Source organism: Micromonospora sp. URMC 103 (genome assembly GCF_051386435.1).
Taxonomy (GTDB): domain Bacteria; phylum Actinomycetota; class Actinomycetes; order Mycobacteriales; family Micromonosporaceae; genus Micromonospora.
Map to the genome: position 1 here is coordinate 1871852 of NZ_JBPQTR010000004.1, position 110218 is coordinate 1982069.

General features: G+C 74.0%; 112 protein-coding genes (1 of these 112 only partly in view). 61 read left to right on the plus strand and 51 right to left on the minus strand.

Translation table 11 applies throughout. The features are described 5' to 3' along the window. Positions 1-16: 16 nt before the first annotated feature. Both ACSNOA_RS12230 and ACSNOA_RS12235 read left to right on the plus strand, forming a co-directional pair. Entirely contained in the window at positions 17-646 is a 630-nt protein-coding gene (locus tag ACSNOA_RS12230) for a hypothetical protein (protein ID WP_436658095.1), read from the plus strand. Positions 647-654: 8 nt separating this feature from the next. Further along, positions 655-1329 carry a class F sortase gene (locus tag ACSNOA_RS12235; protein WP_436658096.1) on the plus strand — a complete coding sequence of 225 codons (675 nt, stop codon included), beginning with the start codon at positions 655-657 and terminating at the stop codon, positions 1327-1329. A 170-nt stretch (positions 1330-1499) separates the two neighbouring features. Here ACSNOA_RS12235 and ACSNOA_RS12240 read toward each other — a convergent pair whose 3' ends face one another. The 3 genes from ACSNOA_RS12240 to ACSNOA_RS12250 all read right to left on the minus strand — a co-directional run bounded on the left by ACSNOA_RS12240 (position 1500) and on the right by ACSNOA_RS12250 (position 3721). Further along, complete coding sequence (locus ACSNOA_RS12240; protein WP_436658097.1) at positions 1500-1799, minus strand: antibiotic biosynthesis monooxygenase family protein; 300 nt, start codon at positions 1797-1799, stop codon at positions 1500-1502. 28 nt (positions 1800-1827) lie between these two features. Beyond that, positions 1828-2625 carry an exodeoxyribonuclease III gene (locus tag ACSNOA_RS12245; RefSeq protein ID WP_436658098.1) on the minus strand — a complete coding sequence of 266 codons (798 nt, stop codon included), beginning with the start codon at positions 2623-2625 and terminating at the stop codon, positions 1828-1830. A gap of 175 nt (positions 2626-2800) precedes the next feature. Then, positions 2801-3721, minus strand: coding sequence for a proteasome assembly chaperone family protein (locus ACSNOA_RS12250; RefSeq protein ID WP_436658099.1), 921 nt, complete (start codon positions 3719-3721; stop codon positions 2801-2803). 382 nt (positions 3722-4103) lie between these two features. On the opposite strand from ACSNOA_RS12250, the gene ACSNOA_RS12255 reads away from it, so the two are divergent. Further along, on the plus strand, positions 4104-4247 hold the full coding sequence (locus ACSNOA_RS12255; protein ID WP_436658100.1) for a hypothetical protein: 144 nt from the start codon (positions 4104-4106) through the stop codon (positions 4245-4247). A gap of 48 nt (positions 4248-4295) precedes the next feature. After that, positions 4296-5054, plus strand: a complete 759-nt coding sequence (locus ACSNOA_RS12260; protein ID WP_436658101.1) for an EcsC family protein — start codon at positions 4296-4298, stop codon at positions 5052-5054. Positions 5055-5097: 43 nt separating this feature from the next. Here ACSNOA_RS12260 and ACSNOA_RS12265 read toward each other — a convergent pair whose 3' ends face one another. Continuing rightward, positions 5098-5949, minus strand: coding sequence for a GDSL-type esterase/lipase family protein (locus tag ACSNOA_RS12265; protein WP_436658102.1), 852 nt, complete (start codon positions 5947-5949; stop codon positions 5098-5100). Positions 5950-6169: 220 nt separating this feature from the next. On the opposite strand from ACSNOA_RS12265, the gene ACSNOA_RS12270 reads away from it, so the two are divergent. The 6 genes from ACSNOA_RS12270 (at position 6170) to ACSNOA_RS12295 (ending at position 11820) form a co-directional block, all read left to right on the plus strand. Beyond that, entirely contained in the window at positions 6170-7045 is an 876-nt protein-coding gene (locus ACSNOA_RS12270) for an LLM class F420-dependent oxidoreductase (protein ID WP_436658103.1), read from the plus strand. A gap of 194 nt (positions 7046-7239) precedes the next feature. Further along, positions 7240-7503, plus strand: coding sequence for a DUF6343 family protein (locus ACSNOA_RS12275; RefSeq protein WP_436658104.1), 264 nt, complete (start codon positions 7240-7242; stop codon positions 7501-7503). A 12-nt stretch (positions 7504-7515) separates the two neighbouring features. Next, entirely contained in the window at positions 7516-8934 is a 1419-nt protein-coding gene (locus ACSNOA_RS12280; protein ID WP_436658105.1) for an NADP-dependent succinic semialdehyde dehydrogenase, read from the plus strand. Positions 8935-8987: 53 nt separating this feature from the next. After that, positions 8988-9953, plus strand: coding sequence for a TIGR03885 family FMN-dependent LLM class oxidoreductase (locus ACSNOA_RS12285; protein WP_436658106.1), 966 nt, complete (start codon positions 8988-8990; stop codon positions 9951-9953). Positions 9954-9988: 35 nt separating this feature from the next. Beyond that, positions 9989-11566, plus strand: coding sequence for a Na+/H+ antiporter (locus ACSNOA_RS12290; protein ID WP_436658107.1), 1578 nt, complete (start codon positions 9989-9991; stop codon positions 11564-11566). Beyond that, positions 11563-11820 (plus strand): UBP-type zinc finger domain-containing protein, encoded by a 258-nt coding sequence (locus tag ACSNOA_RS12295; protein WP_436658108.1) that lies wholly within the window; start codon positions 11563-11565, stop codon positions 11818-11820. The genes ACSNOA_RS12290 and ACSNOA_RS12295 overlap by 4 nt, the downstream gene beginning before the upstream one ends. On the opposite strand, the gene ACSNOA_RS12300 is transcribed toward ACSNOA_RS12295, so the two are convergent. Further along, positions 11796-13037: an MFS transporter gene (locus ACSNOA_RS12300; RefSeq protein ID WP_436658387.1), complete on the minus strand. Its 1242-nt coding sequence runs from the start codon at positions 13035-13037 to the stop codon at positions 11796-11798. The genes ACSNOA_RS12295 and ACSNOA_RS12300 overlap by 25 nt on opposite strands. A gap of 247 nt (positions 13038-13284) precedes the next feature. Between ACSNOA_RS12300 and ACSNOA_RS12305 the strand changes: the two genes are divergently transcribed. After that, positions 13285-14010 carry a PP2C family protein-serine/threonine phosphatase gene (locus ACSNOA_RS12305; protein WP_436658109.1) on the plus strand — a complete coding sequence of 242 codons (726 nt, stop codon included), beginning with the start codon at positions 13285-13287 and terminating at the stop codon, positions 14008-14010. A gap of 7 nt (positions 14011-14017) precedes the next feature. Here ACSNOA_RS12305 and hrpB read toward each other — a convergent pair whose 3' ends face one another. Both hrpB and ACSNOA_RS12315 read right to left on the minus strand, forming a co-directional pair. After that, positions 14018-16531 (minus strand): ATP-dependent helicase HrpB, encoded by a 2514-nt coding sequence (hrpB, locus tag ACSNOA_RS12310; protein ID WP_436658388.1) that lies wholly within the window; start codon positions 16529-16531, stop codon positions 14018-14020. Positions 16532-17193: 662 nt separating this feature from the next. Then, complete coding sequence (locus ACSNOA_RS12315) at positions 17194-18021, minus strand: SigB/SigF/SigG family RNA polymerase sigma factor (RefSeq protein ID WP_436658110.1); 828 nt, start codon at positions 18019-18021, stop codon at positions 17194-17196. Between the two features lie 378 nt (positions 18022-18399). On the opposite strand from ACSNOA_RS12315, the gene ACSNOA_RS12320 reads away from it, so the two are divergent. Both ACSNOA_RS12320 and ACSNOA_RS12325 read left to right on the plus strand, forming a co-directional pair. Further along, on the plus strand, positions 18400-19143 hold the full coding sequence (locus ACSNOA_RS12320; RefSeq protein ID WP_436658111.1) for a hypothetical protein: 744 nt from the start codon (positions 18400-18402) through the stop codon (positions 19141-19143). Between the two features lie 322 nt (positions 19144-19465). Beyond that, positions 19466-19594, plus strand: a complete 129-nt coding sequence (locus ACSNOA_RS12325) for a hypothetical protein (RefSeq protein WP_436658112.1) — start codon at positions 19466-19468, stop codon at positions 19592-19594. A 66-nt stretch (positions 19595-19660) separates the two neighbouring features. Here ACSNOA_RS12325 and ACSNOA_RS12330 read toward each other — a convergent pair whose 3' ends face one another. Both ACSNOA_RS12330 and ACSNOA_RS12335 read right to left on the minus strand, forming a co-directional pair. Continuing rightward, positions 19661-20647: a pirin family protein gene (locus tag ACSNOA_RS12330; RefSeq protein ID WP_436658113.1), complete on the minus strand. Its 987-nt coding sequence runs from the start codon at positions 20645-20647 to the stop codon at positions 19661-19663. 9 nt (positions 20648-20656) lie between these two features. Then, on the minus strand, positions 20657-21136 hold the full coding sequence (locus tag ACSNOA_RS12335; RefSeq protein WP_436658114.1) for a MarR family winged helix-turn-helix transcriptional regulator: 480 nt from the start codon (positions 21134-21136) through the stop codon (positions 20657-20659). A gap of 108 nt (positions 21137-21244) precedes the next feature. Between ACSNOA_RS12335 and ACSNOA_RS12340 the strand changes: the two genes are divergently transcribed. Further along, entirely contained in the window at positions 21245-21832 is a 588-nt protein-coding gene (locus ACSNOA_RS12340) for a DUF1684 domain-containing protein (RefSeq protein WP_436658115.1), read from the plus strand. A gap of 138 nt (positions 21833-21970) precedes the next feature. Here ACSNOA_RS12340 and ACSNOA_RS12345 read toward each other — a convergent pair whose 3' ends face one another. Further along, positions 21971-22552 (minus strand): general stress protein, encoded by a 582-nt coding sequence (locus ACSNOA_RS12345; RefSeq protein WP_436658116.1) that lies wholly within the window; start codon positions 22550-22552, stop codon positions 21971-21973. A gap of 100 nt (positions 22553-22652) precedes the next feature. On the opposite strand from ACSNOA_RS12345, the gene ACSNOA_RS12350 reads away from it, so the two are divergent. After that, the gene (locus tag ACSNOA_RS12350) at positions 22653-23153 is read left to right on the plus strand and encodes a metallophosphoesterase family protein (RefSeq protein ID WP_436658117.1); all 501 of its coding nucleotides are present in this window, start codon (positions 22653-22655) and stop codon (positions 23151-23153) included. Between the two features lie 60 nt (positions 23154-23213). On the opposite strand, the gene ACSNOA_RS12355 is transcribed toward ACSNOA_RS12350, so the two are convergent. Continuing rightward, a complete protein-coding gene (locus tag ACSNOA_RS12355; protein ID WP_436658118.1) occupies positions 23214-23429 on the minus strand; it encodes a DUF3072 domain-containing protein in 216 nt (71 codons plus the stop codon). Between the two features lie 114 nt (positions 23430-23543). On the opposite strand from ACSNOA_RS12355, the gene ACSNOA_RS12360 reads away from it, so the two are divergent. After that, on the plus strand, positions 23544-24479 hold the full coding sequence (locus tag ACSNOA_RS12360) for an NAD(P)/FAD-dependent oxidoreductase (RefSeq protein ID WP_436658389.1): 936 nt from the start codon (positions 23544-23546) through the stop codon (positions 24477-24479). A 16-nt stretch (positions 24480-24495) separates the two neighbouring features. Here ACSNOA_RS12360 and ACSNOA_RS12365 read toward each other — a convergent pair whose 3' ends face one another. From ACSNOA_RS12365 to ACSNOA_RS12375, 3 genes are all read right to left on the minus strand, one after another. Further along, a complete protein-coding gene (locus ACSNOA_RS12365) occupies positions 24496-25785 on the minus strand; it encodes a cation:proton antiporter (protein WP_436658119.1) in 1290 nt (429 codons plus the stop codon). 97 nt (positions 25786-25882) lie between these two features. Beyond that, positions 25883-26560 carry an HAD family hydrolase gene (locus ACSNOA_RS12370; RefSeq protein WP_436658120.1) on the minus strand — a complete coding sequence of 226 codons (678 nt, stop codon included), beginning with the start codon at positions 26558-26560 and terminating at the stop codon, positions 25883-25885. A gap of 70 nt (positions 26561-26630) precedes the next feature. Further along, complete coding sequence (locus tag ACSNOA_RS12375; RefSeq protein ID WP_436658121.1) at positions 26631-28760, minus strand: SpoIIE family protein phosphatase; 2130 nt, start codon at positions 28758-28760, stop codon at positions 26631-26633. A 245-nt stretch (positions 28761-29005) separates the two neighbouring features. Between ACSNOA_RS12375 and ACSNOA_RS12380 the strand changes: the two genes are divergently transcribed. Beyond that, positions 29006-29452, plus strand: coding sequence for a hypothetical protein (locus ACSNOA_RS12380; RefSeq protein ID WP_436658122.1), 447 nt, complete (start codon positions 29006-29008; stop codon positions 29450-29452). On the opposite strand, the gene ACSNOA_RS12385 is transcribed toward ACSNOA_RS12380, so the two are convergent. Further along, positions 29449-29655, minus strand: coding sequence for a hypothetical protein (locus tag ACSNOA_RS12385; protein WP_436658123.1), 207 nt, complete (start codon positions 29653-29655; stop codon positions 29449-29451). The two genes, ACSNOA_RS12380 and ACSNOA_RS12385, sit on opposite strands and share 4 nt — an antisense overlap. 156 nt (positions 29656-29811) lie before the next feature. Here ACSNOA_RS12385 and ACSNOA_RS12390 point away from each other — a divergent pair, with 156 nt between their 5' ends. After that, positions 29812-31095: an MFS transporter gene (locus tag ACSNOA_RS12390; RefSeq protein ID WP_436658124.1), complete on the plus strand. Its 1284-nt coding sequence runs from the start codon at positions 29812-29814 to the stop codon at positions 31093-31095. 21 nt (positions 31096-31116) lie between these two features. On the opposite strand, the gene ACSNOA_RS12395 is transcribed toward ACSNOA_RS12390, so the two are convergent. The 4 genes from ACSNOA_RS12395 to ACSNOA_RS12410 form a co-directional block, all read right to left on the minus strand. After that, positions 31117-31374 carry a hypothetical protein gene (locus ACSNOA_RS12395; RefSeq protein ID WP_436658125.1) on the minus strand — a complete coding sequence of 86 codons (258 nt, stop codon included), beginning with the start codon at positions 31372-31374 and terminating at the stop codon, positions 31117-31119. A gap of 108 nt (positions 31375-31482) precedes the next feature. Beyond that, the gene (locus tag ACSNOA_RS12400) at positions 31483-31944 is read right to left on the minus strand and encodes an SRPBCC family protein (protein ID WP_436658127.1); all 462 of its coding nucleotides are present in this window, start codon (positions 31942-31944) and stop codon (positions 31483-31485) included. 52 nt (positions 31945-31996) lie between these two features. Beyond that, positions 31997-32413, minus strand: coding sequence for a DUF2795 domain-containing protein (locus ACSNOA_RS12405; RefSeq protein WP_436658128.1), 417 nt, complete (start codon positions 32411-32413; stop codon positions 31997-31999). 45 nt (positions 32414-32458) lie between these two features. Continuing rightward, positions 32459-33439: a YihY/virulence factor BrkB family protein gene (locus tag ACSNOA_RS12410; protein ID WP_436658129.1), complete on the minus strand. Its 981-nt coding sequence runs from the start codon at positions 33437-33439 to the stop codon at positions 32459-32461. 181 nt (positions 33440-33620) lie between these two features. On the opposite strand from ACSNOA_RS12410, the gene ACSNOA_RS12415 reads away from it, so the two are divergent. Beyond that, positions 33621-34025, plus strand: a complete 405-nt coding sequence (locus ACSNOA_RS12415; RefSeq protein WP_436658130.1) for a ChaB family protein — start codon at positions 33621-33623, stop codon at positions 34023-34025. A gap of 63 nt (positions 34026-34088) precedes the next feature. Here ACSNOA_RS12415 and ACSNOA_RS12420 read toward each other — a convergent pair whose 3' ends face one another. After that, positions 34089-35522, minus strand: a complete 1434-nt coding sequence (locus ACSNOA_RS12420; RefSeq protein ID WP_436658131.1) for an aldehyde dehydrogenase family protein — start codon at positions 35520-35522, stop codon at positions 34089-34091. 72 nt (positions 35523-35594) lie between these two features. Between ACSNOA_RS12420 and ACSNOA_RS12425 the strand changes: the two genes are divergently transcribed. Then, positions 35595-37199: a phytoene desaturase family protein gene (locus tag ACSNOA_RS12425; protein WP_436658132.1), complete on the plus strand. Its 1605-nt coding sequence runs from the start codon at positions 35595-35597 to the stop codon at positions 37197-37199. Between the two features lie 755 nt (positions 37200-37954). Here the strand turns inward: ACSNOA_RS12425 and ACSNOA_RS12430 are convergent. The 3 genes from ACSNOA_RS12430 to ACSNOA_RS12440 all read right to left on the minus strand — a co-directional run bounded on the left by ACSNOA_RS12430 (position 37955) and on the right by ACSNOA_RS12440 (position 40267). Continuing rightward, entirely contained in the window at positions 37955-38722 is a 768-nt protein-coding gene (locus ACSNOA_RS12430; protein ID WP_436658133.1) for a polyprenol monophosphomannose synthase, read from the minus strand. A 118-nt stretch (positions 38723-38840) separates the two neighbouring features. Next, positions 38841-39842, minus strand: coding sequence for an SDR family oxidoreductase (locus ACSNOA_RS12435; RefSeq protein ID WP_436658134.1), 1002 nt, complete (start codon positions 39840-39842; stop codon positions 38841-38843). Next, a complete protein-coding gene (locus tag ACSNOA_RS12440; RefSeq protein WP_436658135.1) occupies positions 39842-40267 on the minus strand; it encodes an SRPBCC family protein in 426 nt (141 codons plus the stop codon). The genes ACSNOA_RS12435 and ACSNOA_RS12440 overlap by 1 nt, the downstream gene beginning before the upstream one ends. 286 nt (positions 40268-40553) lie before the next feature. Here ACSNOA_RS12440 and ACSNOA_RS12445 point away from each other — a divergent pair, with 286 nt between their 5' ends. From ACSNOA_RS12445 to ACSNOA_RS12480, 8 genes are read left to right on the plus strand one after another with little or no spacing between them, the layout of a single operon-like run. Continuing rightward, a complete protein-coding gene (locus tag ACSNOA_RS12445) occupies positions 40554-42203 on the plus strand; it encodes an HAD-IIIA family hydrolase (RefSeq protein WP_436658136.1) in 1650 nt (549 codons plus the stop codon). After that, positions 42200-43177, plus strand: a complete 978-nt coding sequence (locus ACSNOA_RS12450) for a glycosyltransferase (protein WP_436658137.1) — start codon at positions 42200-42202, stop codon at positions 43175-43177. The genes ACSNOA_RS12445 and ACSNOA_RS12450 overlap by 4 nt, the downstream gene beginning before the upstream one ends. Next, complete coding sequence (locus ACSNOA_RS12455) at positions 43162-44379, plus strand: glycosyltransferase (protein ID WP_436658138.1); 1218 nt, start codon at positions 43162-43164, stop codon at positions 44377-44379. The genes ACSNOA_RS12450 and ACSNOA_RS12455 overlap by 16 nt, the downstream gene beginning before the upstream one ends. Continuing rightward, entirely contained in the window at positions 44379-45065 is a 687-nt protein-coding gene (locus ACSNOA_RS12460) for a D-sedoheptulose-7-phosphate isomerase (protein ID WP_436658139.1), read from the plus strand. Before ACSNOA_RS12455 ends, ACSNOA_RS12460 begins: the two co-directional genes overlap by 1 nt. An 11-nt stretch (positions 45066-45076) precedes the next feature. Beyond that, positions 45077-46570 (plus strand): PfkB family carbohydrate kinase, encoded by a 1494-nt coding sequence (locus ACSNOA_RS12465; RefSeq protein ID WP_436658140.1) that lies wholly within the window; start codon positions 45077-45079, stop codon positions 46568-46570. After that, a complete protein-coding gene (locus ACSNOA_RS12470) occupies positions 46567-47268 on the plus strand; it encodes an SDR family oxidoreductase (RefSeq protein ID WP_436658141.1) in 702 nt (233 codons plus the stop codon). Before ACSNOA_RS12465 ends, ACSNOA_RS12470 begins: the two co-directional genes overlap by 4 nt. Next, complete coding sequence (locus tag ACSNOA_RS12475) at positions 47265-48215, plus strand: glycosyltransferase family 9 protein (RefSeq protein WP_436658143.1); 951 nt, start codon at positions 47265-47267, stop codon at positions 48213-48215. The genes ACSNOA_RS12470 and ACSNOA_RS12475 overlap by 4 nt, the downstream gene beginning before the upstream one ends. Continuing rightward, on the plus strand, positions 48199-49182 hold the full coding sequence (locus ACSNOA_RS12480; RefSeq protein WP_436658144.1) for a DNA topoisomerase IB: 984 nt from the start codon (positions 48199-48201) through the stop codon (positions 49180-49182). The genes ACSNOA_RS12475 and ACSNOA_RS12480 overlap by 17 nt, the downstream gene beginning before the upstream one ends. A 186-nt stretch (positions 49183-49368) precedes the next feature. Here ACSNOA_RS12480 and ACSNOA_RS12485 read toward each other — a convergent pair whose 3' ends face one another. The 5 genes from ACSNOA_RS12485 to ACSNOA_RS12505 all read right to left on the minus strand — a co-directional run bounded on the left by ACSNOA_RS12485 (position 49369) and on the right by ACSNOA_RS12505 (position 53877). Then, complete coding sequence (locus ACSNOA_RS12485; protein WP_436658145.1) at positions 49369-50367, minus strand: helix-turn-helix domain-containing protein; 999 nt, start codon at positions 50365-50367, stop codon at positions 49369-49371. Between the two features lie 46 nt (positions 50368-50413). After that, positions 50414-50917, minus strand: a complete 504-nt coding sequence (locus tag ACSNOA_RS12490; protein WP_436658146.1) for a hypothetical protein — start codon at positions 50915-50917, stop codon at positions 50414-50416. A 71-nt stretch (positions 50918-50988) separates the two neighbouring features. Continuing rightward, on the minus strand, positions 50989-52620 hold the full coding sequence (locus ACSNOA_RS12495) for a RecQ family ATP-dependent DNA helicase (RefSeq protein ID WP_436658147.1): 1632 nt from the start codon (positions 52618-52620) through the stop codon (positions 50989-50991). 74 nt (positions 52621-52694) lie between these two features. After that, on the minus strand, positions 52695-53645 hold the full coding sequence (locus ACSNOA_RS12500) for a TIGR03557 family F420-dependent LLM class oxidoreductase (protein WP_436658148.1): 951 nt from the start codon (positions 53643-53645) through the stop codon (positions 52695-52697). Positions 53646-53751: 106 nt separating this feature from the next. Next, entirely contained in the window at positions 53752-53877 is a 126-nt protein-coding gene (locus tag ACSNOA_RS12505; protein WP_358173477.1) for a hypothetical protein, read from the minus strand. 214 nt (positions 53878-54091) lie between these two features. Between ACSNOA_RS12505 and ACSNOA_RS12510 the strand changes: the two genes are divergently transcribed. Then, positions 54092-55579 (plus strand): glycoside hydrolase family 3 protein, encoded by a 1488-nt coding sequence (locus tag ACSNOA_RS12510; RefSeq protein WP_436658149.1) that lies wholly within the window; start codon positions 54092-54094, stop codon positions 55577-55579. A gap of 18 nt (positions 55580-55597) precedes the next feature. Here the strand turns inward: ACSNOA_RS12510 and ACSNOA_RS12515 are convergent, their stop codons facing one another. After that, complete coding sequence (locus ACSNOA_RS12515) at positions 55598-55888, minus strand: GNAT family N-acetyltransferase (protein ID WP_436658150.1); 291 nt, start codon at positions 55886-55888, stop codon at positions 55598-55600. A gap of 11 nt (positions 55889-55899) precedes the next feature. Next, positions 55900-57111: a cysteine desulfurase-like protein gene (locus tag ACSNOA_RS12520; RefSeq protein WP_436658151.1), complete on the minus strand. Its 1212-nt coding sequence runs from the start codon at positions 57109-57111 to the stop codon at positions 55900-55902. A gap of 62 nt (positions 57112-57173) precedes the next feature. Here ACSNOA_RS12520 and ACSNOA_RS12525 point away from each other — a divergent pair, with 62 nt between their 5' ends. From ACSNOA_RS12525 to ACSNOA_RS12555, 7 genes are all read left to right on the plus strand, one after another. Beyond that, positions 57174-57539 carry a hypothetical protein gene (locus tag ACSNOA_RS12525; RefSeq protein ID WP_436658152.1) on the plus strand — a complete coding sequence of 122 codons (366 nt, stop codon included), beginning with the start codon at positions 57174-57176 and terminating at the stop codon, positions 57537-57539. Between the two features lie 61 nt (positions 57540-57600). After that, on the plus strand, positions 57601-58422 hold the full coding sequence (locus ACSNOA_RS12530) for a DUF1206 domain-containing protein (protein WP_436658153.1): 822 nt from the start codon (positions 57601-57603) through the stop codon (positions 58420-58422). Positions 58423-58499: 77 nt separating this feature from the next. After that, positions 58500-59696, plus strand: a complete 1197-nt coding sequence (locus tag ACSNOA_RS12535; RefSeq protein WP_436658390.1) for a mechanosensitive ion channel family protein — start codon at positions 58500-58502, stop codon at positions 59694-59696. 280 nt (positions 59697-59976) lie between these two features. Beyond that, a complete protein-coding gene (locus ACSNOA_RS12540; protein WP_436658154.1) occupies positions 59977-60411 on the plus strand; it encodes a phage holin family protein in 435 nt (144 codons plus the stop codon). Beyond that, entirely contained in the window at positions 60408-60749 is a 342-nt protein-coding gene (locus ACSNOA_RS12545; RefSeq protein ID WP_436658155.1) for a DUF3618 domain-containing protein, read from the plus strand. The genes ACSNOA_RS12540 and ACSNOA_RS12545 overlap by 4 nt, the downstream gene beginning before the upstream one ends. 32 nt (positions 60750-60781) lie before the next feature. Further along, the gene (locus tag ACSNOA_RS12550; RefSeq protein WP_436658391.1) at positions 60782-61018 is read left to right on the plus strand and encodes a DUF4235 domain-containing protein; all 237 of its coding nucleotides are present in this window, start codon (positions 60782-60784) and stop codon (positions 61016-61018) included. A gap of 289 nt (positions 61019-61307) precedes the next feature. Then, positions 61308-61511, plus strand: coding sequence for a cold-shock protein (locus ACSNOA_RS12555; protein WP_011905669.1), 204 nt, complete (start codon positions 61308-61310; stop codon positions 61509-61511). Positions 61512-61621: 110 nt separating this feature from the next. Here ACSNOA_RS12555 and ACSNOA_RS12560 read toward each other — a convergent pair whose 3' ends face one another. Both ACSNOA_RS12560 and ACSNOA_RS12565 read right to left on the minus strand, forming a co-directional pair. Next, a complete protein-coding gene (locus ACSNOA_RS12560) occupies positions 61622-61819 on the minus strand; it encodes a hypothetical protein (RefSeq protein ID WP_436658156.1) in 198 nt (65 codons plus the stop codon). Positions 61820-61898: 79 nt separating this feature from the next. Continuing rightward, positions 61899-62882, minus strand: coding sequence for an aldo/keto reductase (locus tag ACSNOA_RS12565; protein ID WP_436658157.1), 984 nt, complete (start codon positions 62880-62882; stop codon positions 61899-61901). Positions 62883-62964: 82 nt separating this feature from the next. Here ACSNOA_RS12565 and ACSNOA_RS12570 point away from each other — a divergent pair, with 82 nt between their 5' ends. Together ACSNOA_RS12570 and ACSNOA_RS12575 are read left to right on the plus strand one after the other, a co-directional pair. Then, on the plus strand, positions 62965-63759 hold the full coding sequence (locus ACSNOA_RS12570; protein WP_436658158.1) for a trans-aconitate 2-methyltransferase: 795 nt from the start codon (positions 62965-62967) through the stop codon (positions 63757-63759). Further along, positions 63756-64781, plus strand: coding sequence for an adenosine deaminase (locus tag ACSNOA_RS12575; protein WP_436658159.1), 1026 nt, complete (start codon positions 63756-63758; stop codon positions 64779-64781). Before ACSNOA_RS12570 ends, ACSNOA_RS12575 begins: the two co-directional genes overlap by 4 nt. A 219-nt stretch (positions 64782-65000) precedes the next feature. Here ACSNOA_RS12575 and ACSNOA_RS12580 read toward each other — a convergent pair whose 3' ends face one another. Together ACSNOA_RS12580 and ACSNOA_RS12585 are read right to left on the minus strand one after the other, a co-directional pair. Further along, positions 65001-66425: a HAMP domain-containing sensor histidine kinase gene (locus ACSNOA_RS12580; protein ID WP_436658392.1), complete on the minus strand. Its 1425-nt coding sequence runs from the start codon at positions 66423-66425 to the stop codon at positions 65001-65003. Positions 66426-66433: 8 nt separating this feature from the next. After that, positions 66434-67123, minus strand: coding sequence for a response regulator transcription factor (locus tag ACSNOA_RS12585; protein ID WP_120777481.1), 690 nt, complete (start codon positions 67121-67123; stop codon positions 66434-66436). Positions 67124-67196: 73 nt separating this feature from the next. Between ACSNOA_RS12585 and ACSNOA_RS12590 the strand changes: the two genes are divergently transcribed. Further along, complete coding sequence (locus ACSNOA_RS12590) at positions 67197-68117, plus strand: ADP-ribosylglycohydrolase family protein (RefSeq protein WP_436658160.1); 921 nt, start codon at positions 67197-67199, stop codon at positions 68115-68117. Between the two features lie 52 nt (positions 68118-68169). Here the strand turns inward: ACSNOA_RS12590 and ACSNOA_RS12595 are convergent, their stop codons facing one another. Continuing rightward, on the minus strand, positions 68170-69009 hold the full coding sequence (locus tag ACSNOA_RS12595; RefSeq protein WP_436658161.1) for a YcnI family protein: 840 nt from the start codon (positions 69007-69009) through the stop codon (positions 68170-68172). 203 nt (positions 69010-69212) lie between these two features. On the opposite strand from ACSNOA_RS12595, the gene thrS reads away from it, so the two are divergent. Further along, positions 69213-71222 (plus strand): threonine--tRNA ligase, encoded by a 2010-nt coding sequence (thrS, locus tag ACSNOA_RS12600; RefSeq protein ID WP_436658162.1) that lies wholly within the window; start codon positions 69213-69215, stop codon positions 71220-71222. A gap of 173 nt (positions 71223-71395) precedes the next feature. On the opposite strand, the gene ACSNOA_RS12605 is transcribed toward thrS, so the two are convergent. Then, positions 71396-72133, minus strand: coding sequence for a D-Ala-D-Ala carboxypeptidase family metallohydrolase (locus ACSNOA_RS12605; RefSeq protein ID WP_436658163.1), 738 nt, complete (start codon positions 72131-72133; stop codon positions 71396-71398). 211 nt (positions 72134-72344) lie between these two features. Between ACSNOA_RS12605 and ACSNOA_RS12610 the strand changes: the two genes are divergently transcribed. Continuing rightward, complete coding sequence (locus ACSNOA_RS12610; protein WP_436658393.1) at positions 72345-72857, plus strand: HIT family protein; 513 nt, start codon at positions 72345-72347, stop codon at positions 72855-72857. 64 nt (positions 72858-72921) lie between these two features. On the opposite strand, the gene ACSNOA_RS12615 is transcribed toward ACSNOA_RS12610, so the two are convergent. Continuing rightward, entirely contained in the window at positions 72922-73404 is a 483-nt protein-coding gene (locus ACSNOA_RS12615; protein ID WP_436658165.1) for a hypothetical protein, read from the minus strand. A 247-nt stretch (positions 73405-73651) separates the two neighbouring features. On the opposite strand from ACSNOA_RS12615, the gene ACSNOA_RS12620 reads away from it, so the two are divergent. Continuing rightward, on the plus strand, positions 73652-74710 hold the full coding sequence (locus tag ACSNOA_RS12620; RefSeq protein ID WP_436658166.1) for an aldo/keto reductase: 1059 nt from the start codon (positions 73652-73654) through the stop codon (positions 74708-74710). 164 nt (positions 74711-74874) lie between these two features. On the opposite strand, the gene ACSNOA_RS12625 is transcribed toward ACSNOA_RS12620, so the two are convergent. Beyond that, positions 74875-77037: an elongation factor G-like protein EF-G2 gene (locus tag ACSNOA_RS12625; protein ID WP_436658167.1), complete on the minus strand. Its 2163-nt coding sequence runs from the start codon at positions 77035-77037 to the stop codon at positions 74875-74877. A 252-nt stretch (positions 77038-77289) separates the two neighbouring features. Here ACSNOA_RS12625 and pgsA point away from each other — a divergent pair, with 252 nt between their 5' ends. The 7 genes from pgsA to ACSNOA_RS12660 all read left to right on the plus strand — a co-directional run bounded on the left by pgsA (position 77290) and on the right by ACSNOA_RS12660 (position 83313). Next, positions 77290-77922 carry a phosphatidylinositol phosphate synthase gene (gene pgsA, locus ACSNOA_RS12630; protein WP_436658169.1) on the plus strand — a complete coding sequence of 211 codons (633 nt, stop codon included), beginning with the start codon at positions 77290-77292 and terminating at the stop codon, positions 77920-77922. Then, positions 77919-78827 carry a phosphatidylinositol mannoside acyltransferase gene (locus tag ACSNOA_RS12635; RefSeq protein ID WP_436658171.1) on the plus strand — a complete coding sequence of 303 codons (909 nt, stop codon included), beginning with the start codon at positions 77919-77921 and terminating at the stop codon, positions 78825-78827. Before pgsA ends, ACSNOA_RS12635 begins: the two co-directional genes overlap by 4 nt. A 1-nt stretch (position 78828) precedes the next feature. Next, complete coding sequence (locus tag ACSNOA_RS12640; protein ID WP_436658172.1) at positions 78829-79989, plus strand: glycosyltransferase family 4 protein; 1161 nt, start codon at positions 78829-78831, stop codon at positions 79987-79989. A 100-nt stretch (positions 79990-80089) separates the two neighbouring features. Next, positions 80090-80593, plus strand: coding sequence for a hypothetical protein (locus ACSNOA_RS12645; RefSeq protein ID WP_436658173.1), 504 nt, complete (start codon positions 80090-80092; stop codon positions 80591-80593). Between the two features lie 124 nt (positions 80594-80717). After that, the gene (gene pdxS / locus ACSNOA_RS12650; protein WP_436658174.1) at positions 80718-81635 is read left to right on the plus strand and encodes a pyridoxal 5'-phosphate synthase lyase subunit PdxS; all 918 of its coding nucleotides are present in this window, start codon (positions 80718-80720) and stop codon (positions 81633-81635) included. 40 nt (positions 81636-81675) lie between these two features. Further along, a complete protein-coding gene (gene pdxT, locus ACSNOA_RS12655) occupies positions 81676-82284 on the plus strand; it encodes a pyridoxal 5'-phosphate synthase glutaminase subunit PdxT (RefSeq protein WP_436658175.1) in 609 nt (202 codons plus the stop codon). Between the two features lie 279 nt (positions 82285-82563). Continuing rightward, positions 82564-83313: a YebC/PmpR family DNA-binding transcriptional regulator gene (locus ACSNOA_RS12660; RefSeq protein WP_189196256.1), complete on the plus strand. Its 750-nt coding sequence runs from the start codon at positions 82564-82566 to the stop codon at positions 83311-83313. Between the two features lie 82 nt (positions 83314-83395). Here ACSNOA_RS12660 and ACSNOA_RS12665 read toward each other — a convergent pair whose 3' ends face one another. The 8 genes from ACSNOA_RS12665 to ACSNOA_RS12700 form a co-directional block, all read right to left on the minus strand. Further along, positions 83396-83797 carry a hypothetical protein gene (locus tag ACSNOA_RS12665; RefSeq protein WP_436658176.1) on the minus strand — a complete coding sequence of 134 codons (402 nt, stop codon included), beginning with the start codon at positions 83795-83797 and terminating at the stop codon, positions 83396-83398. 169 nt (positions 83798-83966) lie between these two features. After that, a complete protein-coding gene (locus ACSNOA_RS12670) occupies positions 83967-85025 on the minus strand; it encodes an ABC transporter permease (protein ID WP_436658177.1) in 1059 nt (352 codons plus the stop codon). Further along, complete coding sequence (locus ACSNOA_RS12675; RefSeq protein ID WP_436658178.1) at positions 85022-85915, minus strand: ABC transporter ATP-binding protein; 894 nt, start codon at positions 85913-85915, stop codon at positions 85022-85024. Before ACSNOA_RS12675 ends, ACSNOA_RS12670 begins: the two co-directional genes overlap by 4 nt. Positions 85916-85995: 80 nt before the next feature. Continuing rightward, positions 85996-86676, minus strand: a complete 681-nt coding sequence (locus tag ACSNOA_RS12680; protein WP_436658394.1) for a response regulator — start codon at positions 86674-86676, stop codon at positions 85996-85998. Positions 86677-86699: 23 nt separating this feature from the next. Beyond that, positions 86700-87983, minus strand: coding sequence for a sensor histidine kinase (locus tag ACSNOA_RS12685; protein WP_436658179.1), 1284 nt, complete (start codon positions 87981-87983; stop codon positions 86700-86702). Between the two features lie 107 nt (positions 87984-88090). Next, positions 88091-89038, minus strand: coding sequence for a permease prefix domain 1-containing protein (locus tag ACSNOA_RS12690; protein WP_436658180.1), 948 nt, complete (start codon positions 89036-89038; stop codon positions 88091-88093). Then, positions 89035-89376, minus strand: coding sequence for a PadR family transcriptional regulator (locus ACSNOA_RS12695; RefSeq protein ID WP_436658181.1), 342 nt, complete (start codon positions 89374-89376; stop codon positions 89035-89037). Before ACSNOA_RS12695 ends, ACSNOA_RS12690 begins: the two co-directional genes overlap by 4 nt. Positions 89377-89497: 121 nt before the next feature. Continuing rightward, positions 89498-90142 (minus strand): hypothetical protein, encoded by a 645-nt coding sequence (locus ACSNOA_RS12700; protein WP_436658182.1) that lies wholly within the window; start codon positions 90140-90142, stop codon positions 89498-89500. A 143-nt stretch (positions 90143-90285) separates the two neighbouring features. Between ACSNOA_RS12700 and ACSNOA_RS12705 the strand changes: the two genes are divergently transcribed. Beyond that, a complete protein-coding gene (locus ACSNOA_RS12705) occupies positions 90286-91785 on the plus strand; it encodes a serine/threonine-protein kinase (protein ID WP_436658183.1) in 1500 nt (499 codons plus the stop codon). On the opposite strand, the gene ACSNOA_RS12710 is transcribed toward ACSNOA_RS12705, so the two are convergent. The 3 genes from ACSNOA_RS12710 to ACSNOA_RS12720 are packed head-to-tail and all read right to left on the minus strand — an operon-like array spanning position 91782 to position 93917. Then, complete coding sequence (locus tag ACSNOA_RS12710; protein ID WP_436658184.1) at positions 91782-92798, minus strand: LysR family transcriptional regulator; 1017 nt, start codon at positions 92796-92798, stop codon at positions 91782-91784. The genes ACSNOA_RS12705 and ACSNOA_RS12710 overlap by 4 nt on opposite strands. A gap of 31 nt (positions 92799-92829) precedes the next feature. After that, entirely contained in the window at positions 92830-93384 is a 555-nt protein-coding gene (locus ACSNOA_RS12715) for a hypothetical protein (protein ID WP_436658185.1), read from the minus strand. After that, a complete protein-coding gene (locus ACSNOA_RS12720) occupies positions 93381-93917 on the minus strand; it encodes an RNA polymerase sigma factor (RefSeq protein ID WP_436658186.1) in 537 nt (178 codons plus the stop codon). The genes ACSNOA_RS12715 and ACSNOA_RS12720 overlap by 4 nt, the downstream gene beginning before the upstream one ends. Before the next feature lie 224 nt (positions 93918-94141). Between ACSNOA_RS12720 and dnaE the strand changes: the two genes are divergently transcribed. Together dnaE and ACSNOA_RS12730 are read left to right on the plus strand one after the other, a co-directional pair. Further along, entirely contained in the window at positions 94142-97678 is a 3537-nt protein-coding gene (dnaE, locus tag ACSNOA_RS12725; RefSeq protein ID WP_436658187.1) for a DNA polymerase III subunit alpha, read from the plus strand. 65 nt (positions 97679-97743) lie between these two features. Then, complete coding sequence (locus ACSNOA_RS12730; RefSeq protein ID WP_436658188.1) at positions 97744-98640, plus strand: hypothetical protein; 897 nt, start codon at positions 97744-97746, stop codon at positions 98638-98640. Positions 98641-98676: 36 nt separating this feature from the next. On the opposite strand, the gene ACSNOA_RS12735 is transcribed toward ACSNOA_RS12730, so the two are convergent. Further along, positions 98677-99900: a DUF418 domain-containing protein gene (locus tag ACSNOA_RS12735; protein ID WP_436658189.1), complete on the minus strand. Its 1224-nt coding sequence runs from the start codon at positions 99898-99900 to the stop codon at positions 98677-98679. Between the two features lie 147 nt (positions 99901-100047). On the opposite strand from ACSNOA_RS12735, the gene ACSNOA_RS12740 reads away from it, so the two are divergent. The 7 genes from ACSNOA_RS12740 (at position 100048) to ACSNOA_RS12770 (ending at position 106879) form a co-directional block, all read left to right on the plus strand. Next, a complete protein-coding gene (locus ACSNOA_RS12740; protein ID WP_436658190.1) occupies positions 100048-100812 on the plus strand; it encodes a TetR/AcrR family transcriptional regulator in 765 nt (254 codons plus the stop codon). 82 nt (positions 100813-100894) lie between these two features. After that, positions 100895-101932: an aminotransferase class V-fold PLP-dependent enzyme gene (locus tag ACSNOA_RS12745; RefSeq protein WP_436658191.1), complete on the plus strand. Its 1038-nt coding sequence runs from the start codon at positions 100895-100897 to the stop codon at positions 101930-101932. A 261-nt stretch (positions 101933-102193) separates the two neighbouring features. Then, positions 102194-102955, plus strand: a complete 762-nt coding sequence (locus tag ACSNOA_RS12750; RefSeq protein ID WP_436658192.1) for an ABC transporter ATP-binding protein — start codon at positions 102194-102196, stop codon at positions 102953-102955. Continuing rightward, complete coding sequence (locus ACSNOA_RS12755) at positions 102942-103634, plus strand: ABC transporter ATP-binding protein (protein WP_436658193.1); 693 nt, start codon at positions 102942-102944, stop codon at positions 103632-103634. Before ACSNOA_RS12750 ends, ACSNOA_RS12755 begins: the two co-directional genes overlap by 14 nt. A gap of 44 nt (positions 103635-103678) precedes the next feature. Beyond that, positions 103679-104929, plus strand: a complete 1251-nt coding sequence (locus ACSNOA_RS12760) for an ABC transporter substrate-binding protein (protein ID WP_436658194.1) — start codon at positions 103679-103681, stop codon at positions 104927-104929. Positions 104930-104984: 55 nt separating this feature from the next. After that, positions 104985-105866: a branched-chain amino acid ABC transporter permease gene (locus ACSNOA_RS12765; RefSeq protein WP_436658195.1), complete on the plus strand. Its 882-nt coding sequence runs from the start codon at positions 104985-104987 to the stop codon at positions 105864-105866. Next, on the plus strand, positions 105863-106879 hold the full coding sequence (locus tag ACSNOA_RS12770) for a branched-chain amino acid ABC transporter permease (protein ID WP_436658196.1): 1017 nt from the start codon (positions 105863-105865) through the stop codon (positions 106877-106879). The genes ACSNOA_RS12765 and ACSNOA_RS12770 overlap by 4 nt, the downstream gene beginning before the upstream one ends. 53 nt (positions 106880-106932) lie before the next feature. Here the strand turns inward: ACSNOA_RS12770 and ACSNOA_RS12775 are convergent, their stop codons facing one another. Beyond that, on the minus strand, positions 106933-107526 hold the full coding sequence (locus tag ACSNOA_RS12775; protein ID WP_436658197.1) for a hypothetical protein: 594 nt from the start codon (positions 107524-107526) through the stop codon (positions 106933-106935). 627 nt (positions 107527-108153) lie between these two features. Here ACSNOA_RS12775 and ACSNOA_RS12780 point away from each other — a divergent pair. Both ACSNOA_RS12780 and ACSNOA_RS12785 read left to right on the plus strand, forming a co-directional pair. Next, the gene (locus ACSNOA_RS12780) at positions 108154-109722 is read left to right on the plus strand and encodes an MFS transporter (RefSeq protein WP_436658198.1); all 1569 of its coding nucleotides are present in this window, start codon (positions 108154-108156) and stop codon (positions 109720-109722) included. 11 nt (positions 109723-109733) lie between these two features. Next, positions 109734-110218: the 5' portion of a TetR/AcrR family transcriptional regulator gene (locus ACSNOA_RS12785; RefSeq protein ID WP_436658199.1), read on the plus strand. 124 nt of this gene lie beyond the right edge of the window; 485 of the gene's 609 nt are visible here — the first part of the coding sequence; the start codon lies at positions 109734-109736; its stop codon lies off the right edge, out of view.

Consider the following 110218-nt stretch of genomic DNA (forward strand, 5'->3'; position numbering starts at 1 on the left):
GAGGAGGCAGCGAGCGATGACCCGCGAAGGCTTCGTCCTGTCCGCCGTGGTCGCCGGCCTCCTGCTGGTGATCGCCTCCAACCACGAGGGGGCCACGCAGGATCCTCCCTCGTACGTGGCCGCCTCGCCCGCCGCCTTCGGGCAGGCCGCTCCCACGCCCGAGCCGCAGCGGGAGGCGGATTCCGACCCCTCCCAGCCCGACGTGGTGGCGGCGCCCCAGCCCACCCCGGTCGTGGACGTCTTCGTGAAGGTCAGCCCGAGCACCATCCAGCCGGGCTTCCTGGTCGGCATCGAGGCCAGTTGCCGCGACAACTCGATCCCCGCCATCGTGGTGTCGGACGCGTTCGGCCGGGTCCAGGTGCAGCCGCAGCGCGGGCTGCTCACCGCGGCGCCGATGGTGCGGGAGCGCACCCGCCCCGGCAACTACCGCGTCAAGCTGGAGTGCCGTGACGGCGAGACCGCCTCGACGATGCTCCAGGTGGTCAAGTCGGTGCAGCCCAGCCGCGGCCCGGCCACCGGGTTCGGCGGCACGGCCGGCGGCTTCCCCGGCGGCCTGCTGCTCCCCGGCGGGGTGGCGTTGACGGTCACGGGCCTGGTCCTGGCCCTGGTGGCGATGCGCCGGCCCCGCGGCGCCGCCCGACGCTGAGCCCGCCGATGGTCGACACCCGTTCCCCCCGCCCGGCCGCCACCGCGGCCCGCCGGAGCGCGTCCGGCCGGAGCCCGTGGACGGTGCCGCTCGCGGTGCTGTGCGTGCTCGGCGGCGTCTTCGTCACGGGCATGGGGCTGGGCCGGTCGGTCGGGCCGCTGGACTGGGTGACGAGCGGCACGGAGCGGTCGCCGTCCCGCGAGGACGCCAACGCGCTGCGGGCGAGCCGACCGGTACGCCTCGAGGTGCCCACGATCAAGGTGTCGGCGCCGGTCGCGCCCGTCGGGCAGGCGCGGGACGGCTCGATCGACGTACCGCCGCTGGAGCGGCACAACGAGACGGGCTGGTACGACCGCGGGCCGACTCCGGGAGAGCCCGGTCCCGCCGTGATCGTGGGGCACGTGGACACCAAGGACGGCCCGTCGGTCTTCTACGACCTCGGCAAGCTGAAGCCCGGCGACACCGTCGAGGTGACCCGGACCGACCGGACGGTGGTCGTCTTCCGGGTCGACTCGGTGGAACGCTTCCCCAAGGACCGGCTGCCGGCCGAGCGCATCTACGGCCACGAGGGCCCGCCCGGGCTGCGACTGATCACCTGCGGCGGCGAGTTCCTGGGCGGCCGGACCGGCTACGAGGACAACATCATCGCCTTCGCGTCCCTGGCAAAGGTGCGCGAGCCCTAACCCCCCGCCGGCCTCCCGCCCCGGCCTCCCGCCCGGCCTCCCGCCGGCCTCCCGCCGGCCTCCCCGCGCCCCACCCGAGTGGTGATCATGAAGTTATTGCCCTGTGGGAGCGCTCCGGGAGGCAATAACTTCATGATCGACGGGCGAGTTGGGGGAGTCGGGAGGGGCGGTCAGGGGACCTGTTGGACCACCTCGAACTCCAGGAGGGTCGCGCCGGAGGCGACGGGGCGCTGCTGCTGCCCCCCGTGCGCGGCGCGCGACGGGCCGGCGGCCCACGCCTGGTACGCCTCCTCGGACTCCCACCTGGTGTACACGAAGTAGCGGCTCTCCCCGGCGACCGGGCGGAGCAGCTCGAACCCGAGGAAGCCGGGCAAGTTCTCCACCGCGCCGGCCCGCGCCGCGAACCGCTTCTCCAGCTCCTCGCCGGCGCCGGGCGGGACGTCGATCGCGTTGATCTTCACGACTGCCATGCCCCCACCCTAACCAGGGCAGGACGGTTCAGAACGCCTCGACGGCGGGGACGAGCTCGGCGTCGACCACGATCGGCGCGTGGTCGGAGGGCCCCTTGCCCTTGCGCGCCTCCCGGTCCACGTACGCGGAGCGGACCGTGCGGGCGAACGGCGCCGACGCGTACACGAGGTCGATGCGCATGCCCTTGTTCTGGTGGAACATGCCGGCCCGGTAGTCCCAGTACGTGAACGGGTGCGGCCCCTTCATCGGCGTGGGCACCACGTCGGTGAGCCCCAGGTCGCGCAGCGCGGCGAGGGCGGCGCGCTCGGCCGGGGTGACGTGCGTGGAGTGGGTGAACACGGCCGGGTCCCACACGTCGGCGTCGGTCGGCGCCACGTTGAAGTCCCCGCAGACCGTCAGCGGCAACCCGCCGATGAGCTCCTGCTCCAGCGCGTCGCGCAGCGCGGCGAGCCAGGCCAGCTTGTACGCGTAGTGCGGGTCGTCGGGGGCGCGGCCGTTCGGCACGTACACCGACCACACCCGCAGCCCGCCGCAGGTGGCCGAGATGGCACGGGCCTCGGGCAGCGGGAAGCCCGGCTCGCCCGGAAACCCGACCGTCACGTCGGACAGGCCGACCCGGGACAGCAGCGCCACGCCGTTCCACCGGCCGTCGCTGTGACTGGCCACCGTGTAGCCCAGCTCGCCCACCTCGGCGACCGGGAAGGCGCCGTCCGGGCACTTGGTCTCCTGGAGGCACACCACGTCGGGCGCGGTGCCGTCGAGCCAGTCGAGCAGCCGCGGGAGCCGGGCCTTCACCGAGTTCACGTTCCAGGTCGCCAGGCGCATGCCCCCAGCCTGCCGCATCGGGAGCCGGCGTGCCGGACCAGCGGCCCGGGGTGTCGCGCCGGCCCGGCCCGCGCCTCCGTCCGGCCCGGGCCGCTGCGAACCCGCGGCCCGGGGTGTCGCGCCGGCCCGGCCCGCGCGTCCGGCCGGCCTGGCCCGCTGCGCGCCCGGCGGCCCGTCAGCTCCCGGGGGTGTCGTTCGGCCGGGTCTGCTCGGCGAGGAAGCGTTCCAGCTCCGCGCCGAGCTCCTCGGCGGTCGGCAGCGAACCCGCCTCCGGCGCGAGCAGGTTCTTCTCGCCCCGACCGCGGGCGAAGGCGTCGTACTGCTCCTCCAGCGCCTGGACGAGAGCGGCGGCGTCCTCGGTCTCGGCGACCTGCCGGTCGATCTCGACCCGTACCACCTCGGCGGCGGAGCGCAGCCCGTCGCGGGGCAGCAGCAGGCCGGTGCTGCGCGACACCGAGGCGAGCAGCACCTCGGCGGCGGCCGGGTACTCGGTCTGCGCCACGTAGTGCGGGACGTGGGCCGCGAAGCCGATCGCGTCGCGCCCCTGCTCGCCGAGGCGGTACTCGAGGAGGTGGCCGACGCTGCCCGGCACCTGCACCCGCTGCAACCAGGGCTCGTACCCGGAGATCAGCTCGCGCCGCGTGGCGTGGGCGGTGACCCCGGTGGGCCGGGTGTGCGGGACCGCCATGGGGATCGAGTTGAGCCCGACGGTGAGCCGGACGTCCAGCCGGGCGGCGAGCCCGGCGACCGCGGCCACGAAGCGCTCCCACTGGAGGTCCGGTTCCGGGCCGGTGAGCAGCAGGAACGGGGTCTCGTCGTCGTCGCGCAGCAGGTGCAGTTCGAGCTTCGGGGCGTCGTACGACTCCCAGTGGTCCTCGACGAAGGTCATCACGGGGCGGCGGGAGCGGTAGTCGAAGAGCTGGTCGAGGTCGAACGTCGCGACGGGGCGGGCCTCCAGCGAGCTGAACAGCTGCTCGCGGGCGAGCCGGCTGGCGCTTCCGGCGTCGACGAAGCCGGTGAGGGCCTGGATCAGGACCGGCTGACCGAGGTCGGGCAGATCGTCGGTGAGCTCGTAGAGCTCGTGTGGGTCGAGCACCGGTTCGGACCTCCCTGGGATGTGCCTACGGAGCGCCGCCGCGTTCCACGGCGCCCGGTTCCGGCAACGTACCCGCCATCCTGCTGCATTCCTTCGCCGGGCGGTCCGTTCTCAGGGAGTGATCAGGATCGGGCGAAACGCCGCGTTCCGCCACCCGGACACCGCCGTCGTGTCCGCTCGGCGGACACCACCATCGGCCGTACGGTCGAGTGTAGTGATCGTGGACGCGCCGGGCGGCGATGCCCGGTTCCCCGGATGGCAGCCCGTCCCGAAGAGGTATCCTTTCGCCCACAGTGGACGGTTGCGGTCGGTGTGATCCTGGGTACATCCGTTGTCGGTTCCAGGTACACATGAGTGAGGGCACACCCACAGGAGGACCGAGATGTCTCTGCTGCAACGGATCAACACGTTCCTGCGCTCACCCAAGGGGCAGCAACTCGTCGCGCGGGGCCGCCGCGAGCTGGCCAAGCCGGAGACCCAGCGGAAACTGCGCGGGCTGGCCTCCCGGCTGTCCCACCGCCGCTGACCACCCGCAGGACGCCGTGCCCGCCTGCGCCGACCCCCGGGAGCACCTGTGACCGATCCCGTACCCGCCGACGGCCCGCCGCCCACTCCCGCGCCGCAGCCACCCGCGCCGCCCGCGCCCGTGGCGGCCGGCGAGGACGCCCCGGAGACGCCACCGGCCACGCTCTGGGACCGGATGCGCGACGATCCGCAGTACGCCCCGGAGCACCTCGCGCTGGAGGCGGTGCGCCGGCTCGGGCCGGAGGCGGCGCAGTGGGCCCAGCGGGTCCGGGCCGAGCAGCCCGACGTCCCCGCCGACGTCCTCGCCGAGCAGGTGGTCCGCCGGTTCGTCAACCACGCGCGCCTCTCCGGCGCCGTCTCCGGCGCGGCCGGCCTGCCCGGCGCGGTGATCGACGTGGGCGTGCTGGCCTGGACCCAGGCCCGGATGGTGCTGCACATCGCCGCGGCGTACGGGGTCGACCCACTGCACACCGACCGCGCCACCGACCTGCTGGTCCTCCAGCGGGTGCACAAGGTGGCCGAGAGCGCCCGGCTGGCGCTCGGTGTGGCCGCCGGCCGCGAGCGCGCGGGCGCGCTGTTCGGTCGGGGCGGGCAGCACCAACTCGGCAAGGTGATGCTGCGCCTCGGCGTCCGGCTGGCGCAGATGGCCGGCGTGCGGGCCGCCAAGCGCGTGTTCGCGAAGGTCGTGCCGGGCGCGGCGATCATCCTGGGTACCTGGGCGAACTCCTCGGCCACGAAGGAACTCGCCGAGCGCTCCCGGGCGCTCTACCGGCAGCGCGAGGGGGTCCCCGGGCCGCGTCGGGGGTGAGCCGGGGCGTGTGCTCCGGCGCCCGACGGCGCCCATCCCGGGGTCAGTGATCGAGACCGGAGGCCCGCCACGCCACCTCGGCGAGGCGGCCCTGGCCGGTCACGTTCGGGTGGAACCAGTCCAGGCGGTTGACCAGGTCCAGGTCGAACCGCACCCGGTGCACCGCCCCGCCGTCGTAGCGGCAGCGCGACCCGTACGCCCGGCACGCCGCCGCCAGTTGCGCGTTGTAGGCGGCGATCCGGTCGCGGAAGGCGGCCCGCCGGGCCCGGTCCGCGGGCGCCGTCGAGGTCGGGTGGGCCAGCAGCGCCGGGCAGACGCCGCGCCCCCAGGCGCGGACCGCTCGGGAGTCGGTGTGCCCCACCTCCCAGAGCCGGTGCAGGTCGGGGATGCTCACGACCAGCACCCGCGCCTTCGGGCGACCTGCGCGCAGCGCCCGCAGCCCCCGGTCGACACCGGCCCGGAACTCCGCCACCGGGGTCATCGCCTCGATCCCGCCACGGCAGGCGTCGTTGGCGCCGACGAGCACCGTCACGTGGTCGACGCGGTCGCGTACGGCCGCCCGGGCCTGCTCCTCCAGTGCCGCGGCCCGGGCGCCCGGCCGCGCGTGGTTGTGCGCCCGGCCCCGGATGGCCGGATCGCGGTCGAGCAGCCGGCGGTAGAGGCTGCGGACCCGCAGGCCGTCGCCGGTGGACCAGGAGTTGCGCTCGCACGAGGTGAGCACCAGGCAGGAGCCGAAGCCGGTGCTGATCGAGTCGCCGAGCGCCGCGATGCCGCCCGAGCCGCCGGGCTGCGGCGTGGCGCGGGAGGGCCGGGGGCCCGCCTCGCCACCGCCCTCGCAGGCGAGGGCGACCAGCGCCAGGAGGCACGCGACGGCGGTGACCCAGCGTCGAGGCATGACCTTCCCCGTCCGGCGACACACGGCTACGGCCCGGTCACTCTATGCGCGCGGGTTCGGGGCGAACGGCTGCTGTCGGCTATCCGCCACACCCCTTGCGGTGGCGGGTCGCGGGGGTCGAGCCATCGGGCGACAGCAGACGGATCTTGACTTCCAGCGCGCTCGAAGTGGAACGCTGGATCGGACCCGGCGCGGACAGCCGGAGGTCGCGAGGAGGGGTGTGGTTGTGAAACTTGGCCTGCACTACTGGACCTACACCACCCCGCCCGAGCCGGAGCTGATCGCCCCCACCCTGGCGCGCACGGCGCAGCTCGCCGAGGCGGCCGGGTTCGCCTCCTTCACCGTCATGGACCACTACTTCCAGATGGAGGCCGTGGCGCCGGCCGAGGAACCGATGCTGGAGGCGTACACCACGCTCGGCTTCGTCGCCGCGCACACCGAGCGGATGACGCTCGGTGTGCTGGTCACCGGCGTGATGTACCGCTACCCGGGGCTGCTCGCCAAGATCGTCACCACCCTCGACGTGCTCTCCCGCGGTCGCGCCCGACTGGGCATCGGCGCCTCCTGGTACGAGCGGGAGCAGCGGGGCCTGGGCGTGCCGGTGGTGCCGATGGGCGAGCGGTTCGAGCGGCTCGAGGAGACCCTGCGGATCTGCCTGCAGATGTGGAGCCCGGACAACGGCCCCTTCGAGGGCCGGCACTACCAGCTCGCCGAGACGCTCTGCGTGCCGGCCCCGATCGGCCGGCCACGCCCGCCCATCATGATCGGCGGAAGCGGGGAGCGGAAGACGCTCCTGCTGGTCGCCCGCTACGCCGACTCGTGCAACCTCTTCAGCGCCCCGGTGGACGAGCTGCGGCACAAGCTCGACGTGCTCCGGTCGCACTGTGAGGCCGAGGGGCGTGACTACGACAGCGTGCAGAAGACCGTCGCCATGCGGATCTCCCCGGTCGACGAGCCGGAGGCGTTCCTCGCGGCCGCCCGGGACTACGCCGCTCTCGGCGTGACCGAGCTCCAGGTGACGCCGGACCGGCACCCCGCCGAGTTCGCCGAGCAGGTCGGCGAGCGAATCGTGCCGAGGCTCGCCGACATCGGCTGACCGCGCCGGCCGCCCGCGTGGCGGAGGCTGCCGCCCGGGGCCGGAGGCTGCCGCCCGGGGCCGGAGGCTGCCGCCCGGGGCCGGAGGCTGCCGCCCGGGGCCGGAGGCTGCCGCCCGGGGCCGGAGGCTGCCGTCCGCGGCGGAGGCTGCCGCCCGCGCGGTTAACCCCGCCCGTCCGGGGGTAGGTCGGTGGAATGACGAGATCGCAGCCTCGCCGCGCCCGCGGCACGGTCGGGCACGCGTACAGCGCGCTGAACCTCCGGCTCGCGCTCGCCGGCTTCGGCCTGGTGATCATGGCGATCTTCGCGGTGCTGGCGTTCCTGGCGGGCATCGCGTGGTTGGGCGTGGTCTGCGCGTTCTTCGCGGTGGTCGCCGTGGTCGACCTGGTCATCATCCAGCGCCGCCGCGCCGCCCGCCGTCGCGAGGAGCCGGGCGTACGGCACTCACTGTTCGAGTGACAGGAGGACGAGATGTCCATCGCCACCACCAACCCCGCCACCGGACAGGTGCTCAAGACGTACGACCCGATGTCCACCGAGCAGATCGACGCCGCCATCGAGCGGGCCGACCTCGCCTTCCGGCAGTTGCACGGCACCACGGTCGACCAGCGGGCGGGCTGGCTGAACGCGGCGGCCGACGTGCTCGACGCCGAGCGTGACGAGATCGCCCGGATCATGACCACCGAGATGGGCAAGACGTACGCGTCGGCGAAGGCCGAGGTCACCAAGTGCGCCAAGGCGGCCCGGTTCTACGCGGCCCACGCGGCCGAGTTCCTCGCCGACGAGCCCGCCGACGCGGCGGCGGTCAGCGCCACCCGCGCGTTCGTCCGCTACCAGCCGATCGGCCCGGTGCTCGCCGTCATGCCGTGGAACTTTCCCCTCTGGCAGGTGATGCGCTTCGCCGCACCGGCGCTGGTGGCCGGCAACACGGGCCTGCTCAAGCACGCCTCCAACGTGCCGCAGACCGCGCTGCTGCTGGAGGACGTGTTCCGCCGCGCCGGCTTCCCCGAGGGCGCGTTCACCACGCTGCTGGTCGGGTCGGAGGCCGTCGACCACATCCTCAGCGACCCCCGGGTGCGCGCGGCGACGCTCACCGGCAGCGAGGGCGCCGGCCGGTCCATCGCCCAGATCGCCGGGCGCGAGCTGAAGAAGACCGTGCTGGAGCTGGGCGGCAGCGACCCGTTCGTGGTGATGCCCTCCGCGGATCTGGACCGGGCCGCCGAGGTGGCCACCACGGCGCGCTGCCAGAACAACGGGCAGTCCTGCATCGCCGCGAAGCGGTTCATCGTGCACGACGACGTCTTCGACGCCTTCGCCGAGAAGTTCGCGGCGAACATGTCCGCACTGCGCGTGGGCGACCCGATGGACGACCAGACCGACGTCGGCCCCCTCGCCAGCGAACGCGGCCGCGACGAGGTGCACGCCCAGGTGCAGGACGCGATCGACAACGGGGCCACGGTGCTCGTGGGCGGGGAAGTGCCTCCCGGCGACGGCTGGTGGTATCCGCCGACCGTGGTCACCGACCTCACCCCCGAGATGCGGATGTGGCGGGAGGAGGTGTTCGGCCCGGTCGCCGGCCTGTTCCGGGTGTCGTCGTACGAGGAGGCGATCGAGGTGGCCAACGGCACGACCTTCGGGCTCGGCTCGAACGCCTGGACCCGGGACCCGGACGAGCAGGCACGGTTCACCACGGACCTGGACGCCGGGAACGTGTTCATCAACGGGATGACGACCTCCTTCCCGGAGCTGCCCTTCGGCGGGGTGAAGAACTCCGGCTACGGCCGGGAGCTGTCCGCGCTGGGCATGCGGGAGTTCTGCAACACCAAGACCGTCTGGGTGGGCGGTGAGGGCGCCGGCTCGGCCGGGCCGGCCGGCGCGCACGCCGAATAGCGCCGCCCCGCAGCAAGCTTCAACGGACACCGTCATGGGTACGGAACGCACCCATGACGGTGTTCGCCTTCCACGCCTCCCACGAGCAGATCCACCCCCGTGCCCTGCTGGACGCGGTGGTGCGCGCGGAACAGGTCGGTTTCGACGCCGCCATGTGCTCGGACCACTTCTCGCCGTGGAGCGCCCGCCAGGGGCACTCCGGGTTCGCCTGGTCCTGGCTCGGGTCGGCGTTGCAGGCGACCGGGTTGCCGTTCGGGGTGGTGAACGCGCCCGGCCAGCGGTACCACCCGGCGATCGTCGCCCAGGCGATCGGCACGCTCGCCGCCATGTACCCCGGCCGGTTCTGGGCCGCACTCGGCACCGGCGAGGCCGCCAACGAGCACATCACGGGCGATCGCTGGCCGCGTAAGGACCTGCGCGCCGCCCGCCTGCGGGAGTGCGTGGACGTCATCCGCGCGCTGCTGGCCGGCGAGGAGGTCAGCCACGACGGTCTGGTCCGGGTGGACCGGGCACGGCTGTGGAGCCGTCCCGAGCGGCCACCGGCCCTCATCGGCGCGGCGGTGAGCGTGCCCACCGCGCGCTGGTGCGCCGGGTGGGCCGACGGCCTCATCACCGTGAACGCGCCGGTCAAGCACCTGCGGCGGATGATCGCCGCCTACCGGGACGCCGGCGGCCGGGGGCCGCTTCACCTCCAGGTGCACGTCAGCTGGGCGCCCGACCAGGCCGAGGCGGAGGCGATCGCGTACGACCAGTGGCGCACCAACGTCTTCCCGCCGCCGGTCTGCTGGGACCTGGAGACCGTCGACCACTTCGACGCCGTCTCGGCGGACGTGCCGATGGAGCGGGTGAGCCAGGTGGTGAACGTCTCGTCCGACCTGGGCCGGCACGTCGGCTGGCTGGAGGAGTACGCGGCGCTCGGCTTCGACCAGATCGCCCTGCACCACGTGGGGAAGGAGCAGCGCGCCTTCCTCGACACGTTCGGCAGCGAGGTGCTGCCGAAGGTGCGTGCCGCCCGATGATCGCCCCACCTGGGCGTTGCCTAGGCTCGTGACCCATGGAGGGACTCTTCGAGGTCGTCGTCTTCCTGGCGATCGCGACGCTCGGCGCCGCGCTGGCGCGCAAGCTCGGCCTGCTGGCGCCGATCGTGCTGGTGGTGGCGGGGCTCGTGCTCTCCTACGTCCCCGGCTTCCCGCACGTCCGGCTCGACCCGGACCTGGTGCTGGTGGGGATCCTGCCGCCGCTGCTCTACGTCGCCGCGCTGGAGACGTCCGTGCCGGCGTTCCGGCACAACCTCCGCCCGATCCTGCTGCTCGCCGTCGGGCTGGTGCTGTTCACCGCGTTCGCGATCGGCATCGTCCTGCATCTGCTGTTGCCGGCCGTGCCCTTCGCCGTGTGCGTGGCGCTCGGCGCGGTGCTCGCCCCGCCGGACGCCGTGGCCGCGACCGCGGTGGCCCGGCGCATCGGGCTGCCCCGCCGGGTCGTCACGATCCTCGAGGGGGAGAGCCTGCTCAACGACGCGACGGCGCTGGTGCTGTTCCGGGTCGCCACCGTGGCCGCGGTCGGCGAGGCGGTCGGGGTCGCCGACGTGAGCCTCGAGGTGCTGCGGTCCGCGGGCGGCGGCGTGGTGGTCGGCGCGATCGGGGCGGTGCTCTTCGGCTTCGTGCACAAGCGGATCAGCGACCCGCTGCTGGACAACGCGCTCTCGCTCATCATCCCGTTCGCGGTGGTCTTCGCCGCCGAGGAGATCCACGCCTCCGGCGTCGTGGCGGTCGTGGTCACCGGGCTCGCGCTCGGCCACAAACTGCCGGTTCTCCTGTCGGCCGCGTCCCGCCTCCAGGTGGGCGCGGTCTGGCGGCTGGTCCGGTTCCTGCTCGAGGGCCTGGTCTTCCTGCTCGTCGGGCTCCAGCTCCCGGACGTGCTCCAGGATCTCGACGAGCCGGTCGACCGGGTCGTCGGGGTCACGGCGGCGGTGCTCGGCACGCTCATCCTGGCCCGCTACTTCTGGCTCTTCCCGGTCAGCTACCTCACCCGGCTGGTGCCCCGGGTCCGCCGCCGGGACGGCGAGCGGAAGCCCGCGAAGTACCCGCTCGTCATCGGCTGGGCCGGGATGCGCGGCGTGGTCACCCTGGCCGCCGCGCTCGCCCTGCCGCTCACGGTCGCCGGCGGGGCCGAGTACCCGCGGGCGCTGTTCATCTGGCTGGCCTTCGCGACGATCGTGGTGACCCTCGTCGGCCAGGGCGCCACCCTGCCGGTGGTGGCACGACGGCTCAGGCTGCCGCCCGACGACCCGGTGCAGGACGCGCTCTCCGCGGCCGGCGTGCAGCAGCAGGCCAGCCGGGCGGCGCGGGAGCGCCTCGACGCGCTGGCCGAGACCGCGCCGGCGCCCGTCGTGGACCGGCTGCGCCGCGCCGTGGAGGACCGGACCAACCTGGCCTGGGAGCAGCTGGGCGGCGCCGAGCGGGAGACGCCGTCGCAGGCGTACGGGAGGCTGCGGCAGGAGATGATCGACGCCGAGCGTGAGGTGTTCCGGGTGGCCCGGGACACCGGCCGGATCCCCGAGGAGGTGCTGGTGCGGGCATATCGTGACCTGGACCTGGAGGAATCGTTGCTGCGACGGGAGGGGGAGCGGTGAGCTGCGGCCACCTGACCGGGGCGGGCACGGCCGCACCCGACACCATCGACGAGTGCCCCGACTGCGTGGCGATCGGCAACACCGACTGGGTGCACCTGCGCTCCTGCCTCACCTGCGGGCACGTCGGCTGCTGCGACTCGTCCCCGTACCGGCACGCGAGCGTGCACTTCGAGGAGACCGGCCACCCGGTGATGCGCTCGATCCAGCCGGGGGAGACCTGGCGCTGGTGCTACGTGGACGAGGAGATCGGCTGAGCCTTGCCGGCCGGCGTCGGCCGGGTCCGTAGCGCCCGTCGCGTCAGGGCCGGGACGAGCAGGCCCATCAGGGCGAAGAGGGCGGCGAGCCCGAGCCATCCGGGGCCACCCCGGTCCAGGACCGCCCAGGTGAGCAGGGCCGGCCCGGCGGCCCGGGCGAGGCCCGCGAGCAGACCGTCGGCGCCCTGGTACGCGCCGACGGCCGCCGGGTCGGCCAGGTCGTACGCGAGCCCCGCGCCGCCCGTGCCGTGCCACAGGTCGCCGACGGTGTAGACCGCCGTGGCGACGAGCAGCAGGGGGATCGTGGACCAGGCCGGCGCGCCGGCGGTCGCCGCGTACACCAGCATGGCGGCCGCGAGCACGAGCCCGGCGCGGCGCATGGTGCCCGCGGCGCGCGGGGCGGTGCGGGCGCCCCGGCTCAACGGGACGGCGAGCAGCACGGTGAGCACCGTGTTCACCAGCAGGAGCGCCGACACCAGGACGGGCGGCGCGCCGGCCCGCCGCACCGCCCAGAGCGGCACCACGAGGGTGAGCACGACAAAGTGCAGGGAGAGCAGGGCCGACGCGGCGCTCACGGCCAGGAACGGCCCGTCCCGCAGCGCCCGGAGGTCCAGCAGTCGGCGGCGACCGGTCGGGACGCCGGTCGGGGGGAACGCCGGCAGACGCATGATCAGGGCGGCCGACACGAGGTAACTCGTCACGTTCCCGAGCACGAGCAGGTGGTACGCCACCGGGGTGTCGGCGGCGAGCGCGAGCCCGGCCAGGCCGGCCCCGAGCGCGATCCCGAGGTTGGCCACCGCCCGGAGGGTGGCGAAGGCGTGCACCCGCCCCTCGGGGCCGCCGACGGCGGCCACCAGCGCGGCCCGGACGGCGAGGTTGCCGGAGACCAGCAGCGCGTCGAGCACGGCCACCACGACGAACGCCGGGAACGAGCCGACCAGCAGGTAGCACGCGGCCACGGCGGCCTGCAGCAGTTGCAGGGTGGCACGCAGGACGCGCGGGTCGTACCTGTCGGCGAGCCCGCCCAGCGGGACGCTCGCGGTGAGGCCCACGAGCCCGGCGACCGTGAGGCCGGCGCCCACGGCGGCGGGGCTCAATCCCACCACGCGGGTGAGGAAGAGCGCCGACCCGGCGGTCCAGAGCCCGAGGCCGACGGTGTTCGCGAGGGTGGCCAGGGCCAGGGAGCGCAGGTGCCCGGGCGGCGGCGGCGGTGACATCCGGATGGCCGTCAACCGGCCCGCGCCGTGGGGACGCCGTCGTCGCACACGTACCGACCGTAGGACGGCGGCGTCCCGCGCGGGGTGCCCGGGCCGGGCGACGCGCGTCACAGCCGTGGGGGACACCGTCGGGATGAGGCAGACCCGCCTCGCGGCGCGACGCCACGCAGTGAGATTCGCCGCGCCACGCGGCGCCGCCGTGATCTCATAGAGACAACTGCGCCCTTCGCCTGGCAGGCTGCCTCCCATGACCCTGAAGCTGCGTTCCGTGGGAACGAGCGACCGTGGGCTGATCCGCAGCGGAAACCAGGACGCCCTGCACGCCGGCACGTGGCTGGTCGCCGTCGCCGACGGCATGGGCGGCATGGCGGCCGGCGACCTGGCCAGCTCGATCGCCATCGACGCCTTCGCGCCGCTGGACGTGGAGACACCCGAGGACGGTCTCGTGGCCGCCCTGCAGACCGGCATCGAGCGGGCCACCGTGCGGATCCGCCAGGCGGTCAGCGAGGATCCGGAGCGGCAGGGCATGGGCACCACACTGACCGCCCTGCTCTTCGCCCGCACCGGCAGTTGCCTGGCGCTCGCCCACATCGGCGACTCCCGCGCCTACCTCTTCCGGGAGGGCGTGCTCAAGCAGATCACCCGCGACGACACCTTCGTGCAGATGCTCGTCGACCAGGGCCTCATCACCGCCGACCAGGCCAGCAGCCATCCGCGGCGGGCCGTGGTCACCCAGGCGTTGCAGGGCGAGGAGGTCTCCCCGTCGTACGCGACGATGGTGCCCTGGGCCGGTGACCGCTGGCTGCTGTGCAGCGACGGCCTCTCCAACGTGGTCCGTCCGGACACGCTGGCCGAGGTGCTGGCCGGCTACCCGGACCGGGCCGAGTGCGCCCGCATGCTCATCGACCTGGCGTTGCGGGCCGGTGGCCCGGACAACGTCACGGTGGTCGTGGCCGACGTGGTGGAGGAGTGACGGGCGGTCAACGCCGCCGCGGGGTGGCATGCCGGGTGGGCGTGGCGGTGGTCGGGTCCTCCGGCCAGGGGTGCCGGGGATAGCGGCCGCGCAGCTCGGCCCGCACCTGCGGGTAGCCCGTTCGCCAGAACGAGTCCAGGTCGGCGGTGACCGCCACGGGCCGGCCGGCCGGTGAGAGCAGGTGCAGCAGCACGGGCACCCGCCCGCCCGCGATGCGCGGGGTCTCCCGCCACCCGAACGTCTCCTGGAGCTTCACGGGCAGCACCGGCGCCGCCGCGTCGGCGTAGTCGATCCGGATCCGCGAGCCGCTGGGCACCGTGAGCCGCTCGGGTGCCAGCTCGTCCAGCCGGGCCGCCTGCGCCCACGGCAGCAGCCGGCGCAGCGCGGTCGCCACGTCCACCCGCGCCAGGTCGGCCCGGCGCCGGGCGGTGGCCAGCTCCGGGCCGAGCCACACCGGGGCGGCGGCGAGCAGGGCCTCGTCGTCCACGTCGGGCCAGTCGTCGCCGAGCGCCCGCCGGCAGAACGCCAGACGCTCGCGCAGGGCGCGCGCCGCCGGCGTCCACTCCAGCAGCCCGAGGCCGGTGCGGCGCAGCCCCGCGAGCAGCGCCGCGCCGACCTCCGCCGGGTCGGGGCGGGTCAGTGGCCGATCCACCAGCTCGATGGCGCCGAGCCGTACGACCTCGCGGGCCACCACGTCGGCGCCGGACCAGCCGACCTCCCGCTCGGTGCGCAGCAGCGGCCCGGCGGCCTCCCGCGCGGTGGCCTCGTCGAGGGTGGTGGCGAGCCGGATCCGGGCGGTGGGCGCGCCGGGGGAGCGGTCGGCGACGGCCACGGCGAGCCATTCGGCGCCCGCGAGCGGGGACCCGGCCGCCAGCTCCGCGGCGGTGCCGCCGGTCATGAGGTACGACGTGCCGCCCTTCCGGCGGGCCCGCGCGAGCCGTTCGGGGTGGGCCAGCCCGACCAGCAGGCCGACGGCCAGGTCGTCGGGCAGCCGGTCGCCGCCCGTGTCCGTGCCGGCGGGCAGGAGCGTGCGCAGCCGGCGGGTCTCGGCGCGCCAGCGGGCGGTGGCGGCGGGATCGGCGCCGGCGCGCAGCCTCCGCAGCGCGGCGGTCAGGTCGTCACCGGGCCCGGCGACGGCGTCCTCGGCCAGCAGGGCGACGATCTCGGCGGCGCGGTCCGCCCCGACCCGGGCAGCCCCGTCGAGCAGGGCCCGGGCCAGCCGCGGATGGGCGCCCACCGCGGCGACCAGCCGCCCACGCCCGGTGATCCGGCCGGAGGCGTCGACCGCGCCGAGTGTGGCGAGCGTGTCCCGGGCCACCGCCATGGCCGCGGCCGGCGGCGCGTCGGGCAGCGCGAGCCCGGTGCCGTCCGGTCGGCCCCAGGCGGCCAGGTCCAGCGCGAAGCCGGTGAGGTCGGCGGTGGCGATCTCCGGCTCCGGCTGCGCGGGCAGCCGCTCGTGCGTGGCGGGCGACCAGCAGCGGTAGACGTGGCCGGGTGCCTCGCGCCCCGCCCGGCCGGCCCGTTGCGTCGCGGCGGCCCGGGACACCGGCACGGTGACCAGCGCGCCGAGGCCGCGGGCCAGGTCGAGCCGGGCCACCCGGCTGAGTCCGGCGTCGACCACCACCCGCACGCCGGGCACCGTGAGGCTGCTCTCGGCCACCGCGGTGGCCAGCACGACCCGACGTCGGCCGGCCGGACGTAGCGCCGCGTCCTGCTCGGCGGCGCGCAGGCGCCCGTGCAGGGCCAGCAGGTCGATGGTGTCGCGCAGGTCGGCGAGGCGTCCGGCGACCGCCGCGATCTCGCCGGCCCCGGGCAGGAAGACCAGTAGGTCACCGTCACGTTCGCGCAGGGCCCGCCGTACGGTGACGGCCACGTGGTCGAGCAGGGCCCGGTCCACCGGGCCGGCGCCCGGCGCGGCCACCGGCCGGGGTGGAGGCGCCCAGACCCTTGTCACCGGGTGCAGCGCCGACTCGGCCCGGACGATCGGCGCGGGGGTGTCGGCGCCGCCGAGCAGCGCGGCGAACCGGTCGGCCTCCGGGGTGGCCGACATGGCCAGCAGCCAGAGGTCCGGCCGGAGCGCGCCCCGCGCCTCCACGGCGAAGGCGAGCGCCAGGTCGGCGTCGAGGTGGCGCTCGTGGCACTCGTCGAGCAGCACGGCGCCGGTGCCGGGAAGCTCGGGGTCGTGCAGGAGACGGCGGACGAGCAGCCCGGTGGTCACCACCTCGACGCGGGTGTCCGGGCCCACCCGGCGGTCGCCGCGGACCGCGTACCCGATCCTGCCGCCCACCCGCTCGCCGAGCAGCTCCGCCATCCGGCGCGCCGCGGCGCGGGCGGCCACCCGGCGGGGCTGGGCGACGACCACGCGGCCTGCCACCCGGTCGGCCACGGCCAGCGGCGCCAGCGTGGTCTTGCCGGTGCCCGGTGGCGCCACCAGGACCCCGGTGCCCGCCGCGCCCAGGGCCTCGACCAGTGCGGGGAGTGTCGGCCGCACGGGCAGGTCCAGGCGTACGTCGGAGAGCACGGCCCAGTCTCGCACCGGCTCGGCGTGGCCACCCGGGCCGGACCCCCGGAACGTCGCGGCGCCCCGCCGCGGGGGAGCGCGGCCGCGGGGGAGCGCGGCCGCGGTACGCCGGGCGGCCCGACCCACCCGGTCACGATCCGCACGGGAGCGTTGAGGTGCTCGTCGAGCGGCACGGCGTCGGTGCCGGGGGAAGCCCGGGGTCGTGCAGCAGGCGGTCGTCGCCTCGCGTTGGGGTGCCGACGTGGGCACGACAGCCGGTTGATCCGCACAACTACCCGGTAGTTGTCCCCTCCCGAGCGCGGGAAGGCCACTACATCCCTGAAGTTGAGCGGATCTCGGGTGCGACTGGCGGCCGGTCCCCACACTCCCGGATGTTGCCTTTCTCGTGGGACGCCAGGCCCCGTAACATCACCGAGCGCGTCCGGATCCTGGCACCGCCGCCGAAGATCCGCACAGCTACCCGGTAGTTGTCCCCTCCAGAGCCCGGGAAGGCCACTACGTCCCTGATGTTGCGCGAATCTTGAACGCGACCGGTCGTCGAGCCCGACGACTCCGGGCGGTGCGGAGTCGGAGCGTCACGTAAGTGTGACGTTTCGTGAGCGGGATCGACCCCGGACATGCCGGTGGCCGGGTCCCACCGACCCGGCCACCAGCGTCACCCCCTAGTAGGTCCCGTCGAGCTGCCCCCGCAGCTTGGTGAGCGCGCGTGCCAGCAACCGGGAGACGTGCATCTGCGAGACGCCGATCTGCTCGGCGATCTGCGACTGGGTCAGGTTGCCGTAGAAGCGCAGGGTGAGGATCTTCTGCTCGCGCTCGTCGAGCGTGGCGAGCGCCGGCCCGAGGGCGACCCGCAGCTCGGCCAGCTCGAACTCGCTGTCCTCGCCGCCGAGCATGTCGCCCAGCTCGGTGGCCCGGTCGCCGTCGCCGGTCGGGGTCGAGAGCGAGACCGCGTTGTAGGCGCGGGCGCCCTCGAGGCCCTCCAGGACCTCTTCCTCGGTGATCTTGAGGTGGGCGGCGATGTCGGCGACCGTGGGCGAGCGGCCCAGGGTCTGCAGCAGCGAGCTGTTGGCGTCGGAGATCGCGAGGCGCAGCTCCTGGAGGCGGCGCGGCACCCGGATGTCCCAGGTGCGGTCACGGAAGTGCCGCTTGAGCTCGCCGATGATGGTGGGGATCGCGTAGCCGGCGAAGTCGACGCCGCGGGACGGGTCGAACTTGTCGATCGCCTTGATGAGGCCGACGGCGGCGGTCTGCGCCAGGTCGTCGGTGGGCTCGCCCCGGCCGCTGTAGCGGTGCGCGAGGTGGTTGGCGAGTGGCAGCCAGGCCTCGATCGCCTTGTCGCGCAGGGCCGGCCGCGACGGGTGGTTGGCCGGCAGTGCGGCCATCGCGTGCAGCAGGTCGGTCGCGCTGTCGGAAAGTGCCCGTGGGTCGAGCTTCGCCGTGCTGGCCGGCGTTGTGCCGGTCGTCTGCTCACTGATCGCTGGCGCGGTCATGGGTGGTCCTCCCTGCACCTCGTCCGCGGATAAAGACGTGATGAATTGGTTTAGCTTCCTATGGGCCGTTCGGGAGTCACCTTAACCCGATCGTCTCCTGGAAATCTAGCCGAACGGCCGATGTACTTAAGTGATTTTCGGTCACGTTAAAGGTCAAATAGGGCGCATCGCCGATCGGTTGTGAGAGCCGTTACTGGTTCGTCCGGCCGACCCGGCGCCACCGGGACATCCCGGCGGGGCGACCGGACGGTCGGCCCCGGGGCGGCCGTGCGGGCAACGCGAAAGCCGACAACAGGCGGCAGTGTCACCTTTCCGCCCTTGTCCCGTACACGGGACCACCCGTAGCGTCGCCATAGACCCGTCCGGGATGGAGACGCCATGCTCGACCCAGCCGCTCCGCAGCTCGTCCTGAGCAGCCGCACGCTCTACTTCAGCTGGCTGCCGGCGGATCCGGGCGCGGTCGCTGCGCTGGTGCCGTCCGGGCTGCGACCCCGCCCGGACCGGCAGGTCTTCCTCAACCAGTACGTGGTCGACGACGAGACGCAGACCTCGGGCTTCGGCGCCTACGACCTGACGTACCTGGGGGTCTCGCTGAGCGGGGTGGACGCCCCCGGTGGCATCAGCCCCGGCGGCTGGTGGACCCACTACGTGACCTCCAGCGAACGGGTGCTCGGGTACGCCCGCACCCGGGGGGCGCCCGCCTCGCCCGGCCACACCACGATCGAGGTGAGCGGGGGCGTGCTCGTCGCCGAGACGGAGCTGGACGGGGTGCCCGTGATCCGCGCGCGCTGCCGGGTGGGCGACACGGGCCACGTGATCAGCAGTGGCCACCACCGCTACTTCACCCGACGGAACGGGCAGTTGCTGAGCGCCGTGTACCCGTACGTGGCCGAGCCGGTGACGCCCTTCGAGATCGAGTGGGTGGAGTTCCTGGAGCCCGAACACCCGACCTACGCGCTCCGCCCGGACAACCCGCTCACCATCGCCTGGGGCTTCTACTCTCCGCGCGCGTCGTTCGCCCACCCCGGCGGCCTGGCCGTCCACCCGGGTGACGTCGCACTGCCGCACGAGCGGGTCGGCGCCGCGACGGGCCGTCGGTCGGCCGGCTCCCCGGCGGAGTAGCCGCCGCATCGGCAGGACGCCCCTCACCCGGCCGCCTCGGGCGGGCCGCACCGTAACCGTCGGCGCGGCCGGCGGCGGTGAAACGGGCAACACATCTCGCGTTTTCGCGGCTCGCGGAGGTTTCCGCGGGCCCAGACGGGTAACCCCGATAACGGATCGGCGCGTCGCGTCGCGGTGAGAAACCACCCGCGGTGGCCTCGCACCGTCCCACGTCGACCCCGTCCCACGGCAGGACCCCCGCCGTGGGGACGTACTCCGGCACACCCGGTGACGCGGCCGGCACCCGTCCTGATCGACGCCAGACAACGCAGGAGGCCCCAGCATGCCCGGCGAGACGACGAACCCCGTGATCGAGCACCGCGAGCCGGCGGTCGAAGGCGAACGGGGGGCGCTGGTGGCGGTGCTGCTCATGGTGATCCTCGGAGTGGCCGGCATCTTCGCCGTCTCCTGACCCGTACCACCGATGTGACCCGGGACTCCGGCGGCGGGCCGCGAAGGCCCGCCACCGGAGGAGAGGTCAGGGCCGCGGGCCCTGACCGCCGGTGTGCGGCAGCCGCTTCGCCGGGACGACGCCCAGCCGGCCCGCCTGGAAGTCCTCGAACGCCTGGAGGAGCTCCTCCCGGGTGTTCATGACGAACGGGCCGTAGTGCGCGACCGGCTCCCGGATCGGCTGGCCGCCCATGAGGTAGAGGTCCAGTGCCGGGGTGTGCGAATCCTGCCGGGCGTCCGCGGTGAAGCGCAGCGCGTCGCCCGGCCCGTGCACCGCGAGCTGGCCGGTGCGCAGCGGGCGCCGCTCGGCGCCGACGGTGCCGCGGCCGCCCAGCACGTAGGCGAGGGCGTTGAAGCCCGGCTGCCAGGGCAGGTCCACCTCCGCGCCCGGCTCGACGGTGACGTGCGCGATGGTGATCGGCGTGTGGGTGGATCCGGGACCGGCGTGCCCGGCGATCTCGCCGGCGATCACCCGGATCAGCGCCCCGCCGTCGGGCGTGGTGAGCAGTGCGGCCTCTTTACCGCGGATGTCCTGGTAGCGCGGCGGGTTCATCTTGGCCGCCCGCGGCAGGTTGACCCAGAGCTGGGTGCCGTGGAACAGACCGCCGCTGGTCACCAGGTGCTCCGGTGGCGCCTCGATGTGCAGCAGGCCGCTGCCGGCCGTCATCCACTGGGTGTCGCCGTTGGTGATGGTGCCGCCGCCACCGTGTGAGTCCTGGTGGTCCATGATCCCGTCGATCATGTACGTCACCGTCTCGAAGCCCCGGTGCGGGTGCCACGAGGTGCCCTTCGGCTCGCCCGGGGCGTAGTCGACCTCGCCCATCTGGTCGAGGTGGACGAACGGGTCCAGCTCGCTCAGCGGCACCCCGGCGAAGGCCCGGCGCACCGGGAACCCCTCGCCCTCGTAGCCGCTCGGCGCGGTGGTGAGCCGGTGGACCGGCCGGAAGGCGGTGGACTCGGGCAGCCGCGGCAGGCGGGGCAGGACGAGCACGTCGTCGACGGTGATCGCGGGCATCGGTGGCTCCTAACGTGTGGTGGGGGTGGCGGCGTCGCGGGTCGCGCGAAGGCGGGCGCCGAGCCGCGCGAACACCCGGGCGAGGCAGGCGACCTCGTCGTCGTCGAGGTCGTCCATGAGGTGGGCCCGCACCGACGCCAGATGGTGGGGTGCGGCGTCGCGCAGGGTCAGCAGGCCGGTGGCGGTGAGCACGGCCTCGCTGCCCCGCCGGTCCTCCGGGCAGGGCTCCCGGCTGACCAGCCCGCGTCGCTGCATCGAGGAGATCTGGTAGGTGAGCCGGCTGGGGGAGAAGACCAGCCGGCCGGCCAGCTCACCCATCCGCAGCCGCTGCCCCGGAGCCTCGGAGAGCAGCACGAGCACGTGGTAGTCGGCCATCGTCAGCCGGCTCGACGCGCGCAGGTCGTCCTCCAGTTGCGTGAGCAGCAGCTGGCTGGACTCGACGTAGGCCCGCCAGGCGGCGAGTCGGGTGCTGTCCAGGCTCTCGGTCACGTCCCCACGGTAGCCGGTCTTTCAAAATTTAAGCAATGTGTCGTGGGTCCCGCGAGATCCACACGACATCCGGGAAGTAGGGACCTCCCGCGCGACTAGGCTCGGCGGGTGGACGACCTCGACCTGCTCGACTGGCGGGAACGGATCGCGCGGCTCTACCTCTCCGACCTCGACCTCGCGGGGTTCCGGGCAGAGCGCGACCGCCTCTTCGCCGAGCACCCGCAGAGCCCCATCCCACCCGCCGCACGGGCCGGCTTCACGGGGCTGCGCTACTACCCGCCGGACCCGTCGGCCGTGGTCGAGGCGCCGCTGCGGCCCGCCGAGGGCCAGCTCGACATCGACACGGGCGGCCCGGACGGCGTGATCCGCTACCGGCGCGTCGCCGTCGCCGAGACGCCGTGGGGGCCGCTGACGCTGTGGTGGATCGCCGCGTACGGGGGAGGGCTGTTCGTGCCGGTGCGGGACGCCACCTGCGGGCCCGAGAGCTACGGCGGCGGCCGCTACCTCACCGACACGGTGAAGGGCACCTTCGGGCGCGGGCTGACGCTGCTGCCCGGCGAGCGCGTACGGCTCGACGCCAACTATCTCTACAACCCGTCCTGCGCCTACGACGACCGCTGGGCGTGCCCGCTCGCCCCGGCCGAGAACCGGGTCGACGTGCCGCTGCGCGCCGGCGAGCTGTCGTACGCGCACTGACGTCCGTCGGGGCTCGCAGTGCCCCCCCCCGGGGGCTTGATCGACTCCTCTTCCGTGAAGTCGGGGTGTCCCGGCGGGGTTGATACCGCGCCCTCCGGGAAGTCGAGTCGATCATGCCCGCCCTGGTGGCGTGTTCGCTCACTGGGCGGCGGGGTTCGGCGCGGTCATGTGCAGCCGCCCGAGGAGTTGTCGGGCCTGGTCGGCCATGTCCGCGTCGACGATGACGGCGTACTGGCCGGCCCGCAGCGAGCTGGCCGAGGTGAAGTCCCGCTGGCCGCCGGTCATGGCGTGTGCCACCGCGCCGAACACGGCGCCCCAGATCGCGCCCACCACCAGGCCGACCACGATCACACCGAGCCAGTTGCCGACCGCGAAGATGCCGAAGAGCAGGCCGATGAACAGCCCGAACCAGGCGCCCGTGCCGGCGCCGATGAGAGCCGCGCGCCCGGTCGTCATGCGGCCGAGCACCGTCTCCACGAGGGTGAGGTTGGTGCCCACGATGGCGGTGTGCTCCACCGGGAAGCGATTGTCCGCCAGGTAGTCGATCACGCGCTGCGCCGACGGGTAGTCCGGATACGACCCGATCGTCACGGTGGGCGGACCGGTCTCCGGGCCGCGCCCGTCGCCGGGCGTCGTCGGCCGGCCGGCCGGGCCGGACGGCAGCAGGTCGCCGCCGGGGGCGCTCGGTCGCCAACCGGTCGGACCCGTGGAACTGGTCATGACTTCCTCCCTCGGTCGGCACTCCCTTTCCCGCCCCCGCCGCCCGGTAACGCCGTCGCGTCGGCGCGCGTCCCGCTCGGCGTACGGCGACAATGGGCGGATGCGCCTGGTGATCACCGCGGACACGCACGTGCCGAAGCGGGCCCGGGACCTGCCGGCGCCGCTCTGGGCGGCGGTCGACGAGGCCGACGTGGTGCTGCACGCGGGGGACTGGGTCGAGGAGTCGCTGCTCGACGCGATGCAGGCTCGCGCCCGGCGGCTCGTGGGGGTGTGCGGCAACAACGACGGCCCGCCGCTGCGCGCCCGGCTGCCCGAGGTCGCCCACGTGGAGCTGGACGGGTTGCGGGTCGCCGTGGTGCACGAGACGGGGCCGCGTACGCGCCGGGAGGAACGCTGCGCCGCCCGCTTCCCCGACACCGACCTGCTGGTGTTCGGGCACTCGCACATCCCGTGGGACACTGTCGCGCCGGGCGGGTTGCGGCTGCTCAACCCCGGTTCGCCGACCGACCGGCGGGCGCAGCCGTACGCCACCTACCTGACCGCCCGCGTGACGGCGGGGCGGCTCGACCGGGTCGAGCTGCACCGCCTCCCGCGGCGCTGACCCCGGCCCGGCGGCCGCGCCCCCGTGCGCGGGCAGCCCGGGCCGGAGTCCGGTGCGCCGTCACTGGCCGCGACCGGTCTCCTCCTGCAACTCGTCGATGCGCTTGGACGCCTCGGCCTTGGTGAGCCCGTCCGGGACCTCGGCGTCCGCCTCGCGGGCCAGCGTGGCCAGGTACGACTCCTGAGCCGCGGTGGGCGGCTCGGCGCCGGTCACCCACTCGTCGGGGTCCTTGATCGCGGCCTGCGGGTTGTTCTCGTTGCTGGTGCGGTCCGTCATCGTCTCCACCTTTCATCGAACAGGCGTGCCAATACCCCGATCGTCGGAGGTTCATGCCGGCTCCGGTGGCGGGGCGGCGCATACGATCGCGCGATGGGACCGGACCCCTCGGGCGTGGTGGTGGTCGGCGCCGGCCTGGCCGGTGTGGCGTGCGCGCGCGAGCTGGCCGCGGCCGGGGTGCCGGTGAGCGTGCGCGAGCGGGCCCACGTGCCCGGCGGGCGGATGGCCAGCCGGCGCTTCGACGGCCGGCCGGCCGACACCGGCGCCGCCTACTTCACGGTCAGCGACCCCGGTTTCGCGCTCCTCGTGGAGGAGTGGCGGGCGGCCGGGCTGGCCCGGGAGTGGACCGACACGTTCGTGTCGTACGGGCGCGACGGCCGGCGTGAGGTGCCCGGGCCGATGCGCTGGGCCGCGCCCCGCGGGCTGCGCTCGCTGGTCGAGCACCTCGCGCGGGACGTGCCCGTGACGGTCGACCGGCTGGTGCTCGGCGTCGAGCCCGGCCCCCGCGTGGACGGCGACCCGTGCGCCGCGATCGTCCTCGCGATGCCGGGCCCGCAGGCGGCGCTGCTGCTGGACCCGGCGCTCGTGGCCGCCACCGCGGTCGTCGAGGCGCAGCGCTGGTCGCCGACGTTGGCCGGGGTGCTGCGCTTCCCCGACCGCGCGTGGGCCGACTTCCGCGGCGCGTTCGTCAACGACCACCCCCTGCTCAGCACCGTCTGCGACGACGGCGACCGGCGTGGCGACGGCGCCCCGGTGCTGGTCGCCCACACCACGCCCGAGTTCGCCTCCCGGCACCTGCTGCAGCCGACCGCCGCCGCGCCGGCGATCGAGGAGGCCGTACGGGACCTGCTGGCGCTGCCGGAGCCGGCGGAGCACGTGCACGTGCACCGGTGGACGTACGCGAAGCCGACGGTCGCGGGCCGGGGCACGTACCACCTCGACGCCGACGGCATCGGGCTCGCGGGCGACGCCTTCGGCACGCCGCGGGTGCAGACCGCGTGGCGCTCCGGCCGGGACCTCGGGCGTGCCCTGGTCGGACGCCTGGCGTGAGGGCGGCGGGGGAGGGTCAGCTCGCCGCGCCGCTGACGGCCGGCTCGCCTCGACCCTCGGCCGGATCCGCGGTGCGCTCGCCCGCCCGGTCCAGCAGTTGCATGACCGGGGTCGCCGCGACGCCGTGGACCACCACCGACACGATCACCACGAGGCCGACGGTGGCCCAGACGAGGTCCGCCTGCGGGAAGGCGGCCTTCGTGGTGGCGTACGCGAGGTAGTAGAACGACCCCACCCCGCGGATGCCGAACAGCGAGATCACCCAGTGCTCGGCGGGGCGGCCGGGCGCGCCCCGCAGCGACAGCCACGCGACCAGCGGCCGGATCACGAACACCAGCGCCAGCCCGACGGCGGCGGCCGGCCACGTGAGGGCGCCGAGCAACCCGCCCACCACGGCGCCGCCGAAGAGCAGCAGCAGGAGGACGGTGAGCAGCCGCTCGACCTGCTCGGCGAAGTCGTGCAGCACCGAGTGGAACTCGTGGGTGCGCTCCGCGGACCGGATCGCGCGGGCGGCCACGAAGACGGCCAGGAAGCCGTACCCGCCCACGACCTCCACGAGCCCGTACGCGAGGAACGTGGCGGCCAGCGCGAGGAAGCCCTCGGCGTGCCGGGCCAGCCGCAGGTGGCTGGGGGCGCGGAAGAACAGCTTGCCGAGCAGCCACCCCACGAGCAGCCCGCCGCCGACGCCGATCGTCACCTTCCACAGCACGTCCACGGTGAACCAGCGGAGGAGCCATTCGCGGGGAGCGAGGCTGGTGGTGGCGATGGCGATGGCCGCGTACACGAACGGGAAGGCGAGCCCGTCGTTGAGCCCGGCCTCCGAGGTGAGCGAGAAGCGCACCTCGTCCTCCGAGTCCTCCACGTCGGTCGGCTCGCCGACCTGCACGTCCGAGGCGAGCACCGGGTCGGTCGGTGCGAGCGCGCTGCCGAGCAGCAGGGCCGCGGCCGGCACGAGACCCGCCCACCACCAGCCGAGCAGCGCCACCGCGGCGATGCACAGCGGCATGGCGATGACCAGCAGCCGCCAGGTGGACGACCACCGCGACCAGCTGAGCGGGCGGTCGATCTTGAGCCCGGCGCCCATCAGGGCGACGATGACGCCGATCTCGGTGAGGTGGGTGGCCAGCTCGGGATGGGCCAGCGGATTCGGCGTGGGCAGCCCGGTGGGCAGCAGGAACACCACCATGCCGAGGCCGAGGAACGCGATCGGCATGGACAGCGGCCGACGCTCCAGGACCCGCGGGAGGATGCCGGCGAGCAGAGCGCCGAGCCCCACCACCGCGAAGGCCACGTCGACCGGTTCCACCGCACCACCCTCCGCCGCGCCCGCGACGCGCGGGCAGGTGGTGCAAGACCTTGCCCCGCGACGCGCAGAGCTATGCGTACGCGGCTCGAGGAAACCGCTACCGCGGCCGGGTCAGGGGCGAGTCGTCCAGGGCGGCCAGCAGTGCCGCCGGATCGTCGTAGACCGCCACCGCCCCGGCGCCGGCCAGCTCGCCCCGGCTCGTCCCGCCACAGGTCAGGCCGACGCAGGGGATGTCCAGCTTGCCGGCCGCGGCGACGTCCCAGACGGAGTCGCCCACGAAGACCACCCGCTCGGCGGGCAGCCCGGACTGGTCCAGGGCCGCCACGAGGATGTCCGGCGCCGGCTTGCTCTGCTTCGCGTCGGCGGAGGTCGTCACGGCGTCGATCACGTCGTCCGCGTCGAGGGCCCGGCGCAGCGCGGCGGCCTCGTGCTCGGCGGCGGAGGTGGCGAGCACCACCCGCATCCCACGCTCGGCGCAGGCCCGCAGCAGACTGGTGGCCCCGGGTAGCGGGACGAGCCGGTCCCAGTACTCGGCGTAGAGCGTGTCGTGCGCGTCGCGCAGCTTGCCGTCGGCGTCGCGGTCGCGCTCGGGCCCGAGCAGGTGGTCCAGCAGCTTGTCCGAACCCATCCCGATGGCCCGGTGCACGCTGGCCATGGGCACCGGCTGCTCGTTCTGGCGCAGCGCCTCCCACCAGCTCACGGTGTGCAGGTACGTGGTGTCGACCAGGGTGCCGTCCACGTCGAAGAGGACGCCGGCGGGGTTATCGCTAGGCATGGCCGTCCTCCTACCCGGCCCGGGCGGGCCTGACGCACGAGACGCCGGATCTCCCGGGTGGCGCCGGGTTTCACCCGGTGGGAAGAAGGATCTCGAACCAGACCGTCGACCCCCGCACGGTGGGGTCGGTGCCCCAGGCGTCGCTCAATTCCTCGATCAACCCGAGGCCCCGGCCGCGGCTGCTCAGGGTGTCGGTCTGGGCCCGGGTGACCGTGCCGCGGGTGCCCGAGTCGGCCACCGACACGAGCAGTCGCTCGGCGCTCAGATCGATCTCCACACGCGCCGCGGTGCCCGCGTGCAGCAGCGCGTTGGTGGTGAGCTCGCTGGTGCACAGCACGGCGGCGCCGATCACGGACTCCGGCACCTGCCACTCGCCGAGCTGCGCGGTCAACCAGTGGCGGACCCGGCTCGGCGCGGTCGGCTCGGCGGGCACCTCCATGCTCGCCGAGCGGCTGGGCTTCAGCGCGTGCTCGACGGCGAGCACCGCCACGTCGTCCTCCGTGGCGCCGGGCACCGCCGCCGTCGCCACGGCGCAGAGCGCCCGGGGGTCGCCGCTGCCCGCGCCGGCCACGGCGCCCGCGAGCGCGTCCAGACCCGCGGTGAGGCTCTGCCGCCGCCGCTCCACCACGCCGTCGCTGAACAGCAGCAGCGTGTCTCCGGGCGCGAACCGCACCGTGGTCACGGCCGGCCGGGCGTCGAGGCCCAGCGGGGCGCCGGGGGCCAGGTCCACGTACTCGGCGTACGGGCGGTCGTCCGGTGCGCAGCGCCGGATCAGCGGCGCGGGATGCCCGGCGCTGGCCAGGGTCAGCTCCTGGCGCTCGGCGTCGACGACGCCGAAGACGACCGTCACGAACAGCTCGTGGGTGCCCGCCTCCGCGCCCAGGCTCGTGACCAGCCGGTCCAGCCCGGCGAGGACGGCGTCCGGCCGGGGGTCGCTCAACGCGAGCGCGCGCAGGGCCGCCCGGACCTGCCCCATGCGGGCGGCGGCCTGCACGTCGTGCCCGGCCACGTCGCCCAGCACGATTCCGAGCCGGCCGGTGGGCAGCAGGAAGGCGTCGTAGAAGTCGCCGCCGGCGGCGTTGCCGTCCACGCCGGGGTCGTAGCGGGCGGCGATGCGCAGCCGCGGCAGGTCGGGCAGGTGCTCCGGGAGCATGCTGCGCTGCAGCAGCTGGGCGGTGCCGTGCTGGGTCTCGAACCGGCGCGCCCGCTCGGCCGCCTGCCCGATCAGCTCCGCGGAGGCGGCCAGCAGCGCCCGCTCCGCAGCGGACCACAGGCGCGGCGCCTGGTGACCCACCGACAGGCCACCGCGTACGACCGATGCGCGCAGCGGCACCGCGGCCAGCGAGACGATCTTCTGGTCGTGCCGGTCGGCCGCGGCCTCGCGCAGTGGCTGGCCGTCGTCGACGACCAGCGGCGTGCCGGCCCGGGCGGCCTGCACCACGGGGTCCGGCCAGTCGGCGGGAGTCCGACGCCACAGCGGGGGCAACCGCTCGTCGGCCTCGTCCATCAGCTCGCCCCGCACGCGGCGCACCATCCGCCACCCGCCCCCACCCTCGTCCACGGCGAAGGCCACCCGGTCGGCGTCGAACGTGCTGATCGTGTAGCGCAGCGCCACCCGCGCGACGTCGTCCAGGGTGAGCGTGCCGGCCAGCGCGGCGGCGACCTCGCTCAGGCTCTGGAGCTGCTGGGTGACGTGGGTGGTCTCGGCCGCCACGGTGAGCACGCCCACGATCCGGCCGGTGGCGTCGCGGACCGGGGAGTAGCCGCGGGTGAAGACGGCCTGCTCGGGCACCCCGCTGCGGCTGCGCACCAGCGGGAGCGTGGTCTCCTTCTCCAGGAAGGTGCCGCCGTCGCGGTAGACGCGTTCGACCACCTCGCCGACGCCCGGCAGCCGCCACAGCTCCGGGAAGACGTCGGCGGCCGGCCTGCCCAGGGCCGCCGGATGCTTCTCGCCGATCAGCTCGGCGTAACCGTCGTTGTAGAGCAGCGTCAGGTCGTCGCCGTAGGTGAGGGCCATCGGCACCGGGGAGGCGAGGACGAGGTCGACGACCGCCCGTACCGCCGGGTCCCAGGACTGCCGCGGGCCGAGGGACGTGCCGGCCCAGTCGTGGCGGAGGACGGCTGCGGCCGCGTCGGTCCCGGCGGGTGCTCCCGAGACCGGGGCGGGTGGCGTGGGGACGCTACCGACCGTACCTGGCATGACCGCAGCCTAGCCCGAGCCCCCGAACGCTGTTTCCGATCATGCGCGGCGCGTCGCGCCGACGCTCCGCCGGCGGCGACCCCGTCTCGTCGTGGCCCGCGCCGGGGGCGGCGCGGTTGAACGGCACGCGCGGGGGGAACGATCCAGCCAACCGGTGCGCGGTCGCCCGCGGCCATCCGCCCGGTCCGGGGTCGGCCAGCGGTCGACGGTACGGCCCGACGAGCGCGGCGAACACGGAGGCGGCGATGGCCCAGCAGGACGGACCCGACGAGCGGCACCGCCGGCCCCCGGGCGTCAGCGACGAGACGGTGGCGGCGCTGGGCAAGCTGAGCGAGGCGCTCGAGTGCGTGGAGCGCGTCCGCGGCCACCTCTACTCGCTGCACCAACTGGTCGGTCACGCGGACCTCATGCTCGACGACGCCGTCGAGATGTTCCGCGCGGCCGGCCACCCGGAGATCGCCGAGCGGATCTCCAGCGAGTTGTTGGGCCGCAACGTCATCGCCGGTCGGTGGACGTTCCAGATCGTCGAGGACTTCGACGACGGCTACTACGCCCTCTTCCGGGAGCTGGACCGGCAGGCCCGCGAGAAGCTCGTCGGCGGCCGGCGTCACCTCTACGAGGCGGAGATGAAGGAGCGGAGGCGCACCCGGGGGCTGCCCGGGCACGAGGCGCGCCCGGGCGCCGCCGGCTAGTCGCTCGCGCCCGCCGGACGGCGGCGCGCGGCGTCGTCGGCGACGATCACCGTGGCCACCATCAGCGCGACGCAGAGGCTGAACAGCCACGAGTCGTCGGAGACGAGCCAGGCGGACACGGGCGCCTGGAGCGCGGCCAGAAGGAAACCGAGCCAGGCCAGGCGGCGCTGGCGCGGGGTGAGGATGCCGGAGCCCTGATGCATCCCGAAAGTCTTACGCGACACGGTCCGATTGCCGTCCTCCGTTCGGCCGATTCTGGATGAGCTGTCCGTTTTCTGAGCCGTCCGGACATCACTTTTTGTCGTGACGGGGGACCCGACGGTTGGTTTCGTGCGCTCCGGGCGGAAGGATGGGTGTCCGTGTCCACCATCTCCCGGCCACCCCGCGCCGCCCTGCTCCTGCTGGCCTACCTCGCGTTCGTGAGCCTCGGCCTGCCCGACGGGCTGATCGGCGTCGGCTGGCCGTCGATCCGGTCGGACCTCGGCGTGCCGACGGAGGCCGTCGGCCTGGTGCTGACCGCCGGCACGGCCGGCTACCTGACGTCGAGCGTGCTGGCCGGCTTCACGCTGGCCCGGCTCGGGGTGGGCGGGCTGCTGGCCGGCAGCACCCTGCTGGCCACCCTGGCCCTGACCGGCTACGCGGTGAGCCCCGGCCTGGCGGTAGTGATCGGATGCGCCCTCGTGCTCGGCCTCGGCTCCGGCGCCATCGACTCGGGGCTCAACGCGTACGCCGCCGGGGCGTTCGGTCCCCGGCACATGAACTGGCTGCACGCGTTCTTCGGTCTCGGCGTGGCCATCGGGCCGCTCATCATGACGGGGGCGCTCGGGGCCGGCCTGAGCTGGCGGTGGGGGTACGGCATCGTGGCCGGCGCCGAACTTGCCCTCGCCGCGGCGTTCGTGTTCAGCGTGCGGGCCTGGCGGGCGCAGGCGCCCGCCGCCACGGCCCCGCAGGAGCCCGCGCCGGACGTCCCCGCCGCGGCGGTCGGTGACGCGACCTCCGGGCCGGTCGGCTCGCTCGGCGTGGTCGTCGAGCAGGCCGCCCCGCCGGCGGCGCGGCCGGTTCCGGTACGGGAGACGCTGCGCCTTCCCGCCGTGTGGCTGGGAGCGTTGGCGTTCGCGGTGTACGTGGCCGTCGAGGTGGCGAGCGGGCTCTGGGCCTTCCTGCTGCTCACCGAGGGCCGGGGGCTGGCGGCCGGCCCGGCCGGCCTCTGCGTCTCCGCCTACTGGGGGAGCCTCTTCCTCGGGCGGGTCGTGCAGGGGGTCGTGGCCGAGCGCCTGGGCCCCGCCGGCGTGCTGCGCGGCAGCCTCCTCGGCATGGCGGCCGGCGCGGCCCTCGTCGCCCTTCCAGCGCCGGCGTGGGTGGCGGTGGCCGGGCTCGTGGTGGTCGGCTTCGCCGCCGCCCCGGTCTTCCCGCTGCTCACCCTCACCACGGCCGACCGGGTGGGCGCGGCGCACGCCGAGCGTGCCATCGGGTTGCAGATCGGCACGTCCGCGCTGGGCGCCTCACTGGTCCCCGCCGGCATCGGGGTGCTCATCGGCAACACCTCGGTGGAGGCGCTCGGCCCGGTGCTCCTCGTGCTGGCGGTGGTGCTGATCGCCCTGCACGCGGCCGGCTCGCGCCGCCCCGCGCCCACCCCCGCCTGATCAGCCAGGGACGCGGCCGGGTCAGACGTCCGGTCCGGTGCGTCCGGTCGTCGACGGCCGGTACGCCCGGTCCGGGTCGGTCGGCTCCCGACCCGCGCCGGCGGCCTGGCCGCCCCGGTCCGCCGCCTCCTGCCCGTGGCCGAACGCGGCCTCCTCGCCGGCGTCGTTACCGGTCGTGTCGTCGGCCTGCCCGTCCGGGGTGGAACGCGCCACCGCCCGGTCCAGCTCCTCCACCGACAGCCGTTCCTCGTTCCGCCACGCCCTGTTCTCGTCCGTCATGCCGTCGCGGTACCCCCGCGTCGTGATCGCAAACGGCGGGTCGGGCCGGAGCACGGCGACGGCCGCCGGGCGAACCGGCGGCCGTCGAGGTCTGCGTGCCAGGGGGAGTCAGGGCTGGGGGCGATCCACCTTGCCCCGCCAGGCGCCGGTCTCCTGACCGCGCCGCTCGATGAACTGCTTGAACCGCTCGAGGTCGCCCTTGGCGCGCCGGTCCACGATGCCGAGCTTGTCGCCGGCCTTCTCCACCGCGCCCTGCGGCTCGAACTCGAGCTGGAGGGTGACCCGCGTGTGGCTCTCGTCGAGCCGGTGGAAGGTCACGACGCCGGCCTGCTGCGTGCCGCTCGTGGAGCGCCAGGCCACCCGCTCGTCGGGGAGCTGCTCGGTGATCTCGGCGTCGAACTCGCGCTTCACCCCGCCGATCTCGACGGTCCAGTGGGTCATCCTGTCCGACAGCTGCCGGACCTCCTGGACCCCCTCCATGAAGTGCGGGAACTCCTCGAACTGGGTCCACTGGTCGTACGCGGTCCGCACCGGGACGGAGACGTCCACGTGTTCGGTCACGCCACTCATCAGGCATCCTCCTCAGTCCGCCGGCGCCGGCCCGGGCCGAAGCCCGCACCGGTCACCAGCGCGTCGTCTCGTTCTTGTTGCCGAGCGCGGCCCAGATCTCGGAGACCGTCTGGTACCGGGTGCCGTCGGGCAGCGTCTGCAGGGCGGCGATGATGTCGTCCGGCGCGTCGTTGTCCCGCGCGTTCGCGACCAGCGTCTCGCGGTCGCCCGGCAGGGCGCTCAACGTGATGAAGCGGCCGAGCCGGCTGCGCCGGTCGACGTCCTCCGAGCTCATGCCCTTGGGCGCCCCGGTGCGCAGTTCGCCGGCCGGCGCCGTGGTGGCCTCCGGCTGGTCCTCGCCCGCCGGCTCCGGTACGCGGGCCTCGTCGGCCCGCGAGCCACCCGTCCCCGGCCCCTGGACGAGGCCCTTGACCTCCTGGCTCATCTGCTCGTCGAGCCGCGGTCCGTGCTTGCTGTTGCCACGCTCCATGCCTTCTGCGCTACCCGGCGGCATCGGCGTCAAACCGGCAACCGGTCACGAACCGGCCGGCGCCTTCGGTGGGAGGACGGGCTCATCGGCCTCCGGAACGCCGGCCTGGAGCCGCCGGCCGCGCTGCAACTCGGCGTTGATCTGGACACCGAGCATGAGCGCGGAGTTCGACAGGTAGAGCCACACGAGGAACGCGATGACCGCTCCGAGGCTGCCGTACGTGACGTCGTAGGAGTGGAAGTTCGCGACGTACAGGCCGAAGCCGAAGGAGACCACGACCCAGGCGGCCAGCGCCACCGCGCCGCCGGGCGTGAGCCAGCGGAACCGCGGCTGGCGGACGTTCGGCGCGATCCAGAACAGCAGGGACAACAGCACCATCATGATCGTGGCGAGCACCGGCCACCGGCCCACGCTCCACACCGTGCGGGCCAGGCCGCCCGCGCCCACGAGGTCGCCGACCCAGTCGGCGACCGGGCCGCTCACGATGAGGCCCACGGCCACCACGGCGAGCAGCAGCAGCGAGATGCCGGCGAGCCCGATCTGCAAGGGCCGCAGCTTCCAGAACGGCCGCCCCTCCCGCACCCCGTAGACGGCGTTCGAGGCGCGGGTGAACGCGCCGATGAAACCGGACGCCGACCAGAGGGCGCCCAGCAGACCGAAGCTCAGCAGGAGCTTGGCGGAACTCTCCTTGTCGACGACGTCCCGGACCACGCTCACGAACCCGTCGTCGGCGACCACCGAGCCCGCCCCGATCTGGCGGGCCAGGTCGAGCACCGTGTCGACGGTGCGGTCGCCGTCGGACACCAGCCCGACCAGGGAGACCACCACGATGGTGGACGGGAAGAGCGCCAGCACCCCGTAGTAGGTGAGCGCGGCCGCCCAGTCGGCGCAGTTGTCCTCGACGAAGTTGCGCGCGCTCCGGACCACCACGCCACGCCAGGTCCGCCAGCTCAACTGGCGCATCCGCCGGGGCAGGTGCAGGCCATGCCGGCCGTCGAGCGCGGCGCCGGGGTCCGTCGTCGTCATGTCGTCTCCCTGTGCCCGACCGCCGGGGCGTCCGGCCCGCTGCGGATGGCCCCGCCGGTACCCGCGCCGCACCCCGCGCAAACGGTCCGGCCGGCGCCCGGCGGATCCCGGTTTGCGCACCCCCTGGGGCGGGAACGGTCAATGCAGGCCAAGAAGACCCATCGACGCGGAGGAGGACGAGATGCCCGGGCGCGAGGTACTGCCCAGCACGCTGAAGCGCTCCCCGGCGAAGGCCCAACGCACGTGGGAGAAGACGCACGACTCGGCGGTGGAGACGTACGGGGAGGGCCAGCGGGCCCACCGGACGGCGTTCGCCGCCGTCAAGAACCAGTTCGAGAAGGTGGGCGACCACTGGGAGCCGAAGGGCCGCAAGGGCCCCAGCGACCGGCAGGCCGCCGGCGGGGGACCGGCACGCCGGGCGCCCACGGCGGCCGGCGTGGACGCGAACGCCACGAAGGACCACCTCATGAAGGTGGCCCGCAAGCTGGACGTGCCGGGCCGCTCCCGGATGAACAAGCCGGAGCTCGTCAAGGCGATCCAGAAGGCCAACAACCGGCAGACCGCCAAGGCCCGGGGTGGTCGCTGACCGGCCGTACGCGTACCAAGAGGGTGGCCGTCCGTTCCCGGGGCGGCCACCCTCTTCACGTGGTCACCAGTGGCCGCCGCCCGGCGCCTCGATGTGCACGGCCTTCGTGGCGGTGAACTCGTCGAGCAGTTCGGGGCCGTAGCCGAAGCCCTGGCCGCTGCCGCGACGCGGGTGGGCGGCGCCGCCCGGCGCCCCGCCGAACACGGCGTTGACCTTCACGGTGCCGACGGGCAGCTCCCGCCAGGCCCGGTGGGCGTGGCTCATCGACCCGGTCAGCACGGTCGCCGCCAGCCCGTACGGCGAGTCGGCCGCGCAGCGCAGCGCCTCGCTGAACGAGTCGACCACGACCACGGGCGCGACCGGCCCGAACGTCTCGTCGCGCACCAGGGGCATGTCGTGCCGGCAGTCGGTGACCACGGTGGCCGGATAGAACGCTCCCGGCCCGTCGGGCAGGGTCCCGCCGGTGCGGATGCGCGCCCCCTGGGCAACCGCCGCGGTCACCTGGCCGTGCACGTGGTCCCGGTGCCGGCGGTCGACCAGCGGCCCCAGATCCGTGGCGGGGTCCCGCCCCGGTCCCATCCGCAACGCGGTGGCCCGCTCGACGAGCGCGGCCACGAAGTCCTCCGCCACGTCCCGGTGCGCGTAGATGCGCTCCACGGCGACGCAGATCTGGCCCGCGTTGGCGAACGCGCCGAGCGCCGCCTCGCGGGCCGCCCAGACCGGATCCACGTCGGCGTCCACGACGAGCGGGTCGCTGCCGCCGTTTTCCAGCAGCACCTTCGCGCCGGTGCGGGCGGCCGACGCGGCGATCGCCCGGCCGGTGGCGGTCGAGCCGACGTGGGCCACGACGTCGACCGGCTGCGCGGCCAGCGCCGCACCGGTCTCCGCACCGCCGGTGAGCAGCGTGAGCACCCCCGGCGGGAGCGCCTCGTCGAGGGCCTTCGCCAGCAGCCAACCGGTGGCCGGCGTCCGTTCGCTCGGTTTGTAGAGCACCACGTTGCCGGTTACGAGGGCCGCGCCGAGCAGGCCGCAGGACACCGCCACCGGGTCGTTCCACGGGGTGATGGCCGCGACCACGCCGCGCGGCTGCGGCACCATGTAGTCGAGCGCGTGGTGACCGCCGTGCAGGGTGCGTCCGCCACGCAGTGGTGCCAGTTCCGCGTACTGTCTCAGGGTGCCGATGCCCGCCTCGACGCCGCCGCGCGCGTCCGCCAGCGGCTTGCCCATCTCGGCCGTGACCGCGGCGGCCAACTCCTCGGCGGCCGCCTCGACGGCGTCCGCGGCCCGGTGCAGCGCCGCCGCCCGATCGGCCGGCGCCGTCCCCGCCCACTCCGCCTCGACCTCGCGTGCCGCCTCCACCGCCTTGCCGACGACGTCGGCCGTCGCCACCGGCGCCGAGCTGACCGGGGAGCCGTCGGCCGGGTCGTGCACGACCAGCTCGCCCTCCTCGCCGCCGGCGCCCCAGACCCCACCTATGAGCTGCGTGACCGTGTACATGCGGCAGGGGATGCCCCGGTCCCGGCGAGGCAAACGCGTTTCGCCCGTTTGCGGGCCGGGTAGGCGGATCGGATGACTCCCACCGCCGCGGAGAGCGCGGACGCCGTCGTCGTCGGGGCGGGCCACAACGGCCTCGTGGCCGCCAACATGCTGGCCGACGCGGGCTGGGACGTGGTGGTGCTGGAGGCGACGGCGGCGCCGGGCGGGGCGGTCCGCTCGGCCGAGGTCACGGCGCCCGGCTACCTGAGCGATCTCTACAGCTCGTTCTACCCGCTGGGCTACGCCTCGCCGGTGCTGCGCGGGCTCGACCTGGGTCGGTACGGCCTGACCTGGCGGCACGCGCCGGACGTGCTGGCCCACCTGCTGCCCGACGGCCGGGCGGCGGTCGTCAACCGGGATCCCGACGTGACGGCCGCGTCGCTCGAGGCGTTCGCGCCGGGCGACGGCAAGCGCTGGCTCACGGCGTACGACGACTGGATGCAGGTCGCCGAGCCGATGCTGGAGACCATCACCACCCCGTTCCCCCCGGTGCGCGGTGGCCTGACGCTGCTCCGCCGGCTGAAGATCGTCGGCGCGCTGCGGCTCGCCCGGCGGCTCGTGCTGCCGGTGCGCAAGCTGGGCGACGAACTCTTCGACGGCGCGGGCGCCCAGGCGCTGCTGGCCGGCTGCGCGCTGCACACCGACCTGTCAACGGAGGAGGCCGGCTCCGGGGTGTACGGCTGGCTGCTCACCATGCTCGGCCAGCAGGTCGGCTGGCCGGTGCCGGACGGCGGCGCGCAGAAGATCACCAACGCGCTCGTCGACCGGCTCACCGAGCGGGGCGGGCGGATCCTCTACGGCGCCAGGGTGGACCGCGTACTGGTGGCCCGGGGACGGGCGATGGGCGTACGCACGGTCGGTGGGGCGCTGTGGCGTGCCCGGCGGGCGGTGCTCGCCGACGTGCCCGCCCCGGCGCTCTTCCTCGACCTGGTCGGCCCGGCCGCGCTGCCGCCGCGGCTGGTCGAGGACCTCGCGCACTTCCGCTGGGACGGCTCCACCCTCAAGGTGGACTGGGCGCTGTCGGCGCCGGTGCCGTGGACGAACCGCGCGGTGGCGACCGCCGGCACCGTGCACCTCGGGGCGGATCTGAACGGATTGACGAGCTACTCGGCCACGCTGGCCCGCGGCGAGGTGCCGCAGGACCCGTTCCTGCTGGTGGGGCAGATGACGGTGGCCGACCCGAGCCACTCGCCGCCCGGCACGGAGTCGCTCTGGTCGTACACCCACCTGCCGTTCCGCCGGGACTGGCGCGCCGAGGAGATCACCGAGCACGTGACGCGCATGGAGCGGGTGCTCGAGGAGGCCGCTCCCGGCTTCCGCAGCCTGATCGTCGGCCGCCACGTGGCCGGCCCGGCGGACCTCGAGAAGGGCGACGCGAACCTGGTCGGCGGCGCGGTGGGCGGCGGGACCGCCGCCGCGTACCAGCAGCTCTTCCTGCGGCCGATCCCCGGCCTGGGCCGGCCGGACACCCCGGTGGACCGGCTGTTCCTGGCCAGCGCGTCCGCCCATCCCGGCGGCGGTGTGCACGGCGCTCCCGGCGCGAACGCCGCCCGCGCCGCGCTGGCCCGCGACCGTGCCCTCACGGGAGGCCTGTACGCCGCCGCCGTCGACGCGGCCCACCGCGCGATCTACGCCTGACCGCGCCGCCCCCGAGGCCCCCCGCTGGCCCGCTCGCCCGCGTGCCCGCTCTCCCTCGCCCGTTGGCCCACTGCCCCGCGCGCCCGCTCGCCCTCGCCCGTTTGCCCGCGCGCCCTGCCCGCACCGCTCCGCGTGCCTTGCCCGCACCGCTCCGCGTGCCTTGCCCGCACCGCTTCGCGTGCGGGTCGTGGCCGCCGTGCGTGCGGTCTCGGCGAGTGCCGGCGCGGCGTGAGCCGGCGAGCGCCGAGCGATCGGCAGGCGAACCCCAGCGACTCAGCGTGACCAACCCGCCGCCCCGGCGCACACTCCTTCGCCTCCTTTGCTCTGCACCCCTATATGCAACGGTCACGCTCCGTGGTCTCGCGCGGCCGGTCCTCCGGCGCGGCGCGGAAGGATGTGCAGGTCAGCGAGGTGGTGCCTCGGTGGGTGCAGAGCAGCGTGGAGAGGGGACCGGTGGACCTCGCGGGCACCGTGACGGACCGTGTCAGCACGCTGTGTCACCGAGTGTGGTGGGCGTTTGCGCGAGCGCGCCCGTTCTGGCACGCGCCGTTCTGGCACGCGCCCACCGCTCGGCGGGCGGTCGACGCCGCCACCGGGCACCGCGCGAGCGGCCGACCGGCGGCGCCGCGAGATCGACTCGGCTTCCCGGAAGGCGCGGTCTCCACCGCGCCCGGACACCTCGCCATCGAGGAAACCGAGTCGATCACGGCCGACGGCGCCTCCGCACGGGCGCGCCGGCGCGGCTCACCTGGCGGTCAGCGCTCGATGTTGCGGTGCTTGTTGCGCAGCTTGAACGGCATCAGCGCGCTTTCGATCTTCGTGGCGGTGGTCATCTTCGAGTCGCCCTCGCGGCGCTCCTCGAAGCGGATCGGCACCTCCAGGATGGTGTGGCCCAGCTTCGTGGCGAGGTAGTGCATCTCCACCTGGAAGCTGTAGCCGTTGGACTGCACCCGGTCGAGACCGATGTCCCGCAGGGCGTCCGCCCGCCAGATCTTGAAGCCGGCCGTGAGGTCCCGGATCCGCACCCGCAGCAGGGTGTGCACGTAGAGGTTGGCCCAACCGCTGAGGGCGCGACGGTACAGCGGCCAGTTCTCGTCGAGCTCGCCGCCCGGCACGTAGCGGGAGCCGATCACCACGCTGGCCTGCGTCGACAGCAGCGCGCCGAGCATGCCGGGCAGCGCCTCCGGCGGGTGCGAGAGGTCGGCGTCCATCTGTGCCACGAAGTCGGCGCCGCCGTCGAGCGCCCGGCTCATCCCGTCGACGTACGCCCGCCCGAGGCCCTCCTTGCCGGGCCGGTGCACCACCTCGATCTGCTCGGGGTGCTCGATGGCGAGCTTGTCCGCCACCTCGCCGGTGCCGTCGGGGGAGTTGTCGTCCGCGATCAGGATCCGCAGGCCCGGCAGGGACAGGGCGAGGAGCCGCTCGACCAGCACCGGGAGGTTCCCCGCCTCGTTGTAGGTGGGCACCACGACGGTCAGGCGTGCGTCCCGCCACGGCGCGGGCAACTGTACGGGTTCGATCATCTCGGACATCCTCGGTTTGCGGACAGGATTTCCTGAGAGGGTAGCCAGTTGCCATATCGGTGGCGTAAAGACTCCCCGTCCGCAAGCTGTGCTCCCGACGTTCGCCGGGCGTCGTGCGTCAGCGGCGGCGTCGTGTGACGCCGGCCAAAGCGAGCGCCAGGCCCGCCATTGCGAGGCCGGAGAGCACCGACTTGTGGGTGCCCACCCACAGCGCCGCCGACCGGTCGCGCGCCTCGTCGGCGAAGACGCCGTCCGCGCCGCGGTCCCGATCGTCGTCGCGCGGGCGGTCGAGGTTGTCCTGCCAGGCGGCGAGATCGACCGGGGTCCCGGTCTGCTGGCTGTCGTACCCCTCCCGGGCCAACTTCCGGTCGAGCAGGCCGGGCAGGAAGATGTCGCCGAGCCGGGCGCGCCAGGTCGGGCCGCCCACGTTCAGCTCGCGTACCCCGCGGTCCGCGGCCCAGAGGATGGCCCGGGCCGCCAGATCCGGCGTGAAGATCGGCGGTACGGGTTGGGGATGCCGAGGGAGCCGCGTACGGACCCACGAGAACTGCGGGGTGTTCACGGCGGGCAGCTGCACCATGGAGAGCCGCACCGTGGGGCAGTCGTGCAGCAGTTCGGCGCGCAGCGAGTCGTTGAAGCCCTGGATGGCGTGCTTGGTGGCGCAGTACGCCGACTGCAACGGGATGCCGCGGTAGGCCAGCGCCGAGCCGACCTGCACGACGGCGCCCCGCCCGTGGGCGCGCATGTGCCGCAGCGCGGCGAGGGTGCCGTGCACCGTGCCGAGGTAGTTGACCTCGGTGACCCGGCGGAACTCCGGGGCGGTGATCTCCCAGGCCGGGGCGAAGACGGACACCATGGCGTTGTTGACCCAGACGTCGAGCATTCCCCAGCGGTGCACCACGTCGTCGGCGGCCTGCTGCACGGCCCCGGCGTCGGCGACGTCGACACGGTAGGTGCGGACGTCCGCGGCGCCTCGTTCCCGGCAGTCCCGTTCGGCGGCGGCCAGGCCGGCCTCGCCCCGGGCGAGCAGCGCGACCCGGGCTCCCCGTCGGGCGTACGCCCGCGCGACCGCCCGGCCCACCCCCGCCGTGGCGCCCGTGATCACGACGGCCTGCGTCATCACTGGTCCTTCTGGCGCGTGGCGATGTCGGAGAGCCGGGCGAGCGTCTCGCGGTTGCGCAGGTGCAGCACGAGGTCGTTGAGTCTGTTGCGAACCCACCGCAGCGGGCCGGCCGCGAAGTCCTCGCCGATCCGCACCCGGGTGGCCCCGTCACCCACCGGGTCGAGCGTGAAGGTCACGATCGCCTCGCCCGCGGGCCAGAGCCCCGCCCGCAGGACGAGCTTGCGCGGCGGCTCGGAGAGCAGCACCGTCGACGCGTCCTGCAACGAGAACGGCCACGGCCCGGCGCGGTGGTGCAGCTGGCTGCCGACCCGCGGCCAGTCGTCGTCCACGTCCCGGACGTGCGCGGTGCCCACCACCCAGTCGCTGTACGTCCACCCGTCCGCCAGTACGTCGAACACCTTCTGCGGGGGTGCGTCGATCACTCGCTCCACAATCGCCACTGTGCCCCCATACCCGCGCCCGGACCGGGGCTAACAGGGGTGACGGGTTAGCTTCTCCGGGGCGACGGGTAAGGCGAGCGCGGGCGGCCGTGAATGGGGCCTGTCGTGCGCGGTTGGCGTGGCCGCGTCGGAGCTGACGTTTACTCCTCGGGGCGCAGGGAACCCGCCGGTCGTGCGACAGGACCAGGTGGAGCCGGATCAGCGCAGGTCAGCCGGGGTTTTCGCCGGTGCTGACCGGGCCGGGTCCGAGCCGGTCCTCTATGACGCGGTGTTGCTGGATCGGGATGGCACGTTGGTGGAGGACGTGCCGTACAACGGTGATCCGGAGAAGGTGCGTCCGTTGCCGGGGGTGCGGGCGGGGTTGGATCGGTTGCGGGCGGCGGGGTTGCGCCTGGGGGTGGTGAGTAACCAGTCGGGTTTGGCTCGTGGGTTCTTCACGGATGCGCAGATGCGGGCGGTGCAGGCGCGGGTGGAGGCGTTGTTGGGGCCGTTCGACACGTGGCGGGTGTGTCCGCATGAGGATGCGGACGGGTGTGGGTGTCGTAAGCCGTTGCCGGGGTTGGTGCACGCGGCGGCGGCGGATGTGGGCACGGTGGCGGGTCGGTGTGTGGTGGTGGGGGACATCGGCCGGGACGTGGCCGCGGCCCTGGCCGCGGGTGCGGCGGGGGTGTTGGTGCCCACGCCGGTGACGCGGCCGGAGGAGGTCGCGGCCGCGCCGTGGGTGGCGGCGGACTTCCCGGCGGCGGTGGCGGAGATCCTGCGCCGCCAGACCGCCGTCGTGCCCGCGACCGACCCGTGGCCCGGCCGGCGGGGCGGGTCGGGGTCCCGGGTGGGGACGGTGTTGGTGGTGCGGTCGGACTCGGCCGGGGACGTGCTCGTCACCGGCCCGGCGATCCGCGCCGTCGCCCACACCGCGGACCGGGTGGTGCTGTTGTGCGGGCCGCGGGGACGCGCCGCCGCAAACCTGCTGCCCGGGGTGGACGAGGTCATCACCCATGCGCTGCCGTGGATCGACCCGACTCCCGACCCGGTCGACGCGGCCGACATGCACGCGTTGACCGCCCGGCTCGCCGCCCTGGACGTGGACGAGGCGCTCATCTTCACCTCCTTCCACCAGTCCCCCCTGCCCCTGGCCCTGCTGCTGCGTATGGCCGGCGTCGCCCGTATCGCCGCGATCAGCGACGACTACCCCGGCAGCCTCCTGGACATCCGCCACCGCGTACCCACCGGCGTCCCCGAACCCGAACGCGCCCTGTCCCTCGCCGCCGCCGCCGGACACGGCCTACCACCCCACGACCAACCCACCCTCCGGCTGCGCGGCGACGCCGTGCCGTCGCCCCCGGCGCAGCTCGGCCCACCGGGGTACGTCGTGCTGCATCCGGGCTCGTCGGTGCCCAGCCGGGCCTGCCCGCCGGAGGTGGCCGTCCGGATCGCCCGGGCTCTGGTCGACGCAGGGCACCGGGTGGTGGTGACCGGCACGCCCGACGAACGGGACCTCACGGCCGCGGTGGCCGGCTCCGGCGCTCTGGACCTGGGCGGCCGCACCGGCCTCGGCGAGCTGGCCGGGGTGGTGGCCCACGCGGGGGCCGTGGTCGTCGGCAACACCGGACCGGCGCACCTCGCGGCCGCTTTCGGGGTGCCGGTGGTCAGCCTCTTCGCGCCCACCGTCCCGTTCGGACAGTGGGGTCCCTACCGGGTGCCGACCGTCCGCCTCGGCGACGCCACCGCACCCTGCCGCGACACCCGCGCCGCCACCTGCCCGGTCCCCGGGCACCCCTGCCTCGCCGACATCGACCCGGCCGACGTGGTCGCCGCGCTGCGGCTGCTCGGCGTACACCAGGATGCCGCACCCACGGGAACGACCGGCGCGGACGCCGCCGGCGCGGCGGTGACCGCCACGGGCGGGAGCGCCCGATGAACATCCTCCTGTGGCACGTGCACGGTTCGTGGACCACCGCGTTCGTGCACGGCCGGCACCGCTACCTCATCCCCGTCACCCCCGACCGCGGCCCCTACGGCCTCGGCCGCGCCCGCACCTACCCCTGGCCCCACACCGCCATCGAAGTCACCCCCGACCAACTCGCCACCACCCACATCGACGCCGTCATCCTCCAACGCCCCGAAGAACTCGACCTCACCCACCAATGGCTACACCGCCGCCCCGGCCACGACCTACCCGCCATCTACGTCGAACACAACACCCCCAAAGACGGCAACATCCCCCACAGCCGCCACCCCATGGCCGACCGCGACGACCTACTCATCGCTCACGTCACCGGCTTCAACCAACTCTTCTGGGACACCGGATCGACCCGCACCACCGTCGTCGACCACGGGATCGTCCCGCCGGCCGTCGAGTACACCGGCGAGCTCGACCGGCTCGCCGTGGTGATAAACGAGCCGGTACGGCGGTGGCGGGTCACCGGGACCGACCTGCTGCCCCTGTTCGCCGAGATCGCTCCGCTGGACGTCTTCGGCATGGGCGTGGCCGGGCTCGCCGACCGGCTCGGGCTGCCACCCGAGCGGGTCACCAGCCACGACGACGTCCCGCAGGCCAAGATGCACGCCGAGCTGGCGCGGCGGCGGGCGTACCTGCACCTGTGCCGGTGGACCTCGCTGGGACTCAGCCTCATCGAGGCCATGTCCATCGGCATGCCCGTCGTGGCACTCGCCACCACCGAGGCGGTGACGGCCGTGCCACCGGGCGCGGGCGCCCTCGCCACCCGCGTCGACACGCTGCTGGAGGCCGCCCGCCGGTTCATGGCCGACCCGGCGCTCGCGCGACAGGCCGGCGCGGCGGGCCGGACCGCCGCCCGCGACCGGTACGGGCTCGACCGTTTCCTCACCGACTGGGACCGGCTGCTGGAGGAGGAAGTATGCGCATCGCGATGATCTCGGAGCACGCCAGCCCCCTCGCCGTCCTCGGGGGCGAGGACGCCGGCGGCCAGAACACGCATGTCGCGGAGCTCTCCGCCGCGCTCGCGGCCGCCGGGCACGACGTGCGGGTCTACACGCGCCGCGACGCGGTGGACCTGCCGGTCACCGTGCACAGCCCCGACGGGTACGACGTGGTGCACGTCCCGGCCGGCCCGGCCGAGCCGGTGGCCAAGGACGCCCTCCTGCCGCACATGAAGGAGTTCAGCCGCTGGCTGGTCGACCGGTGGCGGGGCGGCGACTGGGCGCCCGAGGTGGTCCACGCGCACTTCTGGATGAGCGGGCTCGCCGCGCTGACGGCCGGCCGGCTGACCGGGGTGCCGGTGGTGCAGACGTACCACGCGCTCGGCACCGTGAAGCGGCGGCACCAGGGCGTGCAGGACACCAGCCCGGCGCGGCGGATCGCGTACGAGCGCGAGCTGGGCCGGTCCGTGGACCGGGTGGTCGCGCAGTGCCAGGACGAGGTCGGCGAGCTGGTCCGGATGGGTGTGCCCCGGTCGCGGATGACGGTCATCCCCTCCGGGGTCAACCTCGGCACGTTCGCGCCGCTCGGCCCGGCCGCCGACCGCGAGCCCGGCCGCGCCCGCATCCTCACCGTGGGGCGGCTCGTGGAGCGCAAGGGCTTCCAGACCGTGATCCGCGCGATGGCGCTCGTCCCGGACGCCGAGTGCGTGGTGGTCGGCGGCCCGCCGGAGGGGCTGCTGGAGAGCGACCCGTACGCGCGCCGGCTGCGGGCCCTCGCCGGCACCTGCGGGGTGGCCGACCGGGTGCGCCTCGTCGGGGCGGTGCCGCGGGAGGAGATGGGCCGCTGGTACCGCTCGGCCGACATCCTGGTGGCCGCGCCCTGGTACGAGCCGTTCGGGCTCACGCCGCTCGAGGCGATGGCCTGTGGCGTACCGGTGATCGGCACGGCCGTGGGCGGGATCAAGGACACGGTGGTGGAGGGCGTCACCGGTGACCTCGTCCCGGCCCGTGACCCGCGGGCGCTCGGCACCGCGATCCAGCGGCTGCTCGACGACCGGATCCGGCGGTTCGCGTACGCCACGGCGGCCCAGGAGCGGGCCCGGCTGCGCTACTCGTGGGCCGCCACCGCGGAGCGGCTGGTGGAGGTCTACGGCGAGGTGACCGCCGTGCGTCGGCCGACCGGGGTGGTCGCCTGATGGCGGCCTCGGTGTTCGACGCCCACCTGGCGAACCTGGCCGCGGCCCTGCTGCCGTACCGCGAGTGCGAGCCGCTGCTCGCCCGATGGGGTGACACGCTGGCGCGGCGGTTGGCCGGTGGTGGGCGGTTGCTGGTGGCCGGCAACGGCGGCAGCGCCGCCGAAGCCCAACACCTCACCGCCGAACTCGTCGGCAAACTCCGCGACGACCGCCAACCCCTGTCCGCCATCGCCCTACACGCCGAAACCTCCGCCATCACCGCCATCGCCAACGACTACGGCTACGACGACGTCTTCGCCCGCCAGGTCCGCGCCCACGGCCGCCCCGGCGACATCCTCCTCCTGCTGTCCACCAGCGGCACCAGCCCCAACCTCCTCACCGCCGCCACCGCCGCCCACGACACCGGCCTCCACACCTGGGCCTTCACCGGCCCCGCCCCCAACCCCCTCGCCGACGCCTGCGACGAGGCGCTCGCCATCGCCTCGCCGGACAGCCAGGTCGTCCAGGAGCTGCACCTGGTCTCCACCCACGTGCTCTGCGAGTACGTCGACGAGGCCCTGCCCGCCGCGCTGGCCGCTGCCGCCGAGGTGCCCGCGCCCGAACCGGCCGGCGCCGGGAACGTCCACGCCGGGGTGGAGGTGGTGCTGGGCGGCGGCTCCGGCCAGCGGGTGCAGGCGACGGGATGAGGAGGGGAAACGTGACGGGACCCGTGGTGGTGGTCGGTGACACCCTGCTCGACCGGGACGTCGAGGGGGTGGTCAACCGGCTCTGTCCGGACTCTCCGGTGCCCGTGCTGGACGAGACCGAGTACGTCGACCGGCCCGGCGGCGCCGGCCTGGCCGCGGTCTTCGCCGCCGCGCAGGGCGCCGAGGTGGTGCTGGTGACGGCGCTCGCCGACGACGCCGGCGGCGCCCGGCTCAGCGCGCTGCTCACGGCGGCCGGTGTCCAGGTGTACGCGCTGCCGCTCGCCGGGGCGACGCCGGAGAAGATCCGGCTGCGGGCCCGCGGCCGGGTGCTGCTGCGCCACGACCGGGGCGGGCAGCCGGGGGCCCCCGGTGAGCCCACCGAGGCGGTGCTCCGGGCGATCGCCAGCGCCTCCGCCGTCCTGGTGAGCGACTACGGCCGCGGGGTGGCACGGCATCCGGCGCTGCGCGCGGCGCTCGGCGCGACCCGCGCGCCGGTCGTGTGGGATCCACACCCGCGCGGGCCGGCCGCCGTGCCCGGCGTGCAACTGGCCACCCCGAACGAATCCGAGGCGCGCGAGCTCGTCCCGGCGCTGCCCGGCGCGACCCGGCTGGCGACTGCGTCGCGGGGCGCGCAGGGGTTGCGCCGGCGGTGGCGGGCCAAGGCGGTCGCCGTGACCCTCGGCGGCGACGGCGCGCTGCTCTGCCACACCGACTCGACGCCCCTCGTGGTGTCGTCCCCGCTCACCGCCGAGGGGGACACCTGCGGGGCCGGTGACCGGTTCGCGGCGACCGCGAGCCTCGCCCTGGCCCGCGGCGCGCTGGTCTCCGAGGCGGTGCAGGAGGCGGTCGCCGAGGCGTCCGCGTACGTGGCCGGCGGGGGAGTGGCGAGCGCACTGCCGCCCCCGGCGCGGCCGGAGGTGGTGGCGGTGGCCGGGCCGGGCGGCGAGCGGGTCGGGGTGAGCGCGGTGGCCTCGGTGCTCGCCGAGGTCCGCGCCTCGGGCGGCACGGTGGTGGCCACCGGCGGCTGCTTCGACCTGCTGCACGCCGGGCACGTGGCGACGCTCCAGGCGGCGCGCAAGCTCGGCGACTGCCTGATCGTCTGCCTGAACTCCGACGCGAGCGTGGCCGGCCTCAAGGGGCCCGAGCGGCCGGTCGTGCCCGAGGTTGACCGCAGCCGGCTCCTGGCGGCGTTGAGCTGTGTGGACGCCGTCATGATCTTCGACGAGCCGACGCCGCACGCCGTGCTGTCCTGGCTGCGTCCGGACATCTGGGTCAAGGGCGGCGACTACGCCACCGGCGCCGGCGACACTCCGGCCCTGCCCGAGGCGGAGATCCTGCGCCGCTGGGGCGGTCACACCGTGGTGGTGCCGTACCTGGACGGCCGCTCCACCACCGACATGATCGCGGCGGCCCGCGCCGGCGGGCGGTCCAACGGGGCGTGCTGCGCGGCCTCCCCGGTCTCGGGACCGCACTCGTCCGGGCCGGCCCCGGAGAGGATCCGATGAGCGCCGCGCCGGCCGGTGCGGGCGCCACCGTGCTCGTGACCGGCGGGTCGAGCGGCCTGGGCGCCGCCGTGGTGGCCGCGGTGGCCCGCTCGGGCGGCCGGCCGCTGGTCCTCGACCGGCAGCGCCCGGGCGACGGTGTGCCGTGGGTCGAGTGCGACCTGGCCGACACGCGCGCCGCCGAGGCCGCCACCCGGCAGCTCGCCGAGCGTTCGGGCGGCCTGGACGCGGTGGTCACCGCCGCCGGCATGGACGTGCCGGGCCGGCTCGCCGACGTGCCGGCCGAGACCTGGGAACGGATCGTGGCCGTCGACCTGCTCGCCACCGCCGCGGTGATCCGGGCCGCCCTGCCCTACCTCGAGGCGTCCCGGGGAACCATCGTGACCGTCGCCTCCACCCTCGGCGTGAAGGCGGTCAGCGACGCCACCGCGTACTGCGCCGCGAAGTTCGGCGTCGTCGGCTTCACCCGCGCCCTCGCCGCCGAACTGGCCGGCACCGTGGGCGTCACGCTGCTGGTCCCCGGCGGCATGCGTACCGCCTTCTTCGACGAGCGCGACGAGCGCTACCGGCCCGGCGCGGACGCCGTGCTCAACGACCCGGCCGACACCGCGGCGGCGGTCATGTTCGCGCTCGCCCAGCCGCCGGGCTGCGCCGTGCGGGAGATGGTGGTCTGCGCGCAGCAGGAGTCCTCCTACCCGTGATCCTCGTGCTGCGCGCGCTCGGCGTCGGCGACCTGGCCACCGCCGTGCCGGCGCTGCGGGCCCTGCGGGCCGCCCATCCCGGGCGGCAGCTCGTGCTCGCCGCGCCGGCCTGGCTCGCGCCCCTTGTGGACCTCGCCGGCGGTGTGGACCGGCTGCTCGACACGCCGGACCTGGACGCGCTCCGGCCCGGCCCGGCGCCCGGGCTCGCCGTGAACCTGCACGGGCGTGGCCCACGGTCGCATCGGGCGCTGGCCGGGCTGCGCCCGGGCCGGCTGCTCGCGTTCGCCAGCCCGGAGGCCGGATTCGCCGACGGTCCGGCGTGGGACGAGGACGAGCACGAGGTGGACCGCTGGTGCCGGCTGCTGGCCTGGTACGGGATACCCGCCGACCGGAGCGACCTCGCGCTGCGCCGGCCACCGGCGACCGGTGCGCCGGCCGGGGCGACCGTGCTGCATCCCGGGTCGAAGGTGCCCGCCAAGCGGTGGCCGGCCGACCGGTTCGCCGCCCTGGCCCGGCGGCTCACCGACGAGGGGCACCGGGTGGTGTTGACCGGGACGGCCGACGAGCGGAACCTGGCGATCCGGGTGGCCGCCGCGGCCGGGTTGCCTCCCGACGCCGTGCTGGCCGGCCGGACCGGTCTCGGCGAGCTGGCGGCCCTGGTGGCGGCCGCCCGGCTCGTGGTGAGCGGGGACACGGGTGTGGCCCACCTCGCGACCGGCTACGCCACCCCGTCCGTGGTGCTGTTCGGTCCGGTTCCGCCGGCGCGGTGGGGCCCGCCGCCGGACCGCCCCCGACACCGTGTGATCTGGGCCGGAGGGAGGGATTGGCCCAGCTGGGACGGGGTAGGAAGCCACCCGTCGTTGATGGCCCTCGGGGTCGACGAGGTGTCGGCCGCCGTGGACGAGGTGGAACGGGTGGTGCGGGACTCCGGTGCGGTTGCGGCGTAGCGATCCGGGCAGGCCGGGGTACGGGCGTCGCCGGCGCGGCAGGGGCTGGCTGTTCCTCGACCCGGGCGGCCAGCCGGTGCGCGATCCGGACGAGCTGGCCCGGCTGCGGGGTCTGGTCATCCCACCGGCCTGGCGGGACGTGTGGATCTGCCCGTACCCGAACGGGCACATCCAGGCGACCGGGATCGACGCGGCCGGCCGGAAGCAGTACCTCTACCACGCGGCCTGGCGGGAGAAGCGGGACGAGGCGAAGTTCGACCACGTGCTGGAGGTGGCCCGGCGGCTGCCGACGCTGCGCGCCCGGGTCGAGCAGGACCTCGACGGCCGCGGCCTGAACCGCGGCCGGGTGCTCGCCACGGTGGCCCGGCTGCTGGACATGGGGATGTTCCGGGTGGGCAGCGACCAGTACGCGGCCGGCGACGACCCGACCTTCGGGGTGTCCACGCTGCGTCCCGAGCACGCGCGGTCCCGCGGTGGCTGCGTGGTCTTCGAGTTCCGGGCGAAGGGCGGCATCGAGCAGGTACGCCGGATCGAGGACCCGGAGCTGTGCCGGGTCCTCACCAACCTGCGCCGGCGGCGCCGCCGGGCGGAACGGCTCTTCGGCTACTGGGACGGCCACGACTGGCGCGACGTGCGCGCCGACGACGTCAACGAGTACCTGCGCGACGCGAGCGGCGGCGAGATGACCGCGAAGGACTTCCGGACCTGGCACGCCACCGTGCGGGCCGCCATCGAGCTGGCCACGGCGGGCCCCGCCCGCTCCGCCACGGCGCGCAAGAGGGCCGTCGCCGCGGTGATGCGGGAGGTCGCCGACCTGCTGGGCAACACGCCGACGGTGGCGCGGACGTCCTACGTGGACCCGAGGGTGGTCGACCTCTACCACGACGGCGTGACCGTCGCCGTGGACCCGGACGCGCCCCGGGAGCGGGCCGAGCGGGCGGTGCTGGAGCTGCTGGAGGACGCCTGAGCCGGACGGACGGGTGGGCGCACCGGGCGTCCGCCCGCCGCGGTGTGCGGCGGGCGCGCGCCACGGCCCCCCGATGGCGGACCGGACCACTCCGTGCCCGGACGGCCAGCCGCGTCGGGGCCAGTCTGCCGGGTGCGGGTTGACCGTTGGCGCCAGCTGGTTGACGATCCGCGCCGCGTCGCGGGATCAGCTCGGAAAGCCGGAACCGCTCTCCGCCCGGTACGCCTGCGGAGCCGCCCCGAACGCCGCCCGGAAGGCCCGGCTGAAGTGCGCCCTGTCGGTGAATCCCCAGCGGCGCGCCACGAGGTGGACGGGACGGTCCCGCAGCAGCGGGTCGGCCAGGTCGCGGCGGCAGCGTTCGAGCCGGCGACGGCGGATCGTGCCGGCCACGGTGTCGTCCTCGGTCGCGAAGAGCCGGTGCAGCGTCCGGACGGAGACGTGGTGGGCGTCCGCGACGACCTGCGGGGTCAGCGTCGGGTCGCCGAGGTGCCGCTCGATGAAGGCCCGCACCCGGACGAGCAGGGCCCGCCGGTGGACCTCGGCCGGTAGGTCGTCCTCGACGTCGAGGTGCCGGGCGAGCAGGGCGGACACCAGGCTGAGCGTCACGTCGGCCAGGTACGGCGCGTCGCTGGCGCGGAACTCCTCGGGGTGCCGGGTGACGCGGTGCAGGTGCTGCGCCAGCAGCGCGCCGGGCCCCTCCGAGCCGGACAGCCGCGCCGCCGTGAGACGGTCCACCTTGTCCGGGTGCAACGGCAGCAGCGCCCGCGGGATGACGGCGGTCACCGAGGCCGCGGGGACCTCCCGGGCGTCGTCGCCCGCGTGCTCCAGAACGTGTGGGCGGCCCCAGTCGACAAGCGTGAAGTCCCCCACCGGCACGGCGGTGTCCCGCCGGCTCGCGCTGATGGCGCAGGCGCCGCTCGTGGCGAGGGCGATCTGGTACACCTCCGGGTCCGCCTGCCGAATGAGTCGGGGCGTACGCCGGCCGGACAGGGACTGGTAGCGGAACCGGGTAAGCGCGATGCCGTTCAGGTCGACGAGCCGGGCCCGCCCCTGGAAGTCGCCCGCGTGGTCGCTGGTGAAGGCGACGGGTGCGGAGACCCGGCCGGCCATCTCGACCCACAGCGGGAAGCGGTCGGCCGGTGGCACCGTGCCGGTGTCCACCGTGTCGACGCGCAGTCCCGCCATGGGCCGATTCTCCCTCGCCGTCCCGGCATCGGGCCGGGGCGGGGGATCAGTCGTTGAGGACGTGCGAGAGGCGGTCACGGAAGCGGCGCTCGGAGTCGCTCACCACGTCACCGCCGAGCCCGAGGACACCGCCGGTGGACGCGGCGCCCACCACCTGCTCGGCGATCTCCACGAGCCAGTGCTTGTACGCGCCGGCCTCGCCCTCGTCCACGCGGACGGCGAGCAGGGCCGCGGCCTCGGCGGCCCGGGCCAGCACGTCGTCGATCATCGCCTGGGGGTCGGCGGGGGAGATGGCGGGCAGTTCCTCGCCGGCCTCCGGGTCGCCCACGCGCGACACGATCTCACCGGCCACCGCGGCGACGAGCGGGCTCGCCGACTCCCGGCCGGCGGCGATGCTCTCGAGGCCGGCCGCGTTCTCGGCCATGGTCCGCCGGGTGCCGTCGGACTCGGCGGCGCTCGCCGCGGTCAGCACCGACTGCGGCAGCCCGACCAGCAGCCCCCACTCCCCGTCGGAGAAACCGAACCCGGTGTACGCCGGCTGTTCGATCACGACAACGCCCCTTCCGAATGTCTGTCCATGTACGTGCGTCGACGCGCGCCGGGCGCGGCGCCCGGATCAGGCTAGTCCAGTGTGAGCAGGCCCTGTTCGGACACCACGCGCACCGACAGCGTCTTGTACCCGACCTCGTCGAACAGAACCGTCATGCGGTCGTCCTCGTAGTTGAGCACGAGGCCCGGCCCCCACTCCGGATGGCGCACCTGGCTGTGCACGGGGAACGGCCCGACCGCGCCGTCGTCGGGGGTGCTCGTGCCGGCGTGGCAGTTGTCGCAGTGCCCGCAGACCTGGGTCATCTGCTCACCGAAGTACGCGAGCAGCGCCTGCCCACGGCAGCCGGTGGTCTCGGCGAAGGCGCGCATCATGTCGGTCCGCGACCGGGTGAGCGTCTGGTGCCGTTCCGCCTCGGCGAGGGCCGCCGCGGCGGCGTCCACCGGGGCCGGTGCGTACCGGGGCGCGCCGATCCGTCCCTTCGCCCGCGGCTCGGCGGCGCCGACCTGCTCCAGCAGCGACAGGTACTGGCCGAGCTTGCGGGGACCGAGGCCGGTCAACTCCCGCAGCCTCGTCCTGCTGAGTGGCTCCTTGCGCAGCAGCGCGGCCAGGTCGCGCAGCTCCGTGCTGTCCGGCAGGCCGCCGGTGAAGAAGCGGCGCAGGCCCACGTCCTCGGCCTGCCAGAGCAACAGGACACGGGCCGGTTCGCCGTCGCGGCCGGCGCGGCCGATCTCCTGGAAGTAGCTGTCCGGCGAGTCGGGCAGGGCCATGTGCACCACCCAGGCGATGTTCGGCTTGTCGATGCCCATGCCGAACGCGGACGTGGCCACCATGATCGGCACCTGGTCGGCCAGGAACGCCTCGTGCAGCTCACCGCGCGCGCCGGCCGGCATCCCGCCGTGGTAGTACCGCGACGGAAAGCCCGCGTCGGTCAGCCGGGCGGCCAGTTCCTCCGCGGCGCGGCGGGTGGGGACGTAGATGATGCCCGGCCGCCCGTCGGACTCCAGCAACGCGACCAGCCGCCGCCACCGGTAGTCCTCGGTGGGGCAGTGGGCGACCTCGAGGAAGAGGTTCGGCCGGTCCAGCCCGGACACCACCACCTCCGGGTCGCGCAGCCGCAACCGGGCCACGATGTCGTCGCGCACCGGCGGCGACGCGGTGGCGGTCAGCGCCACGACCGGCGGTCGGCCGATCCCCTCGATGAGGTGGCCGAGCGCCAGGTAGTCGGGGCGGAAGTCGTGACCCCACGCCGAGATGCAGTGCGCCTCGTCGATGGCCACCAGGGCCGGCTTCAGCGAGCGGACCTCGGCCATCCGGTCCGGGTTGCTGAGCTGCTCCGGCGTGATGAAGAGGAACTCCGCCCGGCCCGCGCGGACCTCCTCGATGGCCTCCGCCTGCTGGGCCGCGCTCTCGTGCGAGCTGATCCGTACCGCCCGCAGCTCGGGTCGCTGCCGCTCGTTGAGCGCCGCGATCTGATCCTGCTGGAGGGCGAGCAGCGGGGAGATCACCACGGTCGGGCCGGGGATCAGGCTCGCCGGGATCTGGTAGATCGCCGACTTGCCGGCGCCCGTGGGGAGGACCACGAGGGCGTCGCGTCGCTTCATCACCGCACGCATGGCGGCCAGTTGGTTGGGCCGTAGCGCGGTCCAGCCGAAGAGGCTGCGCGCCGCGCGGCGCAACGTCGTCGAGTTCCGGGTGAGTGTCATCGAAGGCCGCAGGTACCCGGGCTGATCAGCGACGAAACCGGGTGTGTGACGCACCGCTGCCGCAACGACGAGCGTCACCGGTAGCGGGGGAGGATCTCGCGCTCGTAGAGGTCGAACAGGCCCTGGTAGTGGGGACCGGTGTTGGCCACGTAGACCTCGTCGAAGCCGGCCTTCGCGTACTGCTCGATCATCTCCACGTGCGCCTCGGCGCTGTTGCCGCAGACGAAGGTCTCCTTCATCATCTCCGGCTTCACCAGCTGCGCGGCCTGCTCGAAGTGCCGCGGGGAGGGGAGCACCTGCGACAGTTCGCCCGGCACGCCGGAGTTCGGCCACCGCTCGTACGCGATCCGCATGCCCTCGTCCTCGCTGTCGGCGTACGCCGCCTTGAACCCGGCCTGGCACGGCTTGTCGCCGCCGCCGCCCTCCCGGAAGCGGCGGACGAGGTCGGCGTCCGGCATCGTGCTGATGTAACCGTCGCCGAGCCGGGCCGCGAGGTCGACAGCCTTGGGGCCGAAGCCGGAGATGTAGATCGGCGGCGGGGCGTCCGGCAGGGTGTAGATGCGGGCGTGCTCGACCGTGTAGTGCTTTCCGTGGTGGTTGACGAAGCCGCCGCGCCACAGCTCCCGGAGCACCTCGATGGACTCCTCGAGCATCTCCAGCCGGACGTCGGCCTGCGGCCACGCGTCGCCGAGGATGTGCTCGTTGAGGGCCTCGCCGCTGCCCACCCCGAGCACGAACCGCCCGGAGTGCAGCACGGCGCTGGTCGCGGCCGCCTGCGCGATCACGGCGGGGTGGATCCGCATGGTGGGGCAGGTGACCGCGGTGGTGACGGGCAGCGAGCAGACCTGGCTCAGCGCGCCGATCACCGACCAGACGAAGGGGCTCTGCCCCTGGGCGTCGACCCACGGGTGGTAGTGGTCGGAGATCCACAGCGCCTGGAAGCCGGCCCGCTCGGCGCCGCGGGCCTGCTCCAGCAGCTCGGCCGGCGTGTACTCCTCAGTGGACAGGAAGTAGCCGATCTTCATTCTTCCCCCTCGCGACGTCTCACCGGGTCAACGAGGGAAGCGGTACCCCGGCACCGGCGACCGCACACCGGCCGGCGCCGGTCACGTCCGTCTCCGGGCCGGCCGGTCAGCGGCGGCCGAACATGGCCCGGATCGCGGCGAGCAGCAGCAGGCCGCCCACCACGACGCCGAGCAGGCGTACGCCGGGGATGTCGGCCGGGCTCGTCGCGTCGGCCAGCAACGTGGGATCCATGCCCGCACTCTGCCCACGGGGAGCCCCCGCGGGCAACTGTAAGGTTTATTGACTATTTGATCGCGTGGTGTGACCATGGCAGCACCGCCCGCCCGGGCGGCGCGCGAGGCGCGGAGAACGTGGGGGTACGGGGCCGCATGAGCGAGCGCAGCGAGCGGACGGTCGGGCACGGGGGGCGGGCGCCGGGTGGCGCCGGGCGGCCGGAGGCGGCGGCATGAGCGTGCCCCGGGGCCACCTGACCGCGCTCGCGGCCGCCGTCCTGCAACCCGGGTTCGTGGGCACCACGCCACCACCGTGGGTCTGCCGCTGGCTCGGCGAGGGGCTCGGATCCGTGGTGCTGTTCGCCCGCAACGTGGTCGACGACGCGCAGGTCGCCGCGCTCACCGCGACGCTGCGCGCGGAGCGGCCCGACGTCATCGTGGCCATCGACGAGGAGGCCGGCGACGTCACCCGGATCGAGTCGCGCCGGGGCAGCTCCCGGCCCGGCAACTTCGCCCTCGGCGCGGTGGACGACCCGGACCTCACCGAGGAGGTGGCCCGCGACCTCGGCGCCGACCTCGCGAGCCTCGGCATCACCCTGGACTACGCGCCGGACGCCGACGTGAACTCCAACCCGGCCAACCCGGTGATCGGCGTCCGCTCCTTCGGCGCCGACCCGGCCCTGGTGGCCCGGCACACCGCCGCGTGGGTCCGCGGGCTCCAGGCCGGCGGGGTCGCCGCCTGCGCCAAGCACTTCCCGGGGCACGGCGACACCCGGGTCGACTCGCACCACGACCTGCCCGTCATCACCGCCGACCGGGACCGGCTGGACGCCACCGAACTGGCGCCGTTCCGGGCCGCGGTGGCCGCCGGGGTGCAGGCGGTCATGACGGGCCACCTGCTGGTGCCGGCGCTCGACCCCGAGCTGCCCGCCACCCTGAGCCCCCGCATCCTGGGCGGCCTGCTCCGCGACGAGCTGGGCTTCTCCGGCGTGGTGGTCACCGACGCGGTGGAGATGCGGGCGGTCGCCGACCGGTACGGCTTCGCGGGCGCCGCCGTCCGCGCGCTCGCCGCGGGCGCCGACGCGATCTGCATCGGCGGGGAACGGGCGGACGAGGGGGCCGCCCGTGAGCTGCGGGACGCCATCGCGGCCGCCGTGGTCGCCGGCGAGCTGCCCGAGGAACGGCTCGCCGAGGCGGCCAAGCGGGTGGGACAGCTGGCCGAATGGACGGCCGCCGCCCGCGAGGCGGGAGCCGTACGCGACGGCCTGCCGGCCGACGCCTCGCCCGTCGGGATGGCCGCCGCCCGGCGCGCGCTGCGCGTCACCGGCGCCGCCGCGCTGCCGCTGACCCGGCCGGCGTACGTGGTGGAGTTCGAGCCGCCCCGCAACATCGCGATCGGGGCGGAGACCCCGTGGGGGGTGGGCGCGCCGCTCTCCGAGCTGCTGCCCGGCACCATGAGCCGGCGGTACGCCGCACCCGACGTGCCGGCCGACCCGACCGCCGGGGCCGACGGCCGCCCGGTGGTGCTGGTCGTCCGCGACCTGCACCGGCACGACTGGATGCGGGCCGCCGTGACCCGCGCGCTGGCCGCCCGCCCGGACGCGGTCGTGGTCGAGCTGGGGGTGCCCGAGCTGGTCACCGGCGCCGTGCACGTGGCCACGCACGGCGCGACCCGCGCCGCCGGGCGAGCCGTCGCCGAGCTGCTGACCGGCGCCCGCTGACCCGATCCCGCTGACGGATCAGGGCCGGTCGGTCACGAGGGCGGCGTACTCGGGGTGGCGGTCGATGAAGCCCGCCATGAACCGGCACTGCGGCACCACCCGGCCGCCGCGGTCGCGCACCTCGTCGAGCGTGCGGCGGATCAGCTCCGCCCCGACGCCCATGTCCCGGAAGCGGGGGTCCACCTCGGTGTGCGTGAAGACCAGCACCTCGCCCTGCGGCTGCTCGTACGCCGCGAACCCGGCGAGCGCGTCGTCGACCAGGATCTCGAACCGGCGCTCGGCCGGATTGTCCTCGACCAGGCTGCTCACCCGGCCATTGTCTACCCGGCGGCGACCACGCGGTCGAGTTCGGCGAGCAAGCGGTCCACCTCGTCGGCCGTGTTGTAGTGGTAGATGCTGGCCCGCACCGCGCCACCGCTGTCCCGCAGGCCCATGCCCGTGAAGTACTCGTAGGCGTAGTAGTCGCCGGCCGTGAGGCAGAAACCGGCCGCGCCGAGGGCCGCCTGGGTGCGCGCCGGGGCCATCCCCGCGACCCGGAAGGAGACGGTCGGCCAGCGCCGCGCCGGCGAGCCGTAGACGGTGATCGCGTCCCGTGCGGCGAGGCCGGCGAGCAGCCGGTCGAACAGGGCCTCCTCGTGCGCCTGGGCGGCCGTCAGCCCGGCCCGGACCCGGGCCCGCCGGTCCCCGGTGGCCTCCGGGTCGAGCCCCGCCAGGTGGTCCACCGCGGCGGCCACGCCGGCGAGCAGCGGAAAGCTCGGCGTGCCGTACTCGAAGCGCTCCGGCACCGCGTCCGACGACGGGATCAGCTTCGCGGGGCGCAGCGTCGCCCACCACCGCGGGTCGCCCACCATGGCGGCCAGGTGCGGCCCGGACCACTTGTACGCGCTCGTGACCAGCACGTCCGCGCCGAGCGAGGCGAGATCGGTGGGGGCGTGCGGCACCGCGTGCACCCCGTCGACGCAGACCAGCGCGCCGGCGGCGTGCGCGACCTTGGCGATGGCCGGCACGTCCGGGACCGTCCCGATGGCGTTGCTGCCGGCCGTCACGGCGACCAGCCGGGTGCGCTCGGTGACCAGGTCGGCGTACTGGTCGGCGGGCAGCTCACCGGTGTCGCGGTCGAACTCCGCCCAGCGGACGGTGGCCCCGGCGGCCTCGGCCGCCTGCACCCAGGGCCGTACGTTCGCGTCGTGGTCGAGCCGCGAGAGCACCACCTCGTCGCCGGGGCGCCAGCCCGCGCCGAGCGTGCGGGCAAGGGTGTAGAGCAGCGCGGTCGCGCTCGGCCCGAGCACCACACCGGCCGGGTCGCCGCCGACCAGGTCGGCCACCGCCGAGCGGGCCTCCGCCACCAGTTCCAGCGACCGCTGGCCGGGCCGGAAGGCCGTGCTGCGGTTGCCGGAGGCGGCACGCATCGCGCCGGCGACCGCGTCGATCACCGGCGCGGCGGTCTGGGTGCCCCCGGCACCGTCGAAGTGGACGAAACCCTCGGCCAGGGCGGGGTAGCCGGCCCGGACCCGGTTGATGTCGAACGGCATGCCGCCGACCCTACCGCCGTCGCCGCCGGGCACCGTGGCGGGCGTCTCGTACCCTTGTCGAGGTGACGAACCGACCCGGTAACTCCCCGCTGACCCCCACCCGCCGCGCCGCCGGCGTGCTGGCCGGCCTGGCGCTCGGCGTCGCCGTGCTGGCCGGTTGCAGCTCCGAGGGCGCCTCCACCGACTGCGGCATCAACGCCTGCACGGTCACCTTCGAGCGTGGCGTCGACGCCAGCGCGACGATCCTGGGGGTCGACGCCAAGCTGGTCGGCGTGGAGGGCGACCAGGTGACGGTCGAGGTCGCCGGCGAGCAGCTCACCCTGACGAGCGGGCAGCAGGCCGCCGAGGTGGGCGGTGTCTCGGTCACGCTCGACAGCGTGACCGACCAGCAGGTCAAGGTGCGGGTCTCGGCCAACGCCAACGGCTGACGGGCGCGGGGCCGGCGGTGGCCCACGTTTGAGGATCACGGCGGGCGGAGATTGTGACCGCATGTCACTGACCCGCAGCGCCGGAGCCACCGCCTCCCGCACCGCCGACAGCCGGTGGTTGGAACTCCTCGCCCGGGCCGGCTTCATCGGCTACGGGATCGTGCACCTGCTCTTCGCCTGGTTGGCGCTGCAGATCGCGTTCGGCAGGTCCGCCGACGACGGCGACCAGTCCGGCGCCCTGCGTACGCTCGCCGCCCAGCCGCTGGGCAAGGTCCTGGTCGTGGCGACCGCCGTCGGGCTGCTCGCCATGGCGATCTGGCAGGCGCTGGAGGCGGTTGTCGGGCATCGCGCGGAGCGCGGCCGGGAACGGACGTGGGAGCGGCTCGCCTCGCTGGGCCGGACGCTGGTCTACCTCTACTTCGCGTGGACGGCGTACAAGGTCTTCTCGGACGCGAGCTCGAACAGCGCCGACCAGCAGGAGGCGCTCACCGGTCGTGCCATGGAGTCCTCGGGCGGGCGGTGGCTCGTCGGCCTCGCCGGCGTCGTCCTCGCGGCGATCGGCGTCGGGCTCGTGATCTACGGCCTCGTCAAGCGCTTCGAGAAGCACCTGAAGACCGGTGAGATGAGCCCGGGCACCCACCGGCTAGCCCGCCGGCTGGGGATCGCGGGCTACGTGGCCAAGGGGATCGCGTACGGCATCGCGGGCGTGCTGGTCGTGCTGGCCGCGCTCACCTACGACCCGGAGAAGGCCCGTGGCCTGGACGCCGCGCTGCGGACGCTGCGCGAGCAGTCCTACGGCGGCCTGCTGTTGACCCTCGTCGCCCTCGGCATCGCGGCGTTCGGTGTCTTCTGCTTCCTCCAGTCCCGATACCGCAAGGTCTGACCTGGCCGACGGCGGCGACACCCGGCACCATGGGTGTTTTGCCCGAACTCGTCCTGCCCGGTCCGAGGGAGAACATCGTGCAGAACTACCTCGAAACGGTCGCCGCCGCGCTCGCCGCGGCGGCGACCGCTCTCTTCGTCGCCGCGGTGGTCCACCGGGTGACCCGCCGGCTCGGGCGCCGCTCGCGACTGATGACCGAGCTCACCGAGCACGCGCACCGCCCCTTCCAGGCGGCCGCCACCGTGCTGGCCGTCCAGTTCGCGGCCCGGTTCACCACCGGTTACGGGGTCGGCACCCCGTGGCGGCAGGCGCTGCTGCACGTCCTGGTGCTCGCGGTCATCGCGAGCGTCGCCTGGCTGGTCGCCGCGCTGCTGGTCGTGGTCGAGGACACCGCGCTCGCCCGGTTCCGGGTCGACGTGCCGGACAACCGGCACGCCCGCCGCGTCCGCACCCAGGTGGTGATGCTGCGCCGGCTGACCATCGCGATCATCGTGATCCTGACCCTGGGCGTCATGCTCATGACCTTCCCGAGCGTGCGGGGCATCGGCGCCGGGGTGCTGACCAGCGCCGGTGTGGTCGGCGTGGTGGCCGCGCTGGCCGCGCAGAGCCTGCTCGGCAACGTCTTCGCCGGTCTTCAGCTCGCCTTCAGCGACGCGGTGCGGCTCGACGACGTCGTCGTCGTCGAGGGGGAGTGGGGGCGCATCGAGGAGCTGACCCTCAGCTACGTGGTGGTGCAGATCTGGGACGACCGCCGGCTGATCCTGCCCACGTCGTACTTCACCAGCACACCGTTCCAGAACTGGACGCGGACCGAGGCCGCCGTGCTCGGCACCGCCGAGTTCGACGTCGACTGGGCCGTCCCGGTGCAGGCCATGCGGGAGGAGCTGCGCCGCCTCGTGGAGAGCACCGACCTGTGGGACGGCCGGGTCTGCGTGCTCCAGGTGACCGACGCGACCGGCGGCACCGTCCGCATCCGGGCGCTGGTGAGCGCCGCCGACGCGGGCAGCCTCTGGGACCTGCGCTGCCTCGTCCGCGAGCACCTGGTGGCCTGGGTACGCGACCAGCGGCCCACCGCGATGCCCCGGATCCGCACCGAGTTGGGCGACGCGGGCGGCGACCTGCCGTGGCAGTGGGTGCGGCCGCGCCGCCCGGCCCGGCGGCTCGCCGACGGCGACGTGCCCGACGACGCCCGGCTCTTCGGCGGCAGCGACGACGGCGACGCCCGCAGCGAGGCGTTCGTCGGTCCCGACGAACCCGCGCCGTCGCGCCGCTGACCGCCGCCCCGCCCGGACGGGCGCTGTCGCCCGCGCCCGGTTGCGGCCTTCCCGGCGTTCCGGGGTCGATCACGGACGTGTCCTGCCGGCCGGTGGCGGCGTTCTCTGTTCCGGGGGCCGGAGCGGCCGCTGCGATGACTCGCCCGATCCGGGAGGTTTGACCGGCCTGTTCCGGGGGACGTGCTGCCGGACGTCTCTCCGCAGGTCCGGCGGACCACGCAGAGGATTGACGAGCGGCGACTCCGGGCATACAGCGCGGTGATGACGAAAGGAGGACAGCATGGCTGACGTGGCGAACGCCCGCACATCCCGCAACGGGAGCGAGCCCTCCACCGCCGAGCTGGTGCAGCGGGCCACCGAGCAGATCTCCCGCCTGGTGCGGGACGAGCTCGCGCTGGCCCGGGCGGAGTTGACCCGCAAGGGCAAGCACGCCGGGATCGGCATCGGCCTCTTCGGCGGCGGCGGGGCACTGGCGTTCTACGGCCTCGGTGCGCTGGTCGTCACCGCCATTCTGCTGCTGGACCTGGTGCTACCGGCGTGGGCCGCCGCACTGCTGATCGCGGTCGGCCTGTTCCTGCTCGCCGGCATCCTGGCGCTGGTCGGCAAGCAGCAGGTCAGCCGCGCGGTCCCGCCCATTCCGGAGGCGACCGTCCGCAGCGTACGGGCGGACGTGGACACCGTCGCGGCCGCGGTGAAGGACAGGGGACGGTCATGACGGGCAACGGCCGCGGCGACACCGAGGCGCTGCGGGAGGAGATCCGGCGCACCCGGGTCGAGCTCGGCGAGACGATGGAGCTGTTGGCCGCCAAGGCCGACGTGAAGGCCCGCCTCAAGGAGTCGGCCGACCAGGCCCGGCAGCGGATGCGGGCCCAGGCCGCGCACACCATCGCCCGGGTGCGCGGCCAGGCCGCGGAGATGGCCGGGCTGGCCCGCGCCGACATGTCGCAGCAGAGCGAGCTCGTCCGACGCAACCCGGCGCCGTGGGCGGCCGTCGCGGCCGGGGCCGTCGCTACGATGATCGTGCTGCTGATCGTTCGAGGGAGGCGCAGGTGAGCAAGGCCATCAACCGGGCCGCCTACAAGCCGATGGGCGTACTGCTGGGTATCGCCGCCGGTGCACTCGCGGGCGCGATCTTCCGGCAGGTCTGGAAGGTGACCGCCGGGGATGGCGAGGCGCCCAACGCCACCGACGAGGACCGCGGCTGGGGCGAGATCCTGGCGGCCGCCGCGTTGCAGGGCGCGATCTTCTCGGTCGTCCGGGCCGCGGTCGACCGGGGTGGCGCGGTCGGCGTACGACGGCTCACCGGCCGCTGGCCGGACTGACGGACGTGCCTGCCGGGCCCCCTTGCCGCATCGACGGTAAGGGGGCCTTTCGCACGGTCGGGGACCAGCCACCCAGAGGATCTCATGCATCCGTCAGGTCACATGTCGGAGAATTTCGTCGGGTAGGCTGTGCAGAGTTTTTGCGTACGTGGTTTGCTGTTCCCCGCTGTTGAGAGATGGCGTGGGTTGAGAGAAGTCTCCTTCACCGGGGGCCGCCTCAGGCGCCGCTGCTCGAAAACGGCCAATCGGCCGCAGCGTGCTCGGCCGCCAGTTTTAGAAGGAGATACACATGGCGCAGGGAACCGTGAAGTGGTTCAACGCTGACAAGGGCTTCGGCTTCATCACCGTCGACGGCGGGGGTGCTGACGTGTTCGTCCACTTCTCGGCCATCCAGACCAGCGGCTACCGCACGCTGGAGGAGAACCAGCGGGTGGAGTTCGAGATCGCTCAGGGGCAGAAGGGCCCGCAGGCTGAGCAGGTCCGCCCCCTCTGAGCAGTGCCGGCCGGCGGCCCGCCGGCCACCGGGCTGATCCACCTCCGGATCAACAATGGAGCCCCGTATCCCGCCCGGGATGCGGGGCTTTCCGTTTGCCCGACAACCGGTCAGGGACGCCGGCGGCGGGTACGCAACCCGACGCCGAGCGTCACCAGGCCGGCCAGCGACACCACCGGGCCGACCACCACCCAGATCCGCTGGCCGGTCATCACGCTGCCCTCGACGAAGCCCAGCCCCTGGACCGTCCAGACGGCACCGACCACCACGGCCAGCAGGCCGAGCGTGAGCAGGAACCAGCCCCTCACGGCGTACCCCCTTCGCGGCGCCCCGGACCTCCAGCATGGCCCGACCGGCGCGCCGCGGCGAGGACCCGGGGCGGGCGGGTCACCACCGGTCGTGCACCCGCGGGCGGATCAGCTCGTCGTAGACCTCGCGGACGGCGGTCAGCTCCTGCGGCGTGAGCGGCGGCAGGTCCGCGGCCGCGACGTTGCCCCGGGCCTGCCCGGCGTCCCGCGCGCCGGGGATCACGACGGTCACACCGGGCTGGTCCAGCACCCAGCGCAGCGCGAACTGCGCCATCGTGCGGCCCGGACCGACCAGTGGCGACAGTCGGCGTACGGCCGCGAGCCCCAGGTCGAAGTCGACGCCGGAGAACGTCTCGCCGACGTCGAAGGCCTCACCGTGACGGTTGAAGGTGCGGTGGTCGTCCGCCGGGAAGGTGGTGTGCTCGTCGTAGCGGCCGGAGAGCAGGCCGCTGGCCAGCGGCACCCGGGCGATGATGCCCACGCCGGCCGCCGCGGCGGCGGGCAGGACGCGGTCGAGGGGCTTGTGCCGCAGCGCGTTGAGGATGATCTGGACGCTCGCCACGCCGGGCCGGGCGATCGCGGTGAGCGCCTGGTCGGTGGTTTCGACGCTCACCCCGTACCCGGCGATCGCCTTCTCGGCGACCAGTGTGTCGAGCGCGTCGAAGACGGCGTCGTCGGCGAAGACGGCGGTGGGCGGGCAGTGCAGCTGGACGAGGTCCAGGGTGTCCACGCCGAGGTTCGCGCGGGACCGGTCAATCCACTCGCGGAAGTGGGCGAGGGTGTACCCCTCCGGCCGTTGCTCGACCCGTCGGCCCATCTTGGTGGCCACGGTGAGGCCGGCGCCGGGGCGGGAGCGCAGGAAGCGGCCGATGAGCTGCTCGCTGCGGCCGTCGCCGTACACGTCGGCGGTGTCGAGAAAGGTCACTCCGGCGTCCACGGCGGCGGCCAGGACCGCCATGGCGTCGTCCTCGGTGACCGTGCCCCAGTCGGCGCCGAGCTGCCAGGCGCCGAGGCCCATGACGCCGACGGTCCGCCCGAGGCGGGCAAAGGTGCGCTGCTCCATGACAGCGAGCCTAGACCCGCTTGCGAGCGCGGTCCGACGCCCGTACGGTAAACAAAACGAACGTACGGTTTGGGAGGCGGTCATGTGGGATCCGGCCACATACCTGCGTTACGACGACGAGCGGTCCCGGCCGTTCCACGACCTGGTGGCCCGCGTCGCGGCCGGAACCCCGCGCACGGTGGTCGACCTCGGCTGCGGGCCCGGCCAGCTCACCGCCACGCTCGCCGCACGGTGGCCGGCCAGCCGGCTCGTGGGGCTCGACTCCTCGCCGGAGATGATCGCGCGAGCCGTCGCGCTGGGCGCGCCGGTCGAGTTCGCCGTCGGTGACGTACGCGACTGGCGGCCCACCCCGGACGTCGACGTGGTGGTGACCAACGCCGTGCTCCAGTGGGTGCCCGAGCACCGGGAGCTGCTGCGGCGCTGGGCCCGGGAGCTGCCGTCCGGCGCCTGGCTCGCCATGCAGGTGCCGGGGAACTTCGACGCGCCGTCGCACCGGGCGCTGCGGGAGGTCGCGGGCCGGCCCGCGTGGCGCGCCGACCTCCTGCCGCTGCTGCGCGAGGCCCCCGTCGACGACCCGGCCGGGTACGCGACGCTGCTGACCGACGCGGGCTGCGCCGTGGACGCCTGGGAGACTACGTACGTGCACCTGCTCCCGGCCGACGCCGGCGCCGCGCACCCCGTGCTCCGCTGGATGGAGGGGACCGCGCTGCGCCCGGTCCGCGCCACGCTGGACGGGGCGCGGTGGGCCGACTTCCGGGCCGAGCTGGAGGTACGCCTCGCCGAGGCGTACCCGGCCCGGGACGGCCAGGTGTACTTCCCGTTCCGCCGCGTCTTCGTGGTCGCCCGCACCGGCGCCCGTGCCGAGGAGAACCTGTGACCGACCTGTCCACCTTCATCGCCGGACTGCCCAAGGTGGAGCTGCACGTGCACCACGTGGGCTCCGCGTCGCCCCGGATCGTCGCCGAACTGGCCGCCCGCCACGAGGGGCGGACCCCGGTGCCGGCCGACCCGGCGGCGCTGGCCGACTACTTCGAGTTCCGCGACTTCGCCCACTTCATCGAGGTGTACCTCAGCGTCGTGGACCTGATCCGCGACCAGGAGGACGTCTGGATCCTCACCCACGAGGTGGCCCGGGAGCTGGCCCGTCAGCAGGTCCGGTACGCGGAGCTGACCATCACCCCCTACTCCCACGTCCGGCGGGGCATTCCCGCACCGGCGTTCTGCGAGGCGATCGAGGACGCCCGCAAGCGCGCCGAGGCCGACTTCGGCATCGAGCTGCGCTGGTGCTTCGACATCCCGGGCGAGGCCGGCCTCGCCTCGGCCGAGGAGACGCTGCGCATCGCGCTGGAGGAACACCCCGACGGGCTTGTCAGCTTCGGCCTGGGCGGGCCGGAGATCGGCGTGCCGCGGCCGCAGTTCAAGCCGTACTTCGACCAGGCGCGGGCGGCGGGGCTGCGCTCGGTGCCGCACGCCGGCGAGACCACCGGCCCGCAGACCGTCTGGGACGCGCTGCGCGACCTCGGGGCGGAGCGGATCGGGCACGGCATCGCGGCCGCGGACGACCCCGAGCTGATGGCGTACCTGGCCGAGCGGCGGATCGCCCTCGAGGTCTGCCCCACCTCGAACGTCCGTACGCGCGCCGTGGCCAGCCTCGACGAGCACCCGCTGCCGCGACTGGTCGAGGCCGGCGTGCTCGTCACCGTCAACTCCGACGACCCGCCGATGTTCGGCACCACCTTGAACGACGAGTACGCGGTGGCCGCCCGGCTGCTCGGCGTGGGCCCGGAGGGGATCGCGGCGCTGGCCCGGGACGCGGTGAACGCCTCGTTCCTCGACCCGGCGGGCAAGGAGCGCATCGTCGCGGAGATCGACGCGTACCTGGCCGCCGCCCGGAGCTGACCCGCGGGGTCGAAGGGGGTGGGCGCGCGGCGGGAGCTGGTGTGGGGGGACCGATCTCCCGCCGCGCGCACGGCCCCACCGGTGAATGGATACTTCGGTGCGCTCACCGGTGGAACTGATGGGTTCGTGCCTAGATCCTCCCAGTCGCCCGGCCGGGCGGCCGCGCCGTTAATCCGGATCTAAGGAAGACTTGCGCCGGGCCACAACCGGGCGCCGGATTCAGCGGTCGCCGGGGCGCTGCCGGGGCCAGCGGCGGCCGGCGCCCTTCTGCTCGCGGGCCTCCCGCGCCATCCGCCCGACCAGGCCGAACCGGTTGACCGGCCGGGGCGTCGCGTCCGGGTCGGCGAGCAGCATCACGACGCTCGCCCCGCCCATGCGGGCGCGGTCGATGCTCACCGACCCGCTGGCCTGCAGGGCGACCCGCTTCGCGATGTCCAGCCCGAGGCCGGTGGAACCCTGGTCGCTGGCGCCGCGGCGCAACGCCCGGTCCGGGTCGGCGATGCCGGGGCCCGCGTCGTCGATGCGGATCGCCACGTACCCGTCCCGGCGGGACACGGCGACCTCGAACGCGGTGCCCTGGGGGGTGTAGCGGAACACGTTGCCGATCACGGCATCCAGCGCGGCCGCCAGCTCGGCGCGGGGCACCGGCGCCGGGATGCGCAGCTGCGCCCCGACCACCCGGTGCGGCCGTTGCTGGTCGCCGGCGAGCGCCGACCAGAACACCATCCGGTCCCGGACCACCTCGCTGACGTCGCAGGTCGCCGGCCCGGTGTCGTGGGTGACCGCCTTGCGGGTCGTCTTGATGAGGACGTCGACCTCGCCCTCGAGCGTGACGATCGCCTGCCGGATCCGCCGGATCCCGCGCCGGCGGTCCAGCTCGGCCTCGCTGAACGTGCCGATGCTCGTGTCGTCGGACTCCAGCGCCTCCGCGTCGAGGCGGAGCGCCGTCAACGGCGTACGCAGCCGGTGCGACAGGTCGGCGACCAGCTCGCGTTCGTCGGCGCGGGCGGCCACGAGGCTCTCGGCCATCCGGTTGAACGCGTGCCCGGCCTCGGCCAGCTCGCGCGGCCCGCTCGGCTCCACCCGGACCGCGAGGTCGCCCTCGCCGATCGCGAGCGCCCCCTGGACGAGCCCGCGGGTGGCGTCCACCGTCCGGGTGGCGACCCGGTCGACCACCACGACCGCCGCGCCCACCAGGACCGCGGCGACCGCCCCGAGCAGCAGCCAGCGGGTGCTGCCGCCCGCTCCCAGGACGGCGTCGGGCACGAAGACCTCGACCACCGCCACCCGGTCGCCGAGCACCACGGGGTCCAGCCGGACCACGCCACCGTCCACGTCCGCGACGACGGAACGCCGCTCCGCCCGCGCCCGGTCGAGGTCGGCGCCGGCGGCCCGGCCGGCGCCCGCGTCGACGTCGAGGCCGTGGACCACCGGACGCGCGCCGCCGTCGCCACCGCTGGCCGCCACCGCCCGCTCGATCACCGCCGGCTCGGTGCTGACCGCGAGCGCGCCGGTGACCAGCGCGCTGCGCCGCGCCGCGTCGGCGATCGCTTCCTCACGCGTACGGTCGCCGAGGCTGAGCGCGAGCGGGACGAGGAAGGCGAGCGCCACCACGGCGCAGACGCCGGCCGTGAGGCGCGCCAGCGAACCCCTCAGTCCGGCGCCACCAGCCGGAAGCCGACCCCCCGCACGGTGCGCAGGTAGCGCGGCTTCGCCGCGGACTCGCCCATTTTGCGGCGTAACCAGTACAGGTGAACGTCGATGGTCTGATCCTCGCCGACCGATGGCTGCCGCCATACCTCCTCCAAGAGCTCCCGGCGGGACACTACCCGCCCGGGACGTGCGGCGAGATACGCCAACAGGTCGAATTCCTTGCGGGTCAGCGCCAGGGGCTCCCCGTCGAGGTGGGCGCTGCGCTCCCCGACGTCCACCCGGAGGCCGCCGACCACGTGGACGGCCGGCTGGACGGCGCGGCTGGCCCGGCCGGCCCGGCGCAGCACCGTCGTGATCCGGGCGTCGAGGTGGGCGCCCGTGAACGGCTTCACCATGTAGTCGTCGGCGCCCGCGCGCAGCAGGCGTACGACCGACTGCTCGTCGTCGCGGGCGGTGGCGATGATGATCGGGACGTCGGTGATGCCGCGCAGCATCCGCAGCGCGTCCGAACCGTCCAGGTCGGGCAGGCCGAGGTCGAGCACCACGAGGTCCGGGGTCTCGGCGGCCACCCGGCGCAGCGCGTCCAGCGCCGTGCCGACGGCGTGCACCGCGTGCCCCCGGTCGGCGAGGGATCGCAGCATCGCGCCGCGTACGACGTGATCGTCTTCGACCAGGAGGACGGTGGCCACCCCAAGACGGTACTTGGCGTGGCAAGTTGATCGCGTTGCGGTGCACCGGGGAACCGGGCAAGCTGGTACGACGATGTCCTTCACGCTCTTCGCCGACGCCCGCCTGGCGCTCGCCCGGGACAGCCTCGCGGGCCTCTCCGTCGGCGACGCGCTCGGCTCCCAGTACTTCGTACCGGGCCGGCACCCGGCCGACCTGGCCGCCGGGTCGCTCCCGCCGCCGCCGTGGGAGTGGACCGACGACACCGAGATGGCGTGTTCCGTGGTGGCCGAGCTGGCCGAGTCGGGCCGGGTCGACCGGGACCGGCTGGCGCTCGCCTTCGCCGACCGCGCCGAGCCCTACCGGGGGTACGGGCCGGGGGCCGTCACGATCCTGCGACTCATCCGCACCGGCACCCCCTGGCCGGTCGCCGCGGCGTCCGCGTTCGACGGGCAGGGCTCCTGCGGCAACGGCGCGGCCATGCGGGTGGCGCCCCTCGGGGCGTACTTCGCCGACTCGCCCACCCGGGCGGCACTCGAGGCGCGCGCGTCGGCGGAGGTGACCCACGCGCACCCGGAGGGGATCGCCGGGGCGGTGGCGGTGGCCGTGGCCGCCGCGACGGCCGCCCGGGGCCGGCTCGACGGGGACCGGCCGGCGGCCGACCGTCTCCTCGCGGGGGTGGCGGGCGCGGTGGACCCGGCGAGCGAGGTGCACCGGCGCGTACGCCGGGCGGCCGAGCTGCTCGGTCACCCGCTGCCACGGGTGGTCGCGGCGCTCGGCAACGGCTCCCGGGTGACCGCGCAGGACACCGTGGGCTTCACGCTCTGGGTGGCCGCCACCCACCTGCACGACTACCCGGCCGCGATCCGGGAGTGCGTGGCCGCGGGCGGGGACGTGGACACGACGGCCGCCATCGTGGGCGGGATCGTGGCCGCGTACACCGGCGTGGGCACCCCTGGCGGGGTCCCGACCGACTGGCTCACCGCCCGCGAACCCCTACCCACCTGGACCCCCTGACCACCCGCCCCCGGCTCTGGCCCGGCCCCCGCCCGGCGCGTCGATCATGAAGTTATTGCCCCCGGCCACGGCGTGTCGCGGCAACAACTTCATGATCAACAGTGTCGGCGGTGGCGGTGGCGGTGGCGGTGGCGGTGGTGGGGGAGCGGCGGCGCCAGCGGCTCGCGAGCCAGCCGATGGCCGCCCCGCCGCCGAGCCCGGCGAGCAGGCCCGCGGCCAGCAGGGCGTCCGCGTTCCCGCCGCCGGCCGCGTCTCCGGCCAACGGGCCGGCGTCGGCCGCCGGGCCTGCGGGGGCGCCGGCGTCCGCCGCACCCGGGGCGCCACCGTGACCCGCGTGGCCGGCCGCCGCACCCGCCGGACCGGCGGCCGGCAGCAGGGTGAGTACGGGCGCCGGGTGCGACCCGGCCGGCCCGGTCCACCGCACCACGGTGCCGTCGACGTACGTCTGGATCACCGGGAAGGCGATCCGGTCGGTGTCGGGCAGCGGGCCCATGGACAGCGACAGCCGGGCCGGGCCGGGCTCCGCCTCGCCCACCCGGATCCAGGTCACCGCGGTGGTGGCCGTGCTCACCCCGGACGCGTGGAGGCCGGCCACCGGCGTTGCCAACGTGCGGGAGCTGATCCGGGGCGCCCAGCCGGGCACCGACATCGGGTACACCTCGGCGATCGGGGAGTCCGGCGGCAACTGGACCTCGATCTGGCGCGTCCGCGTGCCGGGCCGCTCCTCGGGCACCACGAACTCCAGCCGTACGGCGTCGCCCCGCCGGGCCTCGCTCGGTGTGGTCGTCACCCCGGCCGCGTACGCGGTGCCGGGCCAGCCCAGCACCGCGGCCCCGACCAGGGCGACGACCCCTCCCACTCGGCGTCGACGGTCGCCTCGGGTTCTCGCCATGTCGCGTCCCCATCCGTGTCCACGGGGCCGGCACCGGTCTCCGGCCGCACCGGGTAGTTCGGCTTCCGGGCGCGAAAGGTTCAACGGCGGCGGGACGCGTCTCCGTGGCCGAGGCGTCGGCGGTCGGGGCGGCGAGGGCGACCGATAGCATCGGCGGGGGCCGCACCGGCCCGCTCGTGCCGTCTTTCTCGTGAGGAGTCACCGTGTCCGCACCCCGTACCCCCGCCGTGGCCGACCCCGTCGTCGTCGCCGCCGGGACGACGGCGGCCGACGCGGTGGCCGCGGCGGAGCTGCCCCTGACCGGCCCGAAGGCGATCGTGGTGGTTCGCGACCGCGAGGGCGCGCTGCACGACCTGGACTGGCGGCCGGCGGCCGACACCGAGGTCGAGCCGGTCGCCATCGACTCGCCGGACGGGCTGAACGTGCTGCGCCACTCCACGGCGCACGTGCTCGCCCAGGCCGTCCAGGACGTCTTCCCCGAGGCCAAGCTCGGCATCGGGCCGCCCATCGAGAACGGCTTCTACTACGACTTCGCCGTGGACAAGCCGTTCCAGCCGGACGACCTCGCGAAGCTCGAGAAGCGGATGCAGGAGATCATCAAGTCCGGGCAGCGGTTCCGGCGGCGCCGGTTCGGCAGCCTGGACGAGGCGCGGGCCGAGCTGGCCGCCGAGCCGTTCAAGCTGGAGCTCATCGACGTCAAGGGGGAGGGGCTCGACTCCTCCGAGGTGATGGAGGTGGGCGGCGGCGAGCTGACCATCTACGACAACCTCGCGGCGAACGAGGAGAAGGTCTGCTGGTCGGACCTCTGCCGCGGGCCGCACCTGCCGAACACCCGGCTCATCGGTGCGTTCAAGCTGATGCGCTCGGCGGCCGCGTACTGGCGCGGATCGGAGAAGAACCCGCAGCTCCAGCGGGTCTACGGCACCGCGTGGCCGACGCGGGACGAGCTGAAGGCGTACCTGAAGCTGCTGGAGGAGGCCGCCCGGCGCGACCACCGCAAGCTCGGCGTGGACCTCGACCTGTTCAGCTTCCCCGACGAGATCGGCTCGGGCCTCGCGGTCTTCCATCCCAAGGGCGGCATCATCCGCCGGGAGATGGAGAACTACTCGCGCCGCCGGCACGAGGACGCGGGCTACGAGTTCGTGAACACGCCGCACATCACGAAGGGGCACCTCTTCGAGACCTCGGGTCACCTGCCCTACTACGCGGACACCATGTTCCCGCCCATGCAGCTCGAGGGCGCGGAGTACTTCCTCAAGCCGATGAACTGCCCGATGCACAACCTGGTCTTCAAGGCGCGCGGGCGGTCCTACCGGGAGCTGCCGCTGCGGCTGTTCGAGTTCGGCACCGTCTACCGGTACGAGAAGTCCGGCGTGGTGCACGGCCTGACCCGGGTACGCGGCCTCACCATGGACGACTCGCACATCTACTGCACCCGGGAGCAGATGGCCGGCGAGCTGGTCACCCTGCTCACCTTCGTGCTCGACCTGCTGCGGGACTACGGCCTCGACGACTTCTACCTGGAGCTGTCCACCCGGGACGACTCGCCGAAGTTCATCGGCGCGGACGAGGACTGGGCGGAGGCCACCGAGGCGCTGCGCAGCGCCGCCGAGCAGTCGGGCCTCGAACTGGTGCCCGACCCGGGCGGGGCGGCCTTCTACGGGCCGAAGATCTCGGTGCAGGCCAAGGACGCCATCGGGCGGACCTGGCAGATGTCGACGATCCAGGTCGACTTCAACCAGCCGGCGCGGTTCGGGCTGGAGTACCAGGCCGCCGACGGCACCCGGCAGCGGCCCGTGATGATCCACCGGGCGCTGTTCGGCTCGATCGAGCGTTTCTTCGGTGTGCTCACCGAGCACTACGCGGGCGCGTTCCCGGCCTGGCTCGCCCCGGTGCAGGTGGTGGGCATCCCGATCCGCGAGGACCACACCGACTACCTGCACGGCTTCGTGGCGGCGCTGCGGGCCGAGGGCATCCGCGCGCAGGTCGACGCGGGTGACGACCGGATGCAGAAGAAGATCCGCACCGCGCAGCAGCAGAAGATCCCGTTCATGGTGATCGCCGGTGACGACGACGTCGCGGCGGGCACCGTGTCGTTCCGCTACCGCGACGGCTCCCAGCGCAACGGGGTGCCGATCCCGGAGGCCGTGGCGCACGTTCTCGACGTGGTGGGCTCCCGCACCAACTCCGGCCCGTCCGCCGCCGCCGAGTAGCCGCCCGGCGGTCGGCCGCGACCGCCGGTCGGGCCGGCCGGCGGTCGTGGCCGCCCGGTCGTGGCCGTCCGGGTCATGATCGCGCACGATCCGTGAAGTAGTGGCCTCCGCGACGCGGGGAGGCCACTACTTCCGTGTTCGGGCACGATCACCGGCGCCGGGCCGGCGGCGGGTCAGATGCCGCAGTTCGGCGCCGACCAGGTCCGGCTCGACTTGTGCGCGACGTGGGTGTGGTCGTTGTGGTCCGGGTACCCGGGGCCGAGGATCTCGTTGAAGCCGTGGTTGCGGGCCTGCTGGGCGAGCCGGCACAGGGAGTGCGGCCCCGCCCCGAGGTCCACGGCGTCGCCGTAGAGGTGCCGGCTGGTCGACGACCCGCCGACCGCGTTGTTGCAGGCGTAGCTGCGGAAGGCGCTGGTCACGACGATCTGCTGGTCACCGAGCGCGTGCCGCATGGCCTGGAGTTTCCACATGGCCACCCGGGCGTTGTAGCGGGCCGTGCTCGCCGACACCGCGCCGCCGGACCAGTCGCTGTTGCAGTCGTTGAGTTCGGCGTAGCTGAAGTTGACCGGGGTGCAGTCGTCGTCCTGCAGGGCGTAGATCTTGGTGAACGTCTGCGGGCCGGCGATGCCGTCCGCCGACAGCCCGTACGCCTGCTGGAAGCGCTGCACGGCCGCCCGCGTGGCCGGCCCGTACGCGCCGTCGATGGTGAGCACCGCCCCGTAGCCCGGGTATCCGGAGACCCGGATCTGCAACTGCCGGACGTCCTCGCCGGTCATCCCGTCCGACAGGGTGCGCCCCCAGGTGTAACAGCCGTCGGCGTGCGCCGCGCTGCTGGTGACGGTGATGCCGACCACGGAGCTGACGACGGTCAGCGCGAGGGCCGCGAGAAAGGTGCCGATGCGTCGGAACACAGAAGCCTCCATCGCTTCATGGAAGTACATGAATGAATAGAAGTTTCAGCTTCGGACGTTGGCCCGTCAACAACTTCCATTTGACGCGTTCCTGAACAGCCGACATTCCGGTCGCGGGAAGCGCGCCCCGTGGCAGCCGTCGCCGGCGCCCGGGCGGGTCCGTAGGATCGCCTGCGTGGATGGGGCGGAACGGCACACGGACAGCGGTGGGATGGCCGACGGCCTGGAGCGGCTCTGGACACCGCACCGGATGACCTACATCTCCGGCGAGGACCGCCCCGCCGAGGGCTACGAGAAGCCGACCGGCTGCCCGTTCTGCCGCGCCCCGAAGCTGCCCCCGGACGAGAGCCTCGTGGTGGCGCGCGGCGAGAGCGTCTACGCGGTGCTCAACCTCTACCCGTACAACCCGGGCCACCTGCTGGTCTGCCCGTACCGGCACGTGGCCGACTACACCGAGCTGGACGGCCCGGAGACCGCCGAGCTGGCCGCGTTCACCCAGACCGCCATGCGCGTCGTACGCAAGGTCAGCAACGCGCACGGCTTCAACCTCGGCATGAACCAGGGCGGGGTGGCCGGGGCCGGCATCGCCGCCCACCTGCACCAGCACGTGGTGCCGCGCTGGGGTGGCGACGCCAACTTCATGCCGGTCATCGGGCGGACCAAGGTTCTCCCGCAGTTGCTCACCGACACCCGCGACCTGCTGGCCCGCGCCTGGCCGTCCTGACCGGCGGGTCTCCACCCGCCGCCGCGACCGGCCTCCGCGCCCCGCGACGCGTCCGCGCCGCCGGTCAGGTGCGGCGCAGCGCGCTCACGACTTCCGGCCAGCTCCCGACCCGGTGTACGCCCGCCAGGTGCGCGGCGTGCGCGGCCACCTCGGCGGGCCGGCCGCGGAACAGGTAGCGGTGCGGAACCGTCTCCAGGTAGCCGAGCACCTCGAGCCTGTCGTCGACGAAATGGGTCAGCCCGAGCCGGCGGGCGATGGGCGCCTTCGCCGCACGGGTGCGGCAGAAGTGCAGCCGGTCCACCGGTATGCCCGTGCGGTCGTGGAACCCGTGGTGGGCGAGCCACTCGCGGGTCCGCCGCTCGGTGTCCTCGCCGCACTTGCTCACGAGGTGCACCTCGTCGACGTCGGCGGCCAGCGTGGCGAGCGCCTCGAACGCCCCGGCCACCTGAGGCGTACGCAGATAGTGCGCGCCGAAGAACGACGTGTCCGCGTCGTCGTCCGCCGGTTCGATGATCACGCCGCCGATGTCCACCCCGAGCCGCCGCACGGCTCGATCATGCCCCACCGGCCGGAACCCGCCCCGCACCGTCCCCCGCGCCCGTCCCCCCCCCCCCCCCCCCCCCGGGGCGGGAGTCCGCGCGGTGATCATGAAGTTATTGCTGGGACACGCCGTGCCTTCGGGCAATAACTTCATGATCACCGGTGCGAGGGGCGGGAAGGGGGCGGGGGGGCGGGGAGGGCGTGGGTCCCGGCGTTGTTGCGGTTGAGCGGACTCGAGGTGGCACGATCGGCCGATGGCAGTCATGACGCGGACGTTGGGGCGCAGCGGCATCGAGGTCAGTGGCCTGGGCATGGGGTGCTGGGCCATCGGCGGCCCGTGGGCGGAGGGGAGCCAGCCGCTGGGCTGGGGCGCCGTCGACGACGACGAGTCGGTACGGGCCGTACGCCGTGCTCTCGACCTGGGCGTCACGCTGTTCGACACCGCCGACACGTACGGGGCGGGGCACAGTGAGCGGGTGCTCGGCCGCGCTCTCGCCGGCCGCCGGGACGAGGCCGTGATCGCCACGAAGTGGGGCTACACGTTCGACGAGGCGACCCGACAGGCCACCGGCGAGGACGCCTCGCCCGCGTACCTGCGCCGGGCCGTCACCGCCTCCCTGCGCCGCCTGGACACCGACCGGATCGACCTGTACCAGCTGCACCTCGCCGACCTGCCGCTGCCCCGGGCCGAGGCGCTGATCGGCACACTGGAGGACCTCGTCGCCGAGGGGCTGATCCGGTCGTACGGCTGGAGCACCGACCGCCCCGACCGGGCCGCCGCCTTCGCCCACGACGCGGCCGGGGCGACCGCCGTGCAGCACGCCCTCTCCGTGCTCCGGGACGCTCCCGAGATGCTCGGGGTGTGCGAGAAGCACGACCTGGCCAGCGTCAACCGTGGGCCGCTCGCGATGGGGCTGCTGACCGGCAAGTACGCGGCCACGTCCACGCTGCCCCGCGACGACGTACGCGGTCTCGCCCCGGGCTGGCTCGAGTGGTTCCGCGGCGGGCGCCCGGCGCCGGAGTGGCTGCGCCGGGTCGCCGCCGTACGCGGGGCGCTGACCGCGGACGGGCGCACCCTGGCGCAGGGCGCGCTCGGCTGGATCTGGGCGCGCAGCGGCCGGACGATCCCGATCCCCGGTTGCCGCACCGTCGCGCAGGTGGAGGAGAACGCCGCGGCGCTTAACCGGGGGCCGCTGGCACCGGACCAGTTCGCCGAGGTGGAACGGCAGCTCGCGGCCCTGCGTGCCGCCGCACGGCGCGACGCCGACCACCCCCGCTGGCCCGCCCCGAAACTCCCCGCAACCCACCCCTGACCAAACCCGCCCCGCCACCCCGCCCCCCGCCCCCACCCCCCGCCTCGTCGATCATGCAGTTGTGGCTCCCCGCGAAAAGGGCGAGAGTGGAGACAACGGGCACCACAACTGCATGATCGACCGCGGGAGGGTGGGGCGCGGGTCGAGCGCGACGGGCGGGACCGTCAGCCGTGCGTCGCGTGCTCCTTGCGGATCTGGTCGGCGAGGTGCGCGGGCACGGGATCGTGGCGGACGAAGGCGCGCCGGAAGGTGCCGGTGCCGGCGGTCATCGACCGCAGCTCGACGGCGTAGCGGAGCAGCTCGGTGGCGGGCACCTCGGCGCGGACGAGGGTGCGCCCCTCGCCGTCCGGGTCCGGCTCCGTGCCGAGCACCCGGCCCCGCCGTCCGGAGAGGTCGCCCATCACGGCGCCGACCGCGGAGTCCGGGACCCGGATCGTCACCTCGTCGACGGGTTCCAGCAGGGTCGGCTGCCCCTTTTCGGCCGCGTCCCGCAGGGCGAGCGCGCCGGCGGTCTGGAAGGCGGCGTCGGAGGAGTCGACGCTGTGCGCCTTGCCGTCGAAGAGGGTGACGCGCAGGTCCACCACCGGGTAGCCGGCGACGAGGCCGCGCTCCATCTGCGCCCGTACGCCCTTCTCCACCGACGGGATGTAGTTGTGCGGGACGGCGCCGCCGACGACCCGGTCGACGAACTCGAAGCCGGCGCCGCGCGGCAGCGGCTCGACCTCGATGTCGCAGACGGCGTACTGGCCGTGGCCGCCGGACTGCTTGACGTGCCGGCCGTGCCCCCTGGCCCGGTTCGTGAACGTCTCCCGCAGCGCCACCCGCACCGGTTCGGTGTCCAGCTCGACGCCACCGGCGCGCAGCCGGTCCAGCACGACGTCGGCGTGGGCCTCGCCCATGCACCAGAGCACGAGCTGGTGGGTCTCCGCGTTGCGTTCGAGCCGCAGGGTCGGGTCGCCGGCCACCAGCCGGGCCAGGTTGCGGGCCAGGGCGTCCTCGTCGGACCGGCTCTTCGCCACGATGGCCACGGGCAGCAGCGGCTCGGGCATCTCCCACGGCGCGATGAGCAGCGGCTCGTCCTTGGCGGAGATCGTGTCGCCGGTCTCCGCGCTGCCCGACTTGGTGATGGCGCAGATGTCGCCCGCCACGCAGGCCGGCACCTCGCGCAGGGTCGCGCCCAGCGGGGTGTAGATGTGCCCCACCCGCTCGTCGGCGTCGTGGTCGGGGTGCCCGCGTTCGGCCATGCCGTGCCCGGAGACGTGCACGGTCTGCTCGGGGCGCAGGGTGCCGGAGAAGACCCGCACCAGGGAGACCCGCCCCACGTGCCGGTCGACGGTGGTCTTCACGACCTCGGCCACGAGGGGCCCGTCGGGGTCGCAGGTCAGCGGCGGGCGCGGCGTGCCGTCGACGCCGCTCACGGCGGGCAGGTCGTGCTCCAGCGGTGACGGGAACGCGGCGGTGAGCACCTCGAGCAGCGCGTCCAGGCCGACGCCGGTCTCGGCGCAGACCGGCACCACCGGGTAGAAGTGGCCGCGCGCCACGGCCTTCTCCAGGTCGTCGATGAGCACGTCGGTGCCGATCTCCTCGCCACCGAGGTAGCGGTCCATGAGCGACTCGTCCTCGCTCTCGGCGATGATCCCCTCGATCAGCTCGTTGCGGGACTCCGCGATGGCGGGCAGGTGCTCGGGGTCCGGTTCCCGGACGTCGGCGGGCAGCCCCGCGGTGTAGTCGAAGACGCGGCGCGTGATGAGCCCGAGCAGGCCGACGGTGGAGACGCCGTCGTCGCCGAGCATCGGCAGGTAGAGCGGGAGCACGTTGTCGCCGAAGACCCGCTGGCACAGCGCCACGGCCTCGTCGAAGTCGGCGCGGGGGTGGTCGAGCCGGGAGACCGCGACGGCCCGGGGCATGTCGACGGCGGCGCACTCCTCCCACAGCGCCGCGGTGGCCGCGTCCATCCCGTCGGTGGCGGAGACGACGAACAGCGCCGCGTCGGCGGCCCGCAGCCCGGCGCGCAACTCGCCCACGAAGTCGGCGTAACCGGGGGTGTCGAGGAGGTTGACCTTGACGCCGTCGTGCAGCAGCGGCGCGCACGCGAGGCTCACCGACCGCTGCTGGCGTACGGCGGCCGGGTCGTGGTCGCACACCGTGGTGCCCTCGGTGACCGTGCCGGCGCGACCGACCGTGCCGGTCGCCGCGAGCAGCGCCTCGACCAGCGTGGTCTTGCCCGCACCGGAGTGCCCGACGAGCACCACGTTGCGAACCCTGCCGGGCTCGGTCACCACCGGCGCGCCGCCGGTGACACCCTTCTCCTGACTTTTCTGCGCCATCGGGCGCACCTCCCTCAGCCGGTGGTGGTGGCGACCGCCGCGCGTGACGGGGAAGCGGCCCGGGGCGAGTGCGCGGCGATATCCTCCGGTGGACTGCTGCACAACGGGAACTCGGACGGGTGGGCGGGTGAGCTGGGTCACTCTCCTCACCCGATCTCACACCCGTTGCGGGGCGCGCACAAGCCTCCGCGCGGCCTCCACGCTGACCGGCCGTACCGCCGCACCTCCGGGGACCGTTATCGTGGGACCGCCATGGCGAAGATCTTCCAAGTGTCGGCCCGCGCGGGGATGACCCGTGTCGTCGAGCCGCTCGCGCGCGGCCTGCTTCGGGCGGGCGTCACCCCCAACGCGGTCACCGTGACCGGCACCGTCGGCGTGCTGGTCGGCGCCCTCGGCTTCGGCGCCCGCGGCCAGCTGGTCGCCGGCGCGCTGATCGTCACGGTCTTCGCGCTCACCGACCTGCTCGACGGCACGATGGCCCGGATGAGCGGCGGCTCGACCCGGTTCGGGGCGTTCCTCGACTCGAGCATGGACCGGGTCGCCGACAGCGCCGTCTTCGGCGCGGTCGCGTACTGGCTGGCAACGCAGGGCGACCACGCGGGCGTGGCGGCCGCGCTGCTCTGCCTGGCCGCCGGCAGCCTGGTCTCCTACGTGAAGGCCCGCGCCGAGGGGCTCGGCATGACCGCCAACGTGGGTGTCGCCGAGCGCACCGAGCGGCTGCTGATCGTGGGCGTCGGCGGCCTGCTCACCGGCCTGGGCGTCGACCTCGCGCTGCAGATCGCGCTGTGGCTGCTCGCCGCCGTGTCGATCTTCACGGTCGGGCAGCGCATGGTGCACGTGTACCGGCAGGCCCGCCAGCTCCCGCCACCGGGCGGAAACGGGTGAACCTCACCGAGCTCGGCTACGTCGCCGGCTGGCGGGTGGCCCGCGCGTTGCCGCGGCCCATCGTGGCCGCGGCGTTCCGGGCCGGGGCGGACCACGTCCACCGCCGGGGCGGCGGCGCCACGGCCCGACTGCGCGCCAACCTGCGCCGGGTGGTCGGACCGGACGTGCCCGAGGCGGAGCTGGACGAGCTGGTCCGTCGGGGCCTGCGCTCGTACGCCCGGTACTGGATGGAGGCGTTCCGGCTGCCCTCGCTCAACCGCGAGCAGATCCTGGCCGCCTTCCGGCTGGACGGCGAGGAGGAGCTGGCGGCAGCCGTGGCGGCCGGGCGGGGCGCCGTCGTCGCGTTGCCGCACGCCGGCAACTGGGATGCCGCGGGCGCCTGGGTGGCCGCGAACGGCTGGCCGATCACCACGGTCGCCGAGCGGCTGCCCGACGGCGTGTTCGAGCGTTTCGTCGTCTTCCGGGAGGCTCTCGGCATGGAGATCCTTCCCAACCGCGGCGGCCCACGGCCCGCGTTCGACGTGCTCGTCGACCGGCTGCGGGCCGGTGCCGTGGTGCCGCTGCTCGCCGACCGGGACCTCTCCGCCCGCGGCGTCGAGGTGGACTTCTTCGGCTCCCGGACCCGGATGCCGGCCGGGCCGGCCCTGCTGGCCCTGCGCACCGGTGCGCCCCTCTACGTGGCCTCCCTGTGGTTCGAGCCGGACCGGGCGTGCGCGTCCATCGAGGGCCCGGTGCCGGTGCCCGGCCCCGACGAGGGCCCGCTCGACCAGCGGGTCCGGGCGCTCACCCAGCGGATCGCCGACGAACTCGCGGTGGGCGTCGCCCGGCATCCAGAGGATTGGCACATGCTGCAACGGCTGTGGCTCGACCAGCGCCGCACCAAGACCGCGGACAGAGGGCGATGACGTGCGGATCGGCATCGTGTGCCCGTACTCCTTCGACGTCCCGGGCGGGGTGCAGAACCACGTCGTGGACCTCGCCGAGGCGCTGATCGCGCTCGGCCACGAGGTCAGCGTGCTCGCCCCCGCCGACGAGGACGCCCCGCTGCCCCCGTACGTGGTGCCGGCCGGCCGTGCGGTCCCGCTGCCCTACAACGGCTCGGTGGCCCGGATCGCCTTCGGCCCGGTCTCCACGGCCCGGGTCCGGCGGTGGATCACCCGCGGGGACTTCGACGTGCTGCACGTGCACGAGCCGCTGACGCTGAGCCTGTCGCTGCTCGCGGTCCTCTCTGCGCGGGGGCCCGTGGTGGCCACCTTCCACACGGCGATCACCCGGTCCCGCGCCCTCGCCGCCGCCCAGGGCGTGCTGCAGATCGTGCTGGAGCGCATCACCGCACGGATCGCGGTGAGCGCGCTGGCCCGCAAGGTGCAGGTCGAGCACCTGGACGGCGGCGCCGTGGAGATCCCCAACGGGGTGGCGGTGGCCCGGTTCGCGGGTGCCGAGCCGCTGCCCGGGTGGCCGGGGGAGTGCGGTCCCGGCTCCGGGGGGACGCTGGGCTTCCTGGGCCGGTTCACCGAGGCGCGCAAAGGGTTCCCGGTGCTCCGCGACGCGTTCGTCGAGCTGGCCCCGCGCCGCCCGGGGCTGCGGCTGCTGGTGGCCGGGCCGGGCGACCCCGAGGAGCTGTTCGGCCAGTTCCCGGCGGCGCTGCGCGACCGGGTGACCTTCCTGGGGATGGTGTCCGAACAGGACAAGCCGCGCATGCTGCGCAGCGTGCACCTGTACGTGGCGCCGAACACCGGCGGCGAGTCGTTCGGCATGATCCTCACCGAGGCGCTGGCCGCCGGCACCACGGTGGTGGCGAGCGACCTCGACGCGTTCCGCCGGGTGCTCGACGGCGGCCGGGCGGGGCGGCTCTTCCCGACCGGCGACCCGGCCGCGCTGCGCGACGCGGTGGTCGAGCTGCTCGACGACCCGGGGGCGCGGGCCGCGCTGACCGCCTGCGGTGACCAGGTGGTGTCCACGTTCGACTGGCCGGTGGTCGCCCGCCGGGTGCTGGAGGTGTACGCGGCGGCCATCGAGGCCACCGACGGGCGGGTCATGGACCAGGAGTGGGCGGGGCTGAGCTGACGACCGGCGCCCGCGTGTCGGCGCGGGTGCGAGAAGGGCTGCCGGCTGTCGGCGCCGTACGGTCGGCCGGGCCCCCGGACGGAAACGGAGCAGCACTACGATGCCGGGCATGTGGTGGGCGGTGGGTGCGGCCGTGGTCGTCGGGCTCGTCTCGGCGTACCTCGTCTGGACCGCCGGCCGGGTGCAGCGGCTGCACGCCCGCGCGGAGCTCGCGGCGCGCGCCCTCGACGCCCACCTGCTGCGCCGGGCGGCGGCCGCCGCGGTGCTCGCCGAGCGTCGCTACGGCGTCGAGCTGTACGCGGCGGCGCGGATCGCGCTCGACGCCCGCCCGGACGAGCGTGAGGCGGCCGAGAACGACCTGACCCGCCAGTTGCGGTCGGTGCAGTTGGACCCGGCCGATCCGGCCTGCGAGGCGGTGATCGCGGCCAGCCGGCGCCTCGCGCTGGCCCGGCAGGTGCACACCGACCTGGTCCGCGACGCGCGGGCGGCGCGGGGCCGTCCCCTGGTACGCCTGTTGCGGATGGGGCGCGGCCGGGAGTGGCCGCGCTACTTCGACATCGACGACCCCACCCTCACCGCCCCCGCCGACGTCCCCACGGGCTGACCGACCTGGCGTGACCGGTGGCACGGTGCAGGCCACCGGGGGTCTGATTGGCTGTCGGAGCGGCGTCGCACCGGACGTAGCATTCGGCTGTCACCCGCCGTGCACGTCCGAGGAGCGATGTCCCGTGCCCGAAACCGCCTCCCAGACCAGCAGCGCCGGCCCGCTCGTCGGCACCGCCCGCGTGAAGCGCGGCATGGCCGAGATGCTCAAGGGCGGCGTGATCATGGACGTGGTCACCCCCGAGCAGGCCAAGATCGCCGAGGACGCGGGCGCCGTCGCCGTCATGGCTCTCGAACGGGTGCCCGCGGACATCCGCGCCCAGGGCGGCGTGTCCCGGATGAGCGACCCGGACATGATCGACGGCATCATCAACGCCGTCTCGATCCCCGTGATGGCCAAGGCCCGCATCGGCCACTTCGTGGAGGCGCAGATCCTCCAGTCCCTCGGCGTGGACTACGTCGACGAGTCCGAGGTGCTGACCCCGGCCGACTACGAGAACCACATCGACAAGTGGGCCTTCACCGTCCCGTTCGTGTGCGGCGCCACCAACCTCGGGGAGGCGCTGCGCCGGATCACCGAGGGCGCCGCGATGATCCGCTCCAAGGGCGAGGCCGGCACGGGCGACGTCTCCAACGCGACCACCCACATGCGGAGGATCCGCCAGGAGATCCGCCGCCTCGGCGCGCTGCCCGCCGACCAGCTGTACGTGGCGGCCAAGGAGCTGCAGGCGCCGTACGAGCTGGTCAAGGAGGTCGCCGAGACCGGCAAGCTGCCGGTGGTGCTCTTCACGGCGGGCGGGATCGCCACCCCCGCCGACGCGGCCATGATGATGCAGCTCGGCGCCGAGGGCGTCTTCGTGGGCTCGGGCATCTTCAAGTCGGGCAACCCGGCCCAGCGGGCCGCGGCCATCGTCAAGGCGACGACGTTCCACGACGATCCGGACGTGCTGGCCAAGGTCTCGCGGGGCCTCGGCGAGGCGATGGTCGGCATCAACGTCGACGAGATCCCGCAGCCGCACCGCCTGGCCGAGCGCGGCTGGTGACGGCGCGGGGCGGCCGCCGGACGGGGGAGGCAGCGGCGCGATGACCGACGTACCCGTGATCGGGGTGCTCGCCCTCCAGGGCGACGTCCGCGAGCACGTCGCGGCGCTGGAGGCGGCCAGCGCGCAGGCGCGGCCCGTACGCCGTACGGAGGAGCTGGACGCCGTCGACGGCCTGGTCATTCCCGGGGGCGAGTCGACCACGATCAGCAAACTGGTCGACATCTTCGCGCTGCGCGAGCCCATCGACAAGCGGATCGCCGGCGGGATGCCGGTCTACGGCTCCTGCGCGGGCATGATCATGCTGGCCTCGGAGGTGCTCGGCGGCCGCCCGGACCAGCGTGGATTCGACGGCATCGCGATGACCGTCCGGCGCAACGCGTTCGGCCGGCAGGTCGATTCGTTCGAGGCGCCCGTGTCGATTACCGGCGTCGCGGGGGAGCCGTTCCACGCGGTGTTCATCCGGGCGCCGTGGGTCGAGCGGGTGGGCGACGGCGTCGAGGTGCTGGGGCGGGTGACCGACGGCCCGGCGGCCGGGCGGATCGTGGCGGTGCGGCAGGGCAACCTGGTGGCCACCTCGTTCCATCCGGAGCTGACCGGCGACCGGCGGCTGCACGGCTACTTCGTGGATCTCGTCCGCGCCGCGGCCTGACCGGCGCCGACACTCCGCTCGGGCATGTTTTCCGGGCGTCGGGCGTTGTGGGTGAGGTGCGCCCGGAAGCCCGGCGCCGTCCCCGGCTGTGACCGGGTGTGACATGTCGGGGCGTGGGCTCGGTAGGATTGCCGCGGTTCGGCAGGGCCATCGCCCGCGTGGCGTTTCCGCGGGAGCCGGCCGGCCGCCGGATCGCTGGATACGGCAACGGCCGCCGGGTGCGGCAATGATCGGCGTGGCAGTCGACGCAGGCGTGGGAACGACAGACGGAGGTAGCAGATGTCCGGCCACTCTAAGTGGGCGACCACCAAGCACAAGAAGGCCGTCATCGACGCCAAGCGCGGCAAGATGTTCGCCAAGCTGATCAAGAACGTCGAGGTGGCGGCGCGGACCGGCGGCGGCGACCCGGCCGGTAACCCGACCCTCTACGACGCCATCCAGAAGGCGAAGAAGAACTCGGTCCCCAACGACAACATCGACCGCGCCGTCAAGCGCGGCTCCGGCCTGGAAGCCGGCGGGGCCGACTACCAGACGATCATGTACGAGGGGTACGGCCCGAACGGCGTGGCCCTGCTGATCGAGTGCCTCACGGACAACCGCAACCGGGCGGCGACCGAGGTGCGCACCGCGCTCACCCGCAACGGCGGCTCGTTCGCCGACGCCGGCTCCGTGTCGTACATGTTCTCCCGCAAGGGCGTGGTGATCGTGCCCAAGGCGGGCACCACCGAGGACGACGTCATGATGGCCGTCCTCGACGCCGGCGCCGAGGAGGTCAACGACCTCGGTGAGGCGTTCGAGGTGGTCTCGGAGCCGACCGACCTGATCCCGGTGCGCACCGCCCTGCAGGACGCCGGCATCGAGTACGAGTCGGCCGAGTCCTCGCTGATCCCGAGCGTCAACGTCCCTCTGGACGAGGAGGGCGCTCGCAAGATCTTTAAGCTGATCGACGTGCTCGAGGACTGCGACGACGTGCAGAACGTCTACGCGAACTTCGACGTGAGCGACGAGGTCATGGCGGCCGTCGGCTGAGGCCGGCGGTCACACCGCCGAGCCGACCACGCGTCGGCTCGGCGGCGTCGTATCCGCGCCCGGCGTCGTCCCGCGCCGAGGGTCAGCCGCGTTCCGCGCGCTCGGAGATGGCCGGAAGCGCGCGTACGAACGAGGCGAAGCTCTTGTACGGCTCGCCGCTCAGGACCCGCGCGGCCAGCCCGAACGGGAACCCGGTCACGCCGAGCACCGCGACCGCCGGGGCGCCCGGTGACGTCTCGTGCTCGACCCACGCGCCTCCGTGGGCCCGCACGACCACCTCGCCGGTGTAGGCACCGGTCAACTGCCACCACAGGTCGAGACGCTCGTCGGTGAGCGGACCGTCGGCGAGCAGGTCGACGCACACCTCGTCGAGCGTCGACAGGCTCTCCGTCGACCAGTCCAGCCGGCGGCCGAACTGCCGGGACACCAGGTCGACGCACTCCTCGGCGAGGGCGTGCAGATACGTGGGGTCGTGGGCACTCATGGTCAGCTTTCCTCGCACGGATCATGCCGTCCTTCCGCGCGATTTCCGTCGGGCCGCGGACGCGATCCGCGCCGAGGGTGACCGGATCGCGCGCTGCTGGCGGCTCCGGATCGCCGACGTGGCGGTGTCCGGGCGCCCGGACACCGCCACGTCGGCGCAACGGAGAGGATCAGACCGTCTCGCGGGACCGCCACGCCGTGCCGATCGAGGTGCGGCCGTTGGTGCGCAGCAGCGCCCCCTCGTACACACGTGCCCCGCCGAGCAGGAACGCGGCGGCCGTGGCGAGCAGCAGGACGAGCGCCACCACGGGCTCCCAGCCCGCCGCGTCCCCGGTGAACAGCCGCAGCGGCATGGCCGTGGGCGCGGAGAACGGCAGGTACGACAGCACCCGCATGGCCGTCGCGTTGTCGTGCAGGAAGATCACCGCGAAGAACGGCAGCATCACCGTGAGCTGCACCGGCATCGAGACGCCGCCGATGTCCTCCTGGCGGTTGACCAGCGCGCCGGCCGCCGCCCACATGGCCGCGATCAGCACGAAGCCGAGCAGGAAGAACGGCACGAACCAGCCGATGGCCGGTGCCAGCAGGGACAGCAGCCGGCTGTTGTCGCCGAACGCCATGCCGACCACCGCCACCAGCGCCACGAGGGCGATCTGGCCGAGCGCGAGCAGCGTGCCGGCCACGAGCTTGCCGGCGAGCAGCGCCCGGACCGGCACCGCGGCGACCAGGATCTCCACGATCCGGGTCTGCTTCTCCTCGATGATGCTCTGCGCGATCTGGACGCCGAAGCTCTGCGACGTCACGAAGAAGATGAACGCGAAGGCGAACGGCACCAGGAACGCCACGGCCGGGTCCACGGCGTCCGGGTTCAGCAGCCGGACGGAGGGTCGCGTGCTCAGCGCCGTCACCACGTCGTCCGGCGCCTCGTCCATGGCGAGCACGGTCGGCCCGGCGACGACCGCGGCGTCCACCGTCCCGTCCTGCACGGCCTGCTCGGCGGCGCGGTCGTCGGCCACGACCCGCACCTCGAGGCCGGCGTTCCGCAGCGGGCCGGCGGCCTGCTCGGTCACCGCGACGGTGGACGGCCCGCCGGCCAGAACGGCCGGCAGGATCGTCCCGGCCGCGGCGATCAGCAGGAAGAACAGGGTGCTGATCAGGAACGTCCGGTCGCGCAGCTTGACCCGGATCTCCCGGGCGGCGACCAGGCGGGTGGCCTGCAGGGTGTTCACTGGGCGACCTCTCGGAAGATCTCGGTGAGCGAGGGGCGGACCGGGCGGAACGCGCGGACCGGGCCGCGGGCCAGCGCCGCGTGCAGCACCGGCTGCTCGTCGACGCCGGGCGCGAGGTCGAACACGGCGCGGGCGCCGTCCAGGTCGACGAGGGTCACGTCGGGCTGGTCGCGCAGCCAGCCGGCGTCGGTCTCCACCACCAGCTCGAACCGGGGCGAGGTGTACGTCCGGCGCAGCTCCTCGCGGTCCCCGGCGGCCCGGATCGCCCCGTCCGCGATGATCACCAGGTCGTCGCAGAGCCGCTCCACCACGTCGAGCTGGTGGCTGGAGAAGAGCACGGGCACACCGGCGGCGGCCCGCTCGCGCAGCACCCCGACGACCGTGTCGACGGCCAGCGGGTCGAGGCCGGAGAACGGCTCGTCGAGCACCAGCACCTCGGGGTCGTGCACGAGCGCCGCGGCGATCTGGGCGCGCTGCTGGTTACCCAGCGACAGGGTCTCCAGCAGGTCGTTCCCGCGCTCGGCGAGGCCCACCCGCTCCAGCAGGGCGTCGGTGGCCTGGCGGGCCGCCGGCGCGGTCATGCCGTGCAGCCGGCCCAGGTAGGTCACCTGGTCGCGGACGCTCATCTTGGGGTAGAGGCCACGCTCCTCCGGCATGTAGCCGAAGCGCCGGCGGGCCTCCCGGGCCAGCGGGGCGCCCCGCCAGGTGACGCGGCCGGCGTCGGCGGCGAGCACGCCCAGGATGATCCGCATGGTGGTGGTCTTGCCGGCGCCGTTGCCGCCCACGAAACCGGTCATCCGACCGGCCACCACGTCGAAGGACACGTTCTTGAGCGCCTGGCGGTCGCCGAAGCTACGGTCGACGCCGTGGAGGCGGAGCACATCGGTCACGGCGACAGACACTAGAGCGGCGACCGCCCGCCTGCCGTCCGCCGCCGGACGGAGATCCGGTGTCCCCCCGTCGGCGGACGTCACCCGCCCGGCCGCACCACCCCGTGCTCGTACGCGAAGACCACCGCCTGCACCCGGTCGCGCAGGCCGAGCTTGGCGAGGACCCGACTCACGTGGGTCTTCACGGTGGCCTCGCCGAGGTGCAGGTCGGCGGCGATCTCCGCGTTGCTCGCGCCCCGGGCCACGAGGACGAGCACCTCACGCTCCCGGGGGGTGAGGTCGTCGAGCGCCCGCGCGCCCGCCGTGCCGCCCGTCGAGGCGCCGCCGGGCCGGGCGAACGTGGCAATGACCCGTCGCGTGAGTTCCGGGGCGAGCAGACCGTCGCCGCGGGCCAGCACCCGGATCGCCTCGATCAGCGACTCCGGTGTGCCGTTCTTGAGCAGGAAGCCGCTGGCCCCGGCCCGCAGCGCCGCGAACAGGTAGTCGTCCCGGTCGAAGGTCGTGAGGATCAGCACGGCCGGCCCCTCGGGGGAGCCCGCGGCGGTGATCTGCCGGGTCGCCTCCAGACCGTCCATCCCCGGCATCTCCACGTCCATGAGCACGACGTCCGGGTGCAGCGCCCGGGTCATGTGCACCGCGCGCTCGCCGTCGGCCGCCTCCCCGACCACCTCGAGGTCGTCCTCCACCTCGAGGATGACCCGGAACCCGGTACGCACCAGGTGCTGGTCGTCGGCGAGCAGCACCCGGATCGGCCGCTCCACGCCGGGGAGGGCGCCGGGCGCGTTCACGCCGCCTCCGTCACGGCGACCGCCAGCGGGAGGCGGGCGCGCACCCGCCAGCCGCCTCCGGCGCGCGGGCCGGCCTCCAGCGTGCCGCCGTGCGTGGCCACCCGCTCACGCATGCCGACCAGGCCCAGCCCGTCGGCGTTCGCGGGGCGGACCGAGCGCCCGTCGTCGGTCACGTCGACCTCCATCTCCCTGGCGAGGTACCGGATCCGCACGTCGAGCACCCCGGCGCCGCCGGCGTGCTTGAGCACATTGGTCACCGCCTCCTGGACGACCCGGTACACCGCCTGGGAGACCGATTCGGGCAGCGGCACCCGGTCGCCGTACACCCCGAGGGTGGCCCGCAGCCCGGCGTCGCGGGCCCGCTCGACCACCGCGGCGACCTGGTCGATCCCGGCGGGCGGCTCGACGCGCCCCGGGTCGCCCTCCCCGGCGCGCAGCACGCCCAGCATCCGGCGCAGCTCGTCGACGGCCGTGCGGGCGGTCTCCTCGATCGCGGTCAACGCGGTCCGGGCCTTCGCCGGGTCCTTCTCGAAGACGCGCCGGGCCGCCGACGCCTGCACACCCATCACCGACACGTGGTGGGCGACGACGTCGTGCAGCTCGCGGGCGATGCGGACGCGCTCGCCGATCACCGCGCGGCCGCGCGCCTCGGCCTGCGACCGGCGCAGTTCCTCCGCCCGCTCCGTCAGCTCGTGCTGGCGGCGGGCGGCCAGCCACGCGGTCTCCCCGAAGAAGTACGCGAAACCGAAGGCGAGGACGTTGACGAGCACCCCGGTCACGAGGGCGGCCAGCACGGGCGGCACCGGCCCGACGGCGTCGGCGAACGCGTCCGGCGGGATGCTGCGGACGGTGACGACGGCGTAGTACACGCCGAGCCACGCGAACATCGTGCCGATGACGCCGAGGCGCACCCGCCGGGAGAGCCGGCGGTCCGGTCCCCAGGCGCCGAGCGAGTAGATGACGGCGAACAGGGCCCACGAGGAGAGCTGCGTCTCCGGGGCGGAGCGTGCCTGCGCGGCGATGAAGGTGGCCGAGACGACCAGGGTGCTCGTGACCGGGAACCGGCGGCGCCAGATCAGCGGCAGCGTCACCGCCACGGTCCAGAAGACCTGCTCCGGCCAGGACGGCGGCGGCCCGAGCAGGAAGGCGCCCGTGCTGCGGGCCAGGGTGAGGCTGAACAGGGCCAGCACGGTCACGGCCAGCCCGCCGTAGAGGTCGTGGCGCAGCTGCTCCGGGGTGGGCCGGGGCCTGCGCCAGTCGTCGGCCGTCGTGGTCGTCACCCGACAAAGACTCTCACCCGCCGGCCGTCGCCGTCGGGGTGGCACCCGGGCGCCGGATGTGCGACGGCCCGGCACCCCCGTGTGTGCCGGGCCGTCGCGGTGGCGCGTCAGTGCCGGTTGCGGTACGCCTTGATCGCGCTGTCGACGACGTCCCAGACAACGATCAGGACGGTGCCGACGACGACGAAGGTGGCGACGGTGTTCAGGTTGTCCTCGCGGGCGAGCCACTCCCACCGGTTCACGAAGTCGGGGTTGAGCAGCCGGTCGGTCGAGATGAGCCAGATCACCGGGACGGCGAACGCGAGGTCGAGGACCGCGTTGACGGCGACCAGCGGCCAGGTCCAGCGGCCGGCGCGGTACTTGGCGACCTCCAGGCCCACCGTGGCGACCAGGACGGCGATCAGGTACGGCAGCCAGAAGCTCCACAGCGCCGGGTCGAGGATGGGCAGGTTTCCGCCGTCCCGGTCCGGCACGAACGAGCGGAAGTGCTGGACCGGCAGGTACGCGATGACGAGCACGAGCCAACCGATGGCGGCGGCCGTGTCGACGAGTGTGATCTGCCGGTTGCTGTGGTCCTCGGGCAGTTGGTCGACGGTCCACGTCGGCAGGTCCAGCGCCGTGTTGGTGCGCTCCAGCACCGCGAAGACGACGGTGACCCAGAAGCCGATCTGGACGGTGGTCTGGAGGGCGGCGACGATGCCCGTGCCGATCGCGGCGCCCGCGGCGCCGTCCGCCGCCTTGGCCAGGCCGGCGATGACCCCGACCAGGGCGGGGACGAAGCTGAGCAGCAGCTTCATGAGCCGTTCCCAGGCCAGGTAGTAGGCCGGCCCGATGAGCTGGAGGCGCCGGTCGGCGTAGCGGGCGGCGAGCTGCGCGGGGTTGCCCAGTTCGGTGAGCACCTCGCGCTCGGCGGTGTCGGTGTCGCGCCCCTCGGCGCGGCGCCCGTCGATCATGTCCTCGATCGAGCCGCGCAGCTCGACGGCGATCTCCTCACGGCGGGCGACGGGTATCGCGCGCAGGGTCGCGGCGACGTAACGGTCGGTCAGCGACGTCATGTGTCTGCTCCTTCGATGAGGCCGGTGAGGGAGGTCTGTACGGCGTTCAGGTCGTCGAGGAGGCGGCCGAGCACCCGCTCGCCGTCCTCGCTGGTCCGGTAGAACTTGCGCGGTCGGCTCTCCTCGGTGTTCCACTCGCTGGTGAGCAGCCCCTGCTCCTCGAGGCGGCGCAGCAGCGGGTAGAGGGTGTTGGCGTCCACCGGGAAGCCGTGGCCGGTGAGCCGTTGCAGCAGTGCGTAGCCGTAGTCGGGAAGGCGGAGGGCGACCAGGCTCGCCACCACGACCGTGCCCCGTCGTAGCTCCTGGAGGTGGGTCCGGAGGGTCTCGTCGCTGACCATGCGTCACACGATACTGTGTGCCACACACTGTTGTCGACGGCCATATCGTCGTGTGCCCGACAACAATGTGGGCGCGGCAGCCGCCGGCCCGGCCACGCGGGCCGGGCCGGCGGTATCGGGGTCAGCAGGAGGGGCCCTGCCGGAAGTTCCGCTCGACGAACGACGCCGGCCCGACCTGGAAGTAGCCGGCGCCGGGGCGGATCGGGTGCCCGGTGAACAGCTCGACGCGGGAGCCGAACCGCACCAGGTACGCCTCGGCCGTCCCGGCGTCGTTGCGGATCACCGAGCCTCGCCGGCCGTAGATCGCCTCCAGCTCGGCGAAGGTCATGCCGACCGCGGCCCCGGCGGGGGAGCGGGGCGGGGCGGTGGCCGTACCCACCTCGACGAGCCGGCCGTCGCGGAACGCCAGCAGCAGCACGCCGGCCCAGGGGCCGGTGACCCCCGCGTGCTGCTCGCCGGCGCAGCCGGGAGCCACCCAGTCGACGAGACCGGCCGCCGTGAGCCGGTCCAGCCGGACGCCGATCCGGAACGGGCCGGCGCCCCGGACGCTGAGCACGTCACCGTGCCGGGGCTGCGCGGCGGCGGCACCGGCAGACGACGCGGCGACGTCGACCGCCGGCGCGGTGGCCGGCACTGCGGCGGCCGGGACTGCGGTGGCCGGCGCGGCGGTCGCCGGCGCGGCGGTGGCCGGCACGGCCGTGGTCATCAGCGCGGCGGCGGTGAACGCCAGCACCCCGCTGAGCACGATGGACGGGAGACGGTTCATGGTGGTTCTCCTTCCGGTCTTGGGCTTCCTGTCCTGTTGGTCTCCGCCCCGACCACTCCGGTTCGTCGGGTACCCGACCCGGGCGACCGGCGTCTACCGTCGAGGGACAGCACGGACGGCCGGGGTGCCGGCCGGCGGGGGTGATGCCGGTGACCGCGCCCGCGCGGATCGGGCCCTACCGGGTCGAGCGGCTGCTCGGCACGGGCTCGTTCGCGACCGTGTGGCTCGGGCACGACCCCGCCCTCGACTGCCCGGTGGCGATCAAGGTGCTGGCCGAGAACTGGAGCCACGACCTGCGGGTCCGCGAACGGTTCCTCGACGAGGCGCGGCTGCTGCGGCGGCTGGCCCACGAGCGGCTCGTGCCGGTGCACGCCGTCGGCGAACTGCCCGACGGCCGCCCGTACGCCGTGCTCGCCTGGGCCGACGGCGGCAGCCTGCGGGACCGGCTGGCCCGGGGCCCGCTGCCGGTGTCCGACGCTGTTGCCCTGCTCGACCAGATCGCGGCCGGGGTCGCGGTGCTGCACCGGCACGGTGTGGTGCACCGGGACCTCACGCCCGGCAACATCCTCTTCCGGTCCCGGCCGCGGGCCGGCTCCGGCTCCGGCTCGGGAGCCGGCGGCGAGCAGGTGCTCGTCGCCGACCTCGGACTGGCCAAGGCGCTGGCCGTCTCCTCCGGCCTGACCGCCCCGGCCGGCACCCCCGGCTACATGGCCCCCGAGCAGGACGACCCGCGCGCGGTCGTGGACACCCGCGCCGACGTGTTCGGGCTGGGTCGGCTCGCGCTGCGGCTGCTCGGCGACGCTCCGGCCGACCCGGTGGGACCTCCGCCCGCCGGGCCCCCGTCGGCGGGACCGCCGCCGGGCCACCCCGGCGCCTCACCAGCTCCACCGCCACGGCTGCGCGACGGCGTACCCGCGGAGGTGGCCGCCGTGCTGCACCGGGCGACCGCGCTCCGCCCCGCCGACCGGTATCCGGACGCGGCGGCGTTCCGCGCGGCCCTCGCCCGCGCGGTCGCCGCCGCTTCCGGCGGCGCCCACCCGGATCGGCCCCGGCCGCGCGTCGACCGGTCCCCGGCCCCGCCGCAGCGGACGGGCCGGCGGTTCGTCACCGCGGGGGCCGGCCTGCTGGCGTTCGCGGCGCTGGCCACCACGTCCGGTGACGCCGGGCCCGGCCGGCCCGGGCAGCCGCACGCCATGACCGCGGTCAGCGGGCCGATCACGGTGACGCTGCCGGCGGGCTGGCGGGCCACGGGCACGGGCTGGGCCGGCCAGTACGGCGACGACGGCGACCTCGAACCGGCGCTCGTGATCTCCCCGGACCCCGGACGCTGGGCCACCGACCCGCGCGTGCCGGGCGCGTTCGTCGGCCTCTCCCCGAGCCTCGCCCGGCGTACGACGCCACAGGGCTACCTGGCCGAGCGGCCGCACGCGGACTGCGTGGCCGCGCCGGTGCGGCGTACCCGTCAGGGCGCCGCCGACTGGGTGGTGGCCGCCTTCACCTGCCCGTCGGGCCGGCCCCTCATCGTCGAGGCGGCCGGGCTCGCGCCGGGGCGGGCCGGTCTGCTCTACGCGCAGGTCGTACCGCCCGAAGGCGGCGGGGACGGTTTCGTCGACGCGCTGCTCGGCGGGGTACGGCTCGGCTAGGCGCCGCCGGTCACGACGGCGTCGCGGTCGCCGCCCGCGGCGTCGTCGCGGTCACCCGCCCGCCGGTCGTCGCGGTCGCCGCCCCGCGTCGTCGCCCAGGTCGGGCGCCAGACCCTCCCCGGCAGCCGGGGCAGGCGTCCGAGGTGGGCGACGATCCTGCGGAGCGCCGGGTGGGGACCCGTCCTGCGGAGGATGAGCGACAGGGGGTACGCGAGGACCGGGTCCACGACAGGGATGCGGCGGAGGTCGTGGCTCGCCGGCCAGACGTACCGGTCGCGTGCCCCGACGAGAGTGGCCATGTCCGCCGAGTCCGCGAGGGCGTCCAGGAGCACCTCGTCCCCGAAGTGCGGGCCGGCCGCGTCGACGCGGAGGTCGAAGTCGGCGCCGAGCTGGTCGTAGAAGTCCGCCCATTCGCTCCGCGGCGCGATGCCCGGCACCCAGATCCGGTGGTGCCGGAGCTGCGGCGGCGTCAGCCTTCGCGCGGAGGCGAGCGGGTGTCTCGGGCCGACGAGAAGCTCCAGCGGGGAGTCGAACGCGTGGATCATCCGCAGGTCGGGCGGCAGCGCGGCCGGGTCGGTGACGGTACGGAACGAGGCGTCGACGTCGCCCGCTTCGACGGCGGCGACCGCCACCCGCGGGTCGGCGACCCGGAGGGTCACCACGTCGAGATCGGTGTCGGGATGCGACCGCCAGTAGTCGTGGAGGACGACCGCCTGCGCGCTTCGCAGGCCGAGAACGTCGATCCGCAGGGCCCGGGCGCCCGGCCGGACCGCGTCGACGGCGCGCGCGACGCCCGCGACGACGCTCCGCGCGTGGGGGAGGAACGCCTGACCGTCGAGCGTCAGCTCGACCCCCCGGGCGGTACGCGTGAACAGGCGGACGTCCAGCTCGCGTTCCAGGGCGGCGATCCGCTTGGAGACCGCCTGCGGTGTCACGCCCAGCTCGTCGGCCGCATGCTGGAACTGCCCGAGCTCGGCCGCCCGGACGAACGATCGCAACGCCTCGGTGTCCACCGGTGCACCCTAGGGTCTGCCGGACCGATCGTCAGGTCACCACCACGGCGATGGTGTACGCCCGGCCGTCCCGCGGGATGGTCACCCCGACCGTGCCGCTGCGCAGGAACCGGACGTCGACCACGCCGGCCTCGTAGCTGCGGGAGGTGAGGTCCTCCCGGTCGACCGTGACCTCTCCCGGCCCGATGCCGACGATCCGCAGCACGCCGCCGGGGGAGAAGCAGAGCGACCGCACCAGCGCCAGTTCGGTCTCGGCGAGCACCAGGTCGTAGCGGACGGCCCCGAGGCAGGCGCTCGGCCGTCCGGTCGGGGAGACCGACGGTGTGCGGGACGCGGGGCGGCGGGTGGGCACGGGAGCCGGCGGTGGCCGCCCGGAGGTGGGCGCCGGCGCGGCCGACGTGGCCGGCCGGGGCGTCGGTACCGGCGGGGCCGTCGACGTGGGCCCGGCCGCCGGGGACGCGGCGAGGGTCGGGCCGGGTGGGCGGACCGGCAGCGGTGAGACGGGTGTCTCCCCGCAGGCCGTGGCCCCCGCCGCCGCGAGTGCCAGTGCGGTCGCCGCGGTCGCCGCCCGGCGCCGGTCGGTCATCCCGACATCCGCCGGCGCACCTGCTGGCGCGCCTCGTGGATCCGGGACTTCACGGTCCCCTCCGGCACGCCCAGCAGGGTGGCGATCTCGCGGTAGCCGAGCCCGAGGAGGTCGCGCAGGGCCACCGCCTCGGCGAGTTCGGGCCGTACCGCGTCGAGCGCGTCGAGCAGGTCGATCCGGGTGCCGGCCACCACGCTGGTGCGCCGCGGGTCGGGCGGTTCGGGCAACGGCACCCCGCCGGCCTCCACGAGCCAGCGCCGCCGCAGCACCCGGTAGGTGGACCGGGCCCGGTTGGCGGTGAGCCGGTACAGCCAGGTGTGGAACGACGAGCGGTGCTCGAAACGGCCGATGCCCCGGGCCAGTGCGAGTAGCGCGTCCTGGCACGCCTCCTCCGCGTCCTCGTGGTGGGGCAGCAGGCGGGCGCACAGGCGCAGCACCTCCGGGCGTACGGCCACCAGCAGCGCGTCCAGCGCCGCCGGGTCGCCGCGCGCCGCCGCGCGGGCCAGCTCGTCGGTGCCGTCCGGCAGGGGCATCGGCTCGTCCAGTCACTCGCCGGGTGCGGGGTTCCACACTACGGCCTGCGACGCGCCCGGCGCCCGCGCCGAGTCCGGCAGCCGACTCGCCGGCGGGGACCGGGGAGATCCACGACACCCCTCCGGAGATCTCCCGCGCGGCTGCTGGAGGGGGCCTCGACGGCGGCGATAGGGTAGGCCGACCGACCTCGACCATCCCATGATCCGACCCGGGGGGGCTCTGCATGGGCGATTCGTTCGCGCATCTGCACGTACACACCGAGTACTCGATGCTCGACGGAGCAGCCCGGCTCAAGGACCTGTTCGCCGAGGTCAGCCGGCAGGGGATGCCGGCCGTGGCGATGACCGACCACGGCAACATGCACGGCGCGAACGACTTCTACAAGCAGGCGATGGCCGCCGGCGTCACGCCGATCCTGGGCATCGAGGCGTACGTGGCGCCGGAGTCGCGCTTCCACAAGCAGCGGGTGCGGTGGGGCCGGCCCGAGCAGAAGAGCGACGACGTCGCCGGCAGCGGTGGCTACACCCACATGACCATCTGGGCGCGCAACAAGGTCGGCCTGCACAACCTGTTCAAGCTCACCTCCCGGTCGTACACCGAGGGGTTCTTCGTGAAGTGGCCGCGGATGGACGCGGAGCTGCTCGCCGAGAACGCCGACGGCCTGATGGCGACGACCGGTTGCCCCTCGGGCGAGGTGCAGACCCGGCTCCGGCTGGGCCAGTACGACGAGGCGCTGAAGGCCGCCGCGAAGTACCAGGAGATCTTCGGCAAGGACAACTACTTCCTGGAGATCATGGACCACGGCATCGACATCGAGCGCCGGGTCCGGAACGAGCTGCTGGAGATCAGCCGCAAGCTGGACATCCCACCGGTCGTCACCAACGACTCCCACTACACCCACGAGGCGCAGGCCGAGGCGCACGACGTGCTGCTCTGCGTGCAGACCGCGGCGAACGTGGCCGACCCGAACCGGTTCAAGTTCGACGGCAGCGGCTACTACATCAAGTCCGCCGACGAGATGCGCGGCGTCGACTCGTCCGACGTCTGGCTCCAGGGCTGCCGCAACACCCTCCTCGTGGCCGAGAAGGTCGACCCGAGCGGGATGTTCGAGTTCCACAACCTGATGCCGCGCTTCCCGGTGCCGGAGGGGGAGACCGAGGAGTCCTGGTTCCGCAAGGAGACGTTCGCGGGCCTGGCGCGCCGCTTCCCGGGCGGGGTCCCGGAGACCCACGTCAAGCAGGCCGAGTACGAGCTGGGCGTCATCATCCAGATGGGCTTCCCGTCGTACTTCCTCGTGGTCGCCGACTTCATCCAGTGGGCGAAGAGCCAGGGCATCGCCGTGGGTCCGGGCCGTGGCTCGGCCGCCGGCTCGCTCGTGGCGTACGCCCTGGGCATCACCGACCTGGACCCGCTGCCGCACGGCCTGATCTTCGAGCGGTTCCTCAACCCCGAGCGCGTCTCGATGCCGGACGTCGACATCGACTTCGACGAGCGTCGGCGCGGCGAGGTGATCAAGTACGTCACGGAGAAGTGGGGCGAGGACAAGGTCGCCCAGATCGCGACGTTCGGCACCATCAAGGCGAAGGCCGCGATCAAGGACTCGGCGCGAGTGCTCGGCTACCCGTACGCGGTGGGTGACCGGATCACGAAGGCCATGCCGCCCGCCGTGATGGGCAAGGACATCCCGCTGACGGGCATCTTCGACCCGAAGCACCCGCGCTACGCCGAGGCCGGAGAGATCCGCGGGCTCTACGAGTCCGACCCGGACGTCAAGAAGGTCATCGACACGGCGCGCGGCATCGAGGGCCTCATCCGGCAGACCGGCGTGCACGCCGCCGGCGTCATCATGTCCGCCGAGCCGATCATCGACCACATCCCGCTCATGCGGCGGGACGCCGACGGCGCCATCATCACGCAGTTCGACTACCCGACCTGCGAGTCGCTCGGGCTGCTGAAGATGGACTTCCTCGGCCTGCGCAACCTGACCATCATCGACGACGCGCTGAAGAACATCGAGAGCAACCACGGGCGCACCGTCGACCTGCTCCAGTTGCCGCTCGACGACAAGCCCACGTACGAGCTGCTGGCCCGCGGCGACACCCTCGGCGTCTTCCAGCTCGACGGCGGGCCCATGCGCTCGCTGCTGCGCCTCATGAAGCCGGACAACTTCGAGGACATCTCGGCGGTCCTCGCGCTCTACCGGCCCGGCCCCATGGGCGCCAACTCGCACACCAACTACGCGCTGCGCAAGAACGGCCTCCAGGAGATCACCCCGATCCACCCGGAGCTGGCCGAGCCACTCGAGGAGATCCTCGGCCCCACCTACGGCCTCATCGTCTACCAGGAGCAGGTGCAGCGCGCCGCGCAGAAGCTCGCCGGCTACAGCCTCGGGCAGGCCGACCTGCTGCGCCGGGCCATGGGCAAGAAGAAAAAGGAGGTCCTCGACAAGGAGTTCGTGCCGTTCCGCGACGGCATGCGGGCCAACGGCTACTCCGACGAGGCCATCCAGACGCTCTGGGACATCCTCGTCCCGTTCGCCGACTACGCGTTCAACAAGGCGCACACCGCGGGCTACGGCCTCGTGTCGTACTGGACCGCGTACCTCAAGGCGAACTACCCGGCCGAGTACATGGCCGCGCTGCTCACCTCGGTGGGCGACGACAAGGACAAGATGGCGCTCTACCTGTCGGAGTGCCGCCGCATGGGCATCCAGGTGCTGCCGCCGGACGTCAACACTTCCGCCGGGCCGTTCACCCCGGTCGGGAAGGACATCCGCTTCGGCCTCGCGGCGATCCGCAACGTCGGCGCGAACGTGGTGGCGGCGATCATGCGGTGCCGCGACGAGAAGGGCGCCTACTCCGACTTTTACGACTTCCTGTCCAAGGTGGACGCGGTGGTCTGCAACAAGAAGACCATCGAATCGCTGATCAAGGCCGGCGCGTTCGACTCGCTCAAGCACACCCGCAAGGGCCTGCTCCAGGTGCACGCCGACGCCATCGACGCGTACGCCGACGTGAAGCGCAAGGAGGCCACCGGCCAGTACGACCTGTTCGGCGCGGGCTTCGGCGACACCGACGCCGGGGCGGGCAGCAGCACGGTCATGCCGGTCATCGGCGAGAGCGAGTGGGACAAGCGCGACAAGCTCGCCTTCGAGCGGGAGATGCTCGGCCTCTACGTCTCCGACCACCCGCTGTTCGGGCTGGAGCACATCCTCAACGCGGCCGCGGACACCACGATCGCGGCGCTCGCCGAGGACGGCGCGGTGCCCGACGGGGCGGTGGTGACCCTCGCGGGCATCCTCTCCGGCGTGCAGCGACGGGTCACGAAGCAGGGCCGGGCCTGGGCGTCGGCCACCCTGGAGGACCTGGCCGGCGGGGTGGAGACGCTGTTCTTCCCGAACACGTACGAGGTGATCGGGCAGTACATCGCCGAGGACGCGATCGTGGTCGTCAAGGGCCGGGTGGACCGCCGTGACGACACCCCCCGCATCATGGCCATGGACATGTCCATGCCGGACGTCAGCACGAGCGCGGCGAACAAGCCGGTCACGCTCACCATCCCCGTGACCCGGTGCACGCCGCCGCTGGTCGAGCGGCTCAAGGAGACCCTGGTGCTGCACCCGGGCGACGCCGAGGTGCACGTCAAGCTGCTCAACGGCAGCAGGACGACGACGTTGCGGCTCGGGCCGTTCCGGGTGGCCGCCACCACGGCCCTCATGGCCGACCTCAAGAGCGTCCTGGGCCCCGCGAACGTGAGCTGACGCCGCCCCTCGGGTCGTGCCCGGACGGGTCGGTGCGGACGGGTTCCGTGCGGCACCATCGGTGCGTGATCTCCACCGAGCTGGTGCACGTCCGTGATCTGGTGCCCGACTTTTTGGCGTACCTGAGCGAGTGCGAGGCCGCCGACGCCGGGCAGTGGGCGACGCTCTGGCGGTCCCGGTACCTCGATCGCCATCGCGATGTCTTCGCGGAGATGGACCGGACGGGGGAGTGGTCGCGCCCCGACGACCTCGCCGCCGTCCTGGTCCGGCTCCACGCGGAGGGCGCGACCCTCGCCGTCCGCTCCTCGGCCGTACGCGCGCTGCTGCCGCAGGGCATCGGGGCCGTGGCCGGCGCGCTCGACTGGTCGGGTGACGGCGACCCACTCGAATGCGTCGTGCTCGTCGGCCTGTACCGGGCCAACGGCTGGGCCGACACACTGCACGGCCGGTACGCCCTCTTCCTCGCCGTCGAGGAGCTCGGCCCGCCGGGCGACGACAGGCTGCTCGTCCTGCACGAGGGCGCGCACGTCCTGCACGACCGGCTCGCCGCGATCCGGCACTGGCCGGTGCATGGCGTCGCGAACACGCTCTTCACCGAAGGGCTGGCCACGCAGGTCTCGGTGGAGCTCGCGCCCGGACGCGGCGACGAGGAGTACCTCTGGTTCGGCCGGCCGGGCTACCGGACGTGGCTCGACCGGTGCCGCCGGCAGTGGCCGCACATACTCGACCGGATCAGCGCCGACCTCGACGCCACCGATCCCGACCACCACGCGCCGTACTTCCTCCTACGGGACTCGCCGCTCGCCGGCGACCTGCCGAAGCGCTGCGGCTACCTGGTCGGGCTGGCCGTGGTGCGGCGGCTGCGTGAGGAACATCCCCTGTCGGAGCTGGCGCGCTGGGATCTGGAGCGCGTCGTCACCGAGGTCCGATCGGCCCTTCGGGCGCTGCGCCGTGCGGCCTGACGGGGACGGGGACCACCGTCCCGCCCGATTGGGGTCCTAGCGCCGGCCGTACGCCAGCCGGCGCAGCAGCACCTCCGCGGGCCCCCGGCGGGACCGGAGGTGCATGAGGTACGCGCCGACGAGCGTGCCGAGCCAGACGAGCGCCGCGCTGCCGGCGGCCACGAACGTCGGGCTGCCCAGGTGGTCGCCGAGCGCGAGGGCGAACGGGGACGCGAGCACCAGCCAGGCGACGGACTGCACGAGGTAGCCGCTCAGCGAGCGCCGGCCCAGCGCGGCGAGGGCGGTGACGGGCAGGTGCCGCCGCGTGCCCGTGGGCCACGCCGAGACGCGGAGCGCGAGCAGGCCGAACAGGCAGGCGTAGCCGAGGCCGCCGAAGAAGCCGGCCGTCTCGTACAGCATCTTGACGTACCCGGCGGTGCCGGCGTCGACGTGCAGGAACCCACCGGCGAGCAGGCCCATCGGCAGCCCGCCGAGGACGGCGACGGTGAGCCCGACCGCGGCGCCGCGGCGCAGCAGCCGGCGGTGCTTCGCCGGTTCGTCGAGCAGCCGGCGGCGGGCGGCCCAGGCGCCGACCCAGATGAACAGGATCATCGGCAGCATGCTCAGCACGGTCGCCGGCCACTCGGTCGCGCGGGCGGTCAGAGCGGCGAGGTAGCTGGTCTCCGTGACCGAGGGGAAGTCGCTCGTCGGCACGCCGACCGTGCCGCCGGCACCGGTCGCGAGACGGTGCAGCACGAGCGCGGCGAGCACGAGCAGGTAGCCGCCCGCGAAGACCAGGTACGCGGGCGCGAGGCGGTGGACCCGGTCGCCGCGCCGGAGCAGGAGCAGGGTGAACGCGATGCCGATCAGGCCGTACGCGCCGAGGACGTCACCGGAGTACAGCAGGACGCCGTGGGCCAGGCCGAAGGCGAACAGCCAGGCGTTGCGGCGGACCAGCAGGGCGCGGACGGCGCCCGGGGGGAGCCCGGCGGCGTCCTGCCGGCGGGCGAACTGGACGAGGCCGTAGCCGAACATCACGGCGAAGAGCGGTAGGGCGCGGGCGTGCACGAACAGGAAGAGGACGACGTTCCAGAGCCGCTCGGGGCCGTGCGGCGTCGTGTCGACGCCCGGCACCGAGGCCAGGAACACCCCCGTGGCGTTGGCCAGCGCGATCAGCAGCAGCATGGCGCCGCGTGCCAGGTCCGGTGCCAGGATGCGGCTCCCACCCGAGACCGGGCGCAGCGCACGCCGTCCGGCGGGCGCCGTCATGTCGATCGTCATGGTCTCTCCCTCGTTCCGGTGGACCTCAACCATACGGCCTAAACTATATGACATAAACAAAGTCGCGCCGTCGCGCCGGCCCGGCTGCGTGCTGGGCCATGATGGGGACCGGAAGAGCGGACGCGGACGCGGAGGTGAGCGCCGACCATGGGCGACGAGGTTCCCGTCGGGTTGACCCGGCTGTGGCGACTGCCGGCGGAGTCCCGCCTCGGCCGGCCGGCCGCACTGGACGTCGACCGGGTGGTGCGGGCCGCCGTGGCCCTCGCCGACCGCGACGGGCTCGCCGGCGTGACCCTCGGAAAGGTCGCCGCCGAGCTGGGATTCACGACGATGTCGCTCTACCGGCACGTCGGCTCCAAGGAGGAACTGCTCGTGCTGATGGGCGACGAGGCCACCGGCCCCGCCCCGGAGCTGCCGACCGACCCGGACGGCTGGCGGGCGGGCCTGCGCGCGTGGGCGTACGCCCTCCGGGCCGTCCACGCCCGGCACACCTGGCTGCCGCACCTGCCGATCAGCGGCCCGCCCAGCGGCCCGAACGCGGTGAGCTGGATGGACGCCTGCCTGCGGGCGCTGCGCGGCACCGGGCTCGACTGGGCGGAGAAGGTCGGCATCATGACGCTGCTCTCGGGCTACGTGCGCAGCTCCTCGCAGATGAGCCTCGACATGGCGGAGGGGCGGCGGGGCAGCGGGCTCGACCAGCCCCAGGTGGAGCGGGAGTACGGCCGGGCGCTCGCCGGCCTCGTCGACGCCGAGCGCTTCCCCGAGGTGGCCGCGCTCTTCACCTCCGGCCTGTTCGAGGCGGCGCCGGCACCGGCCGGTGACCCGGAACTGGCCGAGTTCGAGTTCGGTCTCGACCTGATCCTCGACGGGGTGGCCGCCGCCGTGACGGCCGCGGAGCACCGCGCCCGCTGACCGTCCGTCCATGAGGGAAGGGAAGGCCGCCGGCCGCGCATTGGCCGTCCCCGTCGGCTGCCACCGCGGCTAGCGTCGGCCCATGGAACTCGACGAGGCGCAGAAGCTGTGGCAACCCGAACCCGGCTGGCTCAACACCGCGAGCTACGGGCTGCCGCCCGAGCCGGCGTGGACGGCGTTGCAGGACGCGTTGGCCGACTGGCGGGTCGGGCGGACCTCCTGGGAGGGGTGGGGCGAGTCCGTCGGCCTGTGCCGCGCCGCCTTCGCCCGGCTGGTCGACGTGCCGGCGGAGGACGTGACGGTCGGCGCCGCCGCCTCGCAACTGCTGGCCCCCGTGGCGGCCGCCCTGCCGGCCGGGGCCACCGTCGTCGTCCCCGAGGTCGAGTTCACCTCCAACCTCTTTCCCTGGCTGGTCCAGGCCGAGCGCGGCGTCGACGTCCGCACCGTGCCGCTCGCGCGCCTGGTCGACGCGATCGACGCCGACACCGACCTGGTGGCCTTCAGCCTCGTGCAGTCCGCCGACGGGGCGATCGCCCCGTACGACGAGGTGGTGGACGCGGCCCGGGCGCACGGCGCGCTGGTGGCCGTCGACGCCACCCAGGCGTGCGGCTGGCTGCCGTTCGACGCGTCCCGGGCCGACGCCGTGGTGGTCTCGGCGTACAAGTGGCTCATGGGGCCGCGCGGCGTGGCGCTGGCCTACCTGGCCCCGGCGCTGCGGGACCGGCTGCGGCCCGACGCCGCCGGCTGGTACGCGGGCCACGATCCGCACACCTCCTACTACGGCTCGCCCCTGCGGCTCGCCGACGACGCCCGCCGGTTCGACATCTCCCCGGCCTGGTTCAACTGGGTCGGCATGGCGCCCGCGCTGGAGCTGCTGCTCGACGTCGGGTTGCCGGCCGTCCGCGCGCACAACGTGGCGTTGGCCAACCGGCTGCTCACGGGGCTCGGGCGGCCGCCGGGGGAGAGCGCCATCGTGGTCGTGGACGTGCCCGGTGCGCAGGAGCGGCTGGAACGGGCGGGCGTACGGGCGGCGGTGCGCGCCGGCCGGGTCCGGGCGTCGTTCCACCTCTACACCACCGAGGCCGACGTCGACCTCGCCCTGGACGCCCTCACCGGCTGAACCCGGCACACCCGCGTCCCCGTCACGGTGGACGCCGCACATGCCCCCGGGCATCGACATGGGTGACTCGGCACTTTCGGGACGCCGGGGCGGTGCCTCGGGGACGGGTGTGTGGCGAGTGGGGACGCTTCGAAGCATCGGAATATGTGTGCGATCGACATGGCTCGACTCGCACGGCCGGCCGTAGGTTTCCTGAACGCGACGGCCATGTGACCGTGGTCACCCCACCGACCGTCGCCGGAGACCTCGGAGGACATGGCGATGGCCGGGCAAGCGCTCCTGTCGGCTCGCGGGCTGACCCGCGACTTCCGGGGCTTCCGGGCGGTGGACGGCGTCGACCTCGACGTCGCACCGGAGAGCGTGCACGCGTTGGTCGGCCCGAACGGCGCCGGCAAGACCACCCTGTTCAACCTGCTCACCGGGTTCCTGCGGCCCACCGGCGGGCGGATCGAGCTGGCCGGGCGGGACGTCACCGGGCTGCCGCCGGAGCGGGTGGCCCGGCTCGGGGTGGCCCGGTCGTTCCAGATCACCAGCCTCTTTCCGCAGCTCACCGCGCAGGAGCACGTCGAGCTGGCGTTGCAGTCGCCCAGCGGGCTCGGCTGGCGGTTCTGGCGGTCGGCGAAGCTCATGCGCCGCTACCACGACCGGGCCGCCGAACTGCTCGACATGGTCGGCCTCGCCGACGCGGCCCACGCTCCCGCCGAGGCGCTCGCGTACGGGCGCAAACGCGCCCTCGAACTGGCCATCGCCCTCGCGCTGGACCCGAAGGTGCTGCTGCTCGACGAGCCGACCGCGGGCATGGGCCTGGAGGACGTCGACCGCACCGTCGAGCTGATCGCCCGCGTCCGCGAGGGCCGGACGGTGGTGATGGTCGAGCACAACATGAGCGTCGTGGGCCGCCTCGCCGACACCGTCACCGTGCTCCAGGCCGGCAAGGTCCTCGTCGAGGGTCCGTACGACGACGTCCGCGCCGACGAGCGCGTGATCACCGCCTACCTGGGAGCCGCCGATGCTGCGCATTGACAATCTCTCCGCCTGGTACGGGGAGGCGCAGGTGCTGCGGGACGTCAGCCTCGACGTCGCCGCCGGCGAGGTGGTCACCCTCGTGGGTCGCAACGGCGCCGGGAAGTCCACCCTGCTGCGCTGCGTCATGGGGTTGCACGGCGGGCAGCGCGGCACCGTGGAACTCGACGGGCGCGACATCGGCCGGCTGCCCGCGTACCGGCGGGCGCGCCTCGGGCTCGGCTGGGTGCCCGACGACCGGGGCAGCTACGCCACGCTGAGCGTCACCGAGAACCTCACCCTGCCGCCCACGGTCGGCCCCGAGCCGTGGCCGCTGGAGCGGGTGTACGAGGCGTTCCCCGCCCTCTACGAGAGGCGCGACTCGGCGGCCACTCTGCTGTCCGGGGGCGAACAGCAGATGCTCGCCCTGGCCCGCGTGCTGCGGATGGGCGCCCGGCTGCTGCTCTGCGACGAACCGACCGAAGGGCTCTCCCCGCTGCTGGTGCAGCAGGTCGGCGACCTGCTGCGCGAGGCCAAGCGGCACGGCGTCACCGTGCTGCTGGTCGAGCAGAACCTGCACTTCGCCACCGGCGTCGCCGACCGGCACTACCTGCTGGCCGAGGGACGCGTCGTGGAGGCGATGGACAACTCCGAGGTGCGCTCGCGGGAACGCGAGCTGCTGTCGTACCTCGGGATCTGATGTCGGCTGCTGACCGCGCGCCACGCGCGGATGGAGGGAATGGCATGCGTAGGACCGTGGGTGTGGCCGCGGCGTCGGCCGCGGTGGTGCTGATGGCCGGTTGCGGTGGCGGCGGGCCCCAGTCGGGCGGCGACCAGAAGCTGACCGGCGACAAGATCGTGCTGGGTGTCCTGAACGACCAGTCCGGGGCGTACTCCGAGCTGTCGGGCAAGAACTCGGTGAAGGCCGTCGAGATGGCGGTGGCCGACTTCAAGGCCAAGTACGGCGACAAGGCGGTGACGACGAACATCGGCGTGGAGACCGCCGACCACCAGAACAAGCCCGACATCGCCAACAGCAAGGCCGCCGAGATGTACGACCGCAAGGGCGCCGACATCATCCTCGACGTGCCCACCTCCTCGGCCGCCCTCAAGGTCGCCGACGTGGCCAAGGAGAAGAAGAAGCTCTACTTCAACATCGGCGCCGCCACCACCGACCTGACCGGCAAGAGCTGCAACAAGTACACGTTCCACTACGCGTACGACACGCACATGCTGGCCAACGGCACCGGCAAGGTCACCACCCAGCAGGTGGGGAAGAACTGGTACATCCTCTACCCGAACTACGCCTTCGGGCAGGACATGGAGAAGAGCTTCTCCGCCGCCATCACGGCCGCTGGCGGGCAGGTGGTCGGTAAGGACGGCGCGCCGTTCCCGAACACCAGCGGCGACTACTCCACCTTCCTGCTGAAGGCGCCGACGCTGAACCCGAAGCCGCAGGTGCTCGGCACCATGCAGGCCGGCGCCGAACTGGTGAACGTCGTGAAGCAGTACAACGAGTTCAAGCTGCGGGACAAGGGCGTCGGCCTCGCCGTCGGCCTCATGTTCATCACCGACATCCACTCGCTCACGCCGGCCGCGCTCGCCGGCACCACCTACACCGACGCCTGGTACTGGAACTTCGACCAGACCAACCGCGAGTTCGCCGACCGGTTCCAGAAGGAGACGGGCACCCGGCCGTCCTTCGCCCACGCGGCCAACTACTCGGCCGCCATGCAGTACCTGGAGGCCGTGCAGGCCGCCGGCACCGACGACGCGGACACCATCGTCAAGGGGCTGGAGGGCAAGGAGATCAACGACGTCTTCCTGCGCAACGGCAAGATCCGCGCCGAGGACCACCGGGTCATCCACGACGCGTACCTGGCCCAGGTGAAGCCGCAGGCCGAGGTCACCGAGCCGTGGGACTACGTCAAGGTGCTCGAGACCATTCCGGCGGCGGAGGCGTTCGCCGCCCCGTCCCCGGACTGCAAGCTGTGAGCGCGAGGAGTGAGCCGGTTTTGCGAGCCCCGCAGTCGCGAACGAGGGCAGCGCTGTGACAGGCTTTCTGCAGAACACGTTCAACGGGTTGGTGAGCGGGGCGTTCTACGCCCTGCTCGCCCTCGGGCTCGCCGTCATCTTCGGCATGCTGCGGGTCGTGAACTTCGCCCACGGCGCCTTCTACATGCTGGGCGCGTTCGGCGCGTACGTGCTGCTCAGCGAGGCGGGCGTGCCGTTCTGGGCGGCCCTGGTCATCATGCCGGTCGGGCTCGGCCTGCTCGGCATGGCGCTGGAGCGGGCGGTCATCCACCGGCTCACCCGGCTCGACCCGCTCTACAACTTCCTGCTCACCTTCGGCCTGACGCTCATCCTCCAGGACCTCGTGAAGAGCCGGTACGGCGTGCAGTCCAGCCCGTACGCCACCCCGTCGGCGCTTGACGGCTCGGTGGACTTCGGGCTCTTCGACTTCCCGACGTACCGGGTGTTCATCCTCGGCTTCGCCGTGGCCGTCTGCGTCGCCGTGTGGTGGGTGCTGACCCGGACCCGTGTCGGCATGGTGGTGCGGGCGTCCACCGAGCGGCCCGAGCTCACCCGCGCGTTCGGCATCAACGTCGGGCGCTGGGTCACCCCCGTGTTCGGGTTCGGCATCGGCCTGGCCGGGCTCGCCGGGGTGCTCGCCGCACCCATGCGGGCCGTGAACCCGCTGATGGGCGCCGACCTCATCATCGTGGTCTTCGCCGTAGTGGTCATCGGCGGTCTCGGCTCGATCTTCGGCTCGGTCGCCGCCGGCTTCGGCATCGGCCTCGTGCAGGCGTGGGGCGAGGCGTACCTGTCGGACTTCCCGATCGTGTCGCAGACGATCGTGTTCATCGTGATGGCGGTCGTGCTGCTCTGGCGCCCGGCCGGGCTCTTCGGACGTGAGGAGGCGCCGGCATGACGAGCACCGTCGACACCCCGGCCGACGCCGGCCGCCCGGCGCCGCCGTCGGCCCTCGTGACCGTGGCCCGCGCGCCCGGCTGGATCCGGTACGCCCTGCTCGCCGTCGGTCTGATCGCCGCGCTCTGGCTGCCCAACGGGCTCTACCCGGCCGTGGCCGTCGACATCCTCTGCTGGGCGCTGTTCGCCGTCGCCGTGGACCTGCTGCTCGGCTTCACGGGGCTCATGTCCTTCGGGCACGCCGCGTTCTGGGGCACGTCCGCGTACGTCACCGGGCTGGTCGCCATCCACGCCGGCCTGCCGTTCCCGGCGGCCGTCCTGGCCGGGGCGCTCGCCGCCGCCGTGCTCGCCGTCCCCATCGGCTACCTCGCCGTCAAGCGGACCGGCATCTACTTCGCCATGGTGACCCTGGCGTTCGCCCAGATGGTCTACTACGTGGCCAACGAGTGGCGGTCGGTCACCCGGGGCGAGAACGGCCTCCAGGGCGTACCCCGATCGTTCTTCGGGTTGGACCTCACCGACGACTACTACTTCTACTACGCGATCCTGCCCATCGTGCTGCTCGGCCTGACCGCCGCGTGGCGGATCGTGCACTCGCCCTTCGGCCGGGTGCTCGTCGGCATCCGCGACAACCCGGCCCGGGCTCGGGCGCTGGGCTACCCCGTGCACCGCTACAAGCTCACGGCGTTCGTCCTGTCGGGCTTCATCGCGGGGCTGGGCGGCGGACTCTTCGCGGTCGGGCACCGCTTCGTCTCCCTCGACGTGCTGCACTGGACGACCTCCGGCAAGGCCGTCATCGTCGTCGTGCTCGGCGGCATCGGCACGCTGTGGGGCGGTGTGCTCGGCGCGGCCATCGTGGTCCGCCTGGAGGACTGGCTGTCGTTCTCCGGGTTCGAGGCGATCGGCCTGGTGACCGGCGGCATCTTCGTCCTCGTGGTGCTGCTGTTCCGGCGCGGCATCTGGGGGAGCGTCGCCGCGCTGGCCCGGCGCTGGTTGGCCCGCCGGCAGGGCTGAGGACGCCACCGGCCGGGTCCCCGTGGTGGGGACCCGGCCGGTGATCGGATGGGTCAGCTGTTCCAGTACTGGGCGACCAGGTCGGCGGCCTGCTGCTCCCACTGCGCGTACGCGTCCGGGTAGGCCGAGACCTGCACCGTCTGCGCCGCCTCGGTCAGCGGCATGTCCTGCCAGCCGTCGATCTGCTTCAGGCCCTTCTGGAAGGCCATCGTGGAGTACTCGGGGTCGGTGATCTGCTCCGGCGTACCCCAACCACTCGACGGGCGCTGCTGGAACAGGCCCAGCGAGTCGTGGTCGTTGGCGTCACCCAGGTGACCCAGGTTCTCCAGCTTCGACTCCTGCAGGCTCGTGGCGATGGAGATGACCGCGGCCCGCTCGTCGAGGCCGGACTTCTTCGTCGCCGCGATGATCGCCTTGGCGTTGTTGGTCTGCTCGTCGTCCAGGTCGATGTGCGACTGCGCGCCCTGGGTGCCGTGGGGGATCAGCTTGGCCTTGTCCACGGCCGGCTTGTCAGCCTGCACCACGGCGACGGGCTTCATGTCGTGACTCGGGGTCGCGGCGTGGGCGGCGATGGGGCCGGCGGCGACACCGGTGGTGAACGCCAGACCAGCGATACCCAGCACGCTCTTACGCAGCATCGTGTTCATCGAAAGCTCCTCGGGGGTGAGGCAAACAAAAGGGGGAAAGCTCTGGGGTTCGGGTCGGCCTCACGGGGCCTGCGCCCGGGGTCGGCAGGCGATGGGCGGGGGCTCCACCGCGCCGGGTTGGTGTGCAACGACCGGCGGCCCGCCATCATTCCGGGGGCCATGAGCTCGGCCCGCACCCAGCGGGCTGGTTCCTCGGCCGTCGCGGGTAGTCAACGCCCCCGACCCGGCGACGATTCCGGCCCCGGGATGCCACCGGTCACACCCACAAACGACCCACGCCCGCCCAGCGGGCCATGAGCCGCCCATCCCCACGGTCGACACGCCCCGCCGCGGCCGTGTCGCGGGCCGCGTGGCGGGCGATCCCCTTCACGAGGGTGATGCCTCAGAGGCATAAATATGACTCTGAGGCATCACGCGCATCGTGGGAGGTGCTCCGCCGGCGGCCCGCGATCCGGACACAACCCCCAAACCCGCCCCCGGGAACCGGTGGCGATGCCGACGCGTGACGCCGGACACATACGATACGGATCGGTTCCGTATCGTTAATGGCGGCCGTAGGCTGATCGCGATTACGAGTCTGCCCCGTATCGAATTGTGCTGCGGGGAAAACCGGGGGGAGTACCGGACATGGAGATCCGTGACAACACGGGCCACCCGAGGAGGTGGGCGATCCTGGGGGTGCTGGTGATCAGCCTCCTCGTGGTCGTCCTCGACAACACGATCCTGAACGTCGCCCTACGCACCCTCGCCGACCCGGTGCACGGGCTGGGCGCCAGCCAGGGTGAGCTGGAGTGGTCCATCAACTCGTACACCCTGGTGTTCGCGGGCCTGCTGTTCACCTTCGGCGTGCTCGGCGACCGGGCCGGCCGCAGGCGGTTCCTGCTGATCGGTCTGGTGCTGTTCGGGCTGGCGTCCCTGGCGTCCGCGTACGCCCAGAGCCCCGCGCAACTGATCGCGGCCCGCGCGCTGATGGGCATCGGCGGCGCGGCGATCATGCCGGTGACGCTCTCGATCATTTCCAACGTCTTCGACCCCCGCGAGCGGGGCCGCGCCATCGGCGTCTGGGCCGGTGCGGTGGGTCTCGCCGTGGCGATCGGCCCGGTCCTCGGCGGGGCGCTGCTGGAGCGCTTCTGGTGGGGGTCGGTCTTCCTGATCAACGTGCCGGTGATCGTGGTCGGCGTGATCCTGGTGGCCTTGCTGGTGCCCGAGTCGCGGGACCCGAACCCGGGCCGGGTGGACGTGTTCGGCGTGATCCTGTCGGTGGTCGGCCTGGTGGCGCTGACGTACGGCATCATCGACGGCGGCGAGCACGGCTTCGACCGGCCGCTCGTGTGGGCGGCGATCGTGGGCGGCGTCGCGGTGCTCGCGTGGTTCGTGGCGGTCGAGCGGCGCAGCGACCACCCGTCGCTGGACGTCCGGCTGTTCCGGGTGCCGCAGTTCGCGGCGCCGGTGGCCATCGTGGGCCTGATCTTCTTCGCCGCGATGGGCGTCATGTTCTTCGGCTCGTTCTACCTCCAGCTGGTACGCGACTACAGCCCGCTGGAGACCGGCCTGCTCTTCCTGCCCTTCGCGGGAGCGCAGCTGATCTTCGCGCCGCGCAGCGCCGCGATGGTCCGCAGGTACGGCGGCAAGGCCGTGGCGGCCGTCGGGCTGGCGCTGACCGTGGTCTCGCTCGGCGCGTTCGTCTTCATCGACGCGAGCACGCCGATCTGGATCGTGCTGGTCTTCTACTTCATCCAGGGCGTCGGGATGGCCAACATCATGCCGCCCGCTACCGAGTCGATCATGTCGGCGCTGCCGCGGGAGAAGGCCGGCGTCGGCTCGGCGGTCAGCAACACCATCCGGCAGGTGGGCGGCGCGTTGGGCGTGGCGGTGCTGGGCTCGGTGCTCTCCGCGGTCTACCGCAACGACGTCGAGTCGGCCCTGACCGGCCTGCCCGCCCAGGCGCACGACACGGCGAGCGAGTCCATCTCCGGCGCGTACGCCGTGGCCGGCCAGCTGGGGCCGGCGGCGCCCAAGCTGCTCGCGGTGGCCAACGACTCGTTCATCACGGCCATGCACTGGGCGGCGGCGCTGTCCGCGCTGGTCGCCGCCCTCGGCATCGTCGTGGCGCTGCGCTGGCTGCCGGGCCGGACCGCATCGGTCCCGGTGCGGGAGGCTCCGGCCACCGAACCGGAGTTGGCCGGGACCGCATAGGTTCGGCGACAATGTCCGACATGACGTCCCCTGCCGATGCTCCGCGGCCGCCCGGGCGGCCGCGGAGCACCCGCGCCGACGAGGCGATCATCGACGCTGCCCTCGACCTGCTGGCCGAGGGCAGCACGATCGAGGCGCTCTCGATCGAGGCGATCGCCAGTCGCGCGGGGGTGGGCAAGGCGACGATCTACCGCCGCTGGCCCGGCAAGGAGGCCCTGCTGCGGGATGCCCTGAGCATCCTCAAGGGCGTCCCGCCGGAGCCGGCCGGCCGGTCCGTCCGCGACGACCTGGTGCTGCTGCTCGGCGGGGTGGGTCGCAACGCCGACCCGCGCGCCGCGAAGATCATGCCCTGCCTGCTGCCCGAGGTGAACCGCAACCACGACCGCTACCAGCTCTACCAGGGCGTCATCGAGCCCCGCCGGGCCCGGGTGCGGGAGGTGCTGCAACGCGGCATCCGCACCGGCGAGCTGCGCGCGGACCTCGATGTCGAGCTGGC

Excerpts from the sequence above, each read along its gene's own strand:
- ACSNOA_RS12230 (WP_436658095.1), top strand. The coding sequence starts at position 17 with ATGACCCGCGAAGGCTTCGTCCTGTCCGCCGTGGTCGCCGGCCTCCTG.
- ACSNOA_RS12235 (WP_436658096.1), top strand. The coding sequence starts at position 655 with ATGGTCGACACCCGTTCCCCCCGCCCGGCCGCCACCGCGGCCCGCCGG.
- ACSNOA_RS12240 (WP_436658097.1), bottom strand. The coding sequence starts at position 1,799 with ATGGCAGTCGTGAAGATCAACGCGATCGACGTCCCGCCCGGCGCCGGC.
- ACSNOA_RS12245 (WP_436658098.1), bottom strand. The coding sequence starts at position 2,625 with ATGCGCCTGGCGACCTGGAACGTGAACTCGGTGAAGGCCCGGCTCCCG.
- ACSNOA_RS12255 (WP_436658100.1), top strand. The coding sequence starts at position 4,104 with ATGTCTCTGCTGCAACGGATCAACACGTTCCTGCGCTCACCCAAGGGG.
- ACSNOA_RS12265 (WP_436658102.1), bottom strand. The coding sequence starts at position 5,949 with ATGCCTCGACGCTGGGTCACCGCCGTCGCGTGCCTCCTGGCGCTGGTC.
- ACSNOA_RS12275 (WP_436658104.1), top strand. The coding sequence starts at position 7,240 with ATGACGAGATCGCAGCCTCGCCGCGCCCGCGGCACGGTCGGGCACGCG.
- ACSNOA_RS12280 (WP_436658105.1), top strand. The coding sequence starts at position 7,516 with ATGTCCATCGCCACCACCAACCCCGCCACCGGACAGGTGCTCAAGACG.
- ACSNOA_RS12285 (WP_436658106.1), top strand. The coding sequence starts at position 8,988 with ATGACGGTGTTCGCCTTCCACGCCTCCCACGAGCAGATCCACCCCCGT.
- ACSNOA_RS12290 (WP_436658107.1), top strand. The coding sequence starts at position 9,989 with ATGGAGGGACTCTTCGAGGTCGTCGTCTTCCTGGCGATCGCGACGCTC.
- ACSNOA_RS12300 (WP_436658387.1), bottom strand. The coding sequence starts at position 13,037 with ATGTCACCGCCGCCGCCGCCCGGGCACCTGCGCTCCCTGGCCCTGGCC.
- ACSNOA_RS12305 (WP_436658109.1), top strand. The coding sequence starts at position 13,285 with ATGACCCTGAAGCTGCGTTCCGTGGGAACGAGCGACCGTGGGCTGATC.
- ACSNOA_RS12315 (WP_436658110.1), bottom strand. The coding sequence starts at position 18,021 with ATGACCGCGCCAGCGATCAGTGAGCAGACGACCGGCACAACGCCGGCC.
- ACSNOA_RS12320 (WP_436658111.1), top strand. The coding sequence starts at position 18,400 with ATGCTCGACCCAGCCGCTCCGCAGCTCGTCCTGAGCAGCCGCACGCTC.
- ACSNOA_RS12325 (WP_436658112.1), top strand. The coding sequence starts at position 19,466 with ATGCCCGGCGAGACGACGAACCCCGTGATCGAGCACCGCGAGCCGGCG.
- ACSNOA_RS12330 (WP_436658113.1), bottom strand. The coding sequence starts at position 20,647 with ATGCCCGCGATCACCGTCGACGACGTGCTCGTCCTGCCCCGCCTGCCG.
- ACSNOA_RS12345 (WP_436658116.1), bottom strand. The coding sequence starts at position 22,552 with ATGACCAGTTCCACGGGTCCGACCGGTTGGCGACCGAGCGCCCCCGGC.
- ACSNOA_RS12350 (WP_436658117.1), top strand. The coding sequence starts at position 22,653 with ATGCGCCTGGTGATCACCGCGGACACGCACGTGCCGAAGCGGGCCCGG.
- ACSNOA_RS12355 (WP_436658118.1), bottom strand. The coding sequence starts at position 23,429 with ATGACGGACCGCACCAGCAACGAGAACAACCCGCAGGCCGCGATCAAG.
- ACSNOA_RS12370 (WP_436658120.1), bottom strand. The coding sequence starts at position 26,560 with ATGCCTAGCGATAACCCCGCCGGCGTCCTCTTCGACGTGGACGGCACC.
- ACSNOA_RS12375 (WP_436658121.1), bottom strand. The coding sequence starts at position 28,760 with ATGCCAGGTACGGTCGGTAGCGTCCCCACGCCACCCGCCCCGGTCTCG.
- ACSNOA_RS12380 (WP_436658122.1), top strand. The coding sequence starts at position 29,006 with ATGGCCCAGCAGGACGGACCCGACGAGCGGCACCGCCGGCCCCCGGGC.
- ACSNOA_RS12385 (WP_436658123.1), bottom strand. The coding sequence starts at position 29,655 with ATGCATCAGGGCTCCGGCATCCTCACCCCGCGCCAGCGCCGCCTGGCC.
- ACSNOA_RS12395 (WP_436658125.1), bottom strand. The coding sequence starts at position 31,374 with ATGACGGACGAGAACAGGGCGTGGCGGAACGAGGAACGGCTGTCGGTG.
- ACSNOA_RS12400 (WP_436658127.1), bottom strand. The coding sequence starts at position 31,944 with ATGAGTGGCGTGACCGAACACGTGGACGTCTCCGTCCCGGTGCGGACC.
- ACSNOA_RS12405 (WP_436658128.1), bottom strand. The coding sequence starts at position 32,413 with ATGGAGCGTGGCAACAGCAAGCACGGACCGCGGCTCGACGAGCAGATG.
- ACSNOA_RS12410 (WP_436658129.1), bottom strand. The coding sequence starts at position 33,439 with ATGACGACGACGGACCCCGGCGCCGCGCTCGACGGCCGGCATGGCCTG.
- ACSNOA_RS12415 (WP_436658130.1), top strand. The coding sequence starts at position 33,621 with ATGCCCGGGCGCGAGGTACTGCCCAGCACGCTGAAGCGCTCCCCGGCG.
- ACSNOA_RS12420 (WP_436658131.1), bottom strand. The coding sequence starts at position 35,522 with ATGTACACGGTCACGCAGCTCATAGGTGGGGTCTGGGGCGCCGGCGGC.
- ACSNOA_RS12425 (WP_436658132.1), top strand. The coding sequence starts at position 35,595 with ATGACTCCCACCGCCGCGGAGAGCGCGGACGCCGTCGTCGTCGGGGCG.
- ACSNOA_RS12430 (WP_436658133.1), bottom strand. The coding sequence starts at position 38,722 with ATGATCGAACCCGTACAGTTGCCCGCGCCGTGGCGGGACGCACGCCTG.
- ACSNOA_RS12435 (WP_436658134.1), bottom strand. The coding sequence starts at position 39,842 with ATGACGCAGGCCGTCGTGATCACGGGCGCCACGGCGGGGGTGGGCCGG.
- ACSNOA_RS12450 (WP_436658137.1), top strand. The coding sequence starts at position 42,200 with ATGAACATCCTCCTGTGGCACGTGCACGGTTCGTGGACCACCGCGTTC.
- ACSNOA_RS12455 (WP_436658138.1), top strand. The coding sequence starts at position 43,162 with ATGCGCATCGCGATGATCTCGGAGCACGCCAGCCCCCTCGCCGTCCTC.
- ACSNOA_RS12460 (WP_436658139.1), top strand. The coding sequence starts at position 44,379 with ATGGCGGCCTCGGTGTTCGACGCCCACCTGGCGAACCTGGCCGCGGCC.
- ACSNOA_RS12470 (WP_436658141.1), top strand. The coding sequence starts at position 46,567 with ATGAGCGCCGCGCCGGCCGGTGCGGGCGCCACCGTGCTCGTGACCGGC.
- ACSNOA_RS12485 (WP_436658145.1), bottom strand. The coding sequence starts at position 50,367 with ATGGCGGGACTGCGCGTCGACACGGTGGACACCGGCACGGTGCCACCG.
- ACSNOA_RS12495 (WP_436658147.1), bottom strand. The coding sequence starts at position 52,620 with ATGACACTCACCCGGAACTCGACGACGTTGCGCCGCGCGGCGCGCAGC.
- ACSNOA_RS12500 (WP_436658148.1), bottom strand. The coding sequence starts at position 53,645 with ATGAAGATCGGCTACTTCCTGTCCACTGAGGAGTACACGCCGGCCGAG.
- ACSNOA_RS12505 (WP_358173477.1), bottom strand. The coding sequence starts at position 53,877 with ATGGATCCCACGTTGCTGGCCGACGCGACGAGCCCGGCCGACATCCCC.
- ACSNOA_RS12510 (WP_436658149.1), top strand. The coding sequence starts at position 54,092 with ATGAGCGTGCCCCGGGGCCACCTGACCGCGCTCGCGGCCGCCGTCCTG.
- ACSNOA_RS12520 (WP_436658151.1), bottom strand. The coding sequence starts at position 57,111 with ATGCCGTTCGACATCAACCGGGTCCGGGCCGGCTACCCCGCCCTGGCC.
- ACSNOA_RS12530 (WP_436658153.1), top strand. The coding sequence starts at position 57,601 with ATGTCACTGACCCGCAGCGCCGGAGCCACCGCCTCCCGCACCGCCGAC.
- ACSNOA_RS12540 (WP_436658154.1), top strand. The coding sequence starts at position 59,977 with ATGGCTGACGTGGCGAACGCCCGCACATCCCGCAACGGGAGCGAGCCC.
- ACSNOA_RS12545 (WP_436658155.1), top strand. The coding sequence starts at position 60,408 with ATGACGGGCAACGGCCGCGGCGACACCGAGGCGCTGCGGGAGGAGATC.
- ACSNOA_RS12550 (WP_436658391.1), top strand. The coding sequence starts at position 60,782 with ATGGGCGTACTGCTGGGTATCGCCGCCGGTGCACTCGCGGGCGCGATC.
- ACSNOA_RS12555 (WP_011905669.1), top strand. The coding sequence starts at position 61,308 with ATGGCGCAGGGAACCGTGAAGTGGTTCAACGCTGACAAGGGCTTCGGC.
- ACSNOA_RS12565 (WP_436658157.1), bottom strand. The coding sequence starts at position 62,882 with ATGGAGCAGCGCACCTTTGCCCGCCTCGGGCGGACCGTCGGCGTCATG.
- ACSNOA_RS12570 (WP_436658158.1), top strand. The coding sequence starts at position 62,965 with ATGTGGGATCCGGCCACATACCTGCGTTACGACGACGAGCGGTCCCGG.
- ACSNOA_RS12590 (WP_436658160.1), top strand. The coding sequence starts at position 67,197 with ATGTCCTTCACGCTCTTCGCCGACGCCCGCCTGGCGCTCGCCCGGGAC.
- ACSNOA_RS12595 (WP_436658161.1), bottom strand. The coding sequence starts at position 69,009 with ATGGCGAGAACCCGAGGCGACCGTCGACGCCGAGTGGGAGGGGTCGTC.
- ACSNOA_RS12610 (WP_436658393.1), top strand. The coding sequence starts at position 72,345 with ATGGCCGACGGCCTGGAGCGGCTCTGGACACCGCACCGGATGACCTAC.
- ACSNOA_RS12620 (WP_436658166.1), top strand. The coding sequence starts at position 73,652 with ATGGCAGTCATGACGCGGACGTTGGGGCGCAGCGGCATCGAGGTCAGT.
- ACSNOA_RS12625 (WP_436658167.1), bottom strand. The coding sequence starts at position 77,037 with ATGGCGCAGAAAAGTCAGGAGAAGGGTGTCACCGGCGGCGCGCCGGTG.
- pgsA (WP_436658169.1), top strand. The coding sequence starts at position 77,290 with ATGGCGAAGATCTTCCAAGTGTCGGCCCGCGCGGGGATGACCCGTGTC.
- ACSNOA_RS12645 (WP_436658173.1), top strand. The coding sequence starts at position 80,090 with ATGCCGGGCATGTGGTGGGCGGTGGGTGCGGCCGTGGTCGTCGGGCTC.
- pdxT (WP_436658175.1), top strand. The coding sequence starts at position 81,676 with ATGACCGACGTACCCGTGATCGGGGTGCTCGCCCTCCAGGGCGACGTC.
- ACSNOA_RS12660 (WP_189196256.1), top strand. The coding sequence starts at position 82,564 with ATGTCCGGCCACTCTAAGTGGGCGACCACCAAGCACAAGAAGGCCGTC.
- ACSNOA_RS12665 (WP_436658176.1), bottom strand. The coding sequence starts at position 83,797 with ATGAGTGCCCACGACCCCACGTATCTGCACGCCCTCGCCGAGGAGTGC.
- ACSNOA_RS12690 (WP_436658180.1), bottom strand. The coding sequence starts at position 89,038 with ATGACGTCGCTGACCGACCGTTACGTCGCCGCGACCCTGCGCGCGATA.
- ACSNOA_RS12695 (WP_436658181.1), bottom strand. The coding sequence starts at position 89,376 with ATGGTCAGCGACGAGACCCTCCGGACCCACCTCCAGGAGCTACGACGG.
- ACSNOA_RS12700 (WP_436658182.1), bottom strand. The coding sequence starts at position 90,142 with ATGAACCGTCTCCCGTCCATCGTGCTCAGCGGGGTGCTGGCGTTCACC.
- ACSNOA_RS12705 (WP_436658183.1), top strand. The coding sequence starts at position 90,286 with ATGCCGGTGACCGCGCCCGCGCGGATCGGGCCCTACCGGGTCGAGCGG.
- ACSNOA_RS12715 (WP_436658185.1), bottom strand. The coding sequence starts at position 93,384 with ATGACCGACCGGCGCCGGGCGGCGACCGCGGCGACCGCACTGGCACTC.
- ACSNOA_RS12720 (WP_436658186.1), bottom strand. The coding sequence starts at position 93,917 with ATGCCCCTGCCGGACGGCACCGACGAGCTGGCCCGCGCGGCGGCGCGC.
- dnaE (WP_436658187.1), top strand. The coding sequence starts at position 94,142 with ATGGGCGATTCGTTCGCGCATCTGCACGTACACACCGAGTACTCGATG.
- ACSNOA_RS12735 (WP_436658189.1), bottom strand. The coding sequence starts at position 99,900 with ATGACGATCGACATGACGGCGCCCGCCGGACGGCGTGCGCTGCGCCCG.
- ACSNOA_RS12740 (WP_436658190.1), top strand. The coding sequence starts at position 100,048 with ATGGGCGACGAGGTTCCCGTCGGGTTGACCCGGCTGTGGCGACTGCCG.
- ACSNOA_RS12745 (WP_436658191.1), top strand. The coding sequence starts at position 100,895 with ATGGAACTCGACGAGGCGCAGAAGCTGTGGCAACCCGAACCCGGCTGG.
- ACSNOA_RS12750 (WP_436658192.1), top strand. The coding sequence starts at position 102,194 with ATGGCCGGGCAAGCGCTCCTGTCGGCTCGCGGGCTGACCCGCGACTTC.
- ACSNOA_RS12755 (WP_436658193.1), top strand. The coding sequence starts at position 102,942 with ATGCTGCGCATTGACAATCTCTCCGCCTGGTACGGGGAGGCGCAGGTG.
- ACSNOA_RS12760 (WP_436658194.1), top strand. The coding sequence starts at position 103,679 with ATGCGTAGGACCGTGGGTGTGGCCGCGGCGTCGGCCGCGGTGGTGCTG.
- ACSNOA_RS12770 (WP_436658196.1), top strand. The coding sequence starts at position 105,863 with ATGACGAGCACCGTCGACACCCCGGCCGACGCCGGCCGCCCGGCGCCG.
- ACSNOA_RS12775 (WP_436658197.1), bottom strand. The coding sequence starts at position 107,526 with ATGAACACGATGCTGCGTAAGAGCGTGCTGGGTATCGCTGGTCTGGCG.
- ACSNOA_RS12780 (WP_436658198.1), top strand. The coding sequence starts at position 108,154 with ATGGAGATCCGTGACAACACGGGCCACCCGAGGAGGTGGGCGATCCTG.